The organism is Halomonas sp. TP35, from assembly GCF_052375975.1.
Classification (GTDB): domain Bacteria; phylum Pseudomonadota; class Gammaproteobacteria; order Pseudomonadales; family Halomonadaceae; genus Vreelandella; species Vreelandella citrativorans.
This window is the reverse complement of the sequence record NZ_JBQSUZ010000004.1, coordinates 1-110,730: the sequence shown is the minus strand read 5'-3', so window position 1 is coordinate 110,730 and position 110,730 is coordinate 1. Positions and strand designations below refer to the sequence as shown.

The following is a 110,730-nucleotide window of genomic DNA, read 5'->3' as shown; positions in this document are numbered from 1 at the left end:
CTGCTGCAAAAGACCCTGCTCAATATTGAAGGCCTTGGCCGCCAGCTCTATCCGGAACTTGATCTGTGGAGCACTGCCAAGCCCTATCTTGAGCAGTGGATGAAAGACCGCGCGGGCATTAGCGGGCTGTGGGAGTCGTTAAAGCGCCAAGCGCCTGAGCTTTCTCATCAGTTGCCTGAACTGCCAGTGCTTGCCCACCAGGCGCTGACCCGGATGGAAGTTGAGCATCGCCAGCGCCACCAACAGGTCGACTCGATTCATCACATGCAGCGCCAAATGGCGGATCAAGGAAAACGCCATCACCGCTTACGGATTGGCCTGCTCTTGGTAGCGATTGCACTGGCCTGGCAGCCGCTTGCCAGTTGGGCCGCTACTCAGGATTGGCCGATTTTAGGCGCAGCCGCCATTGGCTTGCTGCTACTGTTATGGCAATAGCGTTGTTATAAACGTGGTTGGACGTTCACACGTGGTGGGACTTTCACTAACGAATGATGATGCTCACTGTTGTAAAGGAGACTCATGAATACCCCTTTAACGTCTAATCACGCCCCCGTGCTGGACACCCTCGCCGAGGTACTAAAGCAGCGGCGCAGCGCCTCTTCTGAAGATTCTTATGTTGCCTCCTTGCATCATAAGGGTTTGAACAAGATACTCGAAAAAGTGGGTGAAGAAGCCACCGAGACGCTGCTTGCCGCAAAGGATGCAGAACACGGCAGTCCCGAGCAGCGCCAGGCACTGGTCTCGGAAACCGCCGACCTCTGGTTCCATACACTGGTCATGCTCTCTCACCTGGAGCTGGATCATCAGGATGTGTTAAACGAGTTGGCGCGGCGCTTTGGTATTTCCGGTCATGACGAGAAAGCCGCACGTACGCCATAATCAATAACACGCATTTGAATTAACGAGGATACGCATATGTTAGGTGGCATCAGTATTTGGCAGCTGCTAATTGTCTTAGGCATCATTATTTTAATCTTCGGCACCAAGAAGCTACGCAATGTGGGCACCGACCTGGGCGGCGCGATTAAAGGCTTTAAAAAAGCGGTGCATGAAGACGATAAAGACGACGAAAAGAAAGACGTCGAGCCCCCGCACGCCAAGGTTAGCCACGAAGAACCTGGCAACACTTATGACGTTCAGGCCGAAGAAAATCGCAAGGCCCGTAACGAAGAGCCCAAATAATTTATGTTGGATATCGGCTTTCTTGAACTGATGCTTGTCGGTGTCGTGGGGCTACTGGTACTTGGCCCTGAGCGCCTCCCTCGGGCGGCGCGTACGGCAGGCCTTTGGGTTGGTAAAATCAAGCGCACGATATCCGGAATGCAGCGCGAAATTAGCGCGCAGCTTGAAGCAGAAGAGCTGCGCCAAACGCTGAACGAACAGCAAAAGACCATTAACGATAGTCTGAAGAATGCTAAAAAAGACGTTGAGAGTATTCTCGACGCTCCCTCATCGCGCAGCACTTCTTCATCGGCAAGCCAGAGCGAAACGGAGCAACGTGTAGCCCAGGCAAGCGCCCAATTGGATGAAGCGCAGCGGGAAGTGAACGAAGCGGCGTCCCATACATCCAACGAGCCCTTAAAGGCGACCTCTAAAAAGGATAGTCAGAATCCATGAGTACCCTTGGCGACGCTCGGGAACCCCAGAACGATCATCAGCAGACCCCATTGATTGAGCATTTGATTGAGCTTCGCATGCGCCTTGTCCGCGCGGTGGTGGTCATTTTAGTGGTTTTTCTGGGCCTTTATGCTTTTGCCAATGATATCTATGGCTTTGTGGCCGAGCCGCTGATGGCTCTGCTACCGCCGGGTTCGCAGATGATTGCGACCGAAGTAGCCTCGCCCTTTCTGGCGCCCTTTAAGCTAACCCTGGTGGTCGCCGTTTTTATCGCTATACCCTTTGTACTGCATCAGGCATGGGCGTTTATCGCGCCAGGGCTATACGATAATGAAAAAGCCTTGGCCATCCCTATTCTGGTCTCAAGCATTGGGCTTTTTTACGCGGGAGCGGCTTTTGCCTACTATGTGGTGTTTCCGCTGTTGTTTGCCTTTTTCACTCAGGCCGGGCCTGAAAACGTCACGGTCATGACCGATATTAACCAGTACCTGAACTTTGTACTGAAGCTCTTTTTCGCCTTTGGCGTGGCGTTTGAAATCCCCATTGCGACATTTTTGTTAATCCTGTCGGGCGCCACCAGCGTAGAGAGCCTTTCCAAAAAGCGGCCCTATATTTTCCTGGGCTGCTTTGTCATAGGGATGCTGCTAACGCCGCCAGATGTGGTATCACAAAGCCTGTTGGCACTGCCCATGTATCTGCTTTACGAGGTAGGCCTGCTGTTTGGTCGCCTGGTGCGCAAGCGGCGTGATGAGCAAGCCACCGAAGAGCAGGAGCCGTAAACGGCGCTTCTACCACCAGAAAACCCACCGCATCGTTATTTACGCTATCAACGCGTTAAAAAGCCTCTGTCATTATTCATGACAGAGGCTTTTGTTATAACCGCAGCGTGTACCGCCTATTAGTCCATCATTTCGTCAATGCGATCCACCAGCTTGGAAATACCTGTAGCGGCTTCACTGATACGCGTTGCCAGCATATAGGCGGGCGTGGTGACCACTCGGTGTTCCAAGTCGACCACGATTTCATCCACTGCGCAGCTGCGATGCAGGCCACCCATGGCACTGATAGCCCCCGACACACTTGGGTCATGGCCCACGGTAACCGCAACACCCTCACCCAAAAGCCGTGGCACCAACACCGGCGCAATACACATTAAACCAATCGGCTTTTCCTCTTCCCGAAAGCCAGAAAGCGCGTCTTTTAGCGCCTCCAACACCTGCATTCCGTCCCCAGCGCTTGCAAAGTCAGACAAATTCTTCGCCACGCCAAACCCACCCGGCACAATGACCGCATCAAACTCATCGGCCTTTAGCTCAGTAATCGGCTGGATGTCGCCACGCGCAAGGCGCGCTGACTCCTGAAGCACGTTGCGTGACTCACCTTCTACGGCTTCCTGAGTGAGGTGGTTAACGACATGATGTTGCTCAATATCGGGCGCAAAGCAGCGATAACCAATGCCCAACTGGTCCAACCGCAACAGCGTTAACGTGGTTTCATAAATTTCAGAACCATCAAAAACGCCACAACCCGCTAATACCACTGCCACCTGTTTGGTCATGTCTATCTCCCTTATCGCAGTGTCTGCCGAATGCAATACAGCAAAGCAATCGCTCACTTTAGTCAGTGTGGCGGTTTGCCACAAGACGGCTTTCGCCGTAAGACATGCCTGATATACTCAATCCAAGCCTATGGGCATCTTTATTTATGACCCTTTATTACGGAGAGATCTCTTGAGCACACTCACTCCTCGCCAGTTTCCCAGCACTCGGCTGCGCCGCATGCGCCGCGATGACTTTTCCCGTAGGTTGATGCAGGAAGTGACCCTGACACCGTCTGATTTAATCTTGCCGGTGTTTGTTTTAGAGGGTGAAAATCAGCGTGAAGCCATTGCTTCCATGCCCGGCGTTGAGCGCCTGTCGATTGATTTATTGATTGAACAAGCCAAGGAAGCGTTTGCGTTAGGTATTCCCGCGCTGGCGCTCTTCCCTGTGGTAGGTACCGAACAGAAAAGCGAGCTTGCCGAAGAGGCTTATAATGCCAACGGGCTGGTTCAGCGCAGCGTGCGCGCGCTTAAAGAGGCGCTGCCTGAGCTGGGCATTATTACCGATGTCGCCCTGGACCCTTACACCAGTCACGGCCAGGACGGTATTTTAGATGAGCAAGGCTACGTTCAGAACGACCGCACGGTAGAAACACTGCTTAAGCAGGCGCTTTCCCATGCTGAAGCCGGGGCGGATGTTGTCGCGCCTTCAGACATGATGGATGGTCGCATTGGCGCCATCCGCCAAGTACTGGAGCAAGAATTTCTGCACAATGTGCGGATCATGGCCTACAGCGCCAAGTACGCGTCCAAATACTACGGCCCGTTTCGCGACGCGGTCGGCTCTGCGGCCAATCTAGGCAAGGCCGACAAGCGTACCTACCAGATGGACCCGGCCAATAGCGATGAAGCGCTGCACGAAGTGGCCATGGATATCAGCGAAGGGGCCGATATGGTCATGGTGAAACCCGGCATGCCCTATCTGGACGTGGTGCATCGGGTTAAAAACGAGCTTAAAGTGCCCACCTTTGCCTATCAGGTAAGTGGTGAATACGCCATGCACCGCGCCGCGTTCGATAACGGCTGGCTGGAAGCCGAGCCGGTGATTCTAGAATCACTAATGTGCTTTAAACGTGCCGGAGCCGACGGTATCTTGACCTATTTTGCCTTGGAAGCCGCTCGCCTATTGCAGAACCAACGCTAGAAGCCCGCGCTCAAGATGACAGATATATGACATTTATCTGTCATCTTTCTCCCGCATACTGCTTTGCACGGCAGGTATCACGCTATGCTAGTTTGAAGCCATTAATGCGGGGGAGCCTTATATGGACGATCACGTTACACCATCCACAGCGCTATCACTTAACGAACTACCCAACGTTGAAATTGATGGTTTACCGTTACGCATTAATCGTACGCCCAACGGTGTGCACGCCAAGGATGCCATTAGTGAAACCGACCTGGACGACCCCCAACTCTATTTAAATCGCGAGCTTTCCCACCTTCAATTTAATATTCGCGTCCTAGAACAGGCACTGGACGATGCACATCCACTGCTTAATCGACTGATGTTCCTGCTTATTTTCTCATCCAACATGGATGAGTTTTTTGAAATTCGCGTGGCAGGTTTAAAACACCAGATGGCCATGGGCGATGATACGACAGCGGCCGATGGCCGTTTGCCCAAAGCGGTGCTTGCTGAAATTTCCGACATTGCCCATCAGCAGATCGCTCGTCAGTATAAAATTCTTAATGACACGCTGCTACCCGCCCTGGAGCAACAGGGCCTGCGTTTTCGGCGCCGCGCACAGTGGACTGAAGCGCAAAAGCAGTGGGTACATGAGAGGTTTAATAACGAGATCATGCCCGTCATCAGCCCGATAGGCCTTGATCCTTCGCACCCCTTCCCACGGCTGGTCAATAAGAGCCTTAACTTTATTGTTGAACTGGAAGGTAAAGATGCCTTTGGCCGCGCAGGTGGCATGGCCATTCTTCCTGCCCCTCGCTCGCTCCCGCGTTTAATGGCGCTTCCCAAAGCGCTCTGCGCCGAAGGCTACTCTGAATATATCTTCCTCTCCTCCATGATTCACGCCCATGCTGAGGAGCTATTTCCCGGTATGCGCGTGCGCGGCTGCTACCAGTTCCGATTGACGCGCAACGCCGACATGACCGTCGACCCGGAAGAGGTTTCTGACTTGGCCTCGGCGTTGCGAGGCGAGCTGCTGGCCCGCCGTTATGGCAGAGGCGTACGCTTGGAAGTCGCCGATAATTGCCCGGACGACTTGACCAACTTTTTAATGCGCCAGTACGAGCTTGATGCCGAGGATCTCTATCGCGTTGAAGGGCCCGTCAATTTGACCCGCATGATGTCAGTGCTGGGAGACGTTGATCGCCCTGAACTGGTGTATCGCCCGTATACGCCCAGTGTGCCCAAGACGCTTAAAATCGGCTCCATGTTTGACTCGATTGCCAGGAACGATGTTTTGCTTCATCACCCCTTCCAGTCGTTCTCACCTATTGAGGAACTACTGCGTGAGGCGGCTCGCGACCCAAACGTTCTGGCCATTAAACAGACGCTTTACCGCACCGGCGCCGAATCGCCTATTGTGAGCGCGCTGGTGGATGCCGCGAGTCAAGGCAAGGAAGTGACCGTCGTTATCGAGCTACGCGCACGGTTTGACGAAGCGGATAACCTGCAGCTTGCCTCACGCCTACAGGAAGCCGGGGCCATCGTTATTTACGGCATTATGGCGTATAAAACCCACGCCAAGATGCTGCATATTGTCCGGCGTGAAAAGGGCGAGCTGCGCCACTACGCGCACATGGGCACGGGCAACTATCACTCTAAAACCGCCAAGCTTTACACCGACTACAGCCTGTTAACGGCCAACAAAGCGCTATGTGCCGATGTGCATAAGGTCTTCCAGCAGCTTTCAGGGATGGGCCGGGCGCGTAAAATTGATACGCTGCTGCACGCACCGTTTACGCTGCATGAGCGTTTGGTGGAGATGATTGACCGTGAAGCACAGCTGGCACAAAAGGGTAAACGCGGGCATATCATTATCAAGTGTAATTCACTCACCGAGCCCAAGCTGATTAAAGCGCTTTACCGCGCCTCTCAAGCAGGTGTTGAGTGCGATTTGATTATCCGTGGCATGTGCTGCCTAAGACCCAATCTTCCGGGCATTTCTGAAAACATTCGTGTGCGCTCGATTATTGGCCGTTTTCTGGAGCACACCCGGGTATTTCACTTCCATAACGACGGTAAATCGGAAACCTGGTGTTCAAGCGCTGACTTTATGTCGCGCAACATGTTCCACCGGGTAGAAACCTGCTTTCCGCTGTTGGATAAAAAGCTCGCCACCCGAGTGCGTAAAGACCTGGAAACCTACCTGGTCGATAATTGCCAGAGCTGGCTGTTGCAAAGCGATGGCTCTTATCGCTTGCAGGACCCCGGCGATGGCGATGCGATCAGTGCTCAGGAAACCCTGCTTTACGCGTTCGCATCCAAAAGCTAGCACATATGTGCATGACCGGAAAAATCCAGTAAGCGCAGTAATGCCGTTAATAAGCGGCTTTACTGCTGGCAAGCACGCTTCTCACACTTTTAAACTCATGCAAAGACGCCTACGCCAATAGCCAAGTACATGAGAGACTGTCATGATAAATCCTTTCAAATTGAAAGATATTATCCATGATTGAGTTACGCCACCTACGCACATTACTTGCCCTACGTGAAACGGGATCACTGGTGGAGGCCGCCGAACGGGTTCACCTTACTCAGTCGGCCCTTTCACACCAGCTCAAAGACCTGGAAGGCCGGGTTAACAGCCCGCTTTTTGTGCGTAAAACACGGCCCGCCGAGTTTACTCGGGCAGGTTTACGGCTATTAGCCCTGGCCGACCAGATACTTCCGGAAGTGCGTAAAGCCGAACGCGACGTGGCCCGGCTGGCGGGAACCGAGCAGGGGCGGCTGCACATGGCCATTGAGTGCCACAGCTGCTTTCAATGGCTAATGCCTACCGTCGATTACTTCCGCGACCACTGGCCGGAAGTGGAAATTGATATTCCCAGCGGCCATCACTTTGACCCGCTACCAGCGCTGGCACGCGAGCAGCTGGATCTGGTCATTACTGCCGACCCTCAAGCACTGGAGGGTGTTCACTATGCGCCGCTGTTTCGCTATGAAGGGCTTTTGGCCGTAGCGCGTCAGCACGCTTATGCAGGGAAGCTCTTTATTGAGCCTCAAGCCCTGGCAGACCAAACGCTGATCACCTACCCCGTAGAGCAGGCGCGCCTGGATGTGTTTACTCAGTTTTTAGACCCGGCGAACGTACGCCCTCAGGAGATTCGCACCGCCGAACTTACCATCATGATGATGCAGTTGGTTGCCAGCGGCCGAGGCGTATGTGCTCTGCCCAACTGGGCGCTAACGGAGTATCTGGAGCGCGATTACGTCAGTGCCGTTAAGCTGGGTGAAAACGGTATTTGGAGCACGCTGTATGCGGCCGTTCGGGAAGAGACGCTGGAAGCGCCCTGGATGCAGGATTTTCTACGTACCGCACGTGAAACCTCGTTTGCCGTACTCTCGGGCATTAAACCAGCGACTCACGACGAGGAACCAGCAACGTAAAGCGTGCGCCACCCAACGCAGGGCTGGTATCCACGGTTACGCTGCCGCCGTGGCCCGCCATAATCTTTTGCACGATGGAAAGGCCTAAGCCGTAGCCTCCCAGGCTGCGGGCCCGACTATCGTCCAGCCGAGTAAACGGCTTAAAAATATCCACGCGGGCATCTGCCGGAATACCTGGGCCGTCATCCTCAACATCAATACGCACCAGTTGATCTTCGCTCCAAAGCCGGATAATAAGGTGTTTTTTGCCATAGCGGCAGGCGTTACCCACCAGGTTTTGCAGCGCCCTCTGTAAATAGCGGGGCTCGGCTAAAAGTTCAATATCCGGCCCATCCGCCAGTTCAATAGTAAGCCCTTCATTGAGTGGCGCCAGCGTATCAATCACACGTTCGGCCATTGCCCGGCAGTCCACCAGCGCCATTTCAAGCTCGGCCCCGTTCACCGTCTCACCGCCCAAGCGAGCATAGGTAAGGATTTCATCCACCAGCTCGTCAAGCTCTGAAATATCGGCATCAATTCCCTGCAACTGGCGCCGAATAGCGGGCTGATCAGTCATGTCTTCGACCATCTGTACGGCAAAACGAATACGCGCCACCGGCGTGCGAAGCTCATGGGAGACCGCACGAATCATCTCTTGCTGGCCACGCAGCAGCGTTTGCACTTGGCTGGCCATGCCGTTAAACGCCATGCCTAATCGGCCCAGAAAGTCGTCACTTTCTATTTTTACGCGCGTTTCAAGACGGCCGCTGGCAATGCGGGTAGCCGCCAGTTCAAGGCGCGCCATACGTGCTTCGATGCTGCGCATAATCAGATAGATAATTAAACCCAGCACAGCCATGACACCAATCAACAGCGGCAATTGTAAATTCATGGGCAGCGTATCACCGCGCGAGACAGGACCGGCCATTAACCAGACGTCTTCATCGGGCAGTTGATAAAGCAGGCTAACGGCCAGTTTTTCGGATACGAGCAGCGTTAATACGTTGCCTAACGCCAGTTGGCTTTGCTGCTGGGACGTTATGTTATCGGGCAGCGTATTAAGCAAAGTGAGCGGCCAGTTGCCGGAACGCAGCGACGTCAGGTTGGCTTCTCGCTCGTCACGCGGCAAGGCTTTTAGCCACTCGCCCAGCAACAGGATGCTGCCCTCCCATTGGCGGTCGCTCCAGGCAGGCAGGGTCGCTTCCAAAAACCATTGGCTTTCAGGCACTCGCTGACGGAGACGCCAAGGATCTTCAGTCACTAATACGCTACCACGCTCAATACGTTTACCAGCGAAGTAGCCAAGCTCTACCTCACTCATACGCCGCAAAGTAAGCTGCATACCCAGCCGCTCGGCAAAGTAATTAACCAACGAATTTCTTTCTTCTTCGGAGACATCGGCCAGTTGCTGGGTCATTAATGACATGGGCAGCGCTGCAAGCTGCTCGTGGTAATCCTCACGCCGTACTTGTTCAATAAAAGAGCGGCCGCCGAGCGCTATGAGCAGTACGACACAAAGCGCCAAGCCTAGCAGTAGATAGAATTTTAAAAACGCGCTATGGCTAAGCAGCCGCTGCATAAATCCTTTTCCTTCCCTGTGTTGATCAGCTGTCCTTCACGAAAAGGTAGCCTTTGCTGCGCACTGTCTTGATTCGATGAGGCTGGTTGGGGTCATCACCCACCTTGGGTCGAATACGCGATACGCGTACATCAATAGAACGATCCTGGCCATCGTACTTAATGCCGCGTAACTCATTGAAGATCTCTTCACGGGTCAATACCCGGCCCGCATTACGGGCAAGTAACCACAATAGGTCGAACTCGGCGCTGGTTAAATCAATACGTTCACCGGCAAGCCACGCTTCTCGGGTCGCATTATCAATTTCCAGATTTTCAAACCGTAGGCGCATTTCGCCATTGGGCGCAGGGCCATCTGCACGCCGTAACAAGGCACGCATACGGGCGAGCAACACGCGAGGCTGCACCGGTTTGGGCACATAGTCATCTGCCCCCATTTCCAACCCAAGGATTTGATCCACGTCGTCAGTACGTGCCGTCAACATCATGATGGGGCCCGCAAAATTGGGCCGCACTCGGCGACAAATCGCCAAACCATCCTCGCCGGGCAACATCAAATCCAAAATGACCAAGTCAGGCTGTAGCGTAAGAATGCGGTCCATCCCTTTCGCCCCATCTGCCTCTAGCGTGACCTGAAAACCGTTGGCTTCCAGATAGTCGCGAGTCAGCTCAGCCAAGCGCTGATCATCCTCTATGATCAGAATATGATCCTGAGCAGGATAGTCAGGCATAACGGTTTCTTGTGACCCAAGCGCCTGAAATTTCTGTTCCAAGTGATTATCCATCTTATCCTTCACTCCGCTTAGGCAGTTAGTCATTCATGTAGTCAGTCGTTCTCAAAAGGTAGGCGGTTACCTGTTCACAGGATACCTCAAAACCCAGCAAACCCCCCTCCTGAGCAGCAGCCGCTTTTCTCTACTTGCCGTCGCGCACCGCTTGATTCTTCCAAAACAGAGGGCTAATGTAGACAGCGGACTGTCGACAATCTGGCTGGAGGAGTAAGCCATGAAAGATGGTAAAGCTAAAAGTGTTATCAAGCGTGTTTATGTTCCTACTCAGGTGCGCGATTTACCCAACGGGGAAAGAGTAACAATCCCTGGCCACTATAAAGCGCCGCCCAGTAATGGAAACAGTGCGTAACGGTACATACTTATAGAAAAGGCAGGCGCGATGCCTGCCTTTTTTAAAGCCGATATTTGCAGCGCCACCGCTAACCGACAGCACAGCCTTTAGCCCGCTTGGCTATCCTTTGGGCCCTAATAGTAGCCATGCAATCAGGCCTACCAGTGGGAAGATCAGCAGCGCTAATATCCACAGCACTTTAGCCAGACCGCCTGCTGAACTTTTAGCAACTTTGACAATGGCCCAAACAATAATAATGAGCCAAATCAGACCGAGTAATCCACCGACTTCAATACCCATAGCCACTCCTTGCCTATTCGTTTCCGTGAGCTTTTAGCTAAGCACATCAATACACTATTCACAAGTATCGCTTATGAATCGGGTAGGCTCAGAACCATTTCGCCGCTGCGTATTTCAATATTCAGCAGATGCAAAAAGCTCATACCCAGCAGCACGACATGATTCTCCATGCCGGGGCTGATGGAGCCTTGTACATTACGGATATTGATACCACCCAGCGTTACTTCATCAAGCTGAGTAAGGTTTCCTTGTACGCGACCGTTGGCCGTATTAAACCAGGCACGGCGCCCACGTTCGAGCCCCAACCGATTGGCCAGCTCATCTGAAACGGCCACATAGGTAGCGCCGGTATCCAGTAAAAAAGTCACCGGCTCACCGTTAATTTCGCCCGGTGCTTCAAAGTGCCCCGAACGGTTACGCTTTAAAGTAACGGGGCCACCGTCAGTCGCAGTCTGCACGATATGGGCATTGGGGTTCAGTATTTTTTCCATCCCCCCATCCAGCCACCAGGTACCCAAACCGATTAACAGTACCCAGAAAAGCAGCATCATCACGATGCTGCCACGCTGTGCTGTCTGCATGATGTGCTCCCCGCTTGCGGTATATTAAGCGCTCTGCCACGCAATGGCGGCATCACGCCCTCGTCGCTCATTAACGTTTGCACAAATCAACATTGCGATAACAAACAGGCCTGCACATAAAAGGATAGATGCTTGTAGGCCAATGATCGTTTGCAGTACACCCAGCATCACGATGCCCAGCACGCCTGCCAACTTATTCGCCAGACCCCAAAAGCCAAAAAATTCAGCCGATTTCTCAAGCGGTGAAAACAACCCCACCAAGGCGCGGCTTGCCGACTGACTAGATCCTAAACTGAGTCCCGCCAGGCAACCAACCGCTAGAAAGACATGCTGTGCCTGCCACTGCCAATCAAAACGCATATTTGCCCAAGCGGTTATTTCGGGCGTTGCCCAAATGGCAATAATCGCAACTACCCACAGGCCAAGCGTTATTTGATAGGTGTGTTTCGCGCCTAACCGGTCCTGAAGCCAGCCAAACCCGAGCGCTCCGGCCGCCGCGGTTATCTGAACGATAATAAACATGATATTGCGTACGCTTTCATCCCAGCCAATCACCTGGGCGCCATAGATAAACGCAAACGCAATAATGATGTAGACCCCCGCCATGGAAAACAGCAGCGAGACAAGGAACACACTCAAGTCTTTGAAATAGCGTAACTCATGCAGGGTTGAACGTACGCGCTGTTGGGCAATATCCCAGTACGCCACCCCAGAAGGTTTGGGAGTGCCGCGCTCTTTAAGCCACAGGAAGGTGGGAATAGCGGTAATCAAGAAAAAACCGGCCGCGAAGGGCCCCACCCAACGGATACGTTCATAGTTTTCAACGGTTGCCTCCCCCAGTACGACGAGGGTAAAGCCCGCAGCAAACAGCCCGCCAATATATCCTAGTGACCAGCCAAACCCGGAAATCTTGCCAAGCTTTTCAGGCGGCCCAAGTTCCGGTAGAAAGGCCGCAATAAAGGACTCTCCCATGGAGTAGGCGTAATTGGACAGCACAATCAGGACAAGCCCCAGCACGACATAGCCGGGAGATACAAAGTAAAGCATCGCGGTGGTGGCGACCGTGGCCAGATAGCTAAAAAACAGAAAGCGTTTTTTCTCGGCCCGATAATCCATAATCGCACCGCAAAGTGGGGCCGTTACTACCACCATTAAATAACTGACCGCTAGCGCCAGGCTCCATAGAAAGTTGGCCAACCGAAAACCATCGCCTCGGTCCCCTACAATCACGGTGGTAAACAGCTCACCAAACACCACCGTAATGATCAGCAAGGTGTACGCCTGATTAGCGAAATCAAACATGGCCCAGCCGAATATTTCGCGGCGTGAAGCGTAGGAAGAAGCAGCCTTGGCAGCATCATTTAGCAACATCGGGAGTCTCTCTTTAGGGGCAGTGGCAAGCCTGCACATTAGCGCCTGTAAGGTATGACAAAACGCTTAAAGCTTACTGTATAAGCAAACGCCCGGCTTATCGCCGGGCGCTTTGACTGCATTTCAATCAGGACTGCGTTACACCAGGTTGGCCTACAAAAGCCAATGTGCCAGGACAGCCGACAGGCCAATCACCAGTGCCGTTACAACGGCGACCGTAACGACGCGGTCCAGCCAACGGTCCAACCAACGCTCAAGCGCCTGCCCCTTGGGCTGGCGTCGTGTTGCGCCGTGACGTCCCCGCCGAGCCATCAGCATCCTCGCTCCATGTGTTTGCTCCTGAAGACCTGATTAAGTTGACCTAGCTATTAATACGCCGATTGATAACATTAGGTGCACGGCGTAAGCGCTCCTCTTCGCCCATCTGCTCAGCTTCAAAGGCATCGGCGCCAACAGGCGTTTCACCGTGGCGACGATAGAGCTGGGTCAACATAGCCTTACGATCTGCGCGTAGCTCACGTACCAGCACAATGACCATCATATACAGAATAAAGGTAAACGGTAGTGCCGACAGCACTGCTGCTGACTGAAGCCCGGAAAGGCCTCCCGCCACAATCAGCGTTAAACAAATTGCCGCAATCAGCACACCCCAGATGATACGTTTATAAAGCGGGGGATTAATAGAGCCGTTGTCGGTCATCTGCGCCACGATATAAGAAGCAGAGTCAGCCGATGTTACCAAAAAGATAAAGATGAGCATCATGGCAACAACAGAAAGTACGTTAGAGAACGGCATCAGCTCGAACATTTTAAACAGCGCCACGGTGATATTTTCCTGAGTGGCGGCCGCTAACCCTACATTTGTGCCGTTAAGCTCCATGTTTAGCGCTGCTCCCCCAAATACGCCAATCCAGAGACAAGCCAGCAGTGGTGGAACCAGCAATACGCCAAACACATACTCTTTAATCGTACGGCCGCGGGACACGCGCGCAATAAACGTACCTACAAACGGTGACCATGCAATGACCCAGGCCCAATAGAAAATCGTCCAGCTACTGGCCCACTCATTATCACTATACGGGGAGATACGTAGGCTCATCCCAATAAAGTTCTGAAGGTAGTCACCAATGCCTAGCGTAATCGTTTCAAGGATCGCAATGGTCGGGCCGGTCACCAACACATACACCATCAGCCCGATGCACAGCACCATGTTCAGGTTTGAAAGGCGCTTAATACCTTTATCAAGCCCGGACCAGGTCGACGCCATATAGGCGCAGAACATCACCAACAGAATAATAAACTGCCAAAACCCATTTTCAGGCAGGCCAAAAACAGCGTTCAAGCCGCCGTTCATCTGTAATACCCCAAGCCCTAGCGAAGTAGCCACCCCCATCACGGTCGCGACAACCGCAAATACATCCAGCCACGAGGCATAAGGACGAAGCCGCGGTCTTTTTGCGGTAACGGATGAGAGCACCGATGAAACAAGCCCTGCCTGACCTTTACGGAACTGAAAATAGGCAATGATCAGGCCCACCACCGAAAAGGCCGCCCATTGATGAATACCCCAGTTGAAGTAACTGTATTGAATGGCATATCGGGCGGCGGCTTCTGTCTCGGCGGGCACATCGCCGTAGGGAGGCTCAATATAGTGCGTCATGGGCTCGGCCATGCCATAAAACACAAGCCCTACACCAAACCCGGCCGCCAGCAGCATGCTGATCCATGAGAAAAAAGTGTAGTTGGGCGTACTGTCCTGAGGCCCTAAACGTACCTTGCCATACTTGCTAAAGGCCAGCGAAAACAGGAATACAACAAAACCAAATACAGAGAAAAGATAAAACCAACCAAAAAGTCGTGTTACCGATGCGAGAGCCGACTCGGCTGCACTTCCGAACCCTTCGGGAAAGGCTGCTCCCACTACGACCAAGCTGAAAATGATGACAGCCGATGCAATAAACACCGACTTTCCTCCATGATTTGCCATACAACCACCTTGTTAGATAAGCAATTGAATGAAAGAAACTATACATAGACGTTGTAACCCTAGCGGGTTAACGATGTTTATGTACAGTCTTCGTTTATTCATGAAGGGCATGCTCATTTAACGCCGTTATCTAAATGGGCAAACAGTTGTTTTCAGTCATCTTCTTTAGCGCGTTCATTGCACCAAAATAAAACATTAGATGCTCTTTTTTAGCCAAGTCGCATTATTTTGGTGCTAGCGATCCTGTGCAGCTGGATTTTCGATTGCCTGATATTCAACAACACCCAACCAGCCTAACCCTCGGTACGTTTCATAACCGGGCGTTTCAGCAAAACTTATCAAGCGCCCCTTCTCCTGATAATACCCGCGTTGTTCGCTGTCGCGTGCTAACGGATACCGGTTGCCAACGGTATTTTGCTGAGTATCTGCAATGATGTGATTCTTGGAGTCGAGCAATAAAACGCGGCTACAAGCCTGCTCCTCTTCGGTTAACCCGACCCCTTCAACAACCGCCTTTGCTTGAGGGGTCCAGTCAAAAAATATACCTAAAACGCCGATGGCGGCGCCATCACTCTCTCCACCTTTGCGAATAGCCGTGGCATACGTTGCCACCGCCGCGTCGTCCAACAGGGCATTGTGCTCAATATCGTTAACCACGAACGCGTCTCCATCAGGTGTTTTCATGGCACGCTTGAACCATTCAGTGTCGGCTACGTTTACACCTTTTACGCCGGGATAGTGGTCAGGACGACCGCTGGCAATCACATTGCCTTCCGCATCCGCCACCCATAAATCAAGATAAACGGTATACGAGCGCAGAATAGTGGCCAGCCGATGGCTCGCATAATCACAGCGCTGCTGATTGGGATGCTGTATGGCCTCGACCACAGCGCTATCCGTCGCCCACCAGCGTACATCGCAGGAGCGCTCAAACAAATTACGGTCAATGATTTCAACCGCATTCAAAGCAATATCGGTAAAGCGCTGCCCGCGAAACTCATTGGCCATTGACGTACCGGCCGTTTCAATACTCTCAGTGTGCGCCTCCACCTGGTGTCGAAAATCGCGGGCGATTTCATTGATCGCACCGGATACACGTCCCATCTCCTGAGCAACGACAGAGAAGGCCGCACCGCTGGGGCCTGCTCTTGCCGCTTCTATACGTGCATTCAAAGCCAAAATTTCAGTTTGCTGCATGATTTTTTCAATCATGCCGATTTTTTCTCGCGTAATCGTTGCAATGCCGTAAGCAAGTTCAAGAATATTATTATCTTGCATGAGCGTTCCTTATAGGAGGTATTTCAAGGCAAACCGTTTCCCTAACGCTAGTAAAGCAAGATATAGGCCAGCCTTCAGTGAACTTGGCTAACGAACTATATTCCAAAACTATGTTCCAATAAGGCACACGACGATGGAGGCTTTTATGCCACAGATGAATCGCGATCAACGTAACGCCGCTTGGCAAGCTGCTCAACAATGGCGTACACGCGCAGCGCAGTCGCAGCCCGGCGGGCTAATGGGTAGCTTAAAATTGCTGCTAACGTGGCTGGCGTTTGGCGTGCTAATGGTGGTTGGCGTCATACTAGGCCTGTTCTTTCTTTTAATTGGCTGGGCCATGATGCCTTTTGTGCGCCATAAAATGAAAAAGCGGATGGAACAGATGCGCGCCGAGCAAGCTCAGGATATTGGCGGCGGTTATGCAGAGCCTCACACGCGGTCAAGTCAGCAGGATGTTCTGGAAGGAAGTTACGAGGTAAAAACACACGAAGATAACAAGGCAACGCCGCGTGATTAACGGCGCTGTTCTTTTTAGCGAAGGGCCACTCCGAGATGTGCCGTTAAGCACACGCCGCTAATCATCGGCATGAGGCTTGTTTAGGGTTCAAGAAAGCGCTGCCAAAGGGCGTTGACGGCTGCGCGGTGCTCCTTAAAGTCATCGACCTCACCAATGGGTTTCTCACCTGTTAGTGCTGCGCGGTGTGTTCTGCTGCGGTAGGCCAGATAAGCTTCTTTTAACTGTTCAGCCTCCTCTGAAGGTAAGTGCCCACTCTCGGCAAGCATATCTAAAATACGCATATTATCGCTGTAGGTAAGTAGCGTGGGGGTTTGGTTAGCCAGCGCTAACACCGCGTACTGGCAGAGAAATTCAATGTCCACCATACCGCCAGCATCATGCTTCAAATTAAAGCGCGTTTCCTGCGTTTTACTGCCCAAGTGGTCGCGCATTTTGTGGCGCATGTTGACTACATCATCACGTAGGGCTTGTTTATCACGCAGCCTGCCCAGGATGTCTCCACGAATCTGGTTAAACCGTTCGGCAAGCGCACTGCTTCCGGCGACGACCCGTGCGCGCACTAGCGCCTGATGCTCCCAGGTCCAGGCATTTTGCTGTTGATAGTCGGCAAAGGCATCAAGCGAGGTCACCAATAGCCCCGCATTGCCTGAGGGGCGCAAGCGCATATCGACGTCGTACAAGCTGCCCGCGGGCGTCACCGCGGTTAGCAGATGGATAATGCGTTGGCCCAAACGGGTAAAAAACAGCGGCGTATCAATGGGTCGAGGACCGTCGGTAGCCCCTTTACCGTCGCTATCATGCAGAAAAACCAGGTCAAGATCAGAGCCATAACCCAGCTCGATACCGCCCAACTTTCCATAGCCAATAATCAGAAAAGCCGGTTCATGGTCGTTGAGCCCCTTGGGCACTCCGTGCTTACGGGTCACATGTTTCCAGGCCATCGCCAAAACGGCATCCAGAATCACTTCAGCGATATACGTTAAGTAATCACTTACTTTCATTAAATGACGCGTACCAGCGATATCAGAGGCGGCAACGTGAAGCATTTTGGCATGTTTAAACACCCGCAATGCTTCAAGCTGGGCTTCTTCATCATCTTCAGGCAGCCGGTTTAACGTTTGACGTAACTCATCGGCCAAGCGTGCTTTATCCGCTGGGGTGTAAAGAGTTTCTGGCGTTAACAGCTCATCCAACAGAATCGGATAGCGAGAAAGGCGCTCGGCAATCCATGGGCTGGCCACGCATAAGCGCATGAGATGCTCAAGCGCCTGAGGATTTTCACGCAGCAGCGCTAAATAGGCGGTTCGCCTTAGTACCGCCTCAATCAAAGGCTGCACGCGGGCAAGCGCGATATCCGGTGTCTCATTTTCAGCCACGGCGGCCAGCAGTAGCGGCATTAGCGCATCAAGACGTTCAAAACCGATTCGCTGCATACTTTGCACCTGGCGCGATTGATAGAAACTCTGCAGACGCTTCAATACCTGATCGGGCTCGGCAAACCCTGCGCTGTGTAAGTAAGCGGTTGCTTCGTCCGCTTCCAGCTCGTTGCGCCAGATCAACCGCCACTGCGCAGGCGCCAAGCGGCTTGCGTCGTTGGTTTCTTCCGCATCCTCCTCGGGGTCAGCAATCACGGCATCAAAATGGCGCCGAACACGCTCTCGAACATCATCAAGCGCCGCCATCAGTAGTGCCCAGTCTTGATAGCCCATGGCAAAAGCAATCCGGGCCTGGTCGGTCTCATCCGTCGGCAGCATTTGCGTCTGGCGGTCTTCAAGCGCTTGGATGACGTGCTCCAGGTCGCGCAGAAACGCGTAATCAGGCATGAGTTCATCGACCACCGTTTGAGGCAGTAGCCCCAGTTCGGGCAGGCGATTCAAGGCCGTTTTCAACGACGTTACCTGCAGCTCCGTATCCCGCCCGCCCCGAATCAGTTGGAACGCCTGCACCACAAATTCCACTTCGCGAATGCCGCCAGGGCCGAGCTTGATATTGCTCTGCATCCCTTTGCGCTTTACTTCACGGTTAATCATGGCTTTTAGCTCGCGTAGTGACTCAATGGCGCCAAAATCCAGGTAACGGCGATAAACAAACGGGCGCAGGCCAGCCAATAGTTCAATGCCCGCCTCTATATCTCCCGCCACCGGGCGCGCCTTGAGCAGGGCGTAACGCTCCCACTCGCGTCCCTGGTCCTGGTAGTAGCTTGAGAGCATGGCAAAACTGCCTACCAGCGGCCCGCCATCGCCTAGCGGCCGCAAGCGCATATCCACTCGAAAGACAAAGCCATCTGCGGTCATGGCATCCAGCGCGGCAATCAGCTTTTGGCCCAGCTTGGTAAAGTATTCCTGATGCTCCAGCGGCTTGCGCCCGCCCTGCGTCTCACCTTTTTCAGGGAAGGCAAAAATCAGGTCGATATCAGAGGAGAGATTCAGTTCGCCCGCGCCCAGCTTCCCCATTCCAAGAACGACCAAGCGCTGGGCAGCGCCATCGGCACGGGGCGCTGGCATACCCCAGCGAGGCGCATAAAAACCTTCAAGCCAACGTAACGCGGCCTCAAGACACAGCTCAGCCAGTTGAGAAACCGCGTGAGCGGTATCCCACATGGTATAACCGTCAGGCCGATTTAGATCCCGCCAGATGATGCCCACCATTCGTGCACGCCGAAAACGCCGCAACACACGCTGCATGGCCGCTTCATCTTCTGCGCTTTCCAGTGCGTCGTGCAGCCACTGTTGTTGATCGTTCCAGGCCGGTGCCGCATCCAATTCGCCGTTGGCTTCAAGCGTTGCAAGCCAGCCCGGGTAGCGGGTGAACGTATCCAGCACAAAGGTGGATACGCTTAGCACCTTGGCCAGCGCCTCGCGGCGTGGTCGAGTAAGCGCTTGCCAACATCCCGAGGGCAGCGGCTGCTGGGTCATTGAGGCAGTATTATCCGCTTGGCCAAGCGCATCGTTCAGCCGCTGGCCCACCTTTTGGCCCTCTTGCTGAAGCGCCTCAGGCAGCGCGTTTAAAGGTATAAACGAATTATCCAGTTGCATAGCTACCTCACCGCCAAGCGTTTACACGCTAGCCAAAGATTTTTTGCCAACCCAAAAGCCCCCAGGTAAGCCCGGCCATTATCAACGACAGCATGACGGCGGCGGACCCAATATCCTTGGCCCGCCCGGAAAGTTCGTGATGCTCTGTACCAATGCGGTCGACCACGTTTTCAATCGCACTGTTTAACAGCTCAACAATGAGCACGAAAAACAAGCTGCCCACCAGCAGTAACCAGCTTAGCGAGTCATTACTGATCCACCAGGCAAAAGGCAACAACACGGCGGTGATACACACTTCCTGGCGAAAGGCCGTTTCGTTACGAAAGGCAGCCTTTAATCCTTTCCAGGAGTAGCGCGTTGAGTACACCAAATGGGTTAGACCGGTATGCTCTGGTTTCATGCAAGTCGTCTCACTTTAAGCGTCGAGGAAATTAATTAGCCAGAATCATTGCGTCCAAATCGAGCGACAACGGATCAAGCACCTCAGACCAGCTTATATAAGGAGTGTTACCACTTCCGTTCACCAATACACTAAAAACACCCCAGCGCCCGGAGGCCGTACGAAAGTAACCTGCCACAGCGCGTACGGCAAAAGGCTGATTCAGCGTACCTGTTTTGAGCATGACGTTATTTTGAAACGTGGATGAGCCGCGTCGAATAAATCGCATGACGCCGTTGGCAGGCGACTGAAAGGCGGCCACGAAGCTTGGAAACAGCGAACTCTTCAGATACATGTCCTCCAGCATTACATTAACGCCATGAGCCGATGTACGGTTTTCTGTCGTCAGTCCACTACCGCTATATAAGGTGACAGGGCCGTGGCCTGATAAGCTCTGGGCATACACTTCCAGCGCTGAACCCGCCTGACGCAGCTGGGCTTGCGGCGTTTCCACCAGGTTTAAGGCCAGCACATCAGCCATATAGTTATTGGAGTAGTTCATGGTGCGCAGCAGGAGTTCTTGTAGCGGTTGGCCATCCACCGCCGCCAAGCGCTTCGCACTGGCAAGAGGCTGTATTGAAGTGACACGCCATGGGTCTCTGACAGAAATGCCCGCCTGGTTTAGCATGCCAAGCAGTATTTGCGCGGTCTCTTCAGCGGCGTCGCCTGCCCCTCGATAAATATCCCGAGCCATGGCGTTGGTCGAAATTTGCCCACTCAGGCGCATTACATCGCCACGCTCATCGGTTACTCGCTCGGCGCTAATTTCGGTTCCGCTATTGGCCGGACGTGTGATGACCTGGTTATCGATATCAATTAATGGTAACTGGCTATCGCAAAGCGTGGTACGAGCGGGCTCACCCGCCACTTGAGAAGGGGCCACGTTGACACACCAGCTGCCGAAATTAACCCCCGCGGAGGTAAGCGGCGCGCTATAAGCATTGGTCACACGGGTGCGGGCGTTGCAGCGGTCGTTGGTAATACAGTCGACAGGGCCAAAACGCCACTGGCTTACGACGAGCGCACCATCAACTTCATTAACACCGGCCATTTGTAAGCGCTGTACCAGGCGCCACAGATTTTCTGTCGTAAGCCCAGGGTCGCCGCCTCCTTCAAACACCAGGTCCCCACGCAAAATGCCGTTATCGATAGCGCCACTGCTTACCAACTGGCTGGTAAAGCGATGCTGAGGACCAAAGCGATTTAATAGAGCGGCTGCCATATAGGCTTTGGTAACAGAGGCGGGCGCCATCTGGCGCGCTGGGTTGATGCTTCCCAGCAGCACAGGCGCATCAGTATCAAGCAGGCGCGCCTCCGCGCTAATTGAAAACCCCTTATCCTGCAACTGCCCCAAACGGCTAAAATCGGCAAACAGCACGGGGCTCGCCAGTAGTGAAGCGGCGGCTACCCCGGCGGTCATCGTCGCACGCCATTTGTGCACCGTTGCTTTAAAGAAGTACGTCACTGTTATCAGCCTCAATGTATATTCATTTTGAAAACACGTGCATCACCACCACACCTACCACCATTAGGGTGATACCCACCCGCGCGGGCAGGCCAGGCTTTTCACCTAACACAAACGTTATAGGCGCTCGAGTTGAACCTGTAAGCGCCAAAGCGTTTGGCCGCTTTTATCGTATTTAGCTTCAAAGGGGGTTAAGTACTCACTACCGGGCGTCCATACGCCGATGTCTGCTTGCCTGCCCGTCACTCGTGCAACCGCCAAGACAAACTCCTCAATATAAAGCTGCCAGTTAGAGCGCACCTCAAGTTGGCCACCCAGTGCCAACAGTGTGGGTAAAACCGGGTGTCCATGCCAGCGCATCTTTAAATGAGCGGCCTTGGGGTACGGATTGGGGTATAACAAATAGTGGCGTTCAGGTTGCCATCGCGCCTGATCCGCTAGGCGCCAAAAGTCAACCAGGTCCGCCCGGACCAGCAACGCATTATCCGGTAGCGTGCCATGATCACGCCCTAGCCGATCTTCACTGCGGTCGACCCCGATCACGGCATGGTCAGGGAACTGTGCAGCCAATTGGCGGGTCGAAATTCCAACACCGCACCCGGCATCGATTATCAACGGAGCATGACGCGCTTGATACCAGCGGCTAGCCTGCTCAAATGCTTCCTGAGTATGAGCCGCAATGGGTTTACGTAGTGGCGTCGCCAACGCTCGATCGATCCGGCGCGCTAGATCATGGTGAGGGCCTGGCTGGTTGGATATAACGGGGCGAGAAGTGTTCTGCATGCCATCCCTCAGACTTAAAAGAGGTGATTCTATCAGTCTCCTGCGCTTGCAGCATGACGTCATAAGGTGCCCGGTGCTATGATCACGCCCGAGATATTTATTAAGCTCAATGGCAGCGTACTTTTTACCCTGCCATTGACAATAACTGTTATTAAAAACCACCGCACCACGAGGAACCCGGCTTGTCACACTTACCGGTGATTGTCGGCATGGGCGGCATCAATCCCGCCGGCAGGACCTCAGGCCATCAGGCCTTCCGTCGTACCGTGCTTGATGCCCTTCCCGCTGACCAGCAGCGCCAGACCCTGGAGGGCCTGGCGGCCCTTATGCAGCTTGTCGAGCACTCCGAAAAAGGGTGGCACGATCGCGCAGGCCAGCCCGTAAACTCGCCTGCTCAGTCGTTACGTGATCAGGTGCTTAACCACACATTGGTTCGCCGCAACGAGGACCCTAGGTTCCTGGAGCCGGGGCTGCCCGCCAATCGTCAGGCCAGTCTTCAGTTGAGCGAGCCGCTGCGCTTTACGCTGCGCCGTCGCCAGCTTCCGGAAAATTTACCGGAAAATTGGCAGGTACGCGAGCTGGGCGCCCGTGAGGTCGAGGTCACCGTGCCGGCAGGCGTTTTTGAGACGCTGCTGCCCGATGCTCAGCGCCCCAAAGTACGCGCAGCGGCGCAGCTTCCTCAAGGTTTTGAACCGGCAAGCCTGTACCGCAGTGTGCATCACCCTCGCGGACTTTCGATGGCGATTTTTGGCGCTAGCGACTGTTTGGGTGCCAGCGGTTTGTCTTGGGAAACGCTGCGCCAAACGCTTAATCCTGACCACATCGCCGTTTATGCAGGCAACTCCATTGGTCAGTTGGATGATGCTGGCTGGGGCGGCTTGATGAAGAGCCTGGTGAGCGGTCAACGCGCCACCTCAAAACAGATGCCGTTAGGGTACGGGCAGATGCCCGCCGACTTTTTAAATGCCTATGTTCTGGGTAGCGTTGGCAGTACCGGGGCGGTATTAGGCGCCTGCGCCAGTTTTCTCTATAACCTGCGCTTGGGTACTGAAGACATTCGTTCGGGGCGACGAAAAGTGGTCATGGTAGGCACCGCTGATGCGCCGATCACCCCGGAAATCATTGAAGGTTTTCGCGCGATGGGCGCCCTGGCAGACGACGCTAGCTTAAAAGCGCTTGATGCCCTGGAGCTATTAACAGATGCGGATTACCAGCGCGCCAGCCGACCGTTTGCGCTTAACTGTGGTTTTACCATGGCAGAAGCCAGCCAGTTTATCCTGTTGATGGATGACTCGCTGGCGCTTGAACTGGGCGCAGACATTATGGGCTCGGTACCGGATGTCTTTGTCAACGCTGACGGCTTCAAACGCTCGATTTCCGCGCCGGGTATTGGCAATTACATTACCCTGGGCAAGGCCGCGTCGCTGGTGCGTGACCTATTAGGGGAAAAAGCACTAAGAGAGCGCAGTTTTCTGCATGCCCACGGCACCAGCACGCCGAAAAATCGCACGACTGAGTCCCATGTGCTGGATGAAATTGCCCGTGCGAATGGCATTACCGACTGGCCAGTCGTCGCCATCAAGTCATTTATTGGCCACTCCCAAGGCTCGGCAGCGGGCGATCAGCTCGTAAGCGCGCTCGGCAGTTTTGCCCATGGCATATTGCCCGGCATCCCCACGCTTAATAAAGTGGCAGACGATGTCTACGCCGACCGGCTACGTTTTTTCCAAACCCCCATCGCCTTTAAGGCGGATGCTGCCTTTATTAACGCCAAGGGCTTTGGCGGCAATAACGCCACCGGCGTGGTGCTTTCACCCGATGTTACCGAGCGCCTGTTGCTCCAGCGCCATGGCGCCGATGCCATCAACGCCTGGAAAGCGCGTCGTGAAACTGTACGCGCCCAGGCAGATGCCTATCTGGTTCAAGCGGATAGAGGCCACTATGCGCCGCGCTATCAGTTTGGAGAAGAGGTGCTGGAAGGGCCGGAGTTGGATATTCACGCTGACCGCATTCATATTCCAGGCTATGCCCAGGCGGTATCGCTCACCAGTGATAACCCCTTTGGTCGCATCAACGAGGAGCCCTCGGAATGAACACGCCGCGCGTCAATATTGCCGTGTACCCTGGCACTTTTGATCCGATCACCAACGGTCACATGGACCTTATAGCGCGTGGCGCGAGGATGTTCGAGAAGGTCATCATTGCCGTGGCTGCAAGCCCTGGCAAGCGGCCAACCCTTGATTTAGAGGCCCGCATGTCCTTGGCTAAAGACGTCTGCGCATCGTTTTCCAACGTTGAAGTCGTGGGTTTTTCCAGTCTACTGACGACCTTTATGCGCGAACAAGGCGCCACCATCATTCTACGTGGCCTGCGTGGCGCTTCCGATTTTGAGTACGAACTTCAGCTTGCCAACATGAATCGCGCCCAAAACCCGGAGCTGGAAAGCGTTTTTCTAACGCCTGGCGTAGAAAATTCGTATATTTCCTCCACTATCGTGCGTGAAATTGCCAAGTTGGGCGGCGATATTTCACCACTGGTACCTTCCCAGGTCGCAGAAGCCTTGCGTAAGCACTACACTACGTAACCACTAACATTGTTGAGTAAAACACTCGGGTATTTCTTGCCGTTATTCCCGGGTGTGCCAGCCATTTGCGAGGTATGCCCATGGCACTGATGATCACCGATGAATGCATTAATTGCGACGTCTGCGAGCCCGAGTGTCCGAACGATGCTATCTCGCCCGGCGAAGAGATTTACATCATCAACCCAAACCTGTGCACCGAGTGCGTTGGCCATTTCGATGAGCCACAGTGCCAGCAGGTTTGCCCAGTAGACTGCATTCCGCTTGACCCGGCACGCAAGGAAACGCAGCAGCAGCTGTTAGAGAAGTACCGCATTATTACCGCTGCCTAAGCGCGACGATTCGCATGCGTATATGGGCCATCGCATGGCCAATTATCCTTTCCAATATTACCGTCCCGCTTCTGGGCCTGGTCGATACCGCTGTGGTCGGGCACCTGCCCGATTCACGTTACCTGGCTGCAGTGACGCTGGGCGCCACTCTTTTCAGCTTTCTCTACTGGGGCTTTGGTTTCTTGCGCATGGGCACCACCGGGCTGGTCGCTCAGGCTATCGGCCGTGAAAGTGATAGCGATGTGCGCCTGTTACTGGGCCAATCGCTGATCATTGCTGGGGCGATTGGTGCACTGCTGATTCTTTTCTCGTCACCGCTTATTTCCCTGGGGCTTTGGTTGCTGGACGGTAGCGAGGTAGCTACACCGCTGGCCCGTGAATATGCCGAAATACGCCTATGGTCGGCGCCTGCCGTGTTGGCCAACTATGCAATATTGGGATGGTTTTTAGGCCAACAAAACTCTCGCGTTACGCTGATGATTCTGTTGCTGACCAACAGCGTCAATATCGTGCTCGACCTTTGGTTTGTGGTGGGCCTGGGTATGACCAGCAATGGCGTTGCCTGGGCAAGTGTTATTGCCGACTACAGTGCACTAGGGTTTGGCGGCTATTTGGTGACGCGCCAACTTAAAACGCTTTCTGGGCATTTATCGCGTGTACGCCTGCTGGCACTGTCGGCCTATACGGCCCTTTTCAATATTAACGCTAACCTGTTTGTGCGCACGCTTGGCTTGCTGTTCGTCATGGCCTTCTTTACTGCTCAAGGGGCGCGTCAAGGCGATACAGTGCTGGCCGCCAATGCGGTGCTGCTGCAATTTATTATGCTCACCAGCTACGCCCTGGATGGCTTTGCCCACGCGGCAGAATCGCTGGTGGGTCGCGCCTTTGGTCGCCGTGACTGGCAGGAGCTTTCACTCATTGTTCGCAGGGCAGCCCAGTTCTCCTTTTGGACAGCGGCCGGTGCCTCACTGGGGTTTGCCCTTGGCGGCAATCAGTTGGTGGCACTTTTAACCGGGCTTGACGAAGTACGCACTGCCGCCGCGTTATACCTCCCGTGGATGGTGGTGATGCCGCTGATTGCCGTTTGGAGCTATCTTCTGGATGGCGTATTTATTGGTGCTACCGCCGTGCGTGAAATGCGCAATAGTATCTTTATCGCCATGCTGGTTTACCTGCCGACCTGGTGGCTGACCCAAGGGCTAGGCAATCATGGCTTATGGTTTGCTTTTACCCTGTTTATTACGGTGCGTTCGGGTGTATTGATTGGTTACTATCGACGCTACCGGCACTCGCGTTGGCAATAAGCGTTTAAACCCGCCCTCCCGTTATTGGCTAGCTGCGCTATCGTTCTAAAGTACGTCTTTAAATGTGAAAGCCATGGCGCATCGCCGTATATTAGCCATGGACTTCCTATAACAAACAAGAGAGCCCGCCATGCTAAAAATGATATCGAAACCAGCGGTTAAGCTGGTTGAGCGTTATCTACCCGACCCGTATATTTTTGTTTTGCTACTGACTATCGTGGCGGCCGTTGCCGCCATTGCCGTGGAGCGCCAAACGCCACTTGCGGTGATGCGCATGTGGGGAGACGGCTTTTGGGGCTTGTTAACCTTCTCGATGCAAATGCTGCTGGTCCTGGTAACCGGCTTTATGCTGGCAAGCTCACCGCCAGTGAAGCGTATCCTGCAAAAGCTTGCCGGAACGGCAAAAAGTGCCGGTGGCGCGATTATTCTGGTGACGCTGGTCTCGCTTGTGGCCAGCTGGATTAACTGGGGATTTGGCCTGGTGGTGGGGGCACTGTTCGCTAAGGAGTTAGCTCGGTTGGTACGCGTGGATTACCGCTTGCTCGTGGCGAGTGCCTACTCGGGCTTCATCGTGTGGCACGGTGGCCTTGCGGGTTCCGTGCCATTGACTATCGCCACCGAAGGACACTTCACTGCCGATGCGATTGGCGTGATTGGCACCGGTTCAACGATCTTCGCCTTTTTTAACCTGGCGATTGTTGTGTGTCTGTTTATCGCGGTACCACTGGTTAATCGGTTAATGCTGCCCGACGAAAAAGACAGTGTGTATGTCGATAGCAAGCTGCTTGAAGATGACCCCGCGCCGCTGGGGCGCATTACCCGCCCGGCTGAAAAACTCGAAAACAGTCTGGTACTTTCGCTACTGGTGGGCGTGCCAGGGCTTTTGTATCTACTTGATCACTTTATTCTTCGGGGCGGCGGTTTAAACCTGAATATCGTGAACTTTCTGTTTCTGTTTTTAGCTATCGTACTTCATCGCACGCCACGCAGTTTGCTGATTAGCCTTAACGAAGCCATTAAGGGCGGCGCAGGCATCGTTATTCAGTTTCCGTTTTATGCCGGCATTATGGCCATCATGGTGCAGTCAGGCTTGGCTCAAAGCATGTCGGAGTGGCTAATTTCGTTTGCGACAGCAACCTCGCTGCCCTTTTGGTCGTTTATTAGCGCGGGCATTGTTAACCTGTTTGTGCCTTCCGGCGGCGGCCAATGGGCAGTGCAAGCGCCCGTGATGCTGCCAGCGGCCCAAGCGCTAGGTGCCGATATCTCACGGGTGGCCATGGCCGTTGCCTGGGGCGATGCCTGGACTAACTTGCTGCAACCTTTCTGGGCGCTGCCGGTGCTTGCCATTGCAGGCCTAAAAGCCAAAGATATTATGGGCTTCTGCCTGATTCAGCTATTTGTCACCGGGGTGATTATCTCCATAGGCTTGGTCTGGTTCTAAGCTTTTAGCTGCCCGCCCTCCAGGGCGGGCAGCGTTAACCAAGGACACGTTATGTCAGATGCCGCACACACGGCCTTACCAGGACAGCATGAGCTGTCAATGACCGTACTAATGACGCCCGATATGGCGAACTTCAGCGGTAAAGTACACGGGGGCGCTATTCTTAAAAAACTGGATGAAGTCGCTTACGCTTGTGCCAGCCGCTATTCGGGGCACTATGTCGTCACCCTTTCCGTCGACCAGGTGCTATTTAAACAGCCCATTCACGTGGGTGAACTCGTCACTTTTTTGGCCTGCGTTAACCATGTTGGTCGCTCCTCAATGGAGATCGGCATTAAGGTGGTCGCCGAAGATATCCGTAATAAGCTCATCCGCCATACCAATAGTTGCTACCTCACCATGGTCGCGGTGGACCCTGACGGAAAACCCGCCAGCGTTCCCCCTTTGACGCTTACCACCCCTGTTCAAAAGCTCCGTTTTGAAAAAGCAGCATTGCGAAAAAAGCATCGTAAACAGGCAGAGCAGGAAGAAAAACTTACCCAGCAGCACTATCAGGCGCAGGCTTAACTGTCAGGCGCAGGCTTAATAGTCAGGCGCAGGCTTAATAGGCTAACCCAGATATTACGAGGCGTCGCAGGCAGCGGCCGAATCAGGTGGGCTAAGCGCTTGATGCTGCTTTAATACCCATTCACAAGGAGGTTACATGCCCACCAGAAGGCGCTACCCACAATTGCCCAAGCCCGTTGAGTACGCTCATATTGGCTGGGATTTGCTGATTCTCATCGCGGTGGTGCTTAATTTAGGACTTTTGCTGTTTGACTCACTGTTTTTAATCGAGCCTGTGAACCAAGCCATTGCAGGCCTGACACCCGCCTTTTATACATTTTACGACACTCAAATCCATAGCCGCTTTTTTACGATTGATCTGTTCTTTGTCGCTTTTTTTGTTGCCGATGTTCTGCTGGGCTGGACCGTCGCCGTGGCCGAAAGGCGCTATCATCGCTGGTTTTTCTACCCCTTTGTGCACTGGTATGACGTTCTGGGCTGTATTCCATTAAGCGGTTTTCGCCTACTCAGAATACTGCGTGTGGTGTCATTACTTCATCGCTTACATCGTCTGCGGCTTATTAACATTACTCACTGGTCGATATATCAGTTTCTCTTTAAATATTACGATATCCTGCTTGAAGAGCTTTCTGATCGTATCGCGCTACGGCTTTTGGACAATGTTCAGCAGCAAATTCTGGCCAGCGACTCGCTAACTGAGCGGGTGGTCGACCGAGTCATCATGCCGCGTAAAAAACAGTTGATTAGTGAAATTGTGCAGCGCCTGGAAAGTACCGTGGGCGAGGCATACCAACAAAATCGCACTCACGCTATGAAAGCCATTGATGAACTTGTAAGCCGCACACTACGTGAAAGCCCTGAGATTCAGCGCTTGCACCGCCTGCCGATGGGCCAAACCGCCACAAATGCCATGCAGGCGTCTATTAGCGGCGTTGCCCAACGGTTAGTGGATGAGCTTGCGCTGGGCATCCACTCTCCTGGGTTTAGGCAAGTGGTTGAACGCACCGCAGAGAGCGGCTTTAACAGCTGGCTGACCGTCGATGAAGGCAGCCAACGAATCACAGAATTGGTGCTTTACGATATGCTTGAAATGCTTAAAGAGCAGGTGAATCGCCAGCGTTGGAAGGATCGTTATGAATAGTCAGTGGGTTATTCTTGGGCCAGCCGCCCTTTACATGATGTCGATGACCCTGACGCCCGGCCCTAATAACATTATGTTAACCGCGTCAGGCGCCAACTTTGGCTTTAAGCGCACGCTGCCGCATATGGTGGGTATTGTCGGCGGCTGCTTTTTGCTGTTTTTCGGTATTGCTTTGGGGTTAGGCGTGCTGTTTGAGCGCTATCCTTCCCTACAATTAGCCCTGCGCTGGTTAGGCAGTGCTTATTTGCTCTACCTCGCATGGAAAATTGCCAGCGCGCCACCGCCTGATTTAAAGAGCAAGGCACACAGCGTACCCCTTACCTTCTGGCAGGCCGCTGCGTTTCAATTCGCCAATCCCAAGGCGTGGGTCATGGGGCTTGCGTTAATCGCGGGGTTTATTCCTGATCAAGGTTCAACCGTTGCAAACGCGTTAATCCTGGTGGGCTTTGTAGAGCTGGTTGCCTTCCCCTGTTTGGCGCTATGGGCGGGGTTTGGCATGGCGATCGGTCATTGGATTAAAAGCGACGGCGCTTGGCGAATATTTAACGTCACCATGGGAGTGCTCACCGCCGCTTGTGTAGTGCTGATATTGCGCTAACCGCAGCGTAAAGCTTCGACCGTTTCATTACTATCCACATGGATATTCAAGCGGTCCGGTCGGTGGTCCATAGTGGCCACATCGCCTGGACGTAGCACGCGCACCTGGCGCGACTGACTTTCGCTTTGCAACTGCGAAACGTTCGCTTCATCGAACGCCTCGCCTATAGCGTAGCGAATTGAGGCGGTATCGCAGCTGTCCATGGGTATCGGCTGGCCATTTTGATCACCCGAACCCGACGTTCTAGCCGTGTCAGAACCGGTAGCGCATGCAGAAAGCAGAATAATGCCGCCGCTGGCGGCTAATAATTTCACGTACTGAAACCCAGAAATGGATCGCCACGTATTCATAAACCTACCCCAAATGATTATTAACATGCAGGCCAAACACAAAGCGGGCCAAGCAATTGCCTAGCCCGTTCGACATCGTCAAGGGTTCATGAACCTTAGCTTGCGGCGTCCTGAACGGCCTGGCCGCCTCTTTCTACATCCTGGCCTGCGCCAGCCACCGTGTTACAACCGGCCAACGCGCCTGCTGTCATAAGTAGAATAAAACCAGTCGCTAAAAGCTTTTTCATTTGAGTTCTCCTTAACGTGTCTAGCAACAGCCCCTCTGGTAGCGCCTACCATTTCCAAGGGGTACTTTCAGCGTAACAGTGTTTGGGTAATTTCGCCTGTTTTCCCGAAGGTTGCTCCCTACACCGCGTCATCTACCCAAAGCATCGGCTATCATATACACCATTGAAGACTACCTGGAGCGCGCCCTTTGAACGATTTCACTCTCGACCAACGTCTGGATGCTGACACCTTCCCCATCGCCGACCTGCCACTTTGTCGTGTGCTGTTAATGAATGATGCGCGCTATCCTTGGGTGATTCTGGTGCCCCGGCTGAATAATATCAGCGAAGTATTTGAGCTTTCCGAGACTGACCAGGCCCAGCTATGGCAGGAAGCAACCCAACTGGGCAGCGTGATGAAAACCCTCTTCGAGGGCGATAAACTGAATATCGCCACCTTAGGTAACGTCGTCAAACAGCTGCATATCCATGTGGTCGTGCGCCACCAGGCTGATGCCACTTGGCCTGCGCCGGTATGGGGCAATGGCAGCGCCGAACCGTATGAGTTGGAGCCACTTGCCGACCTGCGCGATCAACTTATTGCGCATATTGACCGCTTAAACGCTTAGCTCCTTAAAAGCGGGCTGCTTTGCCTTGCGGGCGGCTCGCCAAGCAAGGGCGCCCCGGCGGGTTGAGAAACACTCGTTGTGACAAGCATAACGCCCAATAAAACAATCAACATACCGCCGGCCAGCGCCGCCCAACCCACCGCTTTATGCGCCGACTGAGAAGCGTGCTGCTGCCTGGCTAAACGCCGCGTTGCCCAGCGGCGTGCAAACACGCTGGCAAGCGCCAGCGCCGACACCGTAATTCCTGTACCCAGCGACATGGCCAGTACCGATAAAACGCCAATATAAAACTGCCCCAATAGGCTGGCGGCACCGAGTAAAAGTACCGCGCCACTGCAAGGACGCATACCAATCGCGCCGACCGTCATAATGGCTGTACGCCAATCCAACGCCTGCTCGGGTTCAATATGATGCGCACCGCCACAGCAGTCGTGGTGGCCATGGTTGTGGCCGTGGTCGTGCTGAACCGGATAAAACGTAATGGGCTGATAAGCGCGGCGCAGCTGCTTGTAGGCCCGAACGCATAGCCAAACACCCAATAGCGTTATGAGTAAAAAACTGGCCTGCTCAACCCAAACAACACTGCCCATGGCCTGACGCGTTAGCCACCCCAGGCCGTGAACCAGAATGGCCACCATGACAATGGCAGTCACGCCTTGCAACAGAGACGCGGCAAACGAAAGCCCTAACGCTCGCCGCACGGCGCCACCATGAGAGGCCAGATACGTTGCCAGCACCGCTTTCCCGTGCCCTGGCCCTGCCGCGTGAAAAACGCCGTAACCAAAACTGACGCTCAATAATACCCACCAGGTGGCTTGAGAAGGTTCGCGGGCAAGCTCGGTAATCGCCAGCGTGAGCGAGCGGTTAAAGCTCCGCTGCCAAGCCAGCATCTGGTAGCTTGTGCTCTGTACCCCCCCTTCCCATAGAAATATCACTGCCCCGGCAGCAAGTGCTAATAGCGCAATCAGCATAATGGGCCTGCGCATAACGAGTGATCGCATAAAGCACTACCTTATTTCATACATTCATAAAATTCGTCGGGCCTGCGGCTTGTGATTAGCGGCAATCAACACGCCCTGTTTCGGCAAAAAATCGTCCAAGCCCTGGTTCGGCTTCCTCATCCTGGTCCAGCAGAGCAGCTTGCAGGACCAGCTCAGGATCAGGTTCGGCGATTAAGATGCTAAGCTCGCAGGCAGGTTCCCCGTGCAGCACCAAGGCGTCGTCTTTAGGCTGATTATTGTCTGACTCATGAACCATCTCGATATAATACGTTGGATCGTATATTTGATAATCAAGCACATGACCCGCCAAGGGTTGCGGCGTTTGTAGCGGGAGGATAAACGTAAAATTAAGCCGCCCGTCATGTTCCCTGGCCGTGTATTCGGTTACCTCACCCAATGCCAGCGGCTCGCCATCCAGGCGAACGTCTGTAAAGTAGTGCTGACCCGCAAGATTATTGCGTATTTCAGTACCTAATCGGTCAAGCCCAACTTCCAGGCTAACGCCATCCACATGCTGGAGCTCTTCAAACACCACCAGGCTATAAAAAGGGTCCATCCGCCATGCGTGATGCAACCCGCGCACAACGCCCTCTTCGTCGGTCATGACCCGGATACTGAAATCAATCCAGCCATGCGGATGTGCTGTTGCAAGCGGACTCATCAGAAAGCCGATCAATCCAGCGCCCAGCGCCCAACATTTGCCGATATAAAAAGTACTTACTCTTTGATCACAACACTGCTTCACGGTGCCAATCCCAACGTTGCTTGTAAGTCCACTAGCCACGAATCCAATAAATAAGGTGCCAATGGTTGATTGCCACGCCAGGCCATGACACTCACTTGGCTACCACTCCCCGCTTCACTCACCTGCAGCTGCAAACGGTATTCAGGCCAGCGGGCTAGCGAGGCTTCTGCACGCCCCAGGGACAAATCGGCGTGGCGTATCACATATCCTTGCTTCATCATCAGCTCGACAGCGCTTCGAAACGTCGTATCGACAGAGGTTGGATAAACAAGCTCACGCGGGACAGAGGGCGACGTCGTTGCACAGCCGGTAAGCCATGCACCCAAAAGCATCACGCCTACCCACCTGATATCCCAACGGCCTCGCCTCATAATCCTCTCCCGGTTGGCACCCTGTATTGCTCAAGCGCCGTTTGGAAACGCTGACAAAAATCATCGTTGCTCGCACTGTACGACTCCCGCATATCGCCCAAATGGTCGAAGCGGCGGATATCGCGCGAAATGCGAATATGGTCGTCGTGGATCAGTAACGAGACACGTTCGACCTCGACTGGCTGCTGTTGAAGCCCGCCCCCAAAGCCCATTCCAATGCCGATACCGCCACCACCTCCAATCCCGAACCCACCGAAGGCACGTATGCCGCGACCATAACCGTAGGCGTTATCATAAGGATCGTAATAGCCACGCAGCGCTTGGGTGCGGCTAGCGCTGACCAGGCCTAACGCCGCATCCGTCGAATTCAGTTCAAATCCCGATTCGGTGAGTAGCGCAACGCTTTGGCGAAGCACTTCTTGGGAGTCTCTTTCAGCACTGTTAGAAAAATAGCAGGCCGCTGAGGGGGCAGGCTCAGCCTGGGGCAGACGGTCTGGCGTCACCTGGCAGCCAGCCAACGCCAGCAGGCAGGTTAAGCTAATCGGTATCGACTTCATGTTAGATCCTCGAGCGATGATCACAACGGGTCTATCAGCAACTGGTCTATCAGCAAGCAGCGCGTTAAGCTCCTCTCATCATTACAATAGATTAGAGACCGTCATTTGCGGAGATTGTGCGATGAATATCCTGCTTTGCCCCGATAGTTTTAAAGACGCCCTAAGCGCTGAATTAGCAGCCAAGGCGATGGCTAAAGGCGTACGTAGTGCGGTCCCCGACGCGCAAACACACTGCTGCCCGTTGGCTGATGGTGGCGAAGGAAGCCTGGATGCATTAATTGCCGCAACCGGTGCCAAGCGGTGCTATCAAACGGTTCACGATGCACTTGGTCGACCCCGTGATGCAGCCTGGGGCTGGCTGAGCGAACAGCGTACCGCGTTTATCGAACTGGCAGAAGCCAGCGGATTACAACACTTAAGCCCTCAAGAGCGCAACGCGCTACAAACCTCCACCTTTGGGGTAGGCGAGTTATTTCTCGCAGCGCTTAACCAGGGCGCCGAAAACGTACTGCTACTGCTAGGAGGAAGCGCCACCAACGATGGCGGCGCTGGCATGCTACAAGCCTTGGGCGCCAGGCTTCAGAATGCACATGGCAAGCCACTTGCGCCAGGCGGTGCTGCGCTTGCAGGCCTTGAATCGCTGGATATTTCCGGACTGGACCCACGTCTGGCATCACTCAACGTGGAAGCAGCGGTAGATGTGGATAACCCGCTGCTGGGTGAGCGGGGCGCCAGTGCGGTATTTGGCCCTCAAAAAGGCGCCTCCCCTGAAGAGGTAGCTCAGCTTGACTTGGCGCTTGCCCGCTTTGCCGATATTTGCGCCAGCACGTTGGCGCATGACTACCGGGACCTACCCGGCGCAGGTGCCGCAGGCGGAATGGGGTTTGCAGCCAGCGCGTTTCTTAACGCGACGCTAAAACCGGGCATCGAGCTGATTATGCAGCACGCGAAGATGCCCACCCTGCTCAATAACGCCGACCTGGTCATTACCGGTGAGGGGCGGCTGGATGGGCAAAGCATGTCGGGTAAAACACCTATTGGCGTTTCCCGTGCGGCCAAGCGCTTGGGTAAACCAGTGGTTATTTTAGCGGGCAGCCTGGGCGATGGCTGGCAAGCCTGCCTTGATGAAGGTGTAACCGCGGCCTTTGCCTTGGCCGATGGCCCCATGACGCTGGAACAGGCTTTACCCAGAACAGCCGAGTTGCTGGCGGCACGCTGTGAAACAATTATTCGTTTATGGTTAACCCCGGCGGCCCCTTGAAAAACATCTCGAACGGCAGCATTACTATTGGTAGGCAGCATTCGTGAAAACCACGTCGATACATGGTCCGTTTTAAGATCCAGTTAGTAAAACCGGGCGGTGTTGCCGTCACGGTAATGTCATAACGCTATGAGTACGATGCAAAAAACCTGTTTTGCAATGTTCCAGCAGCGTTTTATGCTAATCAAACGATTTGATAGCCGTGCTACACGGCTCCAACAAGGAGAGACAGCATGACCGATACCAATAGCATCGGCCTTCATGAAGGCAGTGCCAGCCAGCTTGCCGAGAAACTCAACCACCTGCTGGCGAACTATCAGATTTTTTACATGAACGTGCGCGGCTACCACTGGAACGTGAAGGGTAGCGACTTTTTTGAACTGCACGCCAAGTTTGAAGAGTTTTACACGGACCTACTGACCAAGGTAGATGAAGTCGCCGAGCGTATCCTCACCCTGAGTCACAAGCCGGTACATGCCTACAGTGACTACGCCACGCTTTCGCATATTCAGGAAGATAAAGACGTACACGACGGCAAAGCCTGCGTTAACGGCATTATCAAAGGATACCAGGTCCTGATTGAGCTTCAGCGCGAAGTGCTCTCACTCGCCTCTGACGCTGATGATGAAGGGACAGCCTCACTAGCCAGCGACTACATTCGCGAGCAGGAAAAAACCATCTGGATGCTGAACGCCTACCTAGGTAAGTGATAAGCGCTCTTCTTAGCGATAGATGCAAAAACGGCACCCTCGCGGTGCCGTTTTTGTTTAGCCCGAGGTTGGGCTAGCCTTTCTGAGCGAGGTCTTCCATCAACGCGCGCAGCATACGCCAGAACTCATCGACCGATGCAAGCTCCACCCGCTCATCCGGGGAGTGAGCCCCACGAATCAGCGGGCCAAACGAGATCATATCCAGGTGGGGATATTTACTGCCCAGAATGCCGCACTCAAGCCCCGCATGAATGACCTTAACAGCGGGTTCTTTCTCAAACAGCGCGGCATGGCGTTTGTTAAAAATCGCTAACAGCGCACTGCCAGGATTCGGCGCCCAACCGGGGTAGCTATTCTCGACACGGACACGTGCGCCAATCAACCCAAACAGTGCCTCAAAACGGTCGGCCAAAGCGATCATTGCGGTATCGTGTAAGGAGCGCACCAGCGCACATAGATGCAAACGGCCCTCTTTCAGGCTGAGTACACCCAGATTATTGGACGTTTCAACAACACCGGGCACATCAGCGCTCATGCGCTCGACGCCGCAGGGCGCTGCGTGAAGCGCGGCCACCAACATGGCGCTGGCGTCTAGGGTTAGCGGGTCTACTGACGCGTTATTCACCGCACGCGTTGCCGTCAGCACCAAACCGCTATCGCCACTGCCAAGCTCGGCACGCAGGGTGCTTTCCAGCGCTTTTAGCGCGTCGAAGGCGGCATCCACTTCGTCAGCGGGCAAGGCCAGCTGAGCAAACGCTTCACGAGGAATCGCATTACGCAGCGTACCGCCGTGGTAGCTAACCAGCCGCCCATCAAACCCTTCAAGGGTACGCAGCGCACGCACCAGCAGGCGATTGGCATTGCCCAGCGGCTTGTGGATATCCATGCCTGAATGGCCGCCTTTAAGGCCTGTCAGTGCAATCTCGACCAGTTGCTCATCGTCGCGCAGCTTGGCACTGGGTAGCTGGGCATCCACCACCACATCGCCACCGCCCGCGCAGCCGATATACACTTCACCACGGTCTTCACTATCCAGGTTAAGCAGCAATGAGCCTTTCAGCCAGTTCTCTGCCAGGTTCAGCGCGCCCCCCATTGAGGTCTCTTCTTCCAGAGTAAACAGCGCTTCCAGCGGGCCATGGGTAAGCTCAGCATCCTCAAGCACGGCAAGAATAGCCGCCACGCCCATTCCGTTATCAGCCCCAAGCGTCGTACCCTCAGCATGCAGCCAACCATCGGCGACGTAGGTGCTTATTGGATCACGCGAAAAATCATGGGCGCTGTCAGCATTGGCCTGGGCCACCATATCCAGATGGCCCTGCAAAATAACCCCAGGGGCGTGTTCGCAGCCAGGTGATGCCGGCTTACAAATGCGCAAATTGCCAAAACCATCGCGGTCGTGAGCAAGCCCTTGAGCATCGGCCCAGGCTTCTAATATCGCGACCAACGCAGCTTCCTGGCCAGAAGGGCGCGGCGTATTACACAGCGTACGAAAATGGCGCCAAACGATAGGCGGCGTTAACGCGTCTAAATGTGCGTTCATAAAAGCTCTTCATTATCGGTAACCGACCCACTTTACTCCTCAAGGCGACGAGGGAAAAGCATGCATTGATGCCACTTGCCCCACCGCTTGGCGTAGTGCACGAACGGACGCATTATGCGCGGCGGCTAAAGGCTGATTTTGAAAGGCCCACGCCGCCAGTTGGTGATGCGCGGTTGCCATGCCTGATGAGGGCACGTGGCTGGCTTCTCGCGCCAGCGCTTGTAGCGCAGGCCGCGCCAGCGCCGGGTCACGATGCGCATAGGCGACATCGTTGATGGCTTGGCGCTCCTTTGCGGTTAGCGGCGTAGAAGGCAGTCCGCGTAGTAACAGTGTGACTACCTCGGCGGGCAGCGTGGTTAATTCAAACGCCAGCAAGCCGGGCAGCGCTGCGCTGAACCCTGCCGTTAACGAATGCAGTACCGCGTGCCCCTCAACGTTCAGCGCTTTGGCTACCATCACCGCAAATTCCCCCGTGGCGGCTTCACGGGTGATGCCCAGCCGCACGGGCTGAAACCCTTGGGCAAGCCAGAAGCGCAGTAGCGACGCTTCGGCGCCGAAGGTGGCGCCATAAAGCGCAATGCCTCGCTGCGTGGCCTCCTGAATATCCTCGGCAATAAGCTGTTGCCCCAGGCCTTCCCGGCGGCGGTCTGGATGAGTAGCGATACGCACGACACGTCGCCAGCGGGCGGTCAGTGCTGTACGGCTGCCCATGTGGGCGGCCAGCGACTGCGCCATCAAATGCCCTTGCGGGCGGCGCTCGCCCCGTGCGACTTGCTCGGCAAGCGAGGCATCAAAACCGCCCTCTTCTCGTGCCACTAGAACCGCTTGAGGGGCATGTTTGTGCCCCAGTAGACGCAGCGTGGTTCCGGGTCCGTCTAACAGCTGACGCACGTCACCTGGAGAGGTCCGGTAGTGAGACTGCACCAACAAGCCAAACAGCGCTTCAAGAGCAGCTTCCTCCTGGGCAAGGCAGGCACGTTCGAGTGTATATGAGCCATCCGCGTCATCGTCACGTTGCCCTAACGCTGGCAAAGGCGCCTTGAGTAGCAGCAACCGGTTAATCGCGGCTTCAAGAGGATCACCGGCACTCCAGCGAATGGGGGTGTCCAGCGTCAAGGCTTTCCATTGCGGCGTCAGCCGGGTCAATACGTCTTTAAAGCGCAAGGCAAACCCTCGCCCTGAACCTTCGTAGCCATCAACGGTGGTCGCAAACGCAATACGCGGAAACGCCGCCAGCCACTGACCCAACAAGGCAGCAGGAATCGCCGCGGCTTCATCCACCATTAAATAGCTGCCATCGCCTCCCAACTGTTTGGCCGCAACTTGCTCGGTAAGTACATCCGGGGGCAAAAAGCTCAGCTCGCGGTTATCTGCGAGTTGAAAACGTCCTGGGGCGATGCGCGCTCCGTCAGGGCACAGGGCTTCAAGCCGAGCGAACAGACTCTCCACGGCGCTTAACCTGGGAGCCGTCACAATGATATTCGAGGTTCCGTTTTCTAAAAGCCGTGCGCAAGCGATCCCAAGCGCGGCACTTTTTCCCCGCCCGCGGTCAGCGGTAATCACCACCGGGCGGCGGCGTTTTAAACGTACAAGCTGGGCAACGATAGCCGATTGATCCGTCGTGAGACATGCGCTATCGCTAACGCTCTGTGGACAATTCGTGCTGGCGGGTAAACGGGGAAGCGCTGGCATTCCGGAGGCATGCCAAGTGATGACATCTGTACGCTCATGAAGCAGGCGAGCCAATCGCGCCAGATAGTGCGACGTTAACTGCTCCCAGTGCCAAGGGTAGTCAGCAAAGCGCGCGTAATCCGGATCCGGATGACAGCCCCAAGGCTTGGGTGTAATAAGCACCAGCAAGCCTCCTGCTATCAACGTGCCTGCCAGCGCGCCTAGCGCGTCAGGATCAAAGCCTGCCTCGCCACTGGCATCCAGCACGATGAGCTGATGCTCTGCACCTAAACGCGTGCGCGCCTTACGGGGCGTTATCCAAGGCTCAACGGGCACATCATCGGCCTGATGAGCAACCCATAAGGGTGCTGTCCAGTTAGCAGCCTGCCAAAGCCGATGCGCGTGGGCACGGCATTCGCAAGGCCTACCGGTTAGCCATACCAGTTGACGCCAACGCCTCCTCTCCAGCCGCTTGGAATGGGCAACTAGCGTTTGAACTGGCCGTTCACTAGCCATGCCTAACGTTTCCGTCAGCTCGCTTGGTGGTGATAACCCTGGCATCAAGACTCCTGACACGCGTTATTGCTTAAGTTCTTGCTTAAAATAATGCTCGAAAAGTAGGTCTATTTTCGCCGTTTTTCCCCTTTGTACAACACTCATTGGCTAAACGGAGTGCTGATTACCTTAACGAGCGGTTGGGCGCGGAGATAGCTGCAGCCACACTACCCAAGTGATACTATTTACAGCTGTTATTTTTTCGCATTGACGAGTCAGCCTGCCAGCCTCGTCTTAGGAGACAACGACGTGCCCATTCCCGCTCGCCGTTCACGATTGGCGCTACTCGCTGACGGTATATCCCGCTTTAGGCTATCACTCACACCCTGGTCATGTGCGCTGTTCTTGATTGCGCTGATGGTGGCACTGCCGATTCTGGTCGTCTTGAGCTATATCTTTGTGCCGACGGAAGGCGTCTGGCAGCACTTGGCGAGCACCGTCTTGAGCCGCTATCTGTCGAATACCTTTTGGCTTGTGCTCTGGGTGGGGCTGGGCACGTTAATCATAGGCGCCGGCAGCGCCTGGCTGGTGGTGATGTGTCGCTTTCCAGGCAAACGAATCTTTGAATGGGCGCTTTTATTGCCGCTGGCGGTGCCCACCTATGTCATCGCCTACGCTTACACGGATTTTTTGCAGGTGGCAGGGCCGCTACAGAGTGCGCTTCGAGGATGGTTTAACTGGCAGTATGGCGACTACTACTTCCCCAATGTACGTTCGCTAGGCGGCGCCGCAACGCTGATCACGTTTGTGCTGTATCCCTACGTTTATTTGCTCGCCCGCGCCTCCTTTCTTGAGCAATCGGTATGCGTACTCGATGTAGGGCGCACGTTGGGTCGTGGCCCTTGGCATCTGTTTGCAAGCGTTGCTCTACCGCTGGCGCGCCCCGCCCTGGTGGGCGGCGTTTCGCTGGTACTGATGGAAACCCTCAACGAGTTTGGCGCGGTGCAATTTTTTGGCGTAGATACCTTTACCACCGGCATTTACCGCACCTGGTTTGGGCTGGGCGAGCCCGTGGCAGCCGCTCAGCTAGCCGCCTGCCTGCTGACGTTTGTGATTGTGCTGGTGCTGCTGGAGCGCTTCTCGCGCGGGAAGCGGCGCTATTTTCATACCACCAACCGCTACCAGCAGTTGCCTGAGTATCGCCTGCACGGTTGGCGCGCCCTCGGCGCAACGCTCGCCTGTTTGTTGCCTATTGTGATTGGTTTTTTATTGCCGAGCGGTATTTTGCTGAACCTCGCCATCCATCAAGGCGACGCCCTTCTGGGCACGCGCTTTATCCGCTTCGCCACTAATAGCCTAAGCCTTGCCACGGTAGCAGCATTGATTGCCGTGGGCCTGGCGGTGCTGTTGAGCTATGGCGTCAGGCTGCATAACTCGCCCGGGGCCCGGCTATTTACCCGAATCGCCGCGATGGGCTATGCCATTCCCGGCTCGGTGGTCGCGGTAGGTATCTTGATTCCCTTTGCCTGGCTGGATAACACGCTGAATACGTGGCTACACGCCCACTACGGAAAAATTATCGGCCTGGTGTTTAGCGGCTCGGCGTTTATTTTAATTTATGCCTATGTCGTGCGCTTTTTGGCCGTGTCATTTAATGCGGTTGAGGCAAGCCTGGGCAAAGTTACCCCCAATATGGACGCCGCCTCGCGCACTTTGGGCCAAACCGCAGGTGGCACGCTGCGCCGTATTCATACGCCGCTGATGCGTAGCAGCCTGCTGGCCGCCGGAATTCTCGTGTTTGTGGATGTAATGAAGGAGCTGCCCGCGACGATTATCCTACGGCCGTTCAACTTCGACACCCTGGCGGTGCGTGCTTATAGCTTGGCATCTGATGAGCGCTTGGCTGAGGCCTCCACCGCGTCGCTGGCTATTGTGGTGGTCGGCATCTTGCCGGTGATTCTGCTTAGCCTGGCCATGCGCCGGGCGCGGCCCGGCAGCCATGCTCAATAAGTCTACCTAGGCTTCATCCTGAAAAACAAACACCTGAGAGTGGTCCAGGTCGATATCAATCGGCTGGCCCTCCTGGGGTAGAAAAACGCCGGGCACGCGGGCATGTAGGTGCGCCTCTTGACCATCAGCCCCGTGGGCGCACAAATGAATGAGGCTGGAACGCCCCAGCAGCTTTGCCATGACGACATGGCTATGGCGGTGGGCGGCTGCGGGCAAGCCGCGTTCCTGAAGCCGCAACGCCTCAGGGCGAATCATAATCCGCGCCTTACTGCCTTCGGGCAGCCAGCTGGCATCTATTTCACCTACCGGAGTTTGTACACGGCCACCCTTTACCGTGCCACTGAGTTCATTTACTTCACCAAAAAAGGTCACCACAAACGGGTCGACTGGCGTGCAGTAAAGCTCACGCGGCGTGCCCGTTTGAATAATTCGGCCATCGCGCATGAGGGCAATTCGGTCAGCCATAAACATGGCTTCTTCCGGGTCGTGGGTTACCAATAACGTGGCCGACCCCAGTTTTTTCAGCACGTGCAGCGTATCGTCGCGAATACGATCACGCAGCCGTGCATCCAGGCTTGAAAAGGGTTCGTCGAGCAGCATCAGCTTGGGCGTGGGTGCCAGCGCGCGGGCCAAGGCGACGCGCTGCTGTTGCCCGCCAGACAGCATATGCGGGTAGGTATCGATGTAATCCGCCATCCCCAACTGAGTCAACAGCTCGACCGCGCGCTCACGACGCTGGCGCACAGGCATCTGTTTGAGCCCAAAGGTGACGTTTTCCAGCACACTTAAGTGAGGAAAAAGCGCCGAGTCCTGAAATGCCAGGCCGACGTTACGCTTTTCCGGCGGAAGGTGACGCTGGCCAGGTAATGCGACGGCCTTCCCTTCCAGGCTAACGCTTCCTTGTTGAAGGACTTCCAGCCCTGCGGCAATACGTAATAGCGTGGTTTTACCGCATCCCGATGGCCCCAGCAGGCACACGACTTCTCCAGGGGAAATCTCTAACGAGACCCCCTTCACCACCTGGTTTGCCGCATACGTATGGTGGACATCGTGTAGCGAAAGAGCCTGTAGCGTGGCGTTATCGGGAGCTGATACGGTTACTGCCATAATGTCACCATGTTCTCGTTGAACCAGCGTCTCATTTAACCAGCGTCTCACTTAGCCAGCACTTTTGGCGTGCTGCTCGGCAGGCTGCGTTGAATATCAACGCCATTGTATTTTTCATTCGCTTGATATGCACGCAGGGTTGCACAACCACGAACACCTTGTTCTTTTTCCCTTGACGCAGGTACTGCGAAAGTATTCAATATTAAAACTTAATGCAACTTATTCTCATAATCATTTAGGACGCTAACCATATGAAAACAACACGTCTTTCAGTCTCTATCGCCGCCATTTTTGCGGGCGCTGCTGTATCAGGCACAGCACTTGCCGATGCGGTTAACATTTACTCTGCCCGCCACTACGATTCGGATGAAACCCTCTATAAAGCGTTCACCGACGAGACGGGCATCGAAGTGAACGTTCTGGAAGGCGACTCCGACCAACTGATGGAGCGCATGCAGCGTGAGGGCATTGCCAGCCCCGCCGACGTCATGCTGACGGTCGATGCGGGCCGTTTATGGCGCGCCGAGCAGGATGGCCTGTTCCAAAGCGTGGATTCTGAGGTACTGAGCGAGCGTCTGCCGGAGTCAATGCGCCACCCTGACAATTTATGGTTTGGCTTTAGCCAGCGCGCTCGGGTAATCCTCTATAACCGCGACAACGTTGACCCCAGCCAAATCGAAAGCTACGAAGATTTAGCCGATCCTCGGTTTGAAGGCCAGCTGTGCATTCGCTCCTCCAACAACATCTATAACCAGTCATTGTTAGCGTCCATGATTGAGCATCACGGTGAAGAGGGTGCAGAAGAGTGGGCCCAGGGCGTGGTTAACAACCTGGCGCGCAACCCGGAAGGTGGCGATACTGACCAGATTCTTGGGGTCGCCAGTGGCGAGTGTGACTTGGCCGTTGCCAACCACTACTACTATGTTCGTATGCTCCATTCCGACAGCGAGTCTGACCGTGAAGCAGCGCGCAAGGTGGGGGTAATTTTCCCCAACCAGAACGACCGTGGCACCCACGTTAACGTTGGCGGTGCAGGCCTGGTAGCCAATGCGCAAAACCCTGAAAACGGCATTAAATTCCTGGAGTTCTTATCGTCTGATGGCGCCCAGGAAATCTTCGCCGAGCGTAACTATGAGTTCCCGGTCGTCGACGGTGTCAAGAAAGACCCGGTATTAGAGTCATGGGGTGACTTCAAAAAGGATGAACTGAATATTAATGTGCTGGGTGAGAATAATCCCGAAGCCATTCGTATTTTTGACCGCGTCGGCTGGCGCTAAGCCCTCCCCACGCACACAAAACGGCCCGCCATTTGGCGGGCCGTTTTCATGTGAGCACTATTTACTTTTTAATGCGCTTCATCCCAATTAACCCCGCTTTCGGCTTCGACAATAAGCGGGACTTTAAGCTCGGCGGCGGCTTGCATACGCGTTTGCACTTCACCAATAAACGCTTCCACCTGCTCTTCTTTCACCTCAAACACCAGTTCATCATGTACTTGCATGACCATCAGCGCATCGAATTCGCCCTCTGCAAGCCAGGCATCCACGTCGATCATGGCCTGTTTGATGATATCCGCGGCGGTGCCCTGCATGGGCGCGTTGATCGCGGTACGCTCGGCCCCCTGACGGCGGTTGCGGTTTTGCGAGTGAATTTCCGGCAGGTACAGGCGGCGCCCCAGCACGGTTTCCACAAACCCATCTTCCGCTGCCTGGGTGCGAATCCGGTCCATATAGCGAGCCACGCCAGGGTAGCGGTCAAAGTAGCGGTCGATATAAGTTTGCGCCTGATTGCGCTCGATATGCAGCTGGCGCGCAAGGCCCCACGCGCTCATACCGTAAATCAGCCCGAAGTTAATCGCTTTAGCACTGCGCCGCTGCTCACTTGACACTTTGTCCAGCGCGGTGCCGAAGACTTCCGCGGCGGTGGCCGTGTGAATATCGCGATTTTCGGCAAACGCGTCCAACAGGCCCTTGTCTTCTGAAAGGTGCGCCATAATGCGCAGCTCAATTTGCGAGTAGTCGGCGGCGACGATGCGATAGCCAGGCCGAGCAATAAATGCCTGGCGAATCTTGCGCCCCTCCTCGGTACGGATCGGAATGTTCTGCAAGTTCGGATCCGATGAAGAGAGACGACCGGTGGCGGTGACCGCCTGATGGTAACTGGTGTGTACCCGGTTATTTACCTTGTTAATCAAGCGCGGCAGCTTATCGGTGTAGGTAGACTTCAGCTTGGAAAGCCCGCGATGCTCCATGATTACCTTGGGCAGCGGATAATCCAGCGCCAGCTCCTCAAGCACCGCTTCGGCCGTTGAAGGTGCGCCTTTAGGCGTTTTCTTAAGAACAGGAATCTTCAGCTCATTAAACAGAATTTCGCCTAACTGCTTGGGCGAACCCAGATTAAATTCACGCCCAGCCAAGTCAAATGCTTCAATTTCCAGTTCACGAATGCGCTTATCCAGCTGTTGGCTCTGCGTGTGTAGACGTTCGGCATCTATCGCCACGCCGTTACGCTCAATACGGGAAATCACCTTGATCAGCGGCAGCTCCAGGCGATCCAGCACTTGGGCCAGGCGCCCCTCTTTGTCTACCTGCGGGCGCAACACATCGTACAAGCGCAGGGTGATATCGACGTCTTCACAGGCATAAGGTGCTGCCTGCTCTAACGCTATCTGGTTAAAGGTCAGTTGCTTGGCGCCTTTACCGGCGATCTCTTCAAACGAGGTGGTTTTCTCGCCCAAGTATTTAAGTGCCAGCGAATCCATGTCGTGGCGCGTAGCCGTGGAATTCAATACATAAGAGGCCAGCATGGTATCGGCCAGCGGTCCAGCAACGATAATGTCGTAGTTGGCCAATACGGAAATATCGTACTTGAGGTTCTGGCCAATTTTGATGGTCTTTTGATCTTCAAGCAACGGCTTAAGCGCAGCTAAAACCTTGGCTCTATCCAACTGAGCGGGAGCATCCAAATAGTCGTGGGCCAGCGGAATATAGGCCGCTTCACCGGCGTCGAGCGCCAGGCCAATTCCCACAATTTCGGCTTCCATGTAATTCAGGCTGGTCGTTTCCAGGTCAAAACAGAACCGCTTGGCGCTTTTTAAGCGCTTGAGCCAAGCGTCCAATTCGCTTTGCTCAACGATGACATGGTCCTGGCGCTCTTGACGGCTGTCTGGCTGCGCATCACTGGTTTCCTCAGTATCTTCAGGTACCGGTTCGCCGCCTTTTACGTCATCCACGCCTTCATCATTTCCCTCCAGCAGTTCAGCCAGCCACTGTCTGAATTCAAGCTCTTTATAAAGCGAAACCAGCTGTTCGCGATCCGGATGGGCGATGTCCAAATTATCCAGCCCAACCGGCAGGTCACAGTCGACTTTGATGGTGGCGAGCTGGTAGGAGAGATAGGCCTGCTCACGGTGCTCTTCAAGCTTTTTGGATAACGTTTTGGCCCCACGAAACGAGAGCGTTTTAACCCGCTCTAAATCCCCGTAAATGGTGTCCAGCCCGCCGCCCATTCCTTGCAGCAGCCCCAAGGCGGTTTTCTCGCCCACGCCCGGCACGCCCGGGATGTTATCGACCTTGTCGCCCATCAAGGCGAGGTAATCGATAATGAGAGAAGGCGGCAGACCAAATTTGCCCTCCACGCCGGCCTCATCCAGGGTTTCATCTTTCATGGTATTGACCAGCGTGATATGCGCATTCACCAGCTGCGCCATATCTTTATCGCCGGTGGAGATCACTGCATCCCGACCCGCCTGCGTGGCACGGTGCGCCAGAGTACCTATCACGTCATCCGCCTCAACGCCGTCAATGCATAAAAGCGGCAAGCCAAGCGCCTTTACGCAGGCATGCAGTAGGGCGACCTGGCTGCGTAAATCATCCGGCATCGGTGGGCGATGCGCCTTGTAGTCTTCAAAGAGCTCATCACGGAAGGTTTTTCCCGGCGCATCAAACACCACCGCCATCGGGCTTTGCGGATAATCCTTTATGAGCCGTTTGAGCATGTTCAGCACGCCCTTAACGGCTCCCGTCGGTTGGCCATTAGAGGTTGTTAACGGCGGCAGCGCGTGGAAGGCACGATACAAGTACGAGGAACCATCGACGAGCACGATCGGGGCACGGGCCATAACCAATATCCATTGCAAAAAAAGTATAGGCTCATGATACGCGCTAAGCGCCAGCGGCTGAAATAAACTGGCGGATACAAATACGCCTAAGCGCTTAACAACGCTGCCAACTCAGCCAGCAAGCCGCTACAATAATCAGCTTAGCAACCTGGGCGAGACTTTCATGGCTGTATTCACCCCGCTTAGCGACGCACAGGTCGCTACGTTTCTAGACAACTTTGATGTTGGTGGCTTTGTGTCTCTGCAAGGAGTCGCGGGCGGCACCGAAAATTCAACTTTTTTTGTTACCACGCAGCGCCGTGAACTGGTGCTCACCCTGTTTGAACAAGGTGAACATGAAGAGCTGCCGTTCTTCGTCGACCTGTTGGACTACCTGGATGAGCACCGCTTGCCAGTGCCAGGCCCGGTTCACGACCGCGATGGCATCGCACTGCACAGCCTGGCAGATAAACCGGCTCTGCTATTTCCGCGTATGCCGGGCCGTCATCCCGTCGCCCCTAATCTGGCGCAATGCCAAGCGCTTGGCGATACGCTGGGCCGTTTGCATGTGATCTCACAGCACTTCTCCGGCCATCGCCCGAACCCCCGCGACTTGCACTGGCTACAGGCCATGCACCATAAAGTATTGGCGTACTTAAGTCCTGATGATCAGGCATTAATGAAAAACGAAGTCGAGGATTTTGAAAGCGCCTTCAGTCAATGCGCCCAGCTGCCCCAAGGGGCTATCCATGGTGACCTGTTTCGCGACAATACGCTGTTCGATGGCGACCAGCTTGGCGGCATCATTGATTTTTATAATGGCTGTACTGGTGATCTACTGTTTGATCTCGCCATCGTGATTAACGACTGGACATCAAATGAAGACGGCACGCTCAATGCAGAGCGCTATAATGCCTTGCTGGGGGCTTACCTGGCACGCCGACCGCTCACCGTCGATGAGCGTGACGTATGGCCGATGATGCTGCGCATGACGGCGCTACGCTATTGGTTATCGCGTCTACTGGTCGTCTACGTTGACCCACCGGCTCACGATTTAACACCTCACGACCCCGAGCGTTTTCATACCATCTTAAACGCGCGCATTGCGTATGGCGCCTTACCTCTTCCTGAGGCTGACTTATGAGTGCAACGCAAAGTGGGTCAGCACTAAGTGCTCGCCGCACATGGAATATCGACCAATGGGGCAGCGGCTACTTTGATGTAGACGACCACGGCCAAGCGCTGGTGCGCCCCTTGGGCAACGACGCCGAAGGCCCTACCCTGCCCCTGCGTGAGCTGGTGATTCAGTTGCAGGAGGCGGGCCTACGCCTGCCTGTTCTGGTGCGCTTTAGCGATATTCTGCACGACCGGGTTGAACAGCTGTGCGGCGCCTTTGATGCCGCCATGTGTGATATTGACTACCAGGGCGGCTACACCGCAGTTTACCCCATTAAGGTCAACCAACAGCGCCGCGTGGTCGAGGAAATTCTGGCGACTTCCGAGCGCGGTAATGGCCGAGTAGGCCTGGAAGCGGGCAGTAAGCCCGAGCTTCTTGCCGTGCTTGCTCTCTCGGGCGGTGGGTCATCGCTGATCGTGTGTAACGGTTACAAGGACCGTGAGTACGTGCGTCTTGCCCTGCTGGGCGAGAAGCTTGGCCACCGTGTTTACCTGGTAGTGGAAAAGCTCTCAGAGCTTGCGATGATCATGGAAGAAGCGCGGGAGCTGGAGGTTACACCGCGTATTGGCCTGCGTGCGCGCCTGGCCTCGGTGGGCAAGGGCAAGTGGCAAAATACTGGCGGCGAAAAGTCAAAATTCGGCCTGACCGCCAGCCAGATTCTTGAGGTCGTGGAAACACTGCGCGCCCAGGAAGCCTTGGCAAGCCTGCAACTGGTGCACTTCCACCTGGGTTCGCAGATCGCCAATATCCGCGACATTCAGCGCGGCCTGCGTGAGTGTGCCCGTTTTTATCAGAACCTGATTACCCTTGGCGCACCGATTGATACGGTCGATGTAGGCGGCGGCCTGGGTATTGACTATGAAGGCACCCGCTCGCGCAGTTACTGCTCAGCCAACTACTCCATGCGCGAATATGCCCGTAACGTCGTGAGCGCCTTTGCTCAGCTGTGCGAAGAGTCCAACCTACCTCAGCCCCATTTAATCAGTGAATCGGGCCGAGCGTTGACGGCCCATCACGCGGTGCTTATTACCAATGTGATTGGCGAAGAGCGCATTGATGATACGCCGCCCGAGAAGGTGCCTCAGGACGATATACAGGTTGATGCCCTTTGGCGCGTGTTCGACCAGCTTGCCACGCCTCAGGAGCCGCGCATGCTGGTCGAGGCTTGGCACGACCTCCTGCAGGCGGTAAGCGAGTTGCAGGACAGGTTTGTGCTGGGCCTGAGCGATATCAATGCCCGTGCCGAAGGCGAGCGCCTGTATTTGGCAGCCTGTGCTCGTTTGCGCAGCCAGTTGGATACTCGCAATCGTGCACATCGCGAAATTATGGATGAGCTTGCCGAGAAGCTGGCTGACAAGCTGTTTGTTAACTTCTCGCTATTCCAGTCGGTGCCTGATGTGTGGGGCATTGAGCAGATCTTCCCGGTGCTGCCATTAAGCGGGTTGAATCAAACCCCAACGCGCCGTGCTGTCATTCAGGACATTACCTGCGATTCAGACGGACGTATCGACAGCTACGTTGATGGACAAGGTGTGGAGAGCACCCTGCCCCTGCCCGAATGGCCCTCGGAAGATGAGCGCTGGCTAGGCTTTTTCCTGGTGGGGGCTTATCAAGAAATTCTGGGTGACTTGCATAACCTGTTCGGCGATACCGACTCGGTTGACGCTGCATTAAATGAGCACGGCGAGTGGGTGCTTTCCAACCCGCTGGCGGGTGATACCGTTGCCGATGTACTGGCCTACGTCAACTTTGATGCCAAGGTACTTATGCAAAAGCTGACCGAGCAGATCGTCAATAGCGGTTTCTCAGAGCAAGAGCAGGAAAGCTTTGCGGCAAGCCTGCATGAAGGGCTGGAAGGCTATACGTATTTAGAGTAACGCTACCGCCTTACTTTTTTTCCTTACTTTTCAGCACCAATAGAAAGCGTCCCCCCTGGAAGACCAAGGGGCGCTTTCACTATGCAACGCTGGCTTATTCAGCAACAGAGGTTGTCACTTCCAGGCCGCCGGTCAGCGTTAAGCGCAGTGATGTGCCTCGAGTTAACTCACCGACACCAGCGGGGGTGCCGGTTAAAATGACATCGCCCGGCTCAAGCGTGAAATGACGGCTCATTTCCGCAACCAGCGAGGGAATCGCAAAGATCATATCCGCACCTTCCCCATGCTGGCGCGCTTCACCATCAACCTCCAGCGTAAAGGCCAGTGCATTCCAGTTAGGTACTCGGCTTAGTGGCAGGAACTTGGATAGCGGGCACGACCCATCAAAACCCTTGGCGATTTCCCACGGGTGGCCTTTCTCTTTCAGCTTCGTTTGTACATCGCGTAGCGTTAAATCGAGCGCTAACCCAATACCCACAATCGCACGTTCAGCTTCATCCGGCGTCGCGTGGGTGAGGGTTTCCCCAACTAACAGGGCAAGTTCGGTTTCATAGTGCACATCGCCTTGAGAAAAAGGCGGGCTCAGCGGCTGCTCTATATCCACGACACTTGTCGCAGGCTTAATAAATAACAGTGGCTCGCTGGGAACGGGATTATCCAGCTCTTTCGCGTGATCAGCATAGTTGCGGCCAACACACACGACTTTGCCCAATGCATGGGGAAATGCCTGACCGTCGGTAAATTGTGGAACAAGACGCATGGCGGGTACTCTCCTTCTCATTATACGTGCCGCGTTCTTAACGACAGACGCAACAGTTTACCCTACCTATGTGTATGTTCCACAACCCAATACGAGGTTATCGTTCATCCTCCCAATCACTTATCGACTCGCCACTCCTGGCCTGGGTCATGGGCCAGAAAGTCCGGACGCTGCTGCGGGGCCGCATACGGCTCGCGGCAGCGATTATCGGGGCGGTTAAAGACGAAGAACACGTTACTGCGCGGGTCCGGCGACAAGTTAGCGTTTGAGGCATGAAGTGTATTGCAATCAAACAGCAATAACCCACCCGCCTTACCTTTCGGCGCTTCAATACCGTGCTCAGCGACCAGTTCAGTGAGCGCCTCTGGGCTTGGTACGCCCACTTCCTGCGCTTTCAACGAACGCTTATGGTTATCCACTGGCGTCTCCCCCTGGCAGGGCACAAACTTCTTGTGCGAGCCAGGAATCAGCATCAGCGGGCCATTAAATTCGTGATTATCGGTCAGGATCAAGGACGCACTTACTGCATGCATGCCGGGCATACCATCCTCAGCATGCCAGGTCTCAAAATCCGAGTGCCAGTTAAAGCCCTTACCGGCGAACCCCGGCTTGTAGTTAATGCGTGACTGATGCACATAAGGATCATCACCAATCAACTGCCGAGCGGCGCCTGCCACGCGCTCATCTCTGGCCAGCGCGCCCAAGCGTTCTGAAAGGTGGTGTACCGCAAACAGTGAACGAATTTCATTACTTTCAGGCTCGGTAATACTGAAGTCTTTATCACGGTAATCATCCGTACTCATAAGTGCCTGCATCTCAGCACGCAGCTCATCAAGCTCACTACCGCTAATCAAATTCGGGATAAACAAAAAGCCTTTACGTTCAAATTCATCCAGTTGAGTTTCGCTTAAAGGCCCTGCCAGGTGATGCCCTTTTACAACGGCGTCCTGACGCGCCTGCCAAAGTGCTTGAGGAGGCTGTGCCAAGCGCGATGGATAGGGATCATACAGTTTCGTATGTTGTGAAGAGGGCGAATCCGCTAACTCGCTGTAATGCTTATGGGCGGTCACATTATGAAAAGATAGATTGCTGACTGTCATCTAATCCACTCCTTGTATGATTAAATTTCAGATCAAGGTCATTGCCATCACAAGGTAGCTAACTTATACGTCTCTGCAAGGCAGAACATAGCCTTTATAACGTGGATTAAACCAACATCGCTTAAGCGATTATTAACGCTTCAACCTTCTTTAATGGGCTAAAATTTCATCAAACTCGCCAATTAATTATAACACATATCCAAAGTTTACTGAAAACACCAACCCTATAGATAACAAGCTTTAAGCTTGTACGAATTCGAAAAAAGAGCTCTTCTTTCTCTATTAAAAACCATCTTTCGCTATTTGAATGCCTGACCATCTTCCATGCTTAGGCCGTGGCGATGGAAAACATCCTTGCCATCACATTGACGCTTTAAGGGGTTCTCAGCACTGACTTGAACGCACTTTCCAAATTCAAATCAGCCATGCGGTTTCATGCTATCCAAGCCATGCCAACAGTCCTCTCCAGTGGAGAGGGCTTTAGAAAGTGGCAATTTCATGCTAAACGACCAACATTCAAATAAAAAAGACCAACTACGACAACAATTTAAAAAAACCAGCCAAAAGAAAATACGATTCACTGATCAGCTATCGTAACTCTTTCATTAAAAAGCCCGTAATATACGGCTACTAAAACACGAATATAACGTTACTCTATACGGACATGGCCATAAATAAACTCACTATCAAAACCTGTTGCTGCTGCCATTTCCTCCGGCTTAAGTAGCTTAATGCTACTCCTCGTTTTACGAATAAACTTCTTTTGTTCCAGTGCCGTCATGCAGCGGCTAACATGGACACTAGTAATGCCTAATAGCTCACCTACTACATCTTGAGTAATAGGAAATGCGTAAATATTAGTTTTCAACATCCCTTTGAAGCAGAATCGTGCATAAATTTCTAATAAAAAATGAGCAACACGCTCTTCAGAACGGTGGTGCGTACAGCTTCTTAATCGTTCAATGGTAATATTGTCGTTGACCATGATATAAGACATTATTGCTTTTCTAACGCTCATATTGGTTTTGAAAAGCTCATGTATATCTTCCACCGATACTTTCTCCAGCTTACAGTTAGTAAGCGCTAATATAATAATGTCGTGATTTTCAAAGAAGCTGTCCCGAATGCCTATTATATCGCCCGGCATAAATACATTACATATGTCTTGACTTCGTTTATCAGAAGCATGACAAAGGCTCGCCCACCCTTCTTTCACTACAAATATATCTGCCCGACCATCACATAAAGAAAACATTTTTTGATTTCTCTTTAACTCGACCGGTTTTTTACGCATTGCGTATAAACTTTCTATAGATTCATGTTCCAACTCCCCATACAAGCCCAGAATATTTTCCAAGGTTATATCAAAATCTGGAACGTCGAAATCATCAGCGCCGCTGTTAAAGCTTTTTCTGTCCATAACATTATAGTTTCCAGCTATTACCTTATCCATTTCTACACTCCCTGTAGTTAGACGAAGGTTATGCATGATAGCCAAAAGGTAAAATATTAATACAGCCAAAAAAGGTGAAAGGCGAAAAAAATATAGTCAACGTTAAAAACATAAACAAGAATTATTTATTTTCCCTACTTGGATAAAGAACATTACTAATTTCATTAGCCGGAAAAAATTAACAATTGTTAATTTTTACATTGGCTTATATCACCAATTACCGGTGTACGTTCTTTTCAGGCAACGTAGGTTTGAAAAGAATCGTTACGTTTATAAACAAACTGAATCCCACTAGGTCACATAACAAAGATCAATTATCTTAAAGGCATCTAATAAGCATGTTAACTAATAAATACGGAATTGAACTTTATTAAATTAAACATATCAAGGATAAATACTACCAGCTGTCTTACGCTAATCATGCGGCATTAGGAGAACGACCTTATTCACGGAGAGAATAATGATGAAACGTAATATTTTTGTGGTTGCTTTAGAGGATAAGCAGCGTCATGCGATGGAAACCTTGCGTGAGGCAAAAGCATTAAACATTCATGAACTGCTTAGTGTGGATACGGCGGTTGAGGCTGAAGAGCTATCGTTTAATCAGCTTTTTGAAGAGACCAAGGCGCAACTAGACAGCTTCTCAGGGTCAATAGATGGCATTATCGCGCAGTGGGATTTTCCCACCAGCGTACTAGTTCCTCTCCTCTGCCAGCATTATGACCTTCCTTCTCCTTCCATTAAGAGCGTTTTAACGTGTGAACATAAGCTCTGGAGCCGCCTGGAGCAGAAAAAGGTGATTCCTGATGTGGTGCCTGCCTTCTGTGGTGTCGATCCTTTCAAAGATAATCCGATTGACCAGGTAACCCTCGACTTTCCCTTTTGGATAAAACCAGTAAAGGCCTTCTCTTCTCATCTGGGGTTTAAGGTGGAGAATCAGGCGCAGTTCGACCATGCAATTGAAGAAATACGCATGGGCATTCGCCAATTGGGCGACCCTTTTAACGAAGCGCTTGCGTATGCTGACCTGCCAGAGGAGATTCAAGCGCTGGATGGTAATTCCTGCATTGTTGAAGAGATCGTCAAGGGCGTACAAGCCGCCCCTGAAGGTACGTTTTTTAAGGGCGAGTTCAACGTGCACGGTATTATCTCCCAACCGAAATCGGATGGCTCTCAAACACTTTTTGATCGCTTGGAGTACCCAAGCAATCTGCCAGAACACGTCCACCACAGAATGGTGGAAACCGCTAAAGCGTTTCTTACCCATATTGGCTACGACAATGGCTGCTTTAATGTTGAATTTATGTGGGACGAAGCAACTGACAAACTCTGGCTGATCGAAGTCAATACGCGTATTTCTCAGTCGCATAGCGAAATATTTGTTTTGGTTGACGGGATGTCCAACCATGAGGTGGCCATCGATATCGCTTTGGGCCAACGCCCTTCACTATTAAATCGTCAGGGCGTGGCACCTGTGGCGGCAAAATGCTTTATTCCCTACGCCCATGAAGATGGCATCGTGACGCGGGTGCCCAGCCAAGAGAACATACAGGCGCTTCAACAGCGCCTACCGCACACAGATGTATGCCTTGATGTTGCGCTAGGCCAACGCCTTGGCGATTTACTGCATCAGGACAGTTTTTGTTATCGACTAGGCACGCTTTACATCACTGGCAACAACCACGAGGAGATCGAAGAGAATTATAAATTTTGTTTGGATTTTTTAGATTTTGAGATCAAAAAAGTGGATCTTTAAAAGGAGGTAGCATGGAAGTGATCAACGACTTTCCTTATAACGTCCGCGAGATAGAAAACGTCTTTATTCCTATGCGTGATGGCAAGCAGTTAGCCGCGCGCATCTGGCTCCCCGAGACAAGCCCGGAGTCGCCTTTTCCCGCGCTTATGGAGTACATCCCTTACCGCAAGCGCGATATTACGCGAGGCCGCGATGCATCCAATCACCCTTACCTTGCTGGTCATGGCTATGTGTGTGTTCGTGTGGATATGCGCGGTAGCGGTGACTCTGATGGCGTATTAACGGATGAGTACACGCAGCAAGAGCAGCTTGATGCGGTGGATGCGATCGAGTGGATTGCCCGCCAGGCTTGGTGCGACGGCAATGTCGGCATGATGGGTATTTCCTGGGGCGGCTTTAATAGCCTGCAAGTCGCTGCTAAACAGCCGCCTGCTCTCAAAGCCATTATCAGCCTCTGCTCAAGCGACGACCTGTATGCCGACAATATGCACTATATGGGTGGCTGCCTACTGGGAGACAATTTATCGGAAGCGACCGTAATGCTGGCGTTTAACGCCCTACCCCCGGATCCTTTGATAGTGGGCGACCGCTGGCGGGGCATGTGGCATGAACGCATGGAAGACAGCGGCCTTTGGATTGACAAGTGGCTTCGCCACCAGCGCAGGGATGCGTACTGGACCACCAGCTCAGTGTGTGAAAATTATGATGCTATTCGGTGCCCGGTTTATGCGATTGGTGGGTGGGCCGATGGTTTTACCAATACCGTCTTCAGATTAATGGAGCATCTAGATGTTCCGCGTAAAGGTTTAATTGGCCCCTGGGGTCATAAGTACCCTCACCAGGGAATACCCGGGCCCGCCATTGGTTTTTTACAAGAAGCACTGCGCTGGTGGGATTATTGGCTGAAAGGTGATGACAACGGCATTATGGATGAACCCATGCTGCGTGCCTGGGAGCAGGATAGCGTACCACCTGACAACGCTTATGAAGACAGACCCGGCCGCTGGTTGACAGAGTCCGAGTGGCCATCGAGTAATTTGCAAGAGCAGTGTTTCGTCTTGTCGCCTTACCGGCTTACTCCCCAAACCTGCTCAATCGGTACGTCTGAACCTAACGTTGAGCCTGCCACGATGGGACTACAGTCGCCGTTAAGCGTTGGCTTGTCAGCCGGTAAATGGTGCTCCTACGCCGCGACACCTGACTTACCCGGCGACCAGCGCGAAGAAGACGGCGGCTCCCTTGTTTTTAGTACAGATGCATTAACCGAGTCGTTAAATATCTTTGGCACGCCTTCTTTAGAGTTGGAAGTTTCCAGCAATCAGCCACAGGCCATGTTGGCAGTCAGGCTTTCTGATGTCGCGCCGGATGGGAAAGCAACTCGCGTCACCTATGGTCTGTTAAACCTTACCCACCGTGATAGCAATGCAGAGCCAACGCCGCTTGAACCGCATCGCACCTACCGGGTGACGATAGAGATGAACGGTATTGCCCAGAAATTCCCCGCAGGACACCAATTACGGCTTTCTATTTCAACCTCTTACTGGCCTCTTGCCTGGCTCCCTCCCAAGCCTGCCCAAGTGAATATGACCTTTAACCAGTGCGTGCTTAAACTACCTGTGCGTACCGCAGACCATCATGGGGATGGCTTAACGCATTTTGGAGCGTCCCAGTCGGCACCGCCTCTTGAGATCACTCACTTGGCACCCAGCAAACATAATTGGTTGTTGCATCAAGATCTGGCGGCCAAGGGTTCAACGTTGGAAGTCATCAATGACCAAGGGTGCTTTCGCATTAACGATACTGGTACCGAGATTCACCGGTGCGCCCGCGAATATTACACCACGGTAGGTAATGATTTTACGTCAGCACGTGGCGAGACGATGACGGAAAGCTCGTTTCAGCGGGATGACTGGCATACAGAAGTGTATACCCGGACCGTGCTGAGCTGCACTGAAACGGACTTCATTATTCATGCCCAGATGGATGCTTATGAAGGGCAGTATCGAGTATTTTCCAAAAACTGGGAGTCTACAATTCCACGCGACCTGCTGTAGAAAAGCTGGCATGGAAAGAAGGCGGGGATTAACAAACCACCTTCCCCAATCGAGCAAAGCCGCCTACACTCATTAGGCGGCTCTTTTGTGCATTAAAAAGTAGCAGGTTAGACGAATTTCGATAGATAACGCTTAACGTTTAGCGCGCTGGTCATCGTCATCAGCACGATGCAAAAATTGTGTGGTCGTAGACTCCAGATGATCCGCCATGGCAATTTCTTCCTGAAGGATCTCTTTGCATACTTGAGCGACGCCCGTATGGCCCGCACTTTCCGCCGTTTGAATTAAAGCCTTGTAGTTGGCGATTTCAAAGTGCTCAAAAGCGTAACAGGCGATACTCCCTTTCATGACTTCATCGCCTGAAAGAAATACTGCATCGCCACCCGAATTTCACCCTCAATGCCGCCAATAGCTTGCTGCAATAGCATGGAAAACTCAGGGTTAGGTTTATCAACTTTAACTGGATACTGCAGTTTCGCTGAATGGTGAAACATTTTGCCTCCCCTACATTAACTGCCAGGAAGAAAACTTCCTGGCAGCAGACTTAAATGTTGCGCAGTATCAGCCTCATTACTAACGGCTCCTTCCAGACAAACCGCTTCCTTGCGAGTCCACCAGATGAATATCTGATCGCGTTTAGTTAAGCACTGAAGGCCTCTGCACACTCCCCTTTAAGCAGTAACTCACTCAGATGCTATTACTGCCATATTTACAAAGGGGCAACGTTTAAGCTAAGTGGTTATGTAAAACCTAATCAACCTGGTTGGCTGTCATCAGGAATTACCACCGTGGCTGTTCTCTCCACCTTTCTTACCGGCTTCGGAAGCTCGCTCCGGATCATTAGCGAAGTTACCTCCGCTCTTTTGACCACCTTTATGGCCAATATCTTCATAAAATTCTTTACCATGGGTTTTTGAGGTGGCTTCAACACCTTTCTGTCCTGCCTGTTCGCGGCTCATTCCATTATCTTTGCGATCATTAGCCATGATTCATCTCCTTTTCATGCTTTCGGCAAAAACATATCAATCATTAACTCGATTAACCAATCGAGTAATTTGAGCGTAGCTAACCCCAAAGCCATTTCAAGAGATATGATAGATAATGGAAATCTTTAATTTTTGTCGCCACGTTGTTTTGTTGTTATTAAAATACGGCGCCAAGGTAACACAATATAGGGTTAACAATGCTTATTTCTACCGTAAGCAACGACATAAAGAGAACGTATCTCCCTTATTATTTAATTTACGTAATTTTTTCATATAACTATTTTTTAAATAAATCTGAAAGTAATAGCGTGAAAGCGATTCAAATCATTGAAAATGAATAAAGCGATGGTTAAAACAACCTTCTTGCATACTCACGAAAATTAGTTGGACCACGGTGCTTCGCTACTACTATTTTTGCAGCTGTGGGGTGCCAAGGTAGGAAAAATGAACACCAGCGCTGCCCAAGTCGGAGATGATGGTCAAGCAGCCACCAGAAAGCCTATTTTTTTATTTATCAAAAACCCAGTATAACGACCATAAGCCATTGAAATAAAACACCATACAGAATCAATGTAAGAGAATGCTTACAAAAATATCAGCGATAGACTACATCATTTCCTGCTAAAGCCGTTAGAATCGTACCTGCTACGGATCGCAGTAGCTCACTTGAGTCGCGCCAGCCCATGGAAGGGTTCGGAAAGCAATATGCGAAAGGATCAAGGACGCGCGACAGGCCACGGACGGCCTTATCACCCATGTTAGATAATCTCTGCTAAATTATTAGCCCGCCATTTTCAGCACCCACTTTACTCATCTTTTTTACCAGTTCTCATCGCGCCAACTAATAGGCGTTATGCCTGCCTTTATAGTTACTTCTTTATGTTTATTTTTATAGCACGCACAAAAAAGCCGCCCTTTCGGACGGCTTAATCTAATTCTCTAACGTGTTGCTTTTAACCATCTTCTGATGGTGCCGACACCAGGAGTCGAACCCGGGACCTACTGATTACAAGACATCCAAATTAAACATAAATTTCAATACCTTAACCACACAAAATCTATGCTAATACAACTATAAAAAAACTTGAATACAACAGCTTACCATCGACATCTATGAAAAAAAGAGCACGTAAACTACAATATTAACAAAAGGAGATATTCATGAAAGAAAAAATAAACTTCCAAAGCGCTGTAGAAATGACACATAAAATTGGTGTCGATAAAAATCACCCCGCAAATATCCCTTCACTAAAATTCCTCAGAAGCAAGTATTATAAAAGTGTTGAACAAGAAGTTATTTTTCTACCTCAATTTTTAAGAAAAATGAAATTCACATGCAGTAGAGGTCATACCTTCCAACCTAAATGGCTAGATAAACGCACACCCATTGACTCATTTTTTTTAAAAAACGGCATGATACTTCAAGCTTCAACAACTCAAACCGAATGCACTTTCTGCAACACTACAGTTTCTATAGACTTACCTCGCATAAAGCACAAGGGTAGCGTTAAACTATTTGGTGATGAAGCTATTAGACAGTCTGCTGATAAAAAAATTTACACTTACACCTTGATAAGCGAACCCACTCAGAAAAAGCACTACGACAGATTTAAAAGAGACTTCTACAAAATAAAAAGAAAAACACTTCCCCACAAACATCCCTCATCATGGACCTTACACTATCTTGAATTTTTTAACGAAAAAAAGAGAAAGAGCAGCGAAAATTTCAAGCATCTAAGCAAAAAAGACGTCATCGATATTTCAATAGAAATTGGCGAACTTCTTAAGAAAAACAAAAAAAATATTGAAATATGGAATAGCACGGCTGTTTACACCTCATCAAAAACGGTTAAAAACAATCTTGAAAAAGAGCATAAAAAGATTGTTTACTACCCCTTAATAATGCAGGCACTTAGAGAAACCACAGCAAGTGGCTACTGCCCATACATCCATTTCGAAAGAACCCAAAGCGATGGTTGGGCAAAAAAACTCTTTGAGGGCGGAAGATTAACACTCATGTGGCCTTTTTTAACTCATGGCTTACCAACCCCTGACCCAAAATTCTGCGTGCCAACAGAAAGCATTTTCTTTGAAATAGCCGACTTCATAAGCTTTTGCGTAGCACGTTATTTATACATAATTTCTGAAATAGATAATGGGAAAAAATTTTCAATAGATATGAATCCTCGATGGCTCGGAGAAATACGTTACATAGGATTTACAGAACATACCTCAACTATCCATAAAAAAGCTGATCATTATCCTCTAAACGTTTTATTCGAAGGTACTTCATGGTCACAGATAGATACTCAATGATTTCTTAAAACTGCAAAATTCTGCATGAAAACGCATAAATAAACAGTCCATTCGAACCGCCCCTCCGCCCAGTAATGGCGCGGCCTGAGCCGCTGCTGCAAGGGTGCATAAAAACCACCACATTTAGCGCGCGGGCGGGGCGGGGGTCCGATGGCGCGCCGTGGGGGCTGGCGGTGGCGGCGCGTTGTGCCAGGCACAAAAAAACCGCCCAGGTGGGCGGCGTGTAATAGTTGGCAGATTTAAATGATCGGGGGTTCTTCCGGCGCTGTGCCTAACGAGTATTCTCTGAACCGTATGACGTCTATCCCCAGCATATCGTTGATCTCACTGAACACCGCCTGCACCGGTTCCAGCTCATTAGTGACAAACACCTTGGCGGCTTTTTCCACGTCACCAAAACCGCCGGTGTTATTGGGCACGATGCCCATCAACTGCGGCGGGATGCGGTGGCCGGCCAGCTGGTCGTCGCGGGTGATGTTCTTGATAGCCGCGAAGTCATCCTTGGCCGCCACCTCGCTAATCGGGATGATCTGGATGCCGTCTTTCTTGCCGTTGGGGCTGTATAGAAACAGGTTGCGGAAGTTGCCCACGCCCTTCGACTCTTTCAGCGCGGTACGCATGGCATCAATATCCGTCTGATCATGGGCCGCATCGGAGACATACATCACGAAGCCGGCATGAGATCCATTCAGGTAATACTTGCGCCGGAACAGCGTGGCGTTTTCATTCAGGTAGATCGACTGAAGAGCGCCCAGGTAATCGGGCACGCCGTACACTTCTTGGTTGATGTCCGGTTCCAGCAGGTGAATGATGCTGCCCTCGTCGAACTCGCTACGATCGGACCAATTGGGTACCCAGAAATACCGGCTCAGGTCAGCACCCCGTCGCACGTACTTGGCGCGGGCTGGTTTGAGTGCCAGCAACCTGCCCAGGCGGCCGAAGATCTTCTCAAGGTAGCAATTCCCAAACACAAAGTAGTCGGTGGCCAGCGCGCTAAACGCTTGCCGGCTCAGTAGAGGGTGGGGAATAAATGAGCGCACAAGGATATTACGTTTCACTTGGATGGCTGAGCCATGGTGCGCTGTGGCGCGATAGGTCTGGGCCAGTGCGGGAAAGTCTACCGGTGGCTCGTACCACTCGTTGCCCAGCATCCAACAGCCGGTGTAGAAAAAATCATAACCATCAATCACCGGCGTTGGCTCGCCAAAGCTGAACGCTTCCGCCTTGGCCGGCGAGGCTGTCTCGCCTGCTTTCGTCACATCGTAAGCGGGCACGCGTACCCGGGGCTTTGGCGCTACTGCCGCTTCGCTCATCCGTACATCTCCATTAAGGAACGGCCCGTGCCGTAATCGGCAGGACCATCAAGAGGTTCATTGTGTAAGGCGTGCATGGTGGCCCACGCCAGGTCAGCGTGGCCGGTTTGATTATTGCGCCCAGCGGTGTAAGTCATCTGGCGGCCCGAGGCTGTCAACTCGCGTCGGATCGCCATGAACGACTGGGCTAGATCCACCCAGCCGGCATCAAATTCAAGGCGGCCCTTGTTGATGATCTGCTGCGCTTGCATCACCAACCGTGACTTCATTTCGGGGGTATAGCGGTACCGGGTGACGGTGGGGAAAAACTTGGCGACCAGCTGGGCCACGGCTTCCCCAAGGCCCGACGTATCGATACCGATAAAGGTCACGTTATAACGGCGGGTCACGCTGCGAATGAATTCTGCCTGGGCCTCGTAGTCTCGGCCTTTAATACGGTGTCGCTCCAGGATGCGGTGCTTGCTCTCCAGCGTTTTGGGCGGCGCGACCACGACAAGGCCAGCACCGTCGCCATCCTCGCCATCGCCGGCCGGGTCGTAACCCACCCACACCGGATGCTCACCATAAGGTCTCGGCGCAAACGGTTTCAGATCCCGCCAGGCATCCCAACTGTCCACCATGCAGCGCTGCATCATGCCCAGCGGGAAGGCGCTTTGCGTGTCGTCCACGAATTCGCACATCAGCAGGTTTGCAAACTCGTCATCACTGTACTCAAGGCGCAGCTGGTCGATGTCGAACAGGTCACAGCCGCCGGCAATAGCATCTTCGATAGTGACGATCTGCCGCCACTGGCCATCCGGACCGCGCGCGCCGCTCTTCAGCGCTGCGTGGCTCACGTCGATCTTCACCCGGTCGGCTTTCTTCTGGCGTTTGTTGAACCGATCACCGGTCCAGAATGGGTAAGCCTCATGGGCCACGGAGGATGGCGTGCTGAAGTAGGTCTGTTTCCACTTCTTGTGCATCGCCATGCCGGACGTCACCTTGCGGAACGTCTCGAAACCGTGAATCCAGAAGTATTCATCCAGGTAGGTGTCGCCGTGGTACCCCTGAGCCGTCTTGGCATTGGTACCCAGAAAGTGCAGCTCAGCGCCGTTGGCGAGGATGATGGGGTCGCCCTTCAACTCGACGCCGGTGACTTCCTTCACGAACTGCACGATGTAATGCCGGAAGATATGCGCCTGAGCCTTACTCGCGCTCATGAAGATCTTGTTCTTGCCGGTCTCCATGGCATCGGCGATGGCTTCCCGGGCGAAGTACCAAGTAGCCCCTATCTGGCGGCTCTTAAGCAGGTTGCGGATGCGCTCATGCTGCCCCGCCCGATACCAGCCGCGCTGGTAATCGAATAGCGAAGCCTCGAACGCTTCAACAATCTGAATAACGCCTTCATCGCCCACATCGTTGCGGGCGGGCTTCTTCTTCGGCCCTTCGTTACGGCGTTCGATGTTGGGGTTTAGATCGCTCTCCTTACCGCTGCCCTGGTACTTGTGTACCCGAGCCAACCGCTCGATCTGGCGGCCCAGCAGGTCAATCTCCTTAAAATCCTTCCCTTCTTTTTGATCCTTCCAGATCAACTGGACCAGGCGCGCCTCCAACGCCCCTTCTACCCGCTCGGTAGGCGTGGCGTCGTCCCAGGCATCGCGCTTTTTCCAGCTATCGACGGTCGCCCGTGGCAGATCCAAAAATTCAGCAATGCGCGCAATCCGCCACCCCATCCAATAGAGATGGCGAGCAGAAAGGCGGTGATGGTCGTCGTTGATGTGCGCTTGAGGTGTCATGCCGCCAGCGTACCCGCCGCGCTTGATGCCGACGCCTGCCCCACCTTGTCTTACCTCGCTCGCACAACGCCCAAGCGTTGAGTCAAACGCGCTACACACGGAACCTGACGGCAGCCCAACCGCCCCTACCAAACCGAGGTCCGCTAATGCCCTGGCACCGTATCGCAAAAGAAGGCGCTACCACCGATGGCCGCACTATCAGCGCCGAATGGCTCACCCAAATGGCCACCAACTTCGACCCCAACAACTATGGTTGCCGGGTCAACATGGAACACATCAAAGGCATGCTGCCGGATGGCCCATTCAAAGCCTACGGCGACGTGACGGCGCTCAAAACTGAGAAAGGCGACGACGGCAAGCTCGGTCTATACGCCGAGATCGACCCGACCGACGAACTCAAGGCCATGGTCGAGAAACGCCAAAAGATCTACACCTCCATGGAAGTGGATCTGGATTTTGCCGACTCCGGTGAAGCCTACCTAGTGGGCCTAGCGGTCACTGACTCCCCGGCCTCACTGGGCACGTCCATGCTCAAGTTTAGCGCCGCCGAAGGCACGAACTCCCCGCTGGCCGCTCGCAAACAGCGCCCCGAGAACTTGTTTTCCGAAGCGTTGGAAACCGACCTCTCTTTTAGCGAAGAGCCCGAAGAAAAAGGCCCGACACTGGCCGAGCGCGTGAAAGCGCTGTTCAAAAAGCAGGACGCTAAAACGGAAGCAGGCTTTGCCGCCTTCCGCGCCGATCTGGAAGAAACCCTGGGCTTGTTCGTTGAAAAACATCAGGCACTCAGCGAAGCGCTGAAAAAGCGCCCCACTCAGTCCGCCTTCAATGATCTGAAAAGTGCCCACGACGCATTGAAGAAAGACTTCGACGCGCTGTACAGCAAGATCGACAACACCCCGAACGGCCAGCCGCGCACGCCCGCCACTGGCAACGACGGCACCATCGAAACCGACTGCTAAGAGACGCCACCAATATGCGTAATGATACCCGCACGCTTTTTAACAGCTTCGCCACTCAAGTGGCCAAGCTTAACGGCGTCCCGGACGCTACCCAGAAATTTGCCGTCGATCCCACTATCCAGCAGCGGCTGGAAAAGCGCATTCAGGAGTCCAGTGATTTCCTTTCGCGTATCAATATGGTCGGTGTCGATGAGCTGAAAGGCGAAAAGCTCGCCCTTGGTGTCACCGGCCCCATCGCCGCCCGCACCAACGTCAACAATCAGGATCGCAAAACTCGCGACCTCACCACGCTGGATGCCCAAGGCTACGAGTGCCGAATGACCGAATTCGACACCCACCTGGGTTACGCCAAACTGGATGCCTGGGCCAAGTTCCCCAACTTCCAAGCCATGGTGCGCGATGTGATCGTTCGCCAGCAGGCGCTGGACCGCATGATGATCGGCTTCAACGGCACCTCGGCCGCTCCCCAAACCGACCCGGTGGCCAATCCCTACTTGGAAGACGTCAACATCGGCTGGCTGCAGCATTACCGCACCCAAGCTCCTCAGCGAGTGATGAAAGACGGCAAAACCAACGGCAAGATCCTCATTGATCACACACAGATAAAGGACGATACGAACAAAGTAACCGGTATCGTCGGTGACTACGCCACGCTAGACGCGCTTGTTCAAGACGTAGTCAACAGCCTGCTTGACCCGTGGTTCCGTCGCCTTCCAGGGCTAGTGGTTGTCCTCGGCCGCAATCTGATGTCGGACAAATATTTCCCTCTGCTCAACCAGCTGCCGCCCAGCGAGCAGCTAGCCGCCGACCTGGTTATTAGCCAGAAGCGCATCGGTGGGCTGCAAGGCATGGATGTGCCCTTCTTCCCTGATAACGCGCTGATGGTCACCACGCTGGATAACCTCTCGGTCTACTGGCAGAACGGTGCCCGGCGCCGCCACGTCACCGAGAACCCACGGCGCAACCGCGTGGAGAACTTCGAATCTTCCAACGACGCCTACGTAGTGGAGGACTTCGGCGCGGGCTGCCTGGTTGAAAATATCGAGCTGTCTCCAGCAGCGTTGAACGGTTAAGGAGAAACGATGACCAGCCCAGCCCGCCGCCATTTCGAACGCGTTAGCGCCGCCCAAGCGGCCGCTGACGCGGGCGAAGCACCCATGCAGGGCGAAGCCTACGAGCTCATGCAAGCCGCCCTGTTTGAAGACTATCGCCGCCTTAAATCCACTCAATCAATGGAGAAAAAGGCCGAGATCAAGCGTGAGATCCTGCCCAACTACGCCGAGTACGTGGCCGGCGTCCTAGAAGCCGGCCAAGGCGCCCAGGACGACGTGCTAATGCGCATCATGCTTTGGCGTATCGATGCGGGGGACATAGGCGGCGCTATTGAGATCGCCAACTACGCAATCAAATACGGCCTGACCCCGCCCGACCAATTCGAGCGGGGTACCGCCGCCCTCATTGCTGAAGAAGTCGCCGACCAAGCGCTCAAGCAGTTGGATGAAGAAGGTACCAACACCGCCAATTTGCTTGCGCAGCTGGTCGCGGTTGAACAGCTCACCCGCGATGCGGATATGCATGATCAAATCCGCGCCAAGCTCCACAAGGCCTTGGGCTACGCCAGCCGAACCAACGGCCAGTTAGAAGATGCCCAAATAAATCTTGAACGTGCACTTGGGCTCAACGACCGCATTGGTGTGAAGAAAGATCTCGAACGCCTGGAACGTGAACTGAAACAGAACGCCGCCGCGCAGCCCCCGGGCTAGCGGCCAACCGAGTCGACCGCCGACGTCAGGGGGCGCGTCGTGAGAGCAACGGTTCACCGTCGCTCGAAACGTCGCCCACCCCCTTTTAAACAGGCTGCCACCATGAGCTTTACAGGCTACACCACCAACCCGCCCAGCAAGCGGTTGGAGATAATCATCAACAATGGTTTCTGGCCGGATATCGACCCGAACGAATATCAGGAAGAAGAACGCGTTGCCGGCGTAACGGAAGCACGTATCCGCCAATCTCTGCGCGCCGCCGTCGCCGATATCAACCGCCAACTGGCCAACTTCCAGCATCAACAACAGCAAGCCGGCCGCATGGCTTGGGACGCCATACCGCTCGAACCCTGGCAATCACCCGGCGACGTGCAACTGCTCTACACCCGCGCCGTCTATGCGCAGACCCAAGCGGATCTTCTGCAACGCTACCGCGACGCCTCAGCCACAGGCAAAGGCGACGAACGCGGCGAAGCCAAAGACCTCGCCGCGGACGACTACCGCGCCGATGCCCGCTGGGCCATCGCCGAGCTAACAGGCCGCAACCACACCACGGTCGAGCTGATATGAAACGGGTAGTGCGCGCCCACCAAGGCGAAACACTCGACGCCCTGCTCTACCGCGTCTACGGCAAAACCGCCGCGATAACAGAGCAAGCGCTACAGCTTAACCCGCACCTCGCCGAACAAGGCCCGGTGCTGCGCGAGGGAACGCCGGTCACGCTACCGCCGCCACCGGAAACCCGCGAAACAAAGAAACCCAAAATACAGCTTTGGAGCTGAGGGAGCCCATGAGCCACCCGTATGAAATCACCACCGAAAGCGCCAAGCTCGCGCCGCCAGCCGTCGTCTCGCTGCTGCACGTCGGCGGCATGACACCGGCGGATTGGGTCACCGTGCTAACGCTGCTGTACCTCGCGCTGCAAATCGGCCTGCTGGTACCGCGCTACCTCACCCGCCTACGCCACTACTGGGAGAACCGCCGTGGGTCTTAAAACACGTATTGGTGTCAGTCTCGCCGCCGGTGCCATTAGTATCGCCACCGCCGTGGTGTCCTACTACGAAGGCTACCACCCCACGGCGTACCACGACCCGGTGGGTATCCCGACCATCTGCTATGGTCACACGGCTACCGTACGCATAGGGCAAACACTCAGCCAGGCAGAGTGCGCGGCACTTCTCGAAGCCGATCTGGGCGATGCCTTCGCCACGGTCGACCGCCGCGCCCGGGTAGATCTACCACCACCCACCCGCGCCGCGCTGGCATCCTTCGTTTACAACGTCGGGGAAGGCAACTTCGCCCGCTCCACCCTGCTACGTAAGCTCAACCGGGGCGACATGCGCGGTGCCTGCCATGAACTAAGCCGCTGGGTGTACGCCAAAGGGCGCAAACTCAACGGCCTGGTGAAACGCCGCGCTACCGAACGGGAGCTTTGCCTGGCAGGGCTGGAACAAGAGGTCACCCCATGACCCGCCCACTTGCTGCCCTCGCCATCCTGCTGCTGGTCGTACTGGTCACCTGGGCACTGTGGCAGCGCACCCACGCCGCCGAGGCCCGCGCCGATCTCGCAGAACAGCAGCTTGCCGAATCCCGGCAGCGGGAACAGGAAAGCAAAGTCGTGATTGATGCGCTCTGGGAAAACGCCCGCCGCCTGGAAGCCCAGCGCCGCGTGCTGGCGGATCAACAAGCCACGCTTTCCCGCACCGCCGCCAACCGCCTTGCCACCATCGAGGACCTACACCGTGAAAACGCCACGCTACGCGATTGGGCTGGTACTCGCCTGCCTAGCCCTGTTATCCGGCTGCGCAACCGCCCCGCCGTTACCGGTGCCCACGATTATTATCAATCAGTGCGCGACGCCCAGCCCCTGCACCCTGCCAGCGAGTAACCCGCAAACCAACGGTGAGCTGCACCTGCAGTTGGAAAGCACAGAGGCTGCCTGGGCGCAGTGCGCCGCCGAGGTCGACGCCATTATTCTCTGTCATAGCGAAGCCCCACAATGATCAAATTACAGCACTTAAGGGCGCATTTGCTCGCTAGTGTCCCTGAATTGGCACGTAACCCCGAGCAGCTCCATACCTTCGTCAACGACGGCAAGATCAAATTCTCGCGCGGCACCAATTTAAGCCACCAGTACGCCGTCGACGCCCAAATTCTCATCACCGACTATAGCGGCCCACTCGACACAGTCATGATCCCGCTGCTGCAATGGCTCAACACCTACCAGCCGGATCTCGTCGAAGACGAAGCGGTTCAAATCGAAGCAGAGATCCTCAACAACACCCACTGGGATCTAGCGCTAACGGTGCGCCTAACAGAACGCGTGGTCGCCCTGGTCAACTGCGAAACCGGCAGTATCAATTCAGAACACCGCATGCCCGCCTACCCCGCCGACGCCTGCCCCGCCAAGCACTGGCAGCTAAACATCAAGCACCCTGGCGATGACGACTACACCCAAGAATCGGCATGGGATAGCCCAGCATGAACGACGACCTGCAGCAGCTAGACAGCTGGCTCACACCGCTGATTGAAAAGCTCACCCCTAAAGAGCGCCGCGTTTTGGCCCGCGAGGTCGCGCGAGATCTGCGCATCGCCAACCGCGACCGCATAAAAGCGCAAACGAACCCCGACGGCACCCCGTTCGAACCACGCAATCAGCTACGCGGGCGGCGCGGTGCCATCCGCCGCAAAGCCATGTTCACGAAGCTGCGCACCGCCAAACACCTGCGTATCAAAACAACCGCCGATGAAGCAGCTGTCCAGTTTGCCGGGCGCGTCGCCAAAATCGCCCGCGTCCACCACTACGGTCTACGCGACCGTGTGGAAAAAGGCGGCCCCATGCATAAATACGCTCGCCGCGAACTCGTAGGCATCACAAAAAATGATGAAAGCGTCATTGCAGATATCATCATTCATTACTTATCTAAATAATCTAAAATTGAGCCTTCATTGGCAATATACTGGTTGATGACGTCACGCCCCTGCTCATTCCAAGCCATAGTGACCGACCAGTCAGAAATATTCTCAAGCATAAGACTCCCATCAGTGACATTCTGTTTGTCATCAAAACTATAAAAATAAATCTGCTTATCACCAACATAAAGAACTTTACCTTGATAACACAACTTATCTTTATTGCAAATCTCATCAAACCCATCACTTATTAGCCTGTAAGACATATGTTGAACTGCAACATCTGTAACTTTTAAAAATAAATTTAAGGAAAAAATAAACAAAATTAAATAAGTGACGAATATTTTTCCTGCAGATCTCCATCCAAAAAATAAATTAAAATAATAAAAGCATGGCTGCAGTCTTCTTTTACCTTTAAACGTCAGTTCATGCCAAATTCTCATAAGTAATCTATCCGTCAACCCGCTTAGAGCTGCGAACATTATTGTAATCAACAAAATAAGAGCCCAAGGTTTAATAACAAATAAGATAGCCATAATACCAAGATGGATATAATCCGACGTTACTACTCTTATCCAGTTAATATTATTTGTAATCACCCCTAGGTAAGCGTACTGCCACATAAAACCTGTCACATAAACTATCACTGTCAATAAAGCACCAATACTTAGATTAAACTTAACAATTTCTTTCATTGTATAACTCGCTGTAATGTGAACTTGACTGTAGATTGTCTATTAAGCTGATTGTGCAATCCACCCCGCACAACGCCCGCCGCTACCCATCCGCGCGTAGTCATCGCAGCATGGCCGCATGAACAACGCCGCCGAAATACTTCGCCTAATCCAGAACATCGTTCGCCTTGGCTCCATTGCCGAGGTGGACCACGGCGCACCCGGTGAACGCCTCCCCGCTGTGCGCGTTCGCTCCGGTGAATTGCTCACTGGCTGGCTACCATGGGCCAACGGCCGAGCAGGCACCACGCGCGATTGGAACCCGCCCACTAGGGGCGAACAGGTAATGATCCTCTCGCCCGGCGGCGACTTGGCCAACGGCGTGGCCATGCCCAGCCTGTTTCAGCTGAACCACCAGCCACCCAGCAACGACCCCGGCAAGGTATCGCGGGAATATCCCGACGGCGCCCTGTTCGAGTACGACCACGCGCGCAGCGTGCTACGCATCAACCTGCCCGGCTCTATCGAGATCCATGCCCCCGGCGGCACCCAGTGGCACGGCAACATCGATCACACCGGTGATATGCAGCGCGCGGGCAGCTACGCCCAAAGCGGCGGCAGCCATACCCATAACGGCAAGAACACCGGCAGCGACCATGCCCATAGCGGCATACAGTCCGGTCCCAGCAACACCGGGGAGCCAATCTAATGCCAGGCATGAACGCCACGACCGGCCAACGCCTCAATGGCATCGAGCACATCCGCCAGAGCGTCGCCGATATCATCACCACGCCCATTGGTAGCCGCGTCATGCGCCGCGAGTACGGCAGCTTGGTGCCCGAGCTACTCGACCGCCCTCTGAATGACGCCCTATTGATGCAGGTCTACGCCGCCACAGTCATTGCCGTAAGCCGCTGGGAACCCCGCGTGCAAATCACCGGTACTCGCCGGATCGTCAGCACCCAGCTACCCGGCACGGTCACGATGGAACTCTACGGCAAAACCGCCGATGGCCAGCCGCTCAGCGTTGGAGTGCCCATAGCATGAACGCCCCTATCGATCTGTCATTACTCCCTGCGCCGAGCATTATCGAGCCACTGGATTATGAAACCATCCTCGCCGAGCGTAAGGCGCGGTTAATCGCCCTGCACCCAGAGGAAGAGCGCGACGCACTGGCCGAACTGCTAACACTGGAATCGGAGCCGCTGGTCAAACTGCTGGAAGAAAACGCCTACCGCGAACTACTGCTACGCCAGCGCATTAATGAAGCCGCCCGCGCGGTGATGATCGCTTTTGCCGAAGATGAAGACTTGGAACAGCTCGGCGCTAACCTGGGCGTAAAGCGCTTGCTACTGGATGCAGGCAACCCCGCCGCCATGCCACCAGTGCCGCCCACCTTCGAGCGTGACCGCGACTACCGCCCGCGCATCCAGCTTGCGTTCGAAGGCCTGTCAGTCGCCGGGCCAAGCGGCGCTTATGAATTCCAAGCCAAAAGCGCCCACCCCGATGTGCTTGATGTATCCGTCGATAGCCCCGAGCCGGTCGACGTCGTCGTCACCATCCTGTCACGCCAAGCCGATGGCCAGCCCAGCGGGGACGTACTTGATGCCGTCCGCCAACGCCTCGACGAACGGCGCCCGCTAACCGACCGCGTCACCGTTCAAGGCCCTGAATTGCTTCCCTTCTCAGTGACCGCCGTCCTCGCCGTGCGCGATGGACCCGACCCGTCCGTGATTCGGGGCGAAGCTCAAAAGCGGTTAGAAGAGTACGTCGCCAATCGTCACCGCTTGGGCGCGTGGATCACCCGTTCCAGTGTGCATGCGGCACTCACAGTTGAAGGTATCGAGCGCATCACGCTCGAAGGCTTTGGCGAAATTAACGCCCAGCCGAACCAAGCCCCCTACTGCACCGGCATCACGTTAAGCACGGAGGGCGTATGACCGATTTACTGCCCCCCAACCGCACCGCGCTTGAGCGTCGCGTAGCTGCGTCGCACCCGCTGGATCTACCGGTACCGCTTCGCACCCTCTGGAACCCCGCCACTTGCCCCGTAGAGTTTCTACCGTTTCTCGCCTGGGCGTTCTCGGTCGATCAATGGCACGAAACATGGCCCGAAAGCGTTAAGCGTCGCGTGATCGCCAACAGCGCCGAGCTACACCGGATCAAAGGCACGCGCCCAGCGGTTGAACTGGCCATGGAGACGCTAGGCGTCAGCGTAGAGCTTACCGAGTGGTTCGAAGCCACGCCGAACCTGCCACGGGGCACGTTCAGCGCCGTGCTCTACGTGAACGAAAACCTCACGCCCGAAGCACCGGCCCTGCTCAGCGATACGCTTTACACCCAGCTACGCCGCGCGATTGATAACGCCAAGAACAAGCGCAGCCACTACGAATTCAAAGTGGGTGCCCGCTTAAAGGCAGGCATGGGGGCAGCCAGTGCGCTCAAAAGCGCCGCCGTGCGTCGTGATACAGCCAATGCCGTAACGCCCCCGCTGGCAGCCCAAAGCCACCTAGCCGCTACGGCAGTACAAAAGACGGCAGCCGTTACCCGCCGCCACGCCCCGGCAGCCTTGGACGCTACCTTATCCACCACCCCGCTCGCGGTGGTCTGCACCTATCGCGTTACTGCAGTCACGCGCTGCTATATGGAGAGCCAACCATGACGGCCCTGATACCCACACTCACCCACGCAGGCCTAAACGCCGTATTCAATGCCCAAGGCGATGGTCTGCAGGCCCGAATTACTCATATTGTGCTGGGCGATGATGGCCGCGCGCCCAGCCCCACTTATACCGCGCTTGGAAACCAGCGCCGCCGCATCGCCATTGCCGACGGCCAAAAAACCGACGACCGCCAGTTACACGTGACCGGCGTCGTGGATGGCGACGGCCCAGAGTTTTGGGTAAGAGAAGTAGGGTTCCAGTTAGAAGACGGCACCCTCCTCGCGATCTGGTCCAGCGAACAGCCGCTTGCGTACGTCTCCAACAACGTACCGCTGTTGCTTGCATTCGATCTTCGCCTCGATGCCCTGCCCGCCGACTCGGTCACTATCGAGACGACCGGGGCCGACCTGTCGCTAGCTGCCTGGGGCGAACAGTACACAGCCAATGCGGCCGCCATCGTCGACAACATGGCCCGCCAGGTGGATCTGCTGTTTCGCGTGCAAGAGTTAGAGAAACGCGCATGAGTACCCAGGCCCCCACGATCAGCATGGTGGCCGGTACCACGTACCGGTTCAGCGCAGCATGGGCCAGCGAAGACCCAGCCGCCACGCCGATTGACCTCACCGGCTGCGAAGCCAGTTTTGTGGTGGCCACCACCCAGGGCGCGCCGCTGCTGACGTGCGAAACCGGTAACGGTATCGAGCTGACTGACGACCAGGGCGGCATCAACGTCCATATCCGCCCCGAGCAAACAGCGGGCGCTGTCTCGCCGAGCTGGTCCGGCGCGCGGTACGAGCTGCGCGTCACGTTCCCATCCGGTGATGTGTACAGCCTGCTACGCGGTCACTTCCAGCTAACGCCGGGGGTGATTCATGGCTAACGCTACTCGCCTCACCGTCACCATGCCCGCGCGCTCGATCACGGTTCACCTGCCCGCACCACCGCGCTTTCAGGTCATCAGCCACGGCTTGCAGGGGCCACCGGGAACGCTATCGCCTGAGACTCTCGCCCAGGTCGCAGAGGCCAGCAAAGCCACCCATCAAATCGACAGCGTGTTGGCCGCACTCACCGACGCCATCAGTTACCACGGCGGCATGATCGCCGCACAGGAGGACGCCACAAAATGAGCTTTGATGAAAACCTCATCGCCCTACGCCAAGCGGTCACCCACACGCTAGGGGTCATCGACGGCAAGCTACGCAACAAGGCGAACAAAACCGATGTGCTCACCACCGAGCAGATCGACGCACGTATTCAGCAACTGATCGGCAGCGCACCGGAAACCCTCGATACCCTCGCCGAGATCGCCGAAGCATTGGGCAACAACCCCAACTTCGCCACGACCATCGCCGAAGAGTTAGCCAAGAAAGCCACGAAGACCAGGGTAAACGAACTGGAAGGCCAGCTCAGTGAATCACTCACCGCATTAACCGACGCCTTTAGCCAAGGCGCAGCCAACATTCAAAACACCACTCAGGAGTAAACCGATGAGCCTAGAAAGCCAAATCGCCGCGCTCGTCAGCGCTGCTAATAGCCTTACCAGCCAAGTGGCTGGGAAATTGGATGAAATTGATCAGAAAACCAATGCTGTGGCTAGCAGCATTACTGATGCTATTAAGGACAGCAATAGCGTAGAAATATTTATAGACCAACAAAATGGTAGCGATGAGAACGACGGGGTTTCTGTTGCCAGTGCATTAAAAACAATCAGCTCAGCCAGGAATTTGATGATGCCTGGAGGGCTGTATCGATTAAAAATCATAGGTGACTACTTATTTAACAATGATGCAGAAATAAGCCCGCCTACCAACGCCTCAATTTGGATTGACGGTGGATATGGTGGAAAGGAAACAAATTTAATTTGCGGCTATACAAAAGGGCTGCGAGAACGTGGGCGGTTGGGGTTTATAGATCTCAGCAGTTGTTCAACTCTCTACATGCGCAACGTAAAAATAGGTCTAGACAAGGTGGGCGTATCAGAGTTACTCGCGAGTGATCCTGAAAATATCGAAACGCGCCTTGGTTTTCTAAAAACCAACGCTGGTCTAAGTACAAACGTAGTAATCGGCATTCGCTTTGAGAATGTAGATTTTTCTGAATATTTGCTGAATGCAAAGGAACTGGCAAACCAATACGGAACTACTAGAAAGATACATTTCGCTGAGGGTGTGGCAAATCTGCTCATTACAATGTTCCGAATCTGCACTTTCCCGGCTGATCTGTCTGTCGCGGAAGATTATTTCTACGCAGATCGTACAATTGCTGACTACTCAGGAAAGCTATCCGTCAGCAACATTTCATCTAATTTCAGAGGGTAGGCCACTATGTTAACGATTAGCCATGGAAATAAATCGTACGTCAATTGGTCTGTTGCTGATCTGCTGCATGCAGGCGTACCAGCAGAGACCGTGCTCTCCCATATTCATTCCCGCCTCAACAACGACATCGACACCGCCGCCGGTAACGCCCGCGCCGCGTTCGTTAGCCCCGGTAGTTATATCGACCAAGAATACCTGCTCGCCAAAGCCGAGGCCGCTGAGTGGCTAGCCAATGGCAAAGAAGCAAACGCGATACCCTCAAGTGTGCAGGACCATATCAGCATGTTTGAGGTGGACGCTGAAGCCGCCGCTAAAGAGATCGTGGCCACGGCCGCCGAGTGGGAACAGGCACTTGGGGCTATTCGTAGCGCCCGCCTGGGCGGTAAAGCAGCGGTCAGCCGGGCAGCAACAATTGAGGAAGCCGAGGCAGCCGCCCAGCAAGCCATCGAGCAGCTCAACCAGTACCGGCCGCAAGAGGGCGCACTATGAACCGTTCCTATATTGAGCACGCACTGATTGCGGTGTTAATCCAGTTCGCGTTATGGCCGCTCATGGGTATGTGGGTAGCCGGTAGCGTTGCCGTGGCGCTGTTTCTGGGTCGTGAAATTGCCCAGAACGAATACCGCGTGGCACACCGCCGAGGCTGGACGTGGGGGGAAGTGCCGCCGGTTAATTGGTATGAAGGCGCTTGGCGAGGATGGACGGTGAAATCCGTGTTTGATGTGCTCGCGCCACTAGGGGCGTGTTTACTCGCAGCCCTAATAACGAAAAGCCTTTTCTAATCAAACGAATCTGATTAGAGAGCTTCTTACTGCCCGCCTAAAAAGCGGGCTTTTTTCGACTGAAAGAAGCACTTACAAATAATTCTTTAGAATGAAAGCCAACATACTTGGGCTAATTCCCAAAGGTTTTTGGGATTCTCCCGAGCGCTGACCTGTGGATGAAAAAATACCAGATATGCCTGAATTGATTTCGTGGGGGACTATATGTAGTCTTTTCAATCGAAGCTTGGCCTAGAACGGCAAAAGGCCATGATCCTCCTACAGATCATGGCCCCTTGATGGCTTCTAACCGTGCGGTGTTAAAACACGTTGAAGCGTTCACACAAACGTTAAGGTATCAAATTTGATGTTTTGTTCAACTCTTAGTTGAAATTTTAACGTGTCATTCACCGCATTCTTCACAAACCAAGATTTTTGGTGAATGACATGATTTACGTAAAACTATCGGTTTTGTTGTTTGATACGTTCGTCAACATGGTGGAATTAATGCTGCTCATCTGGCCGCATTGGCCACCGTTAATGTGAACCGTTAGCCCGCCGATTGGCGGGCTTTTTTGTGCACGCTAATTCGCAAACTGTCACGCATTCTCCGCACAACGCCCGCCGCTACCCTCCCGCGCGTAGTCATCGCAGCATGGCACCACTAGCAAGCCACACCATTACCCCGCTTGAACCTGCGCAGGAGCCAAGCACATGGCAGACCAACATCACCACGGCGTTCGCGTCGTCGAAATTAACGAAGGCACGCGACCCATCCGTACCGTGTCCACCGCCGTGATCGGCGTCGTGGCCACCGCCCCCGCTGCCGATGAAGACGCCTTCCCGCTCAATACCCCTGTTTTAATCACCGATCTCTACGCCGCCATCGGCAACGCCGGTGCAGGCGGCACGCTGCGCCGCACGCTCTCCGCCATCGTCAGCGAAACCCGCGCAATCTGCGTCGTGGTCCGCGTGGAAGAAGGCGCAGACGAAGACGCCACCACCGCGAACATCATCGGCGGCGTCAGCAGCACCGGGCAAAAGCTCGGCATACAAGCCCTCACCGCTGCCGAAACCAAACTCGGCGTAAAACCGCGCATTCTCGGCGTGCCCGAACTCGACAATGAAAGCGTCGCAAGCGAATTGGCCGGGATCGCCCAGCAGCTGCGCGCGTTCGTTTATGTCAGCGCCTACGGCTGTGAAACCAAGGAAGAAGCCAACATGTACCGCGAAGGCTTCGGCCAGCGTGAAGTCATGGTGATCTGGCCCAACTGGCAAGCGTTCGATGTTGACGCCGAAGAAACCCGCCCGCTGTCTGCAGTGGCTAAAGCACTCGGTCACCGCGCCCGGCTGGATAACGAAATGGGCTGGCATAAAACCCTATCCAACATGCCGGTTAACGGCGTAACCGGCATCACCAAGGATCTCTCTTGGGATCTGCAGGATCCAGCGACCGACGCCGGTTACCTCAACGCCGCCGACATCACCACGCTGATTCAGAAAGGCGGCTTCCGTTTCTGGGGCTCCCGCACCTGCAGCATCGACCCCCTCTTCGCGTTTGAGTCGTACACCCGCACCGCCCAAGTGCTGGCCGACACCATCGCCGAGGCGCATATGTGGGCCGTCGATAAGCCGATGCACCCATCGCTAGTGCGCGACATCATCGAAGGCATCAACGCCAAATTCCGCGAACTGATCCGGGGCGGCTACCTGCTCGGCGGATCCGCGTGGTTCGACGAAGAGCTAAACAGCCCAGAGGTATTAAAGAGCGGCAAGCTCTACATCGACTACGACTACACCCCGGTACCGCCGCTCGAAAACCTCATGTTCCAGCAGCGCATCACCGATCAATACCTCGTAGATTTCGCCGCCCGCATCAGCCAGTAAGCCGCCGCCCAACGACAGGCACTAACAGGAGCAAGCAAAATGCTACCCAAGATTCTCAAGGACTTTAACTTGTTCGGCGACGGCAACAACTGGCAAGGCCAGATCCCCGAACTAACCCTGCCGGAACTCGCCCGCCGCATGGTCGAGTACGAAGGCGGCGGCATGGACGGCCCCATCGAAGTCGACCACGGCAACGAACTGCAGGAGTTCGAATGGACGGCCGGCGGCATGATCGCCGAAATTTTCGACAGCTACGGCAGCCCTATCCACGACGCCACCATGCTGCGCTTCACCGGATCTTACGAATCCGATGAAACCGGCGACATCGTGCCGGTCGAGATCGTCATGCGCGGCCGCCACAAGACAATCTCAATGGGCGACGCAAGCAAGGGCGATAACAACCAGATCAGCGTCACCACCACGCTTTCGTACTTCAAATTGACAGTAGACGGCGAAGACATCATCGAGCGCGACGTACCCGGCTTCGTCTTCATCGTGCGCGGTACCGACCGCCTAGCCGAGCGCCGCCGCGCCCTCGGTTTATAACCACCACCCCACTCACCACGGCCACCCCGGTGGCCACACCCAGCACATAGGAAATCACAGCAATGGAAGACAAGACTGAAAACCAGATCGCCGCCGAAGAAGCCAAAGCCACCGCGCCGGGCGTGCCGACGGAAGTCGTCGAGCTGGAAACACCGCTACAGCGTGGCAAAAGCACGGTTAGCGAGATCACCGTGCGTAAACCCATGTCCGGTGGTATGCGCGGCGTCTCCCTCGTCGACATCATGAATCTGGATGTCGCGGCGCTCACTAAAGTCATGCCCCGCATCACCAGCCCGGCGCTCACCGAGGCCGAACTTAAAACCATGGATATCGTGGATCTGGTCCAGCTCGGCACGGCGCTAAACGGTTTTTTGACTCCAAAGAAGTACAAGGACATCGAAGCCTAGCCCTCCCCGAGTTCGTCGAAGACGCCATGGCCGACTTGGCCATGGTGTTTCACTGGGAACCCAGCGCGATGGACAACATGGAGCTGGAAGAACTAATGCAGTGGCGCGAGCGCGCAAGAAAACGCCACGAAGGCAGCAAGCCAAAGGGCGGCAAGCAGCACAGTAAATAGGAAAACCGATGGCACGTAATCTACGACTGCAAGTGATGCTCAACGCCGTGGACCGTGTCACCGGCCCGCTTAAAAAGATGCGTGAAGGGGCGGGAAAAACTGCCCAGGCCATGCGCGAAACCCAAGGCCAGCTCAAAGAACTGCAGCGGCAGCAAGGCGACCTCACCAGCTACCGCAAAGCCAACGCCGCCATGCGCACCAATACCCGCGCATTACGCGATGCCCAGAACCGAAACCGCGAATACACCCTGGCACTCGACCGCCAGCGCGAAGCCCATGCCGGTATTAAATCAGGCCTGACCGTTGCCCGCCGCGAGTACGACCGTCTCGCCAAGCAGCTAATAGAAACCAAAAAGCCTAACGAACAGCTAACGGCCTCGCTTGAGCGCGCCCGCATCCGCTTGCACGGCTCGCAAACCGAGTTCGACCGATCCGCTCGGGCGATGAAGGAGTACCGCAACCGCACGCGTAACGCAGGCGAAGAGGTTAAAAAGCTCACCCGCAACCACGCCACCCAAACCGAGCGCATCCGTGGGCTAAAAACGCGGCTGGATGAAGCAGGCATCAGCACCGACAACCTGAGCAGAAGCGCCCGGGAACTGCGAACAAAAGAGGAACGGCTAAACACCGCCCTCCAACAGCAAAAACGCCACTTAAGTGAAGTTGCCGAACGCCAACGGCGTTTAACCCAGGCCCGCGACCGCTACCAAAATGGCATGGCCAATGTCGCCCGCGCCCAAGGCGTGGGTATGGGCATGCTGGGTACCGGCATGGCTCAAGGCTATGCTGCTTCACGGCTACTCGCCCCCGGCGTGGCATGGGGCGAGCAGATGAGTACGCTACAGGCCGTTGGTCGTTTCGATGCCGACGATGAACGCCTCCAGGCACTACGCCAACAATCTCGCGACTTGGGCGGAACCACCGCCTTTAGTGCTACCGAGGTCGGCGGTGGCCAAGAGTTCCTATTGCGTGCGGGCATGAGTAGCGAAGCCATCCAGGCGTCAATGCGCGATGTACTGGATCTCGCCCAGGCCAACAATACTGAGCTGGCCCGCGCGGCAGATATCGCCAGTAATATCGCCGGTGCATTCAAGGTCGATATGGAAGCCGACGGCGCAATGTCTCGCGTCGCGGATATTCTCTCGGGCACCGCCAGCCGCGCGAACGTCAATCTGGAAATGCTCGGCGAAACCATGAAGTACCTGGGCGGCGCAGAAGATCTCAAGCTCACCATGGAGCAGGCGGCGGCCATGTCGGGCATCCTCGGCAACATCGGCATCCAAGGCAGCCAGGCCGGTACCACCATGCGTACCATGATGAACCGGCTCACCAATCCCGCAGCCAAAGGCGCCGCCGCCATCGAAAACATCGGGCTCCAAATTTCCGATGCCAACGGCAACATGCGCGCCATGCCCGACATTCTGCGCGATATCAGCCAAGCCACGGCTGACTTGGGCAACGTCGAGCGCAAAGCCATCATGCAGGATATCTTCGGCGTGGAAGCGGGTTCGGGCATGGCGGAACTGGTCGACGCCATGGGCGGTGGCCAGCTTGATGAGATCATCAACGCGCTGGGCGAGAACATGGGCGAAAATGCCCGCATGGCCGCCACCATGACCGATAACATCGGCGGCGATTTGAAGAACCTGCGCAGCGCATGGGAAGAAGTCGGAATCTCAATCACGGATACAAACGACGGCCCCCTACGCGAACTCATCCAGAGCATTACTGCCATTACCCGTGGCGTCGGCAACTGGATCAAAGCCAACCCCGAGCTAGCGGGTACTATCGCCAAGGCGGCGGCGGGCATGATTGCCCTAGCCACTATCGGTGGTGCCGTCACGATGACCTTTGCCAGCATTCTCTCCCCGCTGCTGTTTACCCGGTTCGCCATGGCCACCCTGGGCATCAAGGCCGGGGCACTCGCACCCATTCTCAAGACAGCAGGCGCCGCGCTGTTCGGTGTGGGTAAAGCACTGACGGTTGGCCTACTCGGTGCGCTTAAAGCCACGGCCATCTTCCTCGCCACCAACCCCATCGGCTGGGCCATCATGGCCATCGCCGGTGCAGCGTTCCTGATTTACAAATACTGGGAACCCATTAAGGCATTTTTCAGCGATATCTGGCGGCAAATCAAAGATGCGTTCGGCGAGGGGATCGGCGGCGTGTCCCGCCTGCTGGTCAACTGGTCACCGCTCGGCCTGCTCTATAGCGGCATTTCATCCGCACTCGGTCGCTTGGGTATAGAGCTGCCCGGCTCGCTCACCGAGTTGGGTAGCAAGATGATTGGCGGCCTGGCCAACGGCATGACCAGCGCACTTGGCTGGGTACGTGAAGCGGCGGGCAGTGTTTGGTCAACGGTCAATGACGCCTTTGGCGATGGCATCGGCGGCGTTACCAAGCTGCTGATCGATTGGTCACCCATCGGGCTACTGCACACCGCGTTCATATCAGCATTGGATATGCTGGGCATCGAGGTGCCCGAAGGATTCCGCAGCCTGGGCGGCTTTATCATCGACGGCCTAATCGGTGGGCTAACTGCAAAGCTCACCGCCCTACGTGACCGCATTACCAGCATGGCCACCAGTGTGATGAACTGGTTCAAAGGCGTGCTGGGCATTCACTCCCCCAGCCGTGTCTTTGAAGGTTTCGGCATCAACATTGTCGAAGGCATGATCAACGGCATCACCGGCATGGCGGGCGCGCTGCGCGACCACGTCACCGGCTTGGCCAGCAATATTGCGGGCTGGATGAGCGACGCCGTGGGCAATGCCATGGACGTCGGCCGTGATGTTGCCAACGGCTTGGGTGATGGTATTCGCAACGGGGCAAGCTCCGCATGGAACGCCGTCAAAAACTTGGCGACAGGCACCGAGAATACCGCGCGCGATGCACTGGATACCCACTCCCCCAGCCGCGTCTTTCGTAGCATCGGTAACGATGTCGCCAACGGCCTGAATCAGGGGATCAGCCGCGCCGCCGATGGTCCTGTCGATCAGGTACGCAGTCTCACAGATCGTCTACGCAATGCAGCTGCCGGGTTAATGCTTGGCGCCGGGATTGCATCGCCCGCTATCGCGCTTGAAGTCACGCCGCCCGCACTGCCCGAGCTGCCCAGCCTCTACACCAGCGTCGCCACGCCTGAAACGCCTGCACTCGATGCCCTGCAGGTAGAGCGGCCCACGCTGCCCAAGTTGGGCACGCTTGAGATCCAGCGGCCAGAGCTACCCAACCTTTACACCAGCGTCGCCAAGCCCGAACTGCCAACACTCGACGCCTTGGCCTTCGAGTGGCCAGAACTCCCCCAATTCGACCCGCTACAAATCGACACCAGCGGCGTACAGATAGACGCCCGCCCACCGCTACAAAATCACGCCAGCGAGCCCAACAGCGGCGGGCTAGTGATTAACGGCGGCATCAACATCGAGATCCACGCCGCCCCCGGCATGAACGAGCAAGATTTGGCGCGGATGGTAAACGCCGAAGTACAGCGCGCCCTACGCGATGCCGAGCGCCGTGCCCAAGCCTCGCGCCGCTCGGCATTCCACGACATTGATTGAGGTACTGACAAATGATGATGATTTACGGCATGTTCGTGTTCTCGCTAGACACCGCCGCTTACCAGGAACTGCAACGCCAAACCCGGTGGCGGCAAGAGGCCCAAGGCCGTGTGGGCCTGCTACCCGCTCGCCAGTTTCTTGGCCCCGGCGATGACACCATCACGCTGACCGGCACCCTGCACCCACAATTCACCGGCGGCCAGCCGCACCTTGACCAGCTGCGCGATATGGCCAACGAAGGCAACGCGTGGCCACTGATCGAAGGCACCGGCAAAAACTACGGCTACTACGTGCTGGAAAGCTTAAAGGAACGCAAAGTGGCACTTATGCGCGACGGCGCCGCCCAGCAAATCGACTTCGATATGGTGCTGCACCGGGTAGAAGACGATAACGGCAACCTGCTCGCCATGCTTGGCCCGCTGGCTGGTATGGCCATGCGCGCCGTGCCGAGGTTAGTGTAATGATTCCCGCCCGACGCCCCGCGTATAGCATCGGTGGCATGGCCGCGACCAGCCGCCTGCAGAGCCTCACCATCACCGACCGGCGCGGTACGACGACCGATGAACTCACCCTCACACTGGAAGACCACGACGGCCGCTTGGCGATACCGCCGCGCGGCAAGATCCTGACCGTAGCCTTGGGCTGGGAAGGCGAAGCGCTGGTGGATCGCGGCAGCTTTACCGTGGATGAAGTCGAACACTCAGGCGCGCCGGACGTGCTCACAATCCGCGCCCGCAGCGCGGATCTACGCAAAGAGAACCCCGCCAAGCGCTGCGAAAGCTATCACGAAAAAACCCTGCAAGAGATCGTCGCCACCGCCGCCGGTCGGCTAGGCCTAGCCCCCAACATCGCCGCGCCGCTGGCGGGCATCTTTATCGATCACATCGACCAGACCGACGAATCAGACCTCCACTTTCTTTATCGGTTAGCCGAACGCTACGACGCCCTGTGCATGGCCAAAAACGGCAGCCTGCTTTTTATGCCCATGAACGGCGGCGTTACCGCAGGCGGCACGCCCATACCAATGCTCACGCTGAAGCGCGGCGTAGGCGATACCCACCGCTACCTGATTGCAGACCGTGAAGAGTTCACAGGTGTAATTGCCTACTGGAGCGACCTGGACGAAGCGGAACGCAAGGAAGTGCTGGTAGGCAACAGCGAGAACGCCAAACGCCTACGCCACACCTACGCAACGGAAGCCCACGCGGTTGAAGAAGCCACCGCAGAGCTTACGCGCCTACAGCGAAAGCATTCAGAGCTAACGCTGGACCTCGCCGAAGGTCGCGCCGATATCTACCCCGAAACCCCGGTCACCACCGTGGGCTTCAAGGAACAGATCGACGCAACGCCTTGGATCATTGATGAAGTGCGCCACGACCTGAACGACCGTGGCTATACGTGCAGTATCAGGATGGAAACGAGGTGAATGCCGTTGTTAATAGGTGCGTTTAACGCACTTTTCCGCTTGCGCTGTCCACGCAAAGTGTCAGACTATAGCCATGTACAACAGTGTAAAACACTCCAAAATACACCCGTTCAAGCCGCCGTATTTCGTACCTAGCGCCACGCTGGGGGGGTAAGCAATGACCGCATTCACCAACATCGGGCTTTACAGCCCCAAGCAAGCAGAGCGCCTGATTGGCGTAGAAGCGGAGAAGATTCGCCGCTGGCTCATGCCTGCACGGTCGAAAAAGGGGCCTCTATGGGAACCCGAACCCCAAGCGCTAGGCGCAGCAGACACCCTAAGCTTTAAAGACCTGCTCGAACTCCGTGCTGTGGCTAAATTTCGTAGCCACAATGTGAGTTTGTCAGTCATCCGGGAAGCACTGCATGAACTAAGCGAGCTGCTTCAGCGGGATTACCCGCTCATCAATCCTCAGCTGTGTACCGATGGCCAAAAGGTATTCCTGAAAGCACTGGAAGAAAGCGGCGAAACAGCCGTGATTGATCTGGTTAAGCGCCAAAACGCATTTGAAGATGTGATAGTGCCCTCACTAAGGGCAGGCATCGAATTCGATGCAGAGGGAGATCCTGTGCGCTGGCATCCAGACCCCAAAGATCCCTGCATTGTGATCGATCCCCGCTTTGCCTTTGGCAAGCCCATCGTACTGCCCAGCCATATGCCCACCGCCACACTGGCCCAAGCAGCAAAGGTAGAGGGCAGCGCAGCAGATGCAGCCCGTGCGTATGATGTAACGCAAGATGAAGTAGAGCGCGCCGTAAAATTCGAAGAAAGGATTTTATCGGGTGCACTTTTTCATTGACGAAAACATCAGCCATCACATCGCCAACGCACTTGATCACCTAGCCAAACTCTGCAAGGAAGGGCATACCGTAGTACACGCCAAAGCTTTTAACGGCGGCACCGGTGTACCCGACCAAGAGTGGCTTGAGCGTCTCCAACAATCTGATAACACTTGGGTAATCATCTCCAAGGATCGCTTTCAAAAGGGTGACCCTGAAATGTTTGCCTTCGAGAACTGCGGGATCACCACGATTAACCTGGGCAACGACTGGAAAAAGAAGAAAGCTTGGGAAACCGCTGTGCGGTTAATCGAATGGTGGCCTGTTATATCAAAAGAAGTTCTACAGACCTCAGCCCCTATGCACTATGACCTTACCTGGGCAAAAGCGCCCAAGCTAAAGGGGCGAAAGAAAGCGGCTAACTAGTACTTCTAAAATATAACCCCCGGCCATCCAATGGCCGAGGGTTTTTGGTATCCGTATCCTTACAGTAAAGCTGGCTCCATCCGGCTAGCGCATCCAAGCGCACCCTCAACCTAACAGACAATGCAGCTTCGCGATGTAAGACATTACCGTCACGTTTGTAAGAGATTGCTTACAAAGCCCAGCACCTCGCCTGCTTCACCACCACCCCTTTGAACTGTTCAGGGTTAACAAAACACCCTTCGCCACCATTGGGCGGCAGCAATCGGCAGCGGCTACCCACTCGGTGCGATTTAAACAATCGGTATTCCCCCTCCACCTCGGCCACCACCAGATCCGCATGCCCAAACGAGCGCGCTTCATCCACTACCAGCACATCCCCCTCCATCCACGGCCCACCCGGTGTCGCCTCTTCGCTCACCTCGACTAAAAAATAACTGGGTGAAAACCGCCGTTGATCAAACTCCGCTATCGCCGGGTGTTTAACCCCCATAACTGCTGGCCCCAAATAGTTTACGCGCATGCCCTTGCCCTGACGTTTTTGATATGACGCGACGTATATTAGAATTTTCCTGCCGCGCTCCCAGAGTCTAATACTGTATAAAACGACAGCATTCCACAATAGGTAAGGCAAATTATGATTGGTTTTGTCGACTCGACCGGCACAGCCAATAGCTAATGGCCACCATGGGTGCACTCAATGAGAAGATGGGAAAGGAAACGGTACGCTTGGGCTGCCGGAAAAGAACGCCCCCTGGCACCTACGCTGCGCGAACCGCAGGCCGCGCTGTACCACCCACCGGGATAAGCTGATGGTTGTGCATGCCCGCTAGTTCCAAAAAAAACATAACTAAGTTAATATTAAATAAAACATAGACAACATGGAATTAACATGGAAGAAGTAACGAGAGAAATTGCACTTTCACTAAGTATAAAAACGATTTTAATTTCTATACTGGCAGCAGGTGGAACCATTGCTATCGCTACTATACTCAAGCCATTAATTTTAATCATTAGGGACTTAACAGCATGGAGAATCATTGAATCCCTTTATTCAAACAAAGATAAAAAGTCAAAAATAGAAAAATTATTTCGATTTAAAAGAAGACTAGAAACTCAATTTCATGAAGATACTCATTTTGATGAGCATGACGAAGGTGTAGCCGCTTATATTGCAGACAAACCAACTGAGGCACATTTTGCTTTCATATATGACGCAATAAAAGAGCACATCAAAATCGAAATAATAGAACTTGAAGAAGAAATCGAAAGAAATAAAAAGAGACTTTCTTTTATCCTTCAACATCTAGGCATGCAAGAGATAGAGAATCCTTTAACCACGCTTGAAGCAAAATATCAAAAGCACTATGAAAGCAACTTAATAAGAGATGTGAAAATTGATTACGATTTGGTAGAATTTGAAGCATTGAAAGAGATTAAGAAAAATCTTTAGCGAAAGCTAAAACAACAATCATTAATTAGTGAGCAGCGCGTGAAATCTTTTAATTACCATAAGCATAGTAAGCACTACATTCACAAAAACAGCAACAACTATCCCTGAAGCCACTTGCAAACCTATTTGCCTAAAACAAGAAAGATTTTCTCCGATCATGGACATTCCAGCCACCGAAAAAATTACTAAAACAATAGACGCAACAATAGTGTAACAAATATTTTGATACAGCTCTTTGAGAAGAATTAATTTATCATCAGCATTTCCACCTACTAAACGACTTTTCTCTTGAACATCTTTTATTTTTGCTTCTTGGTCGTAAACCAATACTAAAACACTCATTAAAAGAGCTGTCGAGATTGCGCCAAAATTCACAGTAAGAGTAAGAATATTATCGCTTATACCGTGTGAAAAAGCGGCAACCAAAACACCAAGAAGTGCTGGCAGCAAGAAAAATGAAAAAATATCTATAAATGATATTTTCTCCTCACCACCTTTATAGACACTTAATGTTTGACAATGCTTTTTAAGAATAAAAAAGACATCTACTTTTCTGGACATAACTTAACCCCCATCCCCGGATAAACCTTAGAACAAATATCATTAACCACGCCTACAGCCCATTCATACATTTCATTAAAGTCAGGCACACCATGCTCTATCGTCACTTCTTCGCCTAAGTCTAGCCGAAAAACAGGGTTCTGCCTATTACCTCCAATACGGAAAACTCTTTCTTTTCCGTCAATTGCAACAACTGCTTTTAAGTCTTTACAATTTGTTTCTAAAAACTCAATTGCTTCAGACCTTTCACCTTTACGAAAATTCATAAATTTACCAAAGCTTCTATTGCGCTCAGGCTTCAAAACTAAAATCGCCTGTTTATGCCCCATCCCAGGAAGAGCGTCCGTTTTATCTGAAAAAGGGGCAAAGTTTATAGCCCTTATCTCTTTGACCTGGCCTTGAAGCCAATGCTCAACAGCTTTCTCATAAGCTACTGGATTAAACTGAAGGTTCAATCTTGTCTGCGCCTTAAATCTTTGCCCAAACTTTTTATCCAGAATAGTCTTAACCCCATTACCGCTAATATTATGCAATACAAAAATTGCTTCGTTCTTTTTCTCGGGAGAAAAAAGCAGATAAAAAATCTCTCTCACATCGGCATCATTTGGCTTTTTTGCATAGCTCAGCTTCCCAGTCCTATAGTCCTGTATATTCCCTTTATTCCCAAATTCCCCGGTATTTATAATACCCCATATACACCTACCTCCTGCAGAGACATTAGGCTGCTGAAAAGAAATAACAGTCTTATCTTCTTCCGACACTTCAAAATCATCTTTAGTTAATTCATCAGCAAAGGCTTTAAATATATCAACAAGATCTTTACCATTAACATCATCTAAAGGGGCGTAATTGGACCCGTCATCATACTTTCTAAGTTTATTAAATGCCCGCATGTGATACAGAGAAACTGAATGCATACTTATCCCTTGCTCATTAATTATTAAGACTCAAACCACCCGCCCAATCCGTATCTCACACCGCCCCAGAATCTCCAAATCCCCCATATCCTGCGGCTTAATCATTTCAGGCTGATAAAGCTCGTTATCACTGATCAAATACAGCGCGCCCCCTGCTAAACGCTGCACCCGTTTGATCCGCCGCTCACCGCTGACCAACAGCAGAAAAACCCCTTCCTGCTTCGGATCGCGATTCCCACGGTTAACCAGCACCCAGTCACCATCGGCCAAGGTGCCGTCCATCGAGTCGCCCCGAACCTGCACGCCAACGACCTGCGATGGGTCAAGCCCTTGGGCGGTCAGCTCGCTGCGCGGGAACTGCAAGGTCGTCTTAATCGGCTCTCCCTCGAAGCTGCGACCGGCGCCTGCAGCAGCTTCAATGTCGTACATCGGTATAGATGCCATGCCATCGGATGAATCCACCAGCGTCACGTTAGATGAAATCGAACGACTTCCAGTGAGTACATAGTGCGTATTTACGCCAACTGACTCCAAAGCCAGCAGATAGTCAGCTTTGGGAATGCGCTTCTCGCTCTCATAGAGCATTTGAGTGTTTTTCGTAATGCCTGCGATATCTCCAAGCTCGGTCTGGGAGAAGCCCAGCCGCACTCGTTCTTCACGCAAACGCATTCCCATTGAAGTCATTTAATTCCATTCTCCATTGACAATGGAATCATTTGATTCCATTCTATCGATGTCTTTTACTTCACTTCACTTTGCAAGGGAGCCACTGCCATGGCCACACCTGCTAATACTTCACCGCTTATCACGGTGGAAAAGCTCGTTGTTAACGCCACCAAAGGGATACTGACCACTGAGTCAGCGCAGCAAGGAGTTGAAGACTTCAATTCCTCTTGCCAAAAAACCACTATGCCGTTTGATGAACTGCTTAACGTCATGTTGATCACCCAAGGGTTTGGCGTTACCGATCTCACCGCTACCTTCCAACTCGACCAAAAAGCGCCTCACCTAACCTGGTCACTTAATGCCGTTAAAGCCGATAGCGTTAAGGCCAGCACAACTGTTCTGTTCCGCGGTATCGAGGTCGAGCTAAACCGCTGCACGCCAGCTACCCGCCAAGCCATCACCGCCGATATCGGCGCGGCCAACCCGCTGGCCGATCTCGAAGCGCTGGAAGAGCGCACCACCGCCGAGGCGGCTGGCCAACTCGCTGCCACGATGCAGGCCAACGGCGCCGCCGCCGTGGATATCGAAGACGCCCTTTGCGAACTGCGTGCCCATCTGGATGAACACTTTCTGCAGCGCAAGCTGATACGTCTTTACGAGCGCTAACCCAACCGCCCGATTATCTCTTTCAAAGTCTTTCACTTTATTAAGGAAGCCTAACCCATGACTACCGCCAACACCATTACCCCAAAGCCACTTTATGCCCCAAAAGGCTGCGATCAGGCCGTGATGACCTACCTCACGGAAACCGAGTGCGCAGATCTTGAGCGGATTCAGCAACTGGAAATGCGCTCCAAATCGGCCACCGCCCGCATGCTCATGCTGCGCGGCATTGCCCAGTACGACCAAGACACCCTTTCTGCTGAATAACCCTTCGTGCCGCTGCATAAGGAACGCTGTCATGCACCAAGACACTCGCCGAATCCGCCAACGCTACGCCGCCATCAACCTGGACGAGTACGAAGCAAAGCTGATCGATGCCCTGGTCGATTACACCGGCATGTCGAAGGCTACCTTGCTACGCCAGCTGGTGTTGAAAGAAGCGCTCGACACCTTGGGCGTTGGCGACCTTGTGAACACCAGTGTGGGCCAGCGTGCGTCGTAAAGACAGGCACGAAAAAGGTCCTCAAGGAGCACTTGAAATGCCCCAAAACCACCTACTGCTGGATGACGAACTCGAACGCCAGCTTGAGGCGGTACGACAACAAGAAGGCCTGAATTCCATTGATGAAGCTGCCGAGTGGCTGACCCGCCGCCGCTTGCGCAAAGGCACCCAAGGGCTCACTGGCCGGGGCCGCGCCCTTTACCCCATATCAGGAGATCGCAGTGACTGAAGAGGTAAACGAACAGAACACAGTGCCGTTCAGCCGCCTGCGCTTCAACTGCCCGCACTGCGGTTCGCACATGAAGATCCGTACCTCCCGGTCACTGCTGCCGATCTATCGCGTTATTTATTGGAACTGCAGCAATGAATGGGAATGCGGTTTTCGCTGTAGCGGGTTCATGCAAATGCTTCACACCCTGGTACCGAGCCGCTGCCCCAACCCCGACGTTCAGCTTGAAAGCTCACCCTTTCTGCTTCGCCAAATGGGCTTCAACTTCGATGAAACGCCGGTTAACGATGAACACTACGAGGAAAAAGCCGATGAGTAACGTGGCCCACCTTCCCCTAACACCCAGCATTCAACCCGACCGCGCAGGCTTTGGCGAACTCCGCGCCGAGCTACACAACCGCGCGGCCGATCAGGATCTGGTCGACGTATGGGCAAACCTGCCCTTTGCAGAACGGCGCCTGGTGCTGAAAAGCGCGGGTATCAAGGAAGATGCCACCCTGCAGATCAGCCAGTTGGCTAAACCCGCACGCGATACGGTCCGCGCGGCTATCCACCGCATGAGCGACTACGCCAGCGGCTTGAAAGACCAGCTACGCAACCGCGCCCAGCACCCAAGCGCCGAGCTGGCCAGCCACGCACGCCAGGCGCTTGCCGAAGGCAATACCAAGGCGGCACTGCACTGGCTTAGCCTGATTGAAAAGGGGGTGGCATGAATACTCAGGCCACCATGGAAAGTCTCTACATCATCAATGAACGCCTCAAATTTCTGGCGGGCAAGCTTGAGCAAGCAGGCTACCAAATGGCCGCCGAGGAAGTTGGCCGGGAAGCTGAGAAATTAGGCGAACGCTTTAGCCAGTTGGATGGCGTGCTGGATGATTACAAGCTCGACATCGCCGCCGTGCAGGTGGGTGGCCAGTGAGCGCGCTGGAACTCGCCTTCGGCTATAGCTCGGGCACCAAAGATTGCTACCTGTTCCTGAAGGGACACTTTGAACGCCTGCCCTCACTGGCCGACCAGCTCGCCAGCGGTTATGTGCATGTATCCAAACGCCACGGCCACGCGGCCGCTAACCGTTGGTTACGCCATAACTCTAAAGAACTGATCGACCCGGCCAGCATCTACCGCCGCTTTGAAGCCATCAAGGCCGACCTTGAGCGCGGCTTCAACGGGCTGGTGAAGCGTGCGCCCACCACCATTGAAGGTTTGCAGCAGGGCTGCCGCTGGTTGGCCCGCGTTGAGGAAAGCCTGGTACTGCACGGCCTAAACGTTACCCACGATGATGAAGCGGTCATCAACCATGCCGAAGCACAAGCCACGGCGCTGGAGCGCGAACGCAGCAAGCTGATTGGCGGCATTGCCGAGCATAACCGCCGCCTGCGTTTGGGCCTGCTACCGCCTTCGTTAAACCTCAAGCCCACCAAGGCCCGCACGCTTTCAGGCCAAGCGCGGGAAGTGGCGCTACAAATCGCTAACTCACGCAACCCGTTAAGCCCACCCATGGGCATCATTCCATTGATGGCAGTCTTTAACTGGCACCGTGCGCCGGTGATGAACCTGGCCGTCGTCAATGAAATGGCGCTCACCATCGCCCGCCACCGGGCGCGCTTACACGGTATTAACCCGCCCAGCCTACGGCTAAAAAGCGGCGTACAGCTGGCCAAGCTGACAGACCCAAACTGGTGGCGCCGCCAGCTGCGCCGTTTGGGCGGCCGCCGGTTGGAGCAGGTGCAGCGTGAAGCCCACCGCGTGCACAAACGCGCGGGCATCTATTGCAGCAATGTAACGCTGGAACGTCGCCGTTCTCAGAAGAACCGTAACCGCGCATTGCTGGAAGCACTGGAAGCCATCAATCAAGAGGGTCAGGTTTATACGCTGGCCGAACTCGCCGAATTGGGGCTTTCCAACCCTGACCACCGCCGCGCGGAATTGATGCTGCGCATCAGCGACACCGAGGCGGAATCCCGGCGCTTGGGCCACGTGGGCATGTTTTACACCATCACCGCGCCCAGCCGTTTCCACCCGGTGCTATTTAGCAATAGTGCCCGCAACCCGAAGTACGACGGCAGCACGCCCCGCGAGGCGCAAGCCTATTTACAGAAGGTGTGGGCGCGCACACGCGCAGCGCTTGCCCGTGAAAATCTTGGCATCTACGGCATTCGCGTCGTGGAGCCTAATCACGATGGCACGCCCCACTGGCACCTATTGATCTGGATGAAGCGCGAAGACGCCAACCGCGTGAACCACATCATGCGCGACCACGCGGAAGCCGACACACCCGAAGAGCTTTTCGACCGCCGGGGCCGCAAGAATAACGCCCGCTTCAAGGTAGAGCGCATCAACTACGCCAAAGGCACCGCCGCTGGCTACGTGGCCAAGTACATCAGCAAGAACATTAACGGCGAGCAGTTCACTCGCGATGGTGTGGCCGATGACGACAAGGACACCTATGGCCACGACCTGAACAGCGTGGCGCCGCGTATCGAGTCGTGGGCCGCTGTGTGGGGTATCCGCCAGTTTCAGTTTGTGGGGCTGCCCAGCGTGACCGTATGGCGTGAAATTCGCCGCCTTAATGAACAGCACCTGGATGAACTGGAAAGCTGGGAGGCTGCCACCCGACCCGATAAACGCATTGCTGGCCGCCTTGAGCAGATCCGCAAAGCCGCGAACTCCGGCCAGTGGGATCAGTTCTTGCGCTTGATGGGTGGCCCCAACCTGCCCCGTAAGCAGCGCCCCATCAAACCCTGGACGATGCCGCGCGTGGATCTCGACCGCATCGAATTCAGCCATTCCACCGGCGAGGTACACGAAGGCATCGAAGCCAAAGGCCGCCATGGCGAGCAGACCATCGGCACCTTCGGCATCGTGGTAACCGACGGCCGGGGCAACGAACACGAATACCTGACCCGCTTCTACCGCTGGCAAGTACGCAGCAAGTCGCGCAGCCACCAGGGGGTTTCGGGAGGCGGCGAAGCCGCGTCCCCTTGGACTCGTGTCACTAACTGTACGCAGGGGCCAGATATTCAGCCCCGCGAGCCATCACCAGCGGAGCTAAAAGCCCAGCTTGCCCGATTTAAAGAGTGGCAAAGCTCAGAAATTTATAGAGCAGAGCTGGAAGCGGTGCACCGAGACGTCATCGCAGACCGCGAAGCGGCCAGAAGAATGGCTGCATCACCGCCCCCTACATCATTTAGCGAGGAAGAAGAGTTCTTCCCGCCAGAACTTTGCTAACCGAAGGAACAGTAATGGCCGATAACGTCGACCGCGCAGCGGAAATTACCCAACGCACCCTGGAAGCCACGCTAGCCAACCGCGCCCAGCTTGCGAAACCAGCCGCACACGATGAATGCATCGACTGCGGTTATCAGATCCCAGCCGCTCGCCGCCAAGCAGCGCCGTGGGCGACTACGTGCATCGAGTGCCAAGGCATTCGTGAGTTAAGGGGGCGGCATGTGCGCTAACCAGCCCAAGGGCGGGGCTTATGCCCGCCAAGCCGCGATGCTTTGCCAAGATAAAGCGTTCCAGCTCTACCTGGATCGCCGCCGGCGGGCCAAGTTTGGCATTGAAGAAGCTGCCCTGCCCGACGGTACCCATAACGCAGAAGACGCCCGCGACTGGCTGATCGCCGCGTGCAAGATTAATAGCCGCGCCGAGCTGGATAGCAACCAGGCGGCGTGCCAAACCTTTCGCATGATCCGCAACCGCTTCAATCGCTGGCGGGCAAGGGGCAAGCAATGAGCCTACAAAACGTATTAGACTGCGATGAGCTGAAAGCCATCACCGGTTACCAGCGGCCCGCCGACGCCGCGCGATGCCTGCGTGAACAAGGGGTGGTCGTATTTAATGGCCGTCGTGGACCTTGGACCACCATTGACCTCATTAACAAAGCGGGCGGCATTGAAGCCGCCCCGGGAAAAGAGCTAAGCCCTAGCGACATACTATGAAGACACGCCCGCGAAAACATAGCCCCGATATACCGGCGCACATCAACCAGACAAAGCTCCCGAACGGAGTTTATTTTGATAAGCGCGGCCGGGGCCGCTGGTATGTTCAGTACCGCGATGAAGCCGGTAAGCTCAAAACCGAGCGGATCGCCGGGGCCGATGCAACGCTGTCAGAATTGCACCGCATCATGGAACAGCGCAGCGGCATCGACCGCCGCACACTGCGCTACCTGGCCAAGCAGTTTCACGACTCGGCACAGTTAAAAGAGCTGGCCATTAAAACCCAGCAAGATTATGAATACTGCAGGAACGCCCTGCTGGAGATACCCACCAAATTGAATAGACCGCTGGGAGATTTACCCACAGCGCAGTTTTCACCGGCCTTGGTGCAGCGTTTGGTTGATAAGATCGCCGCCGAGGGCACGCCATCAAAAGCCAACCACCTGTTACGTTACCTTCGCCGCTTGTTCCGCTGGGGTATTAACCGCGGTTACTGCGATAGCAACCCAGCCCAAGGCGTCGAATCGGCAAAAGAGCGCAAACAGCGCCGCTTGCCAGAGCTAACCACTATTGCCCAACTAACGGAATTTGCTCGCCAGCGCGGCCAACGCACACGCGGCGAGAAAGGCGCATGCGCGCCCTATCTCTGGATAGTGATGGAGCTAGCCTATATTTGCCGCCTGCGTGGTATTGAGGTCGTGACCCTAAGCGATGCCAACAGCACAGCTGACGGCGTGATGACCAACCGCCGCAAGGGCTCGCGGGATAATGTTGTACGCTGGTACCCAAGATTAACCGCCGCCTGGACAGCCGCAACCGAGCGCCGCGCCGGGATCTGGAAAGCCAAAGGAAAGCCAGTACCAATGCACCCCGAAGCACGGCCACTGATTGTGGCGGCCGACGGCAGCGATTTAAGAAAGTCGAGCCTGGACACCGCATGGCAGCGCTTGATCAAACTGGCCATTGAGGAAGGTGTGATTACAGAAGAAGAACGTTTCGGCCTTCACGACCTGAAACGTCGCGGCATTACTGACACCAAAGGCACACGCCACGAAAAGCAAGAGGCCAGCGGCCACCGTTCAGCCAGTATGATGGATACTTACGACTTAAGCGTACCGTTGGTTAGCCACCCAGGCCAAGAATTAGAATAATCTAAGTAAATTGAAACAAACCAGAATCAATGTTAATGCTGTTCCTGCAACCACGCACAGGAGCACTACCCATGAAAAATGGTTTATATGTAGTTTCATTTCGATCACAAGTAGCCGAAGGCTCTGGTGGTGTTGTTACCGTTAAAGACGGCTCAGTAAATGGGGGGGACTTAGGTTACGTTTACCAAGGTCACATAAGGCAGGAAGATGGCAAAAACGTCACAGCAACTATTGAAGTAAATCGTTATAACAACAATTCAAGATCGATATTTGGGCAAGCGACAAACTTTAATCTTTTGCTGCAAGGAACGGCGGAACAGGAAAGCTTCAGTATTAACGGCAATGTAGAGGGTCAACCCGCCCAAAAGATACAGATAACGGGTAGATACTTAAGAGACTTAGTCTAATATCTATGTAGAGTTCTACGTAAACGAAAAAGCCGCCCCTTAGGGCGGCTTAATCTAATTCTCTAACGTGTTGCTTTTAACCATCTTTTGATGGTGCCGACACCAGGAGTCGAACCCGGGACCTACTGATTACAAGTCAGTTGCTCTACCAACTGAGCTATGTCGGCGCTTCACATTTTCTTGAGAACATGATTGCTTCGCTGTTAGGCTCTACAATCAACAAGAAATCTTGTTGGCAATGGCTGGGGTACCAGGATTCGAACCTGGGAATGCCGCTACCAAAAAGCGGTGCCTTACCACTTGGCGATACCCCAACGTTTGGTGGCCAGAGACGGAATCGAACCGCCGACACGGGGATTTTCAATCCCCTGCTCTACCAACTGAGCTATCTGGCCGCTGCCAACGGTGCGTATTAAACTAAAAACTCAGCTTTTCGTCAACACCTTTGTGAAACTTTCTTTTCTAACCGTCGCTTAGGGTAACTCTACGACTAACGGCGTAGGACTGAAACGCCCGTAATTCCTGCGATTGCCGCCTGTCTGAGCATTCGACTACACCTGCGTAGGCGGCACATAGCCCTCGGCCTGGTCGGTGGTTTCGTTATTCAGGAAGCGTTGCATTTGATCCATCAGGTAGGCGCGCGCTTCCGGGTCGAGCATATTCAGGTGCTTTTCGTTGATTAAACGGGTCTGCAGCGCCTGCCACTCTTCCCACGCCTGCTTGGATACAGAAGCCTGGATCTCTTGGCCCTGCTTGCCAGGTAGCGGTGGAAATGGGAGAGCTGGCAGCTCTTTTTGATACTTACGACAAAAAACCGTATTACTCATTGATAACTCCTTGGTGGATAGCGACGCCCAAGGCCTTATACACGCCCGGGCGTTAAGTTAAGGGCAAAAGGTGTCAGTTGACCCAGCAGCGCTTTGACAGGCGCCGCTAAGCCAAGCGCCCGGGGGTGGTTAACATCAAACCACACTCCGTGCTCTCTTACTTCACTCAGCCTATCGCAGGAAACCGGCTGAGGGGTAATCTCAAGACGAAAATGGCTAAAGGTATGCTGGAAGCCTGGCATGGCCGTCTCACGTTTAGGCGATACGACGTGCTGTTCAAGCCAGTCGTTCAGTTCACTGTGCGTGTCGAATTGCGGCAAGCTCCATAGCCCACCCCACAAACCGCTAGGCGGGCGCTGCTCCAACCAGACGCGCCCTTGGGAGTCTCGTAGCAGGAGCATAATCGTACAGCGAGTGGGCAACGCTTTTTTGGGTTTGGATTCAGGATAGCGCTGTGGCTCACCCTGAGCGTACCCCAGACATACATCGTTAAACGGGCAGCACGTGCAATCAGGCTTGCTGCGCTTACATAAGGTGGCACCAAAATCCATCACCGCCTGCGTGAAATCCGCCAAGCGTGTGGACGGCGTGTAGTAGTCGGCAAGCGCCCACAACTTTCGTTCGACAGCGGGCTTACCTGGCCAGCCAGGAATAGCGTGTAATCGTGTCAGTGAGCGCTTTACGTTGCCATCTAAAATGGCCGCTCGGTTGCCGGTGCTCTGGGCGATAATCGCGCCTGCCGTTGATCGCCCAATGCCAGGCAAAGCTACTAGTGCATCGACACTTTCAGTGGGCAGTTCGCCGTTGTGCGCTTCCAGCGCCAGCTGAGCGGCCTTATGCAGGTTGCGCGCCCGGGCGTAATAACCAAGCCCGGTCCATAAGTGCAACACCTCATCCTGAGGAGCGAGAGCGAGCGACTCAAGCGTTGGGAAGCGAGCCATAAAGCGCTCGAAGTAAGGGATCACTGTCGCCACTTGGGTCTGCTGAAGCATAATTTCCGAAACCCACACTCGGTAAGAGCTACGGGGCGACTGCCAAGGCAAGTCGTGCCGACCATGCTGGTCAAACCAGGCCAACAGACGGCGATAAAACTCGCTTGCTTCAAGCCTTGGGGTTGGCATATCAGCCATTGGGACTCCTTCGCTAGCGTGTTCGTAACGTATTTGGCTGAATGAGCCAATCAGCGTATACCAATAAAAAAGCGCCGGCATTTAGCCGGCGCAGACTGACTTACAGGGATGCTCAGTTGAAGAGGCGGCGAATACCTTCGCGAAGGTTTTGGCCGGCACCTTCACCCAAGCGCTCATCCAACTGATCCAATGAACCGCCTACGCGCTCCTCAAGCTCCGTAGTCACACGGTTTCCAGCTTCATTACGCAACAGGTTAACCACGGCGGTCTGAAAAGCGTCTCGATCAATGCGGCACCATTCGCTGGTTGCATCGCCAATGTGGCCTTCACAGCGAACGGGCAGTGGCAACTCCTCCAGGCGAGGATTCACTTCACAGGCAGCATCGGCGGTATTCGCCAACCGTGCATCTGCTCGCGTATCAAAGTTCAGGCTGTTGAAATTCAGCTCGCCCTTTCCGTTAACTTCGATCCCCGGCAGGGTGATGTTCAGGTTGTCACTGCTCATGACGCCATTACGTATCTGGAACGTCGCATCAAAACGCTCGAAGCGCGTATCGTTATGCCAGTCGCGGACGGTTCCTTCGCCTTCTACCTGGGCTGCCAGCTCACACATCTGCTGAGAAATATTAATATCTAAAATCGCACCTTCATTAAGACGCCCGTTCAGCTGTCCATTTAGATTACTGACCAACGCTTCACGGGTATTGCCACGGGACGTTAGCTCGCCATCCAGATGCAAGCGTCCTCTCAGTGGAGAAGGCTCGTCCTCATCACTGAGTGCTTCAATCAGCGATGCCATTTGCACATTATTAATGGTCGGGGCCAGCTCCCACTCCATTACCCGCTCGCGGGCATCCAGTTGGCCTGAAGCGCTAAGCTCTCCGCCATAAAAGCGTGCGTCAAAGGCGGTTAGTTGCTGAAGACCTTCCTCACCTTGTAGCTGCAAGCGCGTGTCATTAAAGGTAAGACCTCCCAGCAGAAGTGTATCGACACGTAGATCACCCTCCATTGACAATTCACTGAGCCATGCTTGCGGCAGCAACGTCTCTGCACTCTGGGCAAACGCCCTGCGCAATAAGCCTAAACTTGCCTGCTGAGACGTTGCGGGACCTGGAAGATAATGATCAACATTCAGGTTATCGCCTTCCAAATCAAACGTTAACTGCGACCCATCCAGTGCGGCGGCAACTTGCCCTGTAAAGGTGCTGTCATCGACAACCAGCGATAGCCTGGGTAGCGATACGTGCTGCTCATCCCCTTCAATGGGACTGGTCATGGCGATATCGCTAAGCGCTGCCTCGCTGGTGGTATTCAATTCAACGCCTGCACGAGTCAACCACGGACGCAGCGTAAAAGGCGCGGCGGTAATCTGGCCACGGTATTGAGGCGCATCAAACATCTGCTCGACATTCAGGTGGCCACTCACGCGCAGCCCATCAGGCCCGGTCAGTTGTAGCTCTTTTAGCTGTGCGGTTTGCGCCTGCCAGTCACTTTCCAAACCAAAGGCTAGCGCCAGCGCTAGACTGCCCTGCCATTTTTCAGAGTCCTGCAGGCCGGCTTCTAATACACCTTCGGTGATACTTAACTGTTTCTCTTCCATCCGCGCAACGATTTCAGCCGCCCTTAAGCCAAGCCGCTGAGGTTCACTGTCCGGGTGCAGGCGTGTGTTGGTACTTAAACGGGTATTTTCCAGTACCACGCTGTCTTCTGCGAGCTTAAGGCGCATGCGTGTATCAAGGTCAATATCAGTGGTTAAATCCGGCGTGCGCTCCAGCACTTCGGCATCCAAACGATTATGTTTGGTCAGCGTAAACATGGCTTTTAAAGGGAAAGGGCTTACCGGATTGACGTTGCTGCCGGAAACATTCAGCGACTGCAGGCGCCACAGCGCTTGGCTTTGCGCATCACGAAAACGAATATCGGCGTCTTTTACTTCAACACTGGCGATGTTCAATACAACGGAAAGATTACCTGCATCGGCATTCGGCCCTGCACTTGCTGGCGCCAGCACGGTTTGCGCTTTTTCATCGCTACCTTCAGCCAAACGCTCGACCAGCGGCTCCCAGTTGCCTTCACCTGCCTCGTCCCGTTCAAGGTTTAGGCGCATGCCGTCCAGCGTTAAGCCGTCAACTGCAATTTCGCCGCGCAATAATGGCGCAAAAGCGACGCTGACCTCGGCGCGCTGTATAGAAGCAAACGATGTATCTTCTTCCGATTGCTCGGGCAGCCAGGCACGCGCTTGCTCAACGCTTACCCCAATGCGTGGATAGAAAGACCATGTGATCGGCCCATCAAGCGCCAGGTGCAGCCCCGTATGCTCTTCCACAACGGACGTCAGGCGTGGCTTGAAATCTTCGGGGTCAAGAAAGGTGGTCACATAAACCACCGCTGCCACCCCTACAATGGCGAGAATGCCGACAGCAGCCAGCAAAATACGTAATAACTGTTTCATTACCCTTTCCCTTGTGGGTCTAACTCAACAAAATTGCTGGTAAGAGGTTGATCCGGCGTGGGCCTTTCGGCACGGGTGCCAGGGCGATAGCCAAGCTTGGAGAGCAGCACCTGGTCGGCCAACGGTAGCGATGAGATGTCAATACGCAGTTTACGCTCCTCTTGCTTGGCCTGTTCACCCAGCAGTGCCATTAGCCGCGAGCCAACGCCGCGGCGGCGTGTGGTTTTGCGTACACAGAGCTCTGAAAGCCACCATGCCCGGTCTTGTCCTTCTTGAATAGCCGCCGCCCCCAACAAACGATCATTAAAGTGCGCGCAGGCAAAAAAGTGCTTCGCTTTTAGATGTTGCTCTATAAAAGGCAGGACCGCTTGAGCAGGCACTCGCTCTTTCGGTGCATCCTCATAAATGCGTATCAAATCGAGACGCACTTGCTCATCGTTCTCCCAACAGGCTTGGTCGACGCGCTCCAGTGTCACCGGCATGATGAACTCCTCTTCGCCAAAGCAGCAAAACTGCTATTTTTAATGCCTAAAAGGGCGGCTACATTGCGCGCATTGTAGCGGATGGGGGCGCCGATTCTCTATAATGATCGCTTTGCCGCAGATATATGTCCTAATAACAGAGCGATGAAACAGTGCGACCCATCGCCTTCCCTTCAGAATGCGCTAGAGCGCAGGAGATACAACATGGCAGCGCGTATTGCCACGGTTAGCCGTGATACCAATGAAACCCAGATCACCGTCAGCGTCAATCTGGATGGCGAAGGCCACCTTCGCTGCGAGACGGGCGTTCCCTTTCTGGATCATATGCTTGATCAGGTTGCACGCCACGGGATGATAGACCTTGATATCCTCGCCAAAGGCGATTTGCATATTGATGAACACCATACCGTTGAAGACCTGGGTATTACTCTGGGCCAAGCATTTAATGAAGCAATTGGCGACAAGCGCGGCATTTATCGCTATGGCCATGCGTATGTGCCGTTGGATGAAGCACTCTCCCGCGTGGTGATCGACTTCTCTGGTCGGCCCGGCCTTTATATGGATGTCGAGTTTACGCGCGCAACCATAGGCCGTCTTGACACCCAGCTGTTCTGGGAGTTTTTTCAAGGGTTCGTTAATCATGCGCGCGTCACGTTGCATATTGACAACATTAAAGGCTTTAACGCTCACCACCAGGCCGAAACAATTTTTAAAGCCTTTGGACGCGCTCTACGCATGGCGGTGGCAGAAGATCCACGCATGGCGGGGCAGATGCCTTCCACCAAAGGGAGCCTGTAATGGCGGGCTGTCGTACATATATCAGTACAGATGTCAGTACAGTAAACAGCTCAGGTAACCGTTCGTTCACTCGATCAAGGAGCGCTTCATGACTATTGCGGTAATCGACTACGGGATGGGTAATCTACATTCTGTCGCGAAGGCGCTTGAACATGTAACGCACGAGAACGTCATTATCACCCGTGACCCGCGGCGCATTTTAGGCGCCACCCGCCTGGTACTGCCAGGCCAGGGCGCTATTCGCGACTGTGTGGGTGAACTTGAACGCACGGAGCTGCGTGGTTTGGTTGATGATGTGCTAACACGTCAGGCGAAACCGTTGCTGGGCATTTGCGTGGGTCAGCAAATGTTAATGGAGCGAAGCGAAGAGAACGGCGGCGTCGACTGTCTGGGCTTCTTCAAGGGCAGCGTGGATCGCTTTCCGACCACGATGCGCGACGCGCACGAACAGCGTTTAAAAGTGCCGCACATGGGTTGGAACCTGGTGGAACAAAGCCATGACCATCCGTTATGGGCAGGCATTGATAACAACGAGCACTTCTACTTTGTGCACAGTTATTACGTGAATGCTACCGACGATGCCCAGGTTTTTGGCACCACGCATTATGGCGATGTCAGTGCCCACGTGGCGATTGGCCGCGACGCCACCTTTGCCGTACAGTTCCACCCGGAAAAAAGCTCCCGAGCAGGCCTACGCTTACTCGAAAACTTTGTCACCTGGACGCCCTAAGAGGTTTAGTTATGTTGGTAATTCCTGCGATTGATCTCAAAGACGGCCAGTGTGTGCGGTTGAAACAGGGGCGTATGGATGATGCGACCTCTTACGGCGATGATCCCGTCGCTATGGCCGCGCGCTGGGTAGAAGCTGGCGCGCGCCGCCTTCATCTGGTCGATTTGAATGGCGCGTTTGAAGGCAAGCCGGTCAATGGCGATGCCGTGACGGCCATCGCACGCGCCTATCCCAACCTGCCCATTCAAATTGGCGGCGGCATTCGTACTGCTGAAACCATTGAGCACTACCTGAATGCAGGCGTATCTTACGTGATTATCGGCACCAAGGCGGTTAAAGAGCCCGCGTTTGTGGGTGAAATGTGCCGCGCTTTCCCAGGTCGCGTGATTGTTGGCTTGGACGCTAAAGACGGCTTCGTGGCCACCGACGGCTGGGCAGAAGTTTCAAGCGTTAAAGCCGTCAACTTGGCGAAGCGGTTTGCTGATGACGGCGTCTCCAGCATCGTCTATACCGACATTGCCCGTGACGGCATGATGCAAGGCGTTAACGTTGAAGCAACGGCTCAGTTGGCTCGCGAAGGCGGCCTGCCGGTCATCGCCTCTGGGGGCGTGACCAATCTGGATGACATTAAAGCGCTGTGCGATGTCGCCGATAGCGGTATTTTAGGCGCCATTACCGGTCGTGCCATTTACGAAGGCAGCCTGGATGTGGCTGAAGCACAACGTCTTAGCGACCAACTGACAGGAGGCGGAGCGTGAGCTTATCCAAGCGTATAATTCCCTGCCTGGACGTTGATGCTGGGCGAGTGGTGAAAGGCGTCAACTTTGTCGGCATTCGTGACGCAGGCGACCCGGTCGAGATTGCCCAGCGCTATAACCAGCAGGGCGCCGATGAAATTACCTTTCTGGATATTACCGCTAGCCACGAAGGCCGCGACACTACTGTCGAAATGGTCGAACGCATCGCAGGGGAAGTGTTTATTCCGCTGACGGTGGGTGGCGGTATTCGCAGCTGTGACGATATTCGTACAATGCTGAATGCAGGCGCGGATAAAGTGTCGATCAACACCGCCGCCGTTACGAATCCTGAATTTGTTCGCGAAGCTGCGGAACGCTTTGGCAGCCAGTGCATCGTGGTGGCGATTGATGCCAAGCGCGTCTCCAGTGAAGGCGAGCCGCCGCGCTGGGAGATTTTCACGCATGGCGGCCGCCGCCCAACCGGGCTTGATGCGGTGGAGTGGGCCAAAAAAATGGTCGAGTTTGGCGCGGGCGAGCTGCTGCTCACTAGCATGGACCGTGATGGCACCAAAATCGGCTTTGATCTTGGCGTGACCCACGCGATTTCAGAAGCCGTGAGCGTGCCGGTGATTGCATCTGGCGGCGTGGGCAATCTGGATCACCTGGTGGACGGCGTATTGAAAGGTGGTGCGGATGCGGTGCTAGCCGCCAGTATTTTCCACTTTGGAGAACATACGATCCCTGAAGCAAAGCGCTATATGGCAGAACGCGGTATCGAGATGCGTCTGTAGCATTTTTGTTGCCCAGTCCCTTTTTAGGAGTATTACATGCCCCGTTGTTTCCCATGGTTGGGAGGGCTAACTGGTTTATGGCTGAGCGCATCTGCCTCAGCCTTCACCTTGCCGGACTGGCCTCCGACGCTTGAGCTGGACCATACGCTGGTGCAAACCAGCCTGTTAACCCGCCACTTTGATCCACAGCCGGATCATAACAATCAGCAGAATTTGATCGGCATTGAGTTACATAACCCAGACCGCTGGCTTGCAGGTACGGCGTGGTTTAAAAACTCGTATAATCAGCCCACCTGGTACGTTTATGCCGGGCGTGAATTCCCCCTTTGGCAGTTCAAAGATATTAACGTCAGGGCCAAACTCACCGGTGGGCTCCTGCATGGCTATAAAGGTGAGTATCGGGACAAAATCCCCCTCAACCACCTTGAAACCGCACCCGCCCTGCTGCCCAGCATTGGTATGCAGTGGGGGCGGCTTGAGTCTGACCTCATCATTTTTGGCACCGCTGGCATGATGGTAACTGCGGGCCTGCGCTTTTAGACAAGCCTGACCTCACTCATCATCTTCCTCAAGGCTAAGGCCCAGATTACTGATACCGTCGTTACGCCCTAGCTTGCGTATTTCCTTAAGCGCGGCTTTGTTTCGCGGTTCACTGACCGCTTCCAAGACCGCGTCCTGAAAATCATTTTCGTCGGCCATTAACGGATGGTCACGAATCAGCAAGGCAAGCTTTTGGGCATCCTCTTCGCCTTCAGTAAGTTCGATAAAGGCACGCACTCCGGCACGTGACGTACGGCTCACATCCAGCACGGCTTCGGGAGAGTCACCCTGCAGTGTGTCCAACAACGCCGACAGGGAAACCACCGCGTCCAGCGCACGACGCGCACCAAAACTTTCATCGTCAGCAGGCGGCTCGCACTCCGCCAACTTTTCCGCCTGACGCGCAAAATCAATGCTCGCGCTGGGCACGCTTAAGCGCTCCCAAACCAGGCTAATTACAGTACGCAGCGTGTGAATATCCCCTTGGCCAGTGGTCTGCTCGTACAGGGCGTAATTAGGTAGCAGGCGCTCACATAATGCGGCCATAAACGCTTGCTGAGCCGGTAGCGGAAGCAGTTGCAACTGCTGATAAAATCCTGGGGGCTTGGACGCCATACTGATTTCCTAACGCGTAATATTGGTGAAATGGGGTCAATACGTTATGGTCGAACTCGCGCTGTCATTAACACTGACAGCCTTTACTGTGTACGGCCGGCGAGGAGATTACCATGCATATTCATTTGCTACAGCACGGCGCTGATCATGCTCCCGCCCGCTTAACGGATTGGTTAAGCAGTATGGGACATAGTTACACCATTTTTCATCTTTATGCCGGCGAGTTAACGCCTCGTCCGGCAGAAAGCGATGCGTTAATCGTGCTGGATGGCCCTGAAACGTTTATAGATCAGCCGCCTGCCTGGTTTAAAGCCGAAAACAAATTGATTAACCGTTATCTTGATGGTCAAAAGCCCATGATGGGCATTGGCTTTGGGGCCCTGTGGATCGCTCAGGCACTTGAGGCAATCATCGCTCCGGGTACGTATCCCGAAAGAGGTTGGCATACCGTATCGCTGGCCCCAGAAAGCCCGTTTGACTTACCCGAGCAGTTTGAAGCCTTTATGTGGCATCGTTATGTATTTAGCTTGCCCGATAATGCATTGCCGTTGGGCGGCAGTGCGGCGGCACCGCTGCAAGGCTTTAGCTGGGACAGCGGCCGCGTCATCGGTTTGCTTTGCCTTTTTGAGGTAACGCTTGCCAATGTGAAAAAGCGACTTGAGTATGCCGAGCCCACTACGCCTACCTCTTCCGCAGCAGACCGCTTTCGCCAGGAAAGTAGCCAGATCCTTGAAGACGCAACGCGCTTTCATCGGCTGGCCCCCCTGCTTGATCGCATCATGACGCAATGGCTTAGAGTGAGCTAACCACGCCGAAAGATAGCCACTAGGCGCTCCACTGCTTAGCGGCCTCCCAACAGCTGTCCCAATCCCCCACATGAAGTTCTGGCGCCGCTGTCGCTCGTTGTTTTTCGAGATGGTAGCGGTAAAGCGGGTCGTAATATTCAGTGAGAAGTGGTGCAAGCCATGCTTCATGCGCCTGTGGATTGCCTTCGCCATGGGCCTTAAAAGCCAGTGCCTGTAATCGTTGCATACGCTGCAGGCGCGCATTGCCCAAGCGTTTTTCAAGGCGGATTAATGCATTGCCCAACTGGCGTTGCATTAATTCCCAGCCCTGCTGCGCCCCGAAGTGTGCGGTGTACTCCCTTTCAAGCTCAATAATGTAGTCGTTCAGGAGTTGATCAAGTCGCCAATCGAGCGGCATTTCAATGCGCACACGCGGTGCCTTTTGTAGGGCATACCAGAAGGTGAGCGGTATATTGGCGCTACCGATCTGGCGAGACTCGTCTTCAATGACCAGCTTGCCCGGCAGGGCCAGTAGCCGCGCTGCCAGCGCATGTTCAAAATCAATCTGCGTGGCAGGGGCTTCGGGCCTACGACCAAAGGCAGAACCTTTATGATGAGCGCAAGCCTCAAGATCAACCCCGTTATCCAGCCGATTGATCAGCGTGGTTTTAGCGCATCCGGTTAACCCGGCAACTACCAGCATGGGCTGTTCGGCCGCTACGTCTATGCGCTGGCAAAGCGCGTGGCGCATGGCTTTCCAGCCGCCGCGAATACGCGGTTTAGCAATGCCCGCCTCGTTAAGCCACTGCTGGGCAATTTGCGAGCGTAACCCACCGCGAAAGCAATAAATAATCGCATCCGGGTGCTCGGCCAAATAGGCCTGCCATGCGGCTACCCGAGCCTGCTTGATATCACCACTAACCAACCGCTCGCCCAATGCAATAGCGGCATGTTGACCTTGCTGCTTATACGCGATACCAACCTGACGGCGCTCCTCATCGACCATTAAAGGAAGGTTCACCGCCCCCGGCAGCGCGTCCTGGGCGAACTCTACCGGGGCACGCACATCAATCAGGGGTCGCGCTTCGCTGATCAAATGTAATGATGCAGGTATCGTTTCAAGCTCATTCTCAAACACTGTCTCAGGCACGGTTTCAAGAACTCTCTCAAGCACTATCCCACCACCTCAATCAGCGCCTCGCCCTCACGGGCTTTCATGACGCCAAACGGCTGAAGCGATAAGCCGAACTCTCGGCCGATTCGTTCAACATCATCTTCCCAAGCAGGGTCGACACTTAGCAGTAAACCGCCTGACGTTTGCGGGTCGCATAGCCACTGCCAGTGAGCTTCATCCATATCAGGCAAGCTTTTACCTAAGGCATCGCGGTTGCGCCGCGTACCGCCGGGAACGGCCCCTTGACGACGATAGGTTTCTGCCTGAGCCAGCCGAGGTAGGCGGCGAAAATCTATCTGGGCCATGACGTTGCTTGCGCTGCATATTTCCGACAAATGCCCCGCCAAGCCAAACCCGGTAACGTCGGTCATGGCATTAAGGCCTTTTACATCGGCAAGCTTGACGCCGATACGGTTGGGTTTAAGCATGGTTTCCCGAGCCAACCCATGATGCCCCGCTTCCAGCAGGCCTTGCTTCTCTGCGGTGGTCAGCAGCCCAACGCCTAACGGCTTGGTCAAAAACAGCAGATCACCCGGTTTAGCGCGGCTATTGAGCTTTAACTTGTCCAGGTCGATCAGCCCATTCACGGCCAAGCCAAAAATGGGCTCGGGCGCATCAATCGAGTGGCCACCCGCCAAGGCGACACCCAGCTCACGGCAAACGCCCTGGGCGCCGGCAATGACATCGCCTGCAATCTCCGCGCTCAGTTTGTCTAATGGCCAGCCAAGAATGCTTAGCGCCATGACCGGCGTACCGCCCATAGCGTAAATATCACTAATAGCGTTCGTGGCAGCAATTCGCCCAAAATCAAACGGGTCATCGACAATCGGCATGAAGAAGTCCGTAGTGGCAATCATGCCTCGCCCATCGCCCAGGTCATAGACAGCGGCATCTTCGCGTCCTTGATGGCCCACAATGAGCTGCTTATGCCCGGCTAACGGCCCCGCTTTGGCGAGAATGCTGTCCAGTACATCCGGGGCTATTTTACAGCCACAGCCTGCACCATGACTGTATTGGGTTAGGCGAATTGAACTCATTGTGTCTCTCCTTGGCACCGCATGTCTTTAGAACAGTTGTTATAACAGTCTTAATAACAATTCTTATAGCGTAGCCTACTTAAAGCGCCTCTAGCGCGTCGCTAAGCTTATCGACGGCAATGACTTCCATTCCCTTGGGTGACTGCTTGGGTGCATTCGCACGAGGTACAATCGCACGTAAAAATCCGTGTTTGGCGGCCTCGGCAATACGCTCCTGCCCACTGGGTACCGGGCGTATTTCACCAGAAAGCCCCACTTCGCCAAACACTACCAGCTCCTTGGGTAACGCGCGGTTTTGTAAACTGGAGACGACAGCTAGCAGTACGGCCAGGTCTGCACTGGTCTCCAATACTTTCACCCCGCCCACCACGTTCAGGAAAACATCCTGGTCACCGGTAAAAAGGCCGCCATGGCGATTGAGCACGGCCAGCAGCATGGCTAAACGGTTTTGGTCTACCCCAACGGCCACACGGCGAGGGTTTCCCAAGGCGGATTCATCTACCAACGCCTGTACTTCGACAAGAATAGGGCGAGTACCTTCCCACACCACCATGACAAGACTGCCTGGTGCTTGCTCTTCCTGACGCGAGAGGAAAATGGCACTGGGGTTTTTAACCTCTTTTAAGCCTTGCTCCAGCATGGCGAAGACGCCCAGCTCATTAACCGCACCAAAGCGGTTCTTCTGACCGCGCAGGGTTCTAAAGCGGGAGTCAGCGCCACCTTCCAGCAAAAGCGACGCATCGATCATATGCTCAAGCACCTTGGGGCCTGCCAGCGTGCCATCTTTGGTGACATGGCCCACCAGTAACAGCACCGTATTGGTTTGCTTGGCAAAGCGGGTAAGCGCCGCGGCGGACTCACGTACCTGGGCTACCCCGCCCGGTGCCGAGCTAATGTCCTCCAGATGCATGGTTTGGATAGAGTCGATCACCAATATTTCAGGCTTCTCACGCTCAGCCACGGCCAAGATGGTCTCAACGCTGGTTTCCGCAAGCATTTTCAAGCCGTTGGTAGGCAGCTGTAGGCGATGGGCACGCATGGCAACCTGAGACAACGACTCTTCACCCGTGACATACAGGATGCGCCGTTGCTGGGCCAGCTTACAGGCCGTTTGCAGCAATAGCGTGGACTTGCCCGCACCTGGGTTGCCCCCAAGCAGTACCGCAGAACCCGGTACCAAGCCACCGCCTAATACACGGTCAAACTCGTTAAAGGTGGAGCTCAGTCGCGGCACTTCACTTAAATCGACATTGCTTAAATCAACCACATCTCGGGAGAGGTCTCCCGCATAGCCTCCCCGGCCTGACCCACTGCTTCCGCTTCCGGGCCGCGCACTGGCCAGGCGAATTTCGCTCAGCGTATTCCACTCGCTACAACTGGAGCACTGGCCCTGCCACTTGCGATACTCCGCGCCACACTCTGTACATACAAAGGCACTTTTGGCTTTAGCCACCGCACTGATACTCCCGTTGCTGTTAACTCTTTGTCACTATTACCAGGCTATAAAATACAAAAGGCGGCCAATGGCCGCCTTAGGATGTTACTGCTCACTTACTGACGCTGTAACTGCAACATTTCGCCATTTTCAAAGCGACGACGCTCTGGATCAATTAGCTCCAGCGTACGCTCATCAATACGCTGAAAGTAGTAAATTTGGCCGTCGCCATTGGGCGTCAACTCGTAAACAGAGGCATCGGGATCAGACGGCGTGCCGCTCAGCACTTCCCAGTTACCTGCGTAGTTTTCCGGGGGAGGTGTTTGAGGGTGATTGCGATACGTCGCATCCAGTGTGAAAGTACGCTCATCAGGTGTGCTTATTTCTTCGCCCACCATGGTAACGTCCAGATCAATACCATCACAGTTACGGCAAGGCAGTGTGCCTTGATAGCGCTGTTGTGACGCGCTAACGCCTGCGTCACTTTCCTGGGCCGAAGGGCCGCCGGTCGCACAGCCTGCCAACAATGCCAACATAGCCGAACCGGCTAGCAAACTCCTGAATTGCATGGGGTGTCTCCTTATCGTGTTGGTCATACATTTCTTTCGCGCGATTATGACAGCATAACCGTTACAAGGTGCAACGCACACCCCTGATTGTAAGGGGAATGCTTGCGCTTAAGCGAGCATCAAGCGACCATGGCCTATTATGCAAGGATAATCAGGTTACCCTCATGAGCCAATACTGGAGTCCCGCTGTTAAGGCGCTAACCCCTTATATACCTGGGGAGCAGCCGCGTGAGCGTATTATCAAGCTCAATACCAATGAAAACCCTTACCCGCCAGCGCCGGGCGTCGGCCAGGCACTACGTGACTACGCGACTGACCATTTGCGTCTCTATCCCGACCCAACGTCTGCCGCACTGCGTGCAAAACTTGCTGAAACGTACGGCGTTGAAAACCAGCAGGTATTTGTGGGCAATGGTTCAGATGAGGTGCTAGCGCTGGCTTTTCAAGCCTTCTTCTGTCACGGCGCACCGCTTGATGCCCCGTCGATTACCTATAGTTTTTATCCGGTATACGCCAACCTGTATAACGTTGAGCTACGCACTCACCCTCTCAATGCGCAGTGGGAAGTTGATTTGGAGTCGCTAGGGGCCGCGTCGGCGCGTAGCGGAGTGATTTTTGCCAATCCGAATGCGCCTACCGGGCATGCGCATTCGCTTGAGGATATTGAAACACTACTCAAGCGGGTAACGGATCGCGTTGTATTAGTTGATGAAGCGTATGTCGACTTTGGCGCCGAAAGCGCGATTGGATTAATTGATCGCTATCCGAATTTACTGGTAACGGGCACGTTCTCCAAATCTCGCAGCCTGGCTGGCTTACGCTTAGGCTATGCCATTGGCTCAGTGGAGTTGATTGACGGCCTGCACCGCGTTAAGGACTCATTTAACTCCTATCCGGTAGATAGCCTGGCAAGCCTAGTGGGTATTGCTGCACTTGACGATAAAGCGCACTTTAACGCAAGCCGGGAGCGCGTGGTTACAACCCGTGAACGCACCCGTCAGCGTCTTGAAGCATTAGGATTTGAGGTATTACCCTCCAAGGCCAATTTTGTGCTTGCCCAGCACCCTGAGCATGCAGGCGCTCAGCTATTTGCGGGCCTTCGCGAACGCGGCGTTTTAGTGCGCCACTTTAATACGCAGGAGCTTAACAACTTCCTGCGCATTACCATCGGCACTGACGATGAGATGGATAGCCTGATCGAAGCGCTGGAGGCGATCTGCGGCTAGTTCGCTCGCCATAAAGCCAAAAAGCCCTGTCGCGAGAGGCGCGACAGGGCTTTTTTGTAGGCATAGTTTTTGATTCCACGCATAAAAAAATCCCCCGAGGGCTAAGCCCCGGGGGAT

125 protein-coding genes and 3 tRNA genes (1 of these 128 only partly in view) are annotated in these 110,730 nt (G+C 54.3%); 80 read left to right on the top strand and 48 right to left on the bottom strand.

Going from position 1 to position 110,730, the window contains the following annotated elements; all coding sequences use genetic code 11:
- The 5 genes from ubiB to tatC all read left to right on the top strand — a co-directional run.
- A protein-coding gene (ubiB, locus tag ACT3RU_RS07330; protein WP_192527604.1) for a ubiquinone biosynthesis regulatory protein kinase UbiB crosses the window boundary here: on the top strand, positions 1-435 show its end. It extends 1,188 nt beyond the left edge of the window; the window shows 435 of its 1,623 coding nt (coding positions 1,189-1,623); the start codon falls outside the window, past its left edge; it ends in the stop codon at positions 433-435.
- An 84-nt stretch (positions 436-519) separates the two neighbouring features.
- Complete coding sequence (locus ACT3RU_RS07325) at positions 520-879, top strand: phosphoribosyl-ATP diphosphatase (RefSeq protein ID WP_087105914.1); 360 nt, start codon at positions 520-522, stop codon at positions 877-879.
- Positions 880-915: 36 nt separating this feature from the next.
- Positions 916-1,182, top strand: a complete 267-nt coding sequence (tatA, locus tag ACT3RU_RS07320) for a Sec-independent protein translocase subunit TatA (RefSeq protein ID WP_087105912.1) — start codon at positions 916-918, stop codon at positions 1,180-1,182.
- Between the two features lie 3 nt (positions 1,183-1,185).
- Positions 1,186-1,617: a Sec-independent protein translocase protein TatB gene (gene tatB / locus ACT3RU_RS07315; RefSeq protein WP_087105910.1), complete on the top strand. Its 432-nt coding sequence runs from the start codon at positions 1,186-1,188 to the stop codon at positions 1,615-1,617.
- Positions 1,614-2,396 carry a twin-arginine translocase subunit TatC gene (gene tatC, locus ACT3RU_RS07310; RefSeq protein ID WP_192527603.1) on the top strand — a complete coding sequence of 261 codons (783 nt, stop codon included), beginning with the start codon at positions 1,614-1,616 and terminating at the stop codon, positions 2,394-2,396. Before tatB ends, tatC begins: the two co-directional genes overlap by 4 nt.
- A gap of 119 nt (positions 2,397-2,515) precedes the next feature.
- On the opposite strand, the gene elbB is transcribed toward tatC, so the two are convergent.
- Complete coding sequence (gene elbB / locus ACT3RU_RS07305; protein WP_192527602.1) at positions 2,516-3,175, bottom strand: isoprenoid biosynthesis glyoxalase ElbB; 660 nt, start codon at positions 3,173-3,175, stop codon at positions 2,516-2,518.
- Between the two features lie 172 nt (positions 3,176-3,347).
- Between elbB and hemB the strand changes: the two genes are divergently transcribed.
- The 3 genes from hemB (at position 3,348) to ACT3RU_RS07290 (ending at position 7,790) form a co-directional block, all read left to right on the top strand.
- Positions 3,348-4,361 (top strand): porphobilinogen synthase, encoded by a 1,014-nt coding sequence (gene hemB, locus ACT3RU_RS07300; RefSeq protein ID WP_192527601.1) that lies wholly within the window; start codon positions 3,348-3,350, stop codon positions 4,359-4,361.
- Between the two features lie 121 nt (positions 4,362-4,482).
- Complete coding sequence (gene ppk1, locus ACT3RU_RS07295) at positions 4,483-6,675, top strand: polyphosphate kinase 1 (RefSeq protein WP_192527600.1); 2,193 nt, start codon at positions 4,483-4,485, stop codon at positions 6,673-6,675.
- Between the two features lie 176 nt (positions 6,676-6,851).
- The gene (locus ACT3RU_RS07290; protein ID WP_087105898.1) at positions 6,852-7,790 is read left to right on the top strand and encodes a LysR family transcriptional regulator; all 939 of its coding nucleotides are present in this window, start codon (positions 6,852-6,854) and stop codon (positions 7,788-7,790) included.
- On the opposite strand, the gene ACT3RU_RS07285 is transcribed toward ACT3RU_RS07290, so the two are convergent.
- Together ACT3RU_RS07285 and ACT3RU_RS07280 are read right to left on the bottom strand one after the other, a co-directional pair.
- Complete coding sequence (locus tag ACT3RU_RS07285) at positions 7,753-9,348, bottom strand: ATP-binding protein (protein ID WP_192527599.1); 1,596 nt, start codon at positions 9,346-9,348, stop codon at positions 7,753-7,755. The two genes, ACT3RU_RS07290 and ACT3RU_RS07285, sit on opposite strands and share 38 nt — an antisense overlap.
- A gap of 25 nt (positions 9,349-9,373) precedes the next feature.
- Entirely contained in the window at positions 9,374-10,132 is a 759-nt protein-coding gene (locus ACT3RU_RS07280) for a winged helix-turn-helix domain-containing protein (RefSeq protein WP_087105894.1), read from the bottom strand.
- Between the two features lie 220 nt (positions 10,133-10,352).
- Between ACT3RU_RS07280 and ACT3RU_RS07275 the strand changes: the two genes are divergently transcribed.
- Positions 10,353-10,487, top strand: coding sequence for a hypothetical protein (locus ACT3RU_RS07275; RefSeq protein WP_254908543.1), 135 nt, complete (start codon positions 10,353-10,355; stop codon positions 10,485-10,487).
- A 102-nt stretch (positions 10,488-10,589) separates the two neighbouring features.
- Here the strand turns inward: ACT3RU_RS07275 and ACT3RU_RS07270 are convergent, their stop codons facing one another.
- The 6 genes from ACT3RU_RS07270 to ACT3RU_RS07245 form a co-directional block, all read right to left on the bottom strand.
- Positions 10,590-10,769 carry a PLDc N-terminal domain-containing protein gene (locus ACT3RU_RS07270; protein ID WP_087105890.1) on the bottom strand — a complete coding sequence of 60 codons (180 nt, stop codon included), beginning with the start codon at positions 10,767-10,769 and terminating at the stop codon, positions 10,590-10,592.
- A 71-nt stretch (positions 10,770-10,840) separates the two neighbouring features.
- On the bottom strand, positions 10,841-11,350 hold the full coding sequence (locus ACT3RU_RS07265) for a retropepsin-like aspartic protease family protein (protein WP_192527598.1): 510 nt from the start codon (positions 11,348-11,350) through the stop codon (positions 10,841-10,843).
- A gap of 24 nt (positions 11,351-11,374) precedes the next feature.
- Complete coding sequence (locus ACT3RU_RS07260; protein ID WP_192527597.1) at positions 11,375-12,721, bottom strand: MFS transporter; 1,347 nt, start codon at positions 12,719-12,721, stop codon at positions 11,375-11,377.
- 153 nt (positions 12,722-12,874) lie between these two features.
- Complete coding sequence (locus ACT3RU_RS07255) at positions 12,875-13,039, bottom strand: hypothetical protein (RefSeq protein ID WP_172117332.1); 165 nt, start codon at positions 13,037-13,039, stop codon at positions 12,875-12,877.
- Between the two features lie 43 nt (positions 13,040-13,082).
- Positions 13,083-14,708 carry a BCCT family transporter gene (locus tag ACT3RU_RS07250; RefSeq protein WP_087105884.1) on the bottom strand — a complete coding sequence of 542 codons (1,626 nt, stop codon included), beginning with the start codon at positions 14,706-14,708 and terminating at the stop codon, positions 13,083-13,085.
- A 234-nt stretch (positions 14,709-14,942) separates the two neighbouring features.
- Complete coding sequence (locus ACT3RU_RS07245) at positions 14,943-15,986, bottom strand: methyl-accepting chemotaxis protein (RefSeq protein WP_192527596.1); 1,044 nt, start codon at positions 15,984-15,986, stop codon at positions 14,943-14,945.
- Positions 15,987-16,131: 145 nt separating this feature from the next.
- On the opposite strand from ACT3RU_RS07245, the gene ACT3RU_RS07240 reads away from it, so the two are divergent.
- Positions 16,132-16,503 carry a hypothetical protein gene (locus ACT3RU_RS07240; protein ID WP_087106025.1) on the top strand — a complete coding sequence of 124 codons (372 nt, stop codon included), beginning with the start codon at positions 16,132-16,134 and terminating at the stop codon, positions 16,501-16,503.
- 80 nt (positions 16,504-16,583) lie between these two features.
- Here ACT3RU_RS07240 and glnE read toward each other — a convergent pair whose 3' ends face one another.
- From glnE to trmB, 4 genes are all read right to left on the bottom strand, one after another.
- A complete protein-coding gene (gene glnE / locus ACT3RU_RS07235; RefSeq protein ID WP_192527595.1) occupies positions 16,584-19,538 on the bottom strand; it encodes a bifunctional [glutamate--ammonia ligase]-adenylyl-L-tyrosine phosphorylase/[glutamate--ammonia-ligase] adenylyltransferase in 2,955 nt (984 codons plus the stop codon).
- Between the two features lie 28 nt (positions 19,539-19,566).
- Positions 19,567-19,938 carry a diacylglycerol kinase gene (locus tag ACT3RU_RS07230; protein ID WP_172117368.1) on the bottom strand — a complete coding sequence of 124 codons (372 nt, stop codon included), beginning with the start codon at positions 19,936-19,938 and terminating at the stop codon, positions 19,567-19,569.
- A 31-nt stretch (positions 19,939-19,969) separates the two neighbouring features.
- Entirely contained in the window at positions 19,970-21,397 is a 1,428-nt protein-coding gene (gene dacB, locus ACT3RU_RS07225; protein WP_192527594.1) for a D-alanyl-D-alanine carboxypeptidase/D-alanyl-D-alanine endopeptidase, read from the bottom strand.
- A gap of 162 nt (positions 21,398-21,559) precedes the next feature.
- On the bottom strand, positions 21,560-22,225 hold the full coding sequence (gene trmB, locus ACT3RU_RS07220) for a tRNA (guanine(46)-N(7))-methyltransferase TrmB (protein WP_192527593.1): 666 nt from the start codon (positions 22,223-22,225) through the stop codon (positions 21,560-21,562).
- 209 nt (positions 22,226-22,434) lie between these two features.
- On the opposite strand from trmB, the gene ACT3RU_RS07215 reads away from it, so the two are divergent.
- From ACT3RU_RS07215 to ACT3RU_RS07180, 8 genes are all read left to right on the top strand, one after another.
- Positions 22,435-24,318, top strand: coding sequence for a beta-ketoacyl synthase (locus ACT3RU_RS07215; protein WP_192527646.1), 1,884 nt, complete (start codon positions 22,435-22,437; stop codon positions 24,316-24,318).
- Positions 24,315-24,809, top strand: coding sequence for a pantetheine-phosphate adenylyltransferase (gene coaD / locus ACT3RU_RS07210; RefSeq protein WP_192527592.1), 495 nt, complete (start codon positions 24,315-24,317; stop codon positions 24,807-24,809). The genes ACT3RU_RS07215 and coaD overlap by 4 nt, the downstream gene beginning before the upstream one ends.
- Before the next feature lie 80 nt (positions 24,810-24,889).
- A complete protein-coding gene (locus ACT3RU_RS07205; protein WP_087105869.1) occupies positions 24,890-25,138 on the top strand; it encodes a YfhL family 4Fe-4S dicluster ferredoxin in 249 nt (82 codons plus the stop codon).
- Between the two features lie 14 nt (positions 25,139-25,152).
- A complete protein-coding gene (locus ACT3RU_RS07200; protein ID WP_192527591.1) occupies positions 25,153-26,442 on the top strand; it encodes an MATE family efflux transporter in 1,290 nt (429 codons plus the stop codon).
- Positions 26,443-26,572: 130 nt separating this feature from the next.
- On the top strand, positions 26,573-27,883 hold the full coding sequence (locus tag ACT3RU_RS07195; RefSeq protein ID WP_087105865.1) for a short-chain fatty acid transporter: 1,311 nt from the start codon (positions 26,573-26,575) through the stop codon (positions 27,881-27,883).
- A gap of 51 nt (positions 27,884-27,934) precedes the next feature.
- A complete protein-coding gene (locus ACT3RU_RS07190) occupies positions 27,935-28,450 on the top strand; it encodes an acyl-CoA thioesterase (RefSeq protein WP_192527590.1) in 516 nt (171 codons plus the stop codon).
- 136 nt (positions 28,451-28,586) lie between these two features.
- A complete protein-coding gene (locus ACT3RU_RS07185; RefSeq protein WP_192527589.1) occupies positions 28,587-29,591 on the top strand; it encodes an ion transporter in 1,005 nt (334 codons plus the stop codon).
- Positions 29,584-30,189 (top strand): LysE family translocator, encoded by a 606-nt coding sequence (locus tag ACT3RU_RS07180; protein ID WP_192527588.1) that lies wholly within the window; start codon positions 29,584-29,586, stop codon positions 30,187-30,189. Before ACT3RU_RS07185 ends, ACT3RU_RS07180 begins: the two co-directional genes overlap by 8 nt.
- On the opposite strand, the gene ACT3RU_RS07175 is transcribed toward ACT3RU_RS07180, so the two are convergent.
- Positions 30,186-30,503: an I78 family peptidase inhibitor gene (locus ACT3RU_RS07175; protein WP_483392645.1), complete on the bottom strand. Its 318-nt coding sequence runs from the start codon at positions 30,501-30,503 to the stop codon at positions 30,186-30,188. The two genes, ACT3RU_RS07180 and ACT3RU_RS07175, sit on opposite strands and share 4 nt — an antisense overlap.
- 131 nt (positions 30,504-30,634) lie before the next feature.
- Positions 30,635-30,766, bottom strand: coding sequence for an entericidin A/B family lipoprotein (locus ACT3RU_RS07170; protein ID WP_087105855.1), 132 nt, complete (start codon positions 30,764-30,766; stop codon positions 30,635-30,637).
- A 188-nt stretch (positions 30,767-30,954) separates the two neighbouring features.
- Between ACT3RU_RS07170 and ACT3RU_RS07165 the strand changes: the two genes are divergently transcribed.
- Entirely contained in the window at positions 30,955-31,374 is a 420-nt protein-coding gene (locus ACT3RU_RS07165) for an HIT domain-containing protein (protein WP_192527586.1), read from the top strand.
- Here ACT3RU_RS07165 and ACT3RU_RS07160 read toward each other — a convergent pair.
- The 4 genes from ACT3RU_RS07160 to ACT3RU_RS07145 are packed head-to-tail and all read right to left on the bottom strand — an operon-like array spanning position 31,371 to position 34,048.
- The gene (locus ACT3RU_RS07160) at positions 31,371-32,375 is read right to left on the bottom strand and encodes a nickel/cobalt transporter (protein ID WP_225733818.1); all 1,005 of its coding nucleotides are present in this window, start codon (positions 32,373-32,375) and stop codon (positions 31,371-31,373) included. The two genes, ACT3RU_RS07165 and ACT3RU_RS07160, sit on opposite strands and share 4 nt — an antisense overlap.
- A gap of 55 nt (positions 32,376-32,430) precedes the next feature.
- Positions 32,431-33,081, bottom strand: coding sequence for a DUF1007 family protein (locus ACT3RU_RS07155; protein ID WP_412767836.1), 651 nt, complete (start codon positions 33,079-33,081; stop codon positions 32,431-32,433).
- A 35-nt stretch (positions 33,082-33,116) separates the two neighbouring features.
- Complete coding sequence (locus ACT3RU_RS07150; protein WP_192527584.1) at positions 33,117-33,491, bottom strand: hypothetical protein; 375 nt, start codon at positions 33,489-33,491, stop codon at positions 33,117-33,119.
- Positions 33,488-34,048: a hypothetical protein gene (locus tag ACT3RU_RS07145; protein WP_192527583.1), complete on the bottom strand. Its 561-nt coding sequence runs from the start codon at positions 34,046-34,048 to the stop codon at positions 33,488-33,490. Before ACT3RU_RS07145 ends, ACT3RU_RS07150 begins: the two co-directional genes overlap by 4 nt.
- A 121-nt stretch (positions 34,049-34,169) precedes the next feature.
- Between ACT3RU_RS07145 and ACT3RU_RS07140 the strand changes: the two genes are divergently transcribed.
- Together ACT3RU_RS07140 and ACT3RU_RS07135 are read left to right on the top strand one after the other, a co-directional pair.
- The gene (locus ACT3RU_RS07140) at positions 34,170-35,309 is read left to right on the top strand and encodes a glycerate kinase (protein WP_192527582.1); all 1,140 of its coding nucleotides are present in this window, start codon (positions 34,170-34,172) and stop codon (positions 35,307-35,309) included.
- A gap of 233 nt (positions 35,310-35,542) precedes the next feature.
- Positions 35,543-36,019 (top strand): Dps family protein, encoded by a 477-nt coding sequence (locus tag ACT3RU_RS07135; RefSeq protein WP_172117354.1) that lies wholly within the window; start codon positions 35,543-35,545, stop codon positions 36,017-36,019.
- 73 nt (positions 36,020-36,092) lie between these two features.
- Here the strand turns inward: ACT3RU_RS07135 and ACT3RU_RS07130 are convergent, their stop codons facing one another.
- Positions 36,093-37,559: an aminoacyl-histidine dipeptidase gene (locus ACT3RU_RS07130; RefSeq protein ID WP_192527581.1), complete on the bottom strand. Its 1,467-nt coding sequence runs from the start codon at positions 37,557-37,559 to the stop codon at positions 36,093-36,095.
- Between the two features lie 39 nt (positions 37,560-37,598).
- Positions 37,599-39,791 (bottom strand): tRNA(Met) cytidine acetyltransferase TmcA, encoded by a 2,193-nt coding sequence (locus tag ACT3RU_RS07125; protein WP_318779694.1) that lies wholly within the window; start codon positions 39,789-39,791, stop codon positions 37,599-37,601.
- Positions 39,792-40,034: 243 nt separating this feature from the next.
- Between ACT3RU_RS07125 and ACT3RU_RS07120 the strand changes: the two genes are divergently transcribed.
- Positions 40,035-41,735, top strand: a complete 1,701-nt coding sequence (locus ACT3RU_RS07120) for an ABC transporter permease (RefSeq protein ID WP_192527580.1) — start codon at positions 40,035-40,037, stop codon at positions 41,733-41,735.
- 6 nt (positions 41,736-41,741) lie between these two features.
- On the opposite strand, the gene ACT3RU_RS07115 is transcribed toward ACT3RU_RS07120, so the two are convergent.
- Positions 41,742-42,842: an ABC transporter ATP-binding protein gene (locus tag ACT3RU_RS07115; RefSeq protein WP_192527579.1), complete on the bottom strand. Its 1,101-nt coding sequence runs from the start codon at positions 42,840-42,842 to the stop codon at positions 41,742-41,744.
- A gap of 251 nt (positions 42,843-43,093) precedes the next feature.
- On the opposite strand from ACT3RU_RS07115, the gene ACT3RU_RS07110 reads away from it, so the two are divergent.
- Positions 43,094-44,119 (top strand): Fe(3+) ABC transporter substrate-binding protein, encoded by a 1,026-nt coding sequence (locus ACT3RU_RS07110; protein WP_192527578.1) that lies wholly within the window; start codon positions 43,094-43,096, stop codon positions 44,117-44,119.
- A 68-nt stretch (positions 44,120-44,187) separates the two neighbouring features.
- Here the strand turns inward: ACT3RU_RS07110 and polA are convergent, their stop codons facing one another.
- On the bottom strand, positions 44,188-46,962 hold the full coding sequence (gene polA / locus ACT3RU_RS07105) for a DNA polymerase I (RefSeq protein ID WP_192527577.1): 2,775 nt from the start codon (positions 46,960-46,962) through the stop codon (positions 44,188-44,190).
- Positions 46,963-47,125: 163 nt separating this feature from the next.
- Between polA and ACT3RU_RS07100 the strand changes: the two genes are divergently transcribed.
- The gene (locus ACT3RU_RS07100; protein ID WP_483392644.1) at positions 47,126-48,085 is read left to right on the top strand and encodes a homoserine kinase; all 960 of its coding nucleotides are present in this window, start codon (positions 47,126-47,128) and stop codon (positions 48,083-48,085) included.
- Positions 48,082-49,995: a biosynthetic arginine decarboxylase gene (gene speA, locus ACT3RU_RS07095; protein WP_192527575.1), complete on the top strand. Its 1,914-nt coding sequence runs from the start codon at positions 48,082-48,084 to the stop codon at positions 49,993-49,995. The genes ACT3RU_RS07100 and speA overlap by 4 nt, the downstream gene beginning before the upstream one ends.
- Positions 49,996-50,089: 94 nt before the next feature.
- On the opposite strand, the gene ACT3RU_RS07090 is transcribed toward speA, so the two are convergent.
- The 3 genes from ACT3RU_RS07090 to ACT3RU_RS07080 form a co-directional block, all read right to left on the bottom strand.
- Positions 50,090-50,755, bottom strand: coding sequence for a fumarylacetoacetate hydrolase family protein (locus ACT3RU_RS07090; RefSeq protein ID WP_087105830.1), 666 nt, complete (start codon positions 50,753-50,755; stop codon positions 50,090-50,092).
- Positions 50,756-50,871: 116 nt separating this feature from the next.
- Positions 50,872-51,855: an ectoine hydroxylase gene (gene thpD, locus ACT3RU_RS07085; RefSeq protein ID WP_192527574.1), complete on the bottom strand. Its 984-nt coding sequence runs from the start codon at positions 51,853-51,855 to the stop codon at positions 50,872-50,874.
- 649 nt (positions 51,856-52,504) lie between these two features.
- Complete coding sequence (locus ACT3RU_RS07080) at positions 52,505-53,308, bottom strand: Crp/Fnr family transcriptional regulator (RefSeq protein ID WP_192527573.1); 804 nt, start codon at positions 53,306-53,308, stop codon at positions 52,505-52,507.
- Positions 53,309-53,768: 460 nt separating this feature from the next.
- On the opposite strand from ACT3RU_RS07080, the gene ACT3RU_RS07075 reads away from it, so the two are divergent.
- Both ACT3RU_RS07075 and ACT3RU_RS07070 read left to right on the top strand, forming a co-directional pair.
- Positions 53,769-55,064, top strand: coding sequence for an ATP-grasp domain-containing protein (locus ACT3RU_RS07075; RefSeq protein WP_225733817.1), 1,296 nt, complete (start codon positions 53,769-53,771; stop codon positions 55,062-55,064).
- Positions 55,065-55,075: 11 nt separating this feature from the next.
- Positions 55,076-57,118: a CocE/NonD family hydrolase gene (locus ACT3RU_RS07070; RefSeq protein WP_192527572.1), complete on the top strand. Its 2,043-nt coding sequence runs from the start codon at positions 55,076-55,078 to the stop codon at positions 57,116-57,118.
- A gap of 132 nt (positions 57,119-57,250) precedes the next feature.
- Here the strand turns inward: ACT3RU_RS07070 and ACT3RU_RS07065 are convergent, their stop codons facing one another.
- The 3 genes from ACT3RU_RS07065 to ACT3RU_RS07055 all read right to left on the bottom strand — a co-directional run bounded on the left by ACT3RU_RS07065 (position 57,251) and on the right by ACT3RU_RS07055 (position 58,104).
- Complete coding sequence (locus ACT3RU_RS07065; protein ID WP_225733816.1) at positions 57,251-57,466, bottom strand: DUF892 family protein; 216 nt, start codon at positions 57,464-57,466, stop codon at positions 57,251-57,253.
- Positions 57,463-57,612 (bottom strand): manganese catalase family protein, encoded by a 150-nt coding sequence (locus tag ACT3RU_RS07060; protein ID WP_225733815.1) that lies wholly within the window; start codon positions 57,610-57,612, stop codon positions 57,463-57,465. The genes ACT3RU_RS07065 and ACT3RU_RS07060 overlap by 4 nt, the downstream gene beginning before the upstream one ends.
- A 279-nt stretch (positions 57,613-57,891) precedes the next feature.
- The gene (locus tag ACT3RU_RS07055; RefSeq protein WP_192527571.1) at positions 57,892-58,104 is read right to left on the bottom strand and encodes a con-10 family general stress protein; all 213 of its coding nucleotides are present in this window, start codon (positions 58,102-58,104) and stop codon (positions 57,892-57,894) included.
- Between the two features lie 1,161 nt (positions 58,105-59,265).
- Between ACT3RU_RS07055 and ACT3RU_RS07050 the strand changes: the two genes are divergently transcribed.
- Entirely contained in the window at positions 59,266-60,420 is a 1,155-nt protein-coding gene (locus ACT3RU_RS07050; RefSeq protein WP_483392643.1) for a hypothetical protein, read from the top strand.
- A 239-nt stretch (positions 60,421-60,659) separates the two neighbouring features.
- On the opposite strand, the gene ACT3RU_RS07045 is transcribed toward ACT3RU_RS07050, so the two are convergent.
- Together ACT3RU_RS07045 and ACT3RU_RS07040 are read right to left on the bottom strand one after the other, a co-directional pair.
- Positions 60,660-61,733, bottom strand: coding sequence for a phage portal protein (locus ACT3RU_RS07045; RefSeq protein WP_483392642.1), 1,074 nt, complete (start codon positions 61,731-61,733; stop codon positions 60,660-60,662).
- The gene (locus ACT3RU_RS07040; protein WP_483392641.1) at positions 61,730-63,508 is read right to left on the bottom strand and encodes a terminase large subunit domain-containing protein; all 1,779 of its coding nucleotides are present in this window, start codon (positions 63,506-63,508) and stop codon (positions 61,730-61,732) included. The genes ACT3RU_RS07045 and ACT3RU_RS07040 overlap by 4 nt, the downstream gene beginning before the upstream one ends.
- A gap of 146 nt (positions 63,509-63,654) precedes the next feature.
- On the opposite strand from ACT3RU_RS07040, the gene ACT3RU_RS07035 reads away from it, so the two are divergent.
- From ACT3RU_RS07035 to ACT3RU_RS06985, 11 genes are all read left to right on the top strand, one after another.
- Entirely contained in the window at positions 63,655-64,467 is an 813-nt protein-coding gene (locus tag ACT3RU_RS07035) for a GPO family capsid scaffolding protein (protein ID WP_483392640.1), read from the top strand.
- Positions 64,468-64,481: 14 nt separating this feature from the next.
- Positions 64,482-65,540, top strand: a complete 1,059-nt coding sequence (locus ACT3RU_RS07030; protein WP_483392639.1) for a phage major capsid protein, P2 family — start codon at positions 64,482-64,484, stop codon at positions 65,538-65,540.
- Between the two features lie 9 nt (positions 65,541-65,549).
- Positions 65,550-66,230 carry a phage terminase small subunit gene (gene gpM, locus ACT3RU_RS07025; protein WP_483392638.1) on the top strand — a complete coding sequence of 227 codons (681 nt, stop codon included), beginning with the start codon at positions 65,550-65,552 and terminating at the stop codon, positions 66,228-66,230.
- 102 nt (positions 66,231-66,332) lie between these two features.
- Entirely contained in the window at positions 66,333-66,800 is a 468-nt protein-coding gene (locus tag ACT3RU_RS07020) for a head completion/stabilization protein (RefSeq protein ID WP_483392637.1), read from the top strand.
- Complete coding sequence (locus ACT3RU_RS07015) at positions 66,797-67,012, top strand: tail protein X (protein WP_483392636.1); 216 nt, start codon at positions 66,797-66,799, stop codon at positions 67,010-67,012. Before ACT3RU_RS07020 ends, ACT3RU_RS07015 begins: the two co-directional genes overlap by 4 nt.
- Before the next feature lie 8 nt (positions 67,013-67,020).
- Entirely contained in the window at positions 67,021-67,224 is a 204-nt protein-coding gene (locus ACT3RU_RS07010; protein WP_483392635.1) for a hypothetical protein, read from the top strand.
- A complete protein-coding gene (locus ACT3RU_RS07005; RefSeq protein WP_483392634.1) occupies positions 67,214-67,699 on the top strand; it encodes a lysozyme in 486 nt (161 codons plus the stop codon). Before ACT3RU_RS07010 ends, ACT3RU_RS07005 begins: the two co-directional genes overlap by 11 nt.
- A complete protein-coding gene (gene lysB, locus ACT3RU_RS07000) occupies positions 67,696-68,118 on the top strand; it encodes an Rz-like lysis system protein LysB (RefSeq protein ID WP_483392633.1) in 423 nt (140 codons plus the stop codon). The genes ACT3RU_RS07005 and lysB overlap by 4 nt, the downstream gene beginning before the upstream one ends.
- Complete coding sequence (gene lysC, locus ACT3RU_RS06995; RefSeq protein WP_483392652.1) at positions 68,021-68,233, top strand: Rz1-like lysis system protein LysC; 213 nt, start codon at positions 68,021-68,023, stop codon at positions 68,231-68,233. The genes lysB and lysC overlap by 98 nt, the downstream gene beginning before the upstream one ends.
- Positions 68,230-68,715 carry a phage tail protein gene (locus tag ACT3RU_RS06990; protein WP_483392632.1) on the top strand — a complete coding sequence of 162 codons (486 nt, stop codon included), beginning with the start codon at positions 68,230-68,232 and terminating at the stop codon, positions 68,713-68,715. The genes lysC and ACT3RU_RS06990 overlap by 4 nt, the downstream gene beginning before the upstream one ends.
- The gene (locus tag ACT3RU_RS06985) at positions 68,712-69,161 is read left to right on the top strand and encodes a phage virion morphogenesis protein (RefSeq protein ID WP_483392631.1); all 450 of its coding nucleotides are present in this window, start codon (positions 68,712-68,714) and stop codon (positions 69,159-69,161) included. Before ACT3RU_RS06990 ends, ACT3RU_RS06985 begins: the two co-directional genes overlap by 4 nt.
- Here ACT3RU_RS06985 and ACT3RU_RS06980 read toward each other — a convergent pair.
- Complete coding sequence (locus tag ACT3RU_RS06980; protein WP_483392630.1) at positions 69,146-69,838, bottom strand: hypothetical protein; 693 nt, start codon at positions 69,836-69,838, stop codon at positions 69,146-69,148. The two genes, ACT3RU_RS06985 and ACT3RU_RS06980, sit on opposite strands and share 16 nt — an antisense overlap.
- A 118-nt stretch (positions 69,839-69,956) precedes the next feature.
- On the opposite strand from ACT3RU_RS06980, the gene ACT3RU_RS06975 reads away from it, so the two are divergent.
- From ACT3RU_RS06975 to ACT3RU_RS06880, 20 genes are all read left to right on the top strand, one after another.
- Positions 69,957-70,526 carry a phage baseplate assembly protein V gene (locus ACT3RU_RS06975; protein WP_483392629.1) on the top strand — a complete coding sequence of 190 codons (570 nt, stop codon included), beginning with the start codon at positions 69,957-69,959 and terminating at the stop codon, positions 70,524-70,526.
- The gene (locus ACT3RU_RS06970; protein WP_483392628.1) at positions 70,526-70,864 is read left to right on the top strand and encodes a GPW/gp25 family protein; all 339 of its coding nucleotides are present in this window, start codon (positions 70,526-70,528) and stop codon (positions 70,862-70,864) included. Before ACT3RU_RS06975 ends, ACT3RU_RS06970 begins: the two co-directional genes overlap by 1 nt.
- On the top strand, positions 70,861-71,757 hold the full coding sequence (locus tag ACT3RU_RS06965; RefSeq protein WP_483392627.1) for a baseplate assembly protein: 897 nt from the start codon (positions 70,861-70,863) through the stop codon (positions 71,755-71,757). Before ACT3RU_RS06970 ends, ACT3RU_RS06965 begins: the two co-directional genes overlap by 4 nt.
- Positions 71,754-72,479 carry a phage tail protein I gene (locus ACT3RU_RS06960; protein WP_483392626.1) on the top strand — a complete coding sequence of 242 codons (726 nt, stop codon included), beginning with the start codon at positions 71,754-71,756 and terminating at the stop codon, positions 72,477-72,479. Before ACT3RU_RS06965 ends, ACT3RU_RS06960 begins: the two co-directional genes overlap by 4 nt.
- A complete protein-coding gene (locus tag ACT3RU_RS06955) occupies positions 72,476-73,003 on the top strand; it encodes a phage tail-collar fiber domain-containing protein (RefSeq protein WP_483392625.1) in 528 nt (175 codons plus the stop codon). Before ACT3RU_RS06960 ends, ACT3RU_RS06955 begins: the two co-directional genes overlap by 4 nt.
- Positions 73,000-73,359 carry a hypothetical protein gene (locus ACT3RU_RS06950; protein ID WP_483392624.1) on the top strand — a complete coding sequence of 120 codons (360 nt, stop codon included), beginning with the start codon at positions 73,000-73,002 and terminating at the stop codon, positions 73,357-73,359. Before ACT3RU_RS06955 ends, ACT3RU_RS06950 begins: the two co-directional genes overlap by 4 nt.
- On the top strand, positions 73,352-73,606 hold the full coding sequence (locus ACT3RU_RS06945) for a hypothetical protein (protein ID WP_483392623.1): 255 nt from the start codon (positions 73,352-73,354) through the stop codon (positions 73,604-73,606). Before ACT3RU_RS06950 ends, ACT3RU_RS06945 begins: the two co-directional genes overlap by 8 nt.
- Entirely contained in the window at positions 73,603-73,962 is a 360-nt protein-coding gene (locus ACT3RU_RS06940) for a hypothetical protein (RefSeq protein ID WP_483392622.1), read from the top strand. The genes ACT3RU_RS06945 and ACT3RU_RS06940 overlap by 4 nt, the downstream gene beginning before the upstream one ends.
- 4 nt (positions 73,963-73,966) lie before the next feature.
- Positions 73,967-74,797, top strand: a complete 831-nt coding sequence (locus ACT3RU_RS06935; RefSeq protein WP_483392621.1) for a hypothetical protein — start codon at positions 73,967-73,969, stop codon at positions 74,795-74,797.
- Positions 74,798-74,803: 6 nt separating this feature from the next.
- A complete protein-coding gene (locus ACT3RU_RS06930; protein WP_483392620.1) occupies positions 74,804-75,286 on the top strand; it encodes a hypothetical protein in 483 nt (160 codons plus the stop codon).
- Entirely contained in the window at positions 75,283-75,579 is a 297-nt protein-coding gene (locus ACT3RU_RS06925; RefSeq protein ID WP_483392619.1) for a hypothetical protein, read from the top strand. Before ACT3RU_RS06930 ends, ACT3RU_RS06925 begins: the two co-directional genes overlap by 4 nt.
- Before the next feature lie 693 nt (positions 75,580-76,272).
- A complete protein-coding gene (locus ACT3RU_RS06920) occupies positions 76,273-77,445 on the top strand; it encodes a phage tail sheath protein (RefSeq protein ID WP_483392618.1) in 1,173 nt (390 codons plus the stop codon).
- A gap of 39 nt (positions 77,446-77,484) precedes the next feature.
- Positions 77,485-77,991 (top strand): phage major tail tube protein, encoded by a 507-nt coding sequence (locus ACT3RU_RS06915; RefSeq protein WP_483392617.1) that lies wholly within the window; start codon positions 77,485-77,487, stop codon positions 77,989-77,991.
- Between the two features lie 62 nt (positions 77,992-78,053).
- Entirely contained in the window at positions 78,054-78,398 is a 345-nt protein-coding gene (locus tag ACT3RU_RS06910) for a phage tail assembly protein (RefSeq protein ID WP_483392616.1), read from the top strand.
- Between the two features lie 26 nt (positions 78,399-78,424).
- Entirely contained in the window at positions 78,425-78,568 is a 144-nt protein-coding gene (locus tag ACT3RU_RS06905; protein ID WP_483392615.1) for a GpE family phage tail protein, read from the top strand.
- Between the two features lie 8 nt (positions 78,569-78,576).
- Entirely contained in the window at positions 78,577-82,128 is a 3,552-nt protein-coding gene (locus ACT3RU_RS06900; RefSeq protein WP_483392614.1) for a phage tail tape measure protein, read from the top strand.
- Positions 82,129-82,139: 11 nt separating this feature from the next.
- Positions 82,140-82,589, top strand: coding sequence for a phage tail protein (locus ACT3RU_RS06895; protein ID WP_483392613.1), 450 nt, complete (start codon positions 82,140-82,142; stop codon positions 82,587-82,589).
- Positions 82,589-83,554, top strand: coding sequence for a contractile injection system protein, VgrG/Pvc8 family (locus ACT3RU_RS06890; protein WP_483392612.1), 966 nt, complete (start codon positions 82,589-82,591; stop codon positions 83,552-83,554). Before ACT3RU_RS06895 ends, ACT3RU_RS06890 begins: the two co-directional genes overlap by 1 nt.
- Before the next feature lie 157 nt (positions 83,555-83,711).
- Positions 83,712-84,392, top strand: a complete 681-nt coding sequence (locus ACT3RU_RS06885) for a hypothetical protein (protein ID WP_483392611.1) — start codon at positions 83,712-83,714, stop codon at positions 84,390-84,392.
- The gene (locus tag ACT3RU_RS06880) at positions 84,376-84,798 is read left to right on the top strand and encodes a PIN-like domain-containing protein (protein ID WP_483392610.1); all 423 of its coding nucleotides are present in this window, start codon (positions 84,376-84,378) and stop codon (positions 84,796-84,798) included. Before ACT3RU_RS06885 ends, ACT3RU_RS06880 begins: the two co-directional genes overlap by 17 nt.
- A gap of 169 nt (positions 84,799-84,967) precedes the next feature.
- Here the strand turns inward: ACT3RU_RS06880 and ACT3RU_RS06875 are convergent, their stop codons facing one another.
- Positions 84,968-85,318: a S24/S26 family peptidase gene (locus ACT3RU_RS06875; protein WP_483392609.1), complete on the bottom strand. Its 351-nt coding sequence runs from the start codon at positions 85,316-85,318 to the stop codon at positions 84,968-84,970.
- Between the two features lie 369 nt (positions 85,319-85,687).
- Here ACT3RU_RS06875 and ACT3RU_RS06870 point away from each other — a divergent pair, with 369 nt between their 5' ends.
- Complete coding sequence (locus ACT3RU_RS06870; protein ID WP_483392608.1) at positions 85,688-86,248, top strand: hypothetical protein; 561 nt, start codon at positions 85,688-85,690, stop codon at positions 86,246-86,248.
- 21 nt (positions 86,249-86,269) lie between these two features.
- Here the strand turns inward: ACT3RU_RS06870 and ACT3RU_RS06865 are convergent, their stop codons facing one another.
- From ACT3RU_RS06865 to ACT3RU_RS06855, 3 genes are read right to left on the bottom strand one after another with little or no spacing between them, the layout of a single operon-like run.
- Complete coding sequence (locus ACT3RU_RS06865) at positions 86,270-86,809, bottom strand: hypothetical protein (RefSeq protein ID WP_483392607.1); 540 nt, start codon at positions 86,807-86,809, stop codon at positions 86,270-86,272.
- Positions 86,794-87,726, bottom strand: coding sequence for a hypothetical protein (locus ACT3RU_RS06860; RefSeq protein ID WP_483392606.1), 933 nt, complete (start codon positions 87,724-87,726; stop codon positions 86,794-86,796). Before ACT3RU_RS06860 ends, ACT3RU_RS06865 begins: the two co-directional genes overlap by 16 nt.
- Positions 87,727-87,756: 30 nt before the next feature.
- On the bottom strand, positions 87,757-88,410 hold the full coding sequence (locus ACT3RU_RS06855; protein WP_483392605.1) for an XRE family transcriptional regulator: 654 nt from the start codon (positions 88,408-88,410) through the stop codon (positions 87,757-87,759).
- A 90-nt stretch (positions 88,411-88,500) separates the two neighbouring features.
- On the opposite strand from ACT3RU_RS06855, the gene ACT3RU_RS06850 reads away from it, so the two are divergent.
- From ACT3RU_RS06850 to ACT3RU_RS06790, 13 genes are all read left to right on the top strand, one after another.
- Complete coding sequence (locus ACT3RU_RS06850; protein ID WP_483392604.1) at positions 88,501-89,058, top strand: hypothetical protein; 558 nt, start codon at positions 88,501-88,503, stop codon at positions 89,056-89,058.
- A gap of 57 nt (positions 89,059-89,115) precedes the next feature.
- Positions 89,116-89,322 carry a hypothetical protein gene (locus ACT3RU_RS06845; RefSeq protein WP_444680849.1) on the top strand — a complete coding sequence of 69 codons (207 nt, stop codon included), beginning with the start codon at positions 89,116-89,118 and terminating at the stop codon, positions 89,320-89,322.
- A gap of 31 nt (positions 89,323-89,353) precedes the next feature.
- On the top strand, positions 89,354-89,557 hold the full coding sequence (locus ACT3RU_RS06840; RefSeq protein ID WP_483392603.1) for a hypothetical protein: 204 nt from the start codon (positions 89,354-89,356) through the stop codon (positions 89,555-89,557).
- A 37-nt stretch (positions 89,558-89,594) separates the two neighbouring features.
- Positions 89,595-89,786 (top strand): hypothetical protein, encoded by a 192-nt coding sequence (locus ACT3RU_RS06835; protein ID WP_483392602.1) that lies wholly within the window; start codon positions 89,595-89,597, stop codon positions 89,784-89,786.
- Positions 89,779-90,105, top strand: coding sequence for an Ogr/Delta-like zinc finger protein (locus ACT3RU_RS06830; RefSeq protein ID WP_483392601.1), 327 nt, complete (start codon positions 89,779-89,781; stop codon positions 90,103-90,105). Before ACT3RU_RS06835 ends, ACT3RU_RS06830 begins: the two co-directional genes overlap by 8 nt.
- Positions 90,098-90,499, top strand: coding sequence for a hypothetical protein (locus ACT3RU_RS06825; protein WP_483392600.1), 402 nt, complete (start codon positions 90,098-90,100; stop codon positions 90,497-90,499). Before ACT3RU_RS06830 ends, ACT3RU_RS06825 begins: the two co-directional genes overlap by 8 nt.
- Positions 90,496-90,705 (top strand): hypothetical protein, encoded by a 210-nt coding sequence (locus tag ACT3RU_RS06820; protein WP_483392599.1) that lies wholly within the window; start codon positions 90,496-90,498, stop codon positions 90,703-90,705. Before ACT3RU_RS06825 ends, ACT3RU_RS06820 begins: the two co-directional genes overlap by 4 nt.
- Positions 90,702-93,014 carry a replication endonuclease gene (locus tag ACT3RU_RS06815; RefSeq protein WP_483392598.1) on the top strand — a complete coding sequence of 771 codons (2,313 nt, stop codon included), beginning with the start codon at positions 90,702-90,704 and terminating at the stop codon, positions 93,012-93,014. Before ACT3RU_RS06820 ends, ACT3RU_RS06815 begins: the two co-directional genes overlap by 4 nt.
- A gap of 14 nt (positions 93,015-93,028) precedes the next feature.
- Positions 93,029-93,244 carry a TraR/DksA C4-type zinc finger protein gene (locus tag ACT3RU_RS06810; RefSeq protein WP_126981681.1) on the top strand — a complete coding sequence of 72 codons (216 nt, stop codon included), beginning with the start codon at positions 93,029-93,031 and terminating at the stop codon, positions 93,242-93,244.
- Positions 93,234-93,521 (top strand): hypothetical protein, encoded by a 288-nt coding sequence (locus ACT3RU_RS06805; protein WP_444680842.1) that lies wholly within the window; start codon positions 93,234-93,236, stop codon positions 93,519-93,521. The genes ACT3RU_RS06810 and ACT3RU_RS06805 overlap by 11 nt, the downstream gene beginning before the upstream one ends.
- Positions 93,518-93,727, top strand: a complete 210-nt coding sequence (locus ACT3RU_RS06800) for a hypothetical protein (protein WP_444680841.1) — start codon at positions 93,518-93,520, stop codon at positions 93,725-93,727. The genes ACT3RU_RS06805 and ACT3RU_RS06800 overlap by 4 nt, the downstream gene beginning before the upstream one ends.
- Positions 93,724-94,878, top strand: a complete 1,155-nt coding sequence (locus ACT3RU_RS06795) for a site-specific integrase (RefSeq protein WP_483392597.1) — start codon at positions 93,724-93,726, stop codon at positions 94,876-94,878. The genes ACT3RU_RS06800 and ACT3RU_RS06795 overlap by 4 nt, the downstream gene beginning before the upstream one ends.
- Positions 94,879-94,949: 71 nt before the next feature.
- Positions 94,950-95,285, top strand: a complete 336-nt coding sequence (locus ACT3RU_RS06790) for a GrlR family regulatory protein (RefSeq protein WP_483392596.1) — start codon at positions 94,950-94,952, stop codon at positions 95,283-95,285.
- A 91-nt stretch (positions 95,286-95,376) separates the two neighbouring features.
- On the opposite strand, the gene ACT3RU_RS06785 is transcribed toward ACT3RU_RS06790, so the two are convergent.
- The 7 genes from ACT3RU_RS06785 to ACT3RU_RS06755 all read right to left on the bottom strand — a co-directional run bounded on the left by ACT3RU_RS06785 (position 95,377) and on the right by ACT3RU_RS06755 (position 100,176).
- Positions 95,377-95,452 (bottom strand) — tRNA-Thr (locus ACT3RU_RS06785).
- 72 nt (positions 95,453-95,524) lie between these two features.
- Positions 95,525-95,599 (bottom strand) — tRNA-Gln (locus ACT3RU_RS06780).
- 5 nt (positions 95,600-95,604) lie between these two features.
- Positions 95,605-95,680 (bottom strand) — tRNA-Phe (locus ACT3RU_RS06775).
- Positions 95,681-95,836: 156 nt separating this feature from the next.
- The gene (locus ACT3RU_RS06770) at positions 95,837-96,112 is read right to left on the bottom strand and encodes an oxidative damage protection protein (RefSeq protein WP_087108543.1); all 276 of its coding nucleotides are present in this window, start codon (positions 96,110-96,112) and stop codon (positions 95,837-95,839) included.
- A gap of 35 nt (positions 96,113-96,147) precedes the next feature.
- Positions 96,148-97,242, bottom strand: coding sequence for an A/G-specific adenine glycosylase (mutY, locus tag ACT3RU_RS06765; RefSeq protein ID WP_192527570.1), 1,095 nt, complete (start codon positions 97,240-97,242; stop codon positions 96,148-96,150).
- Between the two features lie 112 nt (positions 97,243-97,354).
- Positions 97,355-99,694: an AsmA family protein gene (locus ACT3RU_RS06760; RefSeq protein WP_192527569.1), complete on the bottom strand. Its 2,340-nt coding sequence runs from the start codon at positions 99,692-99,694 to the stop codon at positions 97,355-97,357.
- Entirely contained in the window at positions 99,694-100,176 is a 483-nt protein-coding gene (locus ACT3RU_RS06755; protein WP_483392595.1) for an acetyl-CoA sensor PanZ family protein, read from the bottom strand. Before ACT3RU_RS06755 ends, ACT3RU_RS06760 begins: the two co-directional genes overlap by 1 nt.
- Positions 100,177-100,380: 204 nt before the next feature.
- On the opposite strand from ACT3RU_RS06755, the gene hisB reads away from it, so the two are divergent.
- The 5 genes from hisB to ACT3RU_RS06730 all read left to right on the top strand — a co-directional run bounded on the left by hisB (position 100,381) and on the right by ACT3RU_RS06730 (position 103,772).
- Positions 100,381-100,974, top strand: coding sequence for an imidazoleglycerol-phosphate dehydratase HisB (hisB, locus tag ACT3RU_RS06750; protein WP_087108551.1), 594 nt, complete (start codon positions 100,381-100,383; stop codon positions 100,972-100,974).
- 88 nt (positions 100,975-101,062) lie between these two features.
- Positions 101,063-101,704, top strand: coding sequence for an imidazole glycerol phosphate synthase subunit HisH (gene hisH, locus ACT3RU_RS06745; RefSeq protein ID WP_192527567.1), 642 nt, complete (start codon positions 101,063-101,065; stop codon positions 101,702-101,704).
- An 11-nt stretch (positions 101,705-101,715) separates the two neighbouring features.
- Entirely contained in the window at positions 101,716-102,462 is a 747-nt protein-coding gene (gene hisA, locus ACT3RU_RS06740; RefSeq protein WP_192527566.1) for a 1-(5-phosphoribosyl)-5-[(5-phosphoribosylamino)methylideneamino]imidazole-4-carboxamide isomerase, read from the top strand.
- On the top strand, positions 102,459-103,232 hold the full coding sequence (gene hisF / locus ACT3RU_RS06735; RefSeq protein ID WP_087108557.1) for an imidazole glycerol phosphate synthase subunit HisF: 774 nt from the start codon (positions 102,459-102,461) through the stop codon (positions 103,230-103,232). The genes hisA and hisF overlap by 4 nt, the downstream gene beginning before the upstream one ends.
- 36 nt (positions 103,233-103,268) lie before the next feature.
- On the top strand, positions 103,269-103,772 hold the full coding sequence (locus tag ACT3RU_RS06730) for a hypothetical protein (protein WP_192527565.1): 504 nt from the start codon (positions 103,269-103,271) through the stop codon (positions 103,770-103,772).
- A 12-nt stretch (positions 103,773-103,784) separates the two neighbouring features.
- Here the strand turns inward: ACT3RU_RS06730 and ACT3RU_RS06725 are convergent, their stop codons facing one another.
- Positions 103,785-104,387, bottom strand: coding sequence for a YjaG family protein (locus tag ACT3RU_RS06725; protein ID WP_192527564.1), 603 nt, complete (start codon positions 104,385-104,387; stop codon positions 103,785-103,787).
- A gap of 113 nt (positions 104,388-104,500) precedes the next feature.
- Between ACT3RU_RS06725 and ACT3RU_RS06720 the strand changes: the two genes are divergently transcribed.
- Positions 104,501-105,193: a type 1 glutamine amidotransferase gene (locus tag ACT3RU_RS06720; protein ID WP_192527563.1), complete on the top strand. Its 693-nt coding sequence runs from the start codon at positions 104,501-104,503 to the stop codon at positions 105,191-105,193.
- Positions 105,194-105,212: 19 nt separating this feature from the next.
- Here the strand turns inward: ACT3RU_RS06720 and mnmH are convergent, their stop codons facing one another.
- The 4 genes from mnmH to ACT3RU_RS06700 form a co-directional block, all read right to left on the bottom strand.
- Positions 105,213-106,310, bottom strand: coding sequence for a tRNA 2-selenouridine(34) synthase MnmH (gene mnmH, locus ACT3RU_RS06715; RefSeq protein WP_192527642.1), 1,098 nt, complete (start codon positions 106,308-106,310; stop codon positions 105,213-105,215).
- A 35-nt stretch (positions 106,311-106,345) separates the two neighbouring features.
- Positions 106,346-107,383, bottom strand: a complete 1,038-nt coding sequence (gene selD, locus ACT3RU_RS06710; protein ID WP_192527562.1) for a selenide, water dikinase SelD — start codon at positions 107,381-107,383, stop codon at positions 106,346-106,348.
- Between the two features lie 79 nt (positions 107,384-107,462).
- The gene (gene radA / locus ACT3RU_RS06705) at positions 107,463-108,836 is read right to left on the bottom strand and encodes a DNA repair protein RadA (protein ID WP_192527561.1); all 1,374 of its coding nucleotides are present in this window, start codon (positions 108,834-108,836) and stop codon (positions 107,463-107,465) included.
- A 98-nt stretch (positions 108,837-108,934) separates the two neighbouring features.
- Positions 108,935-109,387, bottom strand: a complete 453-nt coding sequence (locus tag ACT3RU_RS06700) for a copper resistance protein NlpE N-terminal domain-containing protein (protein ID WP_087108571.1) — start codon at positions 109,385-109,387, stop codon at positions 108,935-108,937.
- Between the two features lie 164 nt (positions 109,388-109,551).
- Between ACT3RU_RS06700 and hisC the strand changes: the two genes are divergently transcribed.
- A complete protein-coding gene (gene hisC, locus ACT3RU_RS06695; RefSeq protein WP_192527560.1) occupies positions 109,552-110,613 on the top strand; it encodes a histidinol-phosphate transaminase in 1,062 nt (353 codons plus the stop codon).
- Positions 110,614-110,730: the final 117 nt, after the last annotated feature.

Coding starts and splice junctions, on each gene's coding strand:
- ACT3RU_RS07325 (WP_087105914.1), top strand. CDS start 520: ATGAATACCCCTTTAACGTCTAATCACGCCCCCGTGCTGGACACCCTC.
- tatA (WP_087105912.1), top strand. CDS start 916: ATGTTAGGTGGCATCAGTATTTGGCAGCTGCTAATTGTCTTAGGCATC.
- tatB (WP_087105910.1), top strand. CDS start 1,186: ATGTTGGATATCGGCTTTCTTGAACTGATGCTTGTCGGTGTCGTGGGG.
- tatC (WP_192527603.1), top strand. CDS start 1,614: ATGAGTACCCTTGGCGACGCTCGGGAACCCCAGAACGATCATCAGCAG.
- elbB (WP_192527602.1), bottom strand. CDS start 3,175: ATGACCAAACAGGTGGCAGTGGTATTAGCGGGTTGTGGCGTTTTTGAT.
- ppk1 (WP_192527600.1), top strand. CDS start 4,483: ATGGACGATCACGTTACACCATCCACAGCGCTATCACTTAACGAACTA.
- ACT3RU_RS07290 (WP_087105898.1), top strand. CDS start 6,852: ATGATTGAGTTACGCCACCTACGCACATTACTTGCCCTACGTGAAACG.
- ACT3RU_RS07285 (WP_192527599.1), bottom strand. CDS start 9,348: ATGCAGCGGCTGCTTAGCCATAGCGCGTTTTTAAAATTCTATCTACTG.
- ACT3RU_RS07280 (WP_087105894.1), bottom strand. CDS start 10,132: ATGGATAATCACTTGGAACAGAAATTTCAGGCGCTTGGGTCACAAGAA.
- ACT3RU_RS07275 (WP_254908543.1), top strand. CDS start 10,353: ATGAAAGATGGTAAAGCTAAAAGTGTTATCAAGCGTGTTTATGTTCCT.
- ACT3RU_RS07270 (WP_087105890.1), bottom strand. CDS start 10,769: ATGGGTATTGAAGTCGGTGGATTACTCGGTCTGATTTGGCTCATTATT.
- ACT3RU_RS07265 (WP_192527598.1), bottom strand. CDS start 11,350: ATGCAGACAGCACAGCGTGGCAGCATCGTGATGATGCTGCTTTTCTGG.
- ACT3RU_RS07260 (WP_192527597.1), bottom strand. CDS start 12,721: ATGTTGCTAAATGATGCTGCCAAGGCTGCTTCTTCCTACGCTTCACGC.
- ACT3RU_RS07255 (WP_172117332.1), bottom strand. CDS start 13,039: ATGCTGATGGCTCGGCGGGGACGTCACGGCGCAACACGACGCCAGCCC.
- ACT3RU_RS07250 (WP_087105884.1), bottom strand. CDS start 14,708: ATGGCAAATCATGGAGGAAAGTCGGTGTTTATTGCATCGGCTGTCATC.
- ACT3RU_RS07245 (WP_192527596.1), bottom strand. CDS start 15,986: ATGCAAGATAATAATATTCTTGAACTTGCTTACGGCATTGCAACGATT.
- ACT3RU_RS07240 (WP_087106025.1), top strand. CDS start 16,132: ATGCCACAGATGAATCGCGATCAACGTAACGCCGCTTGGCAAGCTGCT.
- glnE (WP_192527595.1), bottom strand. CDS start 19,538: ATGCAACTGGATAATTCGTTTATACCTTTAAACGCGCTGCCTGAGGCG.
- ACT3RU_RS07230 (WP_172117368.1), bottom strand. CDS start 19,938: ATGAAACCAGAGCATACCGGTCTAACCCATTTGGTGTACTCAACGCGC.
- dacB (WP_192527594.1), bottom strand. CDS start 21,397: ATGACCGCCGGGGTAGCCGCCGCTTCACTACTGGCGAGCCCCGTGCTG.
- trmB (WP_192527593.1), bottom strand. CDS start 22,225: ATGCAGAACACTTCTCGCCCCGTTATATCCAACCAGCCAGGCCCTCAC.
- ACT3RU_RS07215 (WP_192527646.1), top strand. CDS start 22,435: ATGGGCGGCATCAATCCCGCCGGCAGGACCTCAGGCCATCAGGCCTTC.
- coaD (WP_192527592.1), top strand. CDS start 24,315: ATGAACACGCCGCGCGTCAATATTGCCGTGTACCCTGGCACTTTTGAT.
- ACT3RU_RS07205 (WP_087105869.1), top strand. CDS start 24,890: ATGGCACTGATGATCACCGATGAATGCATTAATTGCGACGTCTGCGAG.
- ACT3RU_RS07200 (WP_192527591.1), top strand. CDS start 25,153: ATGCGTATATGGGCCATCGCATGGCCAATTATCCTTTCCAATATTACC.
- ACT3RU_RS07195 (WP_087105865.1), top strand. CDS start 26,573: ATGCTAAAAATGATATCGAAACCAGCGGTTAAGCTGGTTGAGCGTTAT.
- ACT3RU_RS07190 (WP_192527590.1), top strand. CDS start 27,935: ATGTCAGATGCCGCACACACGGCCTTACCAGGACAGCATGAGCTGTCA.
- ACT3RU_RS07185 (WP_192527589.1), top strand. CDS start 28,587: ATGCCCACCAGAAGGCGCTACCCACAATTGCCCAAGCCCGTTGAGTAC.
- ACT3RU_RS07180 (WP_192527588.1), top strand. CDS start 29,584: ATGAATAGTCAGTGGGTTATTCTTGGGCCAGCCGCCCTTTACATGATG.
- ACT3RU_RS07170 (WP_087105855.1), bottom strand. CDS start 30,766: ATGAAAAAGCTTTTAGCGACTGGTTTTATTCTACTTATGACAGCAGGC.
- ACT3RU_RS07160 (WP_225733818.1), bottom strand. CDS start 32,375: ATGCGATCACTCGTTATGCGCAGGCCCATTATGCTGATTGCGCTATTA.
- ACT3RU_RS07150 (WP_192527584.1), bottom strand. CDS start 33,491: ATGAGGCGAGGCCGTTGGGATATCAGGTGGGTAGGCGTGATGCTTTTG.
- ACT3RU_RS07145 (WP_192527583.1), bottom strand. CDS start 34,048: ATGAAGTCGATACCGATTAGCTTAACCTGCCTGCTGGCGTTGGCTGGC.
- ACT3RU_RS07140 (WP_192527582.1), top strand. CDS start 34,170: ATGAATATCCTGCTTTGCCCCGATAGTTTTAAAGACGCCCTAAGCGCT.
- ACT3RU_RS07135 (WP_172117354.1), top strand. CDS start 35,543: ATGACCGATACCAATAGCATCGGCCTTCATGAAGGCAGTGCCAGCCAG.
- ACT3RU_RS07130 (WP_192527581.1), bottom strand. CDS start 37,559: ATGAACGCACATTTAGACGCGTTAACGCCGCCTATCGTTTGGCGCCAT.
- ACT3RU_RS07125 (WP_318779694.1), bottom strand. CDS start 39,791: ATGCCAGGGTTATCACCACCAAGCGAGCTGACGGAAACGTTAGGCATG.
- ACT3RU_RS07115 (WP_192527579.1), bottom strand. CDS start 42,842: ATGGCAGTAACCGTATCAGCTCCCGATAACGCCACGCTACAGGCTCTT.
- ACT3RU_RS07110 (WP_192527578.1), top strand. CDS start 43,094: ATGAAAACAACACGTCTTTCAGTCTCTATCGCCGCCATTTTTGCGGGC.
- polA (WP_192527577.1), bottom strand. CDS start 46,962: ATGGCCCGTGCCCCGATCGTGCTCGTCGATGGTTCCTCGTACTTGTAT.
- ACT3RU_RS07100 (WP_483392644.1), top strand. CDS start 47,126: ATGGCTGTATTCACCCCGCTTAGCGACGCACAGGTCGCTACGTTTCTA.
- speA (WP_192527575.1), top strand. CDS start 48,082: ATGAGTGCAACGCAAAGTGGGTCAGCACTAAGTGCTCGCCGCACATGG.
- ACT3RU_RS07090 (WP_087105830.1), bottom strand. CDS start 50,755: ATGCGTCTTGTTCCACAATTTACCGACGGTCAGGCATTTCCCCATGCA.
- thpD (WP_192527574.1), bottom strand. CDS start 51,855: ATGACAGTCAGCAATCTATCTTTTCATAATGTGACCGCCCATAAGCAT.
- ACT3RU_RS07080 (WP_192527573.1), bottom strand. CDS start 53,308: ATGGATAAGGTAATAGCTGGAAACTATAATGTTATGGACAGAAAAAGC.
- ACT3RU_RS07075 (WP_225733817.1), top strand. CDS start 53,769: ATGATGAAACGTAATATTTTTGTGGTTGCTTTAGAGGATAAGCAGCGT.
- ACT3RU_RS07070 (WP_192527572.1), top strand. CDS start 55,076: ATGGAAGTGATCAACGACTTTCCTTATAACGTCCGCGAGATAGAAAAC.
- ACT3RU_RS07065 (WP_225733816.1), bottom strand. CDS start 57,466: ATGAAAGGGAGTATCGCCTGTTACGCTTTTGAGCACTTTGAAATCGCC.
- ACT3RU_RS07060 (WP_225733815.1), bottom strand. CDS start 57,612: ATGTTTCACCATTCAGCGAAACTGCAGTATCCAGTTAAAGTTGATAAA.
- ACT3RU_RS07055 (WP_192527571.1), bottom strand. CDS start 58,104: ATGGCTAATGATCGCAAAGATAATGGAATGAGCCGCGAACAGGCAGGA.
- ACT3RU_RS07050 (WP_483392643.1), top strand. CDS start 59,266: ATGAAAGAAAAAATAAACTTCCAAAGCGCTGTAGAAATGACACATAAA.
- ACT3RU_RS07045 (WP_483392642.1), bottom strand. CDS start 61,733: ATGAGCGAAGCGGCAGTAGCGCCAAAGCCCCGGGTACGCGTGCCCGCT.
- ACT3RU_RS07040 (WP_483392641.1), bottom strand. CDS start 63,508: ATGACACCTCAAGCGCACATCAACGACGACCATCACCGCCTTTCTGCT.
- ACT3RU_RS07035 (WP_483392640.1), top strand. CDS start 63,655: ATGCCCTGGCACCGTATCGCAAAAGAAGGCGCTACCACCGATGGCCGC.
- ACT3RU_RS07030 (WP_483392639.1), top strand. CDS start 64,482: ATGCGTAATGATACCCGCACGCTTTTTAACAGCTTCGCCACTCAAGTG.
- gpM (WP_483392638.1), top strand. CDS start 65,550: ATGACCAGCCCAGCCCGCCGCCATTTCGAACGCGTTAGCGCCGCCCAA.
- ACT3RU_RS07020 (WP_483392637.1), top strand. CDS start 66,333: ATGAGCTTTACAGGCTACACCACCAACCCGCCCAGCAAGCGGTTGGAG.
- ACT3RU_RS07015 (WP_483392636.1), top strand. CDS start 66,797: ATGAAACGGGTAGTGCGCGCCCACCAAGGCGAAACACTCGACGCCCTG.
- ACT3RU_RS07010 (WP_483392635.1), top strand. CDS start 67,021: ATGAGCCACCCGTATGAAATCACCACCGAAAGCGCCAAGCTCGCGCCG.
- lysB (WP_483392633.1), top strand. CDS start 67,696: ATGACCCGCCCACTTGCTGCCCTCGCCATCCTGCTGCTGGTCGTACTG.
- ACT3RU_RS06990 (WP_483392632.1), top strand. CDS start 68,230: ATGATCAAATTACAGCACTTAAGGGCGCATTTGCTCGCTAGTGTCCCT.
- ACT3RU_RS06985 (WP_483392631.1), top strand. CDS start 68,712: ATGAACGACGACCTGCAGCAGCTAGACAGCTGGCTCACACCGCTGATT.
- ACT3RU_RS06980 (WP_483392630.1), bottom strand. CDS start 69,838: ATGAAAGAAATTGTTAAGTTTAATCTAAGTATTGGTGCTTTATTGACA.
- ACT3RU_RS06975 (WP_483392629.1), top strand. CDS start 69,957: ATGAACAACGCCGCCGAAATACTTCGCCTAATCCAGAACATCGTTCGC.
- ACT3RU_RS06970 (WP_483392628.1), top strand. CDS start 70,526: ATGCCAGGCATGAACGCCACGACCGGCCAACGCCTCAATGGCATCGAG.
- ACT3RU_RS06965 (WP_483392627.1), top strand. CDS start 70,861: ATGAACGCCCCTATCGATCTGTCATTACTCCCTGCGCCGAGCATTATC.
- ACT3RU_RS06960 (WP_483392626.1), top strand. CDS start 71,754: ATGACCGATTTACTGCCCCCCAACCGCACCGCGCTTGAGCGTCGCGTA.
- ACT3RU_RS06955 (WP_483392625.1), top strand. CDS start 72,476: ATGACGGCCCTGATACCCACACTCACCCACGCAGGCCTAAACGCCGTA.
- ACT3RU_RS06950 (WP_483392624.1), top strand. CDS start 73,000: ATGAGTACCCAGGCCCCCACGATCAGCATGGTGGCCGGTACCACGTAC.
- ACT3RU_RS06945 (WP_483392623.1), top strand. CDS start 73,352: ATGGCTAACGCTACTCGCCTCACCGTCACCATGCCCGCGCGCTCGATC.
- ACT3RU_RS06940 (WP_483392622.1), top strand. CDS start 73,603: ATGAGCTTTGATGAAAACCTCATCGCCCTACGCCAAGCGGTCACCCAC.
- ACT3RU_RS06935 (WP_483392621.1), top strand. CDS start 73,967: ATGAGCCTAGAAAGCCAAATCGCCGCGCTCGTCAGCGCTGCTAATAGC.
- ACT3RU_RS06930 (WP_483392620.1), top strand. CDS start 74,804: ATGTTAACGATTAGCCATGGAAATAAATCGTACGTCAATTGGTCTGTT.
- ACT3RU_RS06925 (WP_483392619.1), top strand. CDS start 75,283: ATGAACCGTTCCTATATTGAGCACGCACTGATTGCGGTGTTAATCCAG.
- ACT3RU_RS06920 (WP_483392618.1), top strand. CDS start 76,273: ATGGCAGACCAACATCACCACGGCGTTCGCGTCGTCGAAATTAACGAA.
- ACT3RU_RS06915 (WP_483392617.1), top strand. CDS start 77,485: ATGCTACCCAAGATTCTCAAGGACTTTAACTTGTTCGGCGACGGCAAC.
- ACT3RU_RS06910 (WP_483392616.1), top strand. CDS start 78,054: ATGGAAGACAAGACTGAAAACCAGATCGCCGCCGAAGAAGCCAAAGCC.
- ACT3RU_RS06905 (WP_483392615.1), top strand. CDS start 78,425: ATGGCCGACTTGGCCATGGTGTTTCACTGGGAACCCAGCGCGATGGAC.
- ACT3RU_RS06900 (WP_483392614.1), top strand. CDS start 78,577: ATGGCACGTAATCTACGACTGCAAGTGATGCTCAACGCCGTGGACCGT.
- ACT3RU_RS06895 (WP_483392613.1), top strand. CDS start 82,140: ATGATGATGATTTACGGCATGTTCGTGTTCTCGCTAGACACCGCCGCT.
- ACT3RU_RS06890 (WP_483392612.1), top strand. CDS start 82,589: ATGATTCCCGCCCGACGCCCCGCGTATAGCATCGGTGGCATGGCCGCG.
- ACT3RU_RS06885 (WP_483392611.1), top strand. CDS start 83,712: ATGACCGCATTCACCAACATCGGGCTTTACAGCCCCAAGCAAGCAGAG.
- ACT3RU_RS06875 (WP_483392609.1), bottom strand. CDS start 85,318: ATGCGCGTAAACTATTTGGGGCCAGCAGTTATGGGGGTTAAACACCCG.
- ACT3RU_RS06870 (WP_483392608.1), top strand. CDS start 85,688: ATGGAAGAAGTAACGAGAGAAATTGCACTTTCACTAAGTATAAAAACG.
- ACT3RU_RS06865 (WP_483392607.1), bottom strand. CDS start 86,809: ATGTCCAGAAAAGTAGATGTCTTTTTTATTCTTAAAAAGCATTGTCAA.
- ACT3RU_RS06860 (WP_483392606.1), bottom strand. CDS start 87,726: ATGCATTCAGTTTCTCTGTATCACATGCGGGCATTTAATAAACTTAGA.
- ACT3RU_RS06855 (WP_483392605.1), bottom strand. CDS start 88,410: ATGACTTCAATGGGAATGCGTTTGCGTGAAGAACGAGTGCGGCTGGGC.
- ACT3RU_RS06850 (WP_483392604.1), top strand. CDS start 88,501: ATGGCCACACCTGCTAATACTTCACCGCTTATCACGGTGGAAAAGCTC.
- ACT3RU_RS06845 (WP_444680849.1), top strand. CDS start 89,116: ATGACTACCGCCAACACCATTACCCCAAAGCCACTTTATGCCCCAAAA.
- ACT3RU_RS06840 (WP_483392603.1), top strand. CDS start 89,354: ATGCACCAAGACACTCGCCGAATCCGCCAACGCTACGCCGCCATCAAC.
- ACT3RU_RS06835 (WP_483392602.1), top strand. CDS start 89,595: ATGCCCCAAAACCACCTACTGCTGGATGACGAACTCGAACGCCAGCTT.
- ACT3RU_RS06825 (WP_483392600.1), top strand. CDS start 90,098: ATGAGTAACGTGGCCCACCTTCCCCTAACACCCAGCATTCAACCCGAC.
- ACT3RU_RS06820 (WP_483392599.1), top strand. CDS start 90,496: ATGAATACTCAGGCCACCATGGAAAGTCTCTACATCATCAATGAACGC.
- ACT3RU_RS06810 (WP_126981681.1), top strand. CDS start 93,029: ATGGCCGATAACGTCGACCGCGCAGCGGAAATTACCCAACGCACCCTG.
- ACT3RU_RS06805 (WP_444680842.1), top strand. CDS start 93,234: ATGTGCGCTAACCAGCCCAAGGGCGGGGCTTATGCCCGCCAAGCCGCG.
- ACT3RU_RS06800 (WP_444680841.1), top strand. CDS start 93,518: ATGAGCCTACAAAACGTATTAGACTGCGATGAGCTGAAAGCCATCACC.
- ACT3RU_RS06795 (WP_483392597.1), top strand. CDS start 93,724: ATGAAGACACGCCCGCGAAAACATAGCCCCGATATACCGGCGCACATC.
- ACT3RU_RS06790 (WP_483392596.1), top strand. CDS start 94,950: ATGAAAAATGGTTTATATGTAGTTTCATTTCGATCACAAGTAGCCGAA.
- ACT3RU_RS06770 (WP_087108543.1), bottom strand. CDS start 96,112: ATGAGTAATACGGTTTTTTGTCGTAAGTATCAAAAAGAGCTGCCAGCT.
- mutY (WP_192527570.1), bottom strand. CDS start 97,242: ATGGCTGATATGCCAACCCCAAGGCTTGAAGCAAGCGAGTTTTATCGC.
- ACT3RU_RS06760 (WP_192527569.1), bottom strand. CDS start 99,694: ATGAAACAGTTATTACGTATTTTGCTGGCTGCTGTCGGCATTCTCGCC.
- ACT3RU_RS06755 (WP_483392595.1), bottom strand. CDS start 100,176: ATGCCGGTGACACTGGAGCGCGTCGACCAAGCCTGTTGGGAGAACGAT.
- hisB (WP_087108551.1), top strand. CDS start 100,381: ATGGCAGCGCGTATTGCCACGGTTAGCCGTGATACCAATGAAACCCAG.
- hisH (WP_192527567.1), top strand. CDS start 101,063: ATGACTATTGCGGTAATCGACTACGGGATGGGTAATCTACATTCTGTC.
- hisA (WP_192527566.1), top strand. CDS start 101,716: ATGTTGGTAATTCCTGCGATTGATCTCAAAGACGGCCAGTGTGTGCGG.
- ACT3RU_RS06730 (WP_192527565.1), top strand. CDS start 103,269: ATGCCCCGTTGTTTCCCATGGTTGGGAGGGCTAACTGGTTTATGGCTG.
- ACT3RU_RS06725 (WP_192527564.1), bottom strand. CDS start 104,387: ATGGCGTCCAAGCCCCCAGGATTTTATCAGCAGTTGCAACTGCTTCCG.
- ACT3RU_RS06720 (WP_192527563.1), top strand. CDS start 104,501: ATGCATATTCATTTGCTACAGCACGGCGCTGATCATGCTCCCGCCCGC.
- selD (WP_192527562.1), bottom strand. CDS start 107,383: ATGAGTTCAATTCGCCTAACCCAATACAGTCATGGTGCAGGCTGTGGC.
- ACT3RU_RS06700 (WP_087108571.1), bottom strand. CDS start 109,387: ATGCAATTCAGGAGTTTGCTAGCCGGTTCGGCTATGTTGGCATTGTTG.
- hisC (WP_192527560.1), top strand. CDS start 109,552: ATGAGCCAATACTGGAGTCCCGCTGTTAAGGCGCTAACCCCTTATATA.